Annotated in this window: 92 protein-coding genes, 1 pseudogene, 1 riboswitch and 1 other annotated feature (1 of these 95 cut by a window edge); of the genes and pseudogenes, 76 read left to right on the top strand and 17 right to left on the bottom strand. The window is 29.8% G+C overall.

Annotation, left to right across the window (positions count from 1 at the left end; all coding sequences use genetic code 11):
• Nucleotides 1-175: 175 nt before the first annotated feature.
• The 8 genes from CDLVIII_RS17925 to CDLVIII_RS17890 all read left to right on the top strand — a co-directional run bounded on the left by CDLVIII_RS17925 (nucleotide 176) and on the right by CDLVIII_RS17890 (nucleotide 13,292).
• Complete coding sequence (locus CDLVIII_RS17925; RefSeq protein WP_009170876.1) at nucleotides 176-793, top strand: DUF1062 domain-containing protein; 618 nt, start codon at nucleotides 176-178, stop codon at nucleotides 791-793.
• Between the two features lie 370 nt (nucleotides 794-1,163).
• Nucleotides 1,164-2,381: a DUF4885 family protein gene (locus CDLVIII_RS17920; RefSeq protein WP_009170875.1), complete on the top strand. Its 1,218-nt coding sequence runs from the start codon at nucleotides 1,164-1,166 to the stop codon at nucleotides 2,379-2,381.
• 490 nt (nucleotides 2,382-2,871) lie between these two features.
• Nucleotides 2,872-3,231: a binding site (T-box leader), on the top strand.
• A 243-nt stretch (nucleotides 3,232-3,474) separates the two neighbouring features.
• On the top strand, nucleotides 3,475-6,120 hold the full coding sequence (locus tag CDLVIII_RS17915) for a valine--tRNA ligase (RefSeq protein ID WP_009170873.1): 2,646 nt from the start codon (nucleotides 3,475-3,477) through the stop codon (nucleotides 6,118-6,120).
• A 616-nt stretch (nucleotides 6,121-6,736) separates the two neighbouring features.
• On the top strand, nucleotides 6,737-7,396 hold the full coding sequence (locus CDLVIII_RS17910) for an HD domain-containing protein (RefSeq protein ID WP_009170872.1): 660 nt from the start codon (nucleotides 6,737-6,739) through the stop codon (nucleotides 7,394-7,396).
• Nucleotides 7,397-7,606: 210 nt separating this feature from the next.
• Nucleotides 7,607-8,455: a TerC/Alx family metal homeostasis membrane protein gene (locus CDLVIII_RS17905; protein ID WP_009170871.1), complete on the top strand. Its 849-nt coding sequence runs from the start codon at nucleotides 7,607-7,609 to the stop codon at nucleotides 8,453-8,455.
• A 147-nt stretch (nucleotides 8,456-8,602) separates the two neighbouring features.
• Entirely contained in the window at nucleotides 8,603-9,802 is a 1,200-nt protein-coding gene (locus CDLVIII_RS17900) for a pyridoxal phosphate-dependent aminotransferase (RefSeq protein ID WP_009170870.1), read from the top strand.
• A 147-nt stretch (nucleotides 9,803-9,949) separates the two neighbouring features.
• Nucleotides 9,950-11,251, top strand: a complete 1,302-nt coding sequence (locus CDLVIII_RS17895; RefSeq protein ID WP_009170869.1) for a folylpolyglutamate synthase/dihydrofolate synthase family protein — start codon at nucleotides 9,950-9,952, stop codon at nucleotides 11,249-11,251.
• A gap of 64 nt (nucleotides 11,252-11,315) precedes the next feature.
• The gene (locus CDLVIII_RS17890; RefSeq protein ID WP_009170868.1) at nucleotides 11,316-13,292 is read left to right on the top strand and encodes an HIRAN domain-containing protein; all 1,977 of its coding nucleotides are present in this window, start codon (nucleotides 11,316-11,318) and stop codon (nucleotides 13,290-13,292) included.
• 123 nt (nucleotides 13,293-13,415) lie between these two features.
• On the opposite strand, the gene CDLVIII_RS17885 is transcribed toward CDLVIII_RS17890, so the two are convergent.
• Entirely contained in the window at nucleotides 13,416-13,673 is a 258-nt protein-coding gene (locus CDLVIII_RS17885; RefSeq protein WP_009170867.1) for a TIGR03905 family TSCPD domain-containing protein, read from the bottom strand.
• 254 nt (nucleotides 13,674-13,927) lie between these two features.
• Between CDLVIII_RS17885 and CDLVIII_RS17880 the strand changes: the two genes are divergently transcribed.
• Nucleotides 13,928-14,824, top strand: coding sequence for a YncE family protein (locus tag CDLVIII_RS17880; RefSeq protein WP_009170866.1), 897 nt, complete (start codon nucleotides 13,928-13,930; stop codon nucleotides 14,822-14,824).
• Here CDLVIII_RS17880 and CDLVIII_RS17875 read toward each other — a convergent pair.
• The gene (locus tag CDLVIII_RS17875; RefSeq protein WP_009170865.1) at nucleotides 14,817-15,341 is read right to left on the bottom strand and encodes a DUF4364 family protein; all 525 of its coding nucleotides are present in this window, start codon (nucleotides 15,339-15,341) and stop codon (nucleotides 14,817-14,819) included. The genes CDLVIII_RS17880 and CDLVIII_RS17875 overlap by 8 nt on opposite strands.
• Before the next feature lie 297 nt (nucleotides 15,342-15,638).
• Here CDLVIII_RS17875 and CDLVIII_RS17870 point away from each other — a divergent pair, with 297 nt between their 5' ends.
• Both CDLVIII_RS17870 and CDLVIII_RS17865 read left to right on the top strand, forming a co-directional pair.
• Nucleotides 15,639-16,412: a polysaccharide deacetylase family protein gene (locus CDLVIII_RS17870; protein ID WP_009170864.1), complete on the top strand. Its 774-nt coding sequence runs from the start codon at nucleotides 15,639-15,641 to the stop codon at nucleotides 16,410-16,412.
• A 202-nt stretch (nucleotides 16,413-16,614) separates the two neighbouring features.
• The gene (locus CDLVIII_RS17865) at nucleotides 16,615-17,265 is read left to right on the top strand and encodes a single-stranded DNA-binding protein (protein ID WP_009170863.1); all 651 of its coding nucleotides are present in this window, start codon (nucleotides 16,615-16,617) and stop codon (nucleotides 17,263-17,265) included.
• Nucleotides 17,266-17,425: 160 nt separating this feature from the next.
• On the opposite strand, the gene dapD is transcribed toward CDLVIII_RS17865, so the two are convergent.
• The gene (dapD, locus tag CDLVIII_RS17860; RefSeq protein WP_009170862.1) at nucleotides 17,426-18,136 is read right to left on the bottom strand and encodes a 2,3,4,5-tetrahydropyridine-2,6-dicarboxylate N-acetyltransferase; all 711 of its coding nucleotides are present in this window, start codon (nucleotides 18,134-18,136) and stop codon (nucleotides 17,426-17,428) included.
• Between the two features lie 322 nt (nucleotides 18,137-18,458).
• On the opposite strand from dapD, the gene CDLVIII_RS17855 reads away from it, so the two are divergent.
• The 3 genes from CDLVIII_RS17855 to CDLVIII_RS17845 all read left to right on the top strand — a co-directional run bounded on the left by CDLVIII_RS17855 (nucleotide 18,459) and on the right by CDLVIII_RS17845 (nucleotide 21,341).
• Nucleotides 18,459-19,604 carry an aminotransferase class I/II-fold pyridoxal phosphate-dependent enzyme gene (locus CDLVIII_RS17855; RefSeq protein ID WP_009170861.1) on the top strand — a complete coding sequence of 382 codons (1,146 nt, stop codon included), beginning with the start codon at nucleotides 18,459-18,461 and terminating at the stop codon, nucleotides 19,602-19,604.
• 16 nt (nucleotides 19,605-19,620) lie between these two features.
• Nucleotides 19,621-20,895 (top strand): aminotransferase class I/II-fold pyridoxal phosphate-dependent enzyme, encoded by a 1,275-nt coding sequence (locus CDLVIII_RS17850; protein ID WP_009170860.1) that lies wholly within the window; start codon nucleotides 19,621-19,623, stop codon nucleotides 20,893-20,895.
• Nucleotides 20,896-21,023: 128 nt separating this feature from the next.
• On the top strand, nucleotides 21,024-21,341 hold the full coding sequence (locus tag CDLVIII_RS17845; RefSeq protein ID WP_009170859.1) for a pyrimidine/purine nucleoside phosphorylase: 318 nt from the start codon (nucleotides 21,024-21,026) through the stop codon (nucleotides 21,339-21,341).
• Nucleotides 21,342-21,501: 160 nt separating this feature from the next.
• Here CDLVIII_RS17845 and dapB read toward each other — a convergent pair whose 3' ends face one another.
• The 3 genes from dapB to CDLVIII_RS17830 are packed head-to-tail and all read right to left on the bottom strand — an operon-like array spanning nucleotide 21,502 to nucleotide 24,169.
• Nucleotides 21,502-22,257, bottom strand: a complete 756-nt coding sequence (gene dapB / locus CDLVIII_RS17840) for a 4-hydroxy-tetrahydrodipicolinate reductase (protein ID WP_009170858.1) — start codon at nucleotides 22,255-22,257, stop codon at nucleotides 21,502-21,504.
• Between the two features lie 10 nt (nucleotides 22,258-22,267).
• Nucleotides 22,268-23,146, bottom strand: a complete 879-nt coding sequence (gene dapA / locus CDLVIII_RS17835) for a 4-hydroxy-tetrahydrodipicolinate synthase (RefSeq protein WP_009170857.1) — start codon at nucleotides 23,144-23,146, stop codon at nucleotides 22,268-22,270.
• 30 nt (nucleotides 23,147-23,176) lie between these two features.
• Nucleotides 23,177-24,169, bottom strand: a complete 993-nt coding sequence (locus CDLVIII_RS17830) for an aspartate-semialdehyde dehydrogenase (protein WP_035301837.1) — start codon at nucleotides 24,167-24,169, stop codon at nucleotides 23,177-23,179.
• Nucleotides 24,170-24,653: 484 nt separating this feature from the next.
• Between CDLVIII_RS17830 and CDLVIII_RS17825 the strand changes: the two genes are divergently transcribed.
• The 12 genes from CDLVIII_RS17825 (at nucleotide 24,654) to CDLVIII_RS17770 (ending at nucleotide 36,801) form a co-directional block, all read left to right on the top strand.
• Nucleotides 24,654-24,875, top strand: a complete 222-nt coding sequence (locus CDLVIII_RS17825) for a small, acid-soluble spore protein, alpha/beta type (RefSeq protein WP_009170855.1) — start codon at nucleotides 24,654-24,656, stop codon at nucleotides 24,873-24,875.
• Nucleotides 24,876-24,971: 96 nt separating this feature from the next.
• Complete coding sequence (locus CDLVIII_RS17820) at nucleotides 24,972-25,709, top strand: class I SAM-dependent methyltransferase (protein WP_009170854.1); 738 nt, start codon at nucleotides 24,972-24,974, stop codon at nucleotides 25,707-25,709.
• 81 nt (nucleotides 25,710-25,790) lie between these two features.
• Nucleotides 25,791-26,669 carry an Hsp33 family molecular chaperone HslO gene (gene hslO, locus CDLVIII_RS17815; protein ID WP_009170853.1) on the top strand — a complete coding sequence of 293 codons (879 nt, stop codon included), beginning with the start codon at nucleotides 25,791-25,793 and terminating at the stop codon, nucleotides 26,667-26,669.
• Nucleotides 26,670-27,009: 340 nt separating this feature from the next.
• Entirely contained in the window at nucleotides 27,010-27,756 is a 747-nt protein-coding gene (locus tag CDLVIII_RS17810) for a YdcF family protein (protein ID WP_009170852.1), read from the top strand.
• Between the two features lie 83 nt (nucleotides 27,757-27,839).
• Complete coding sequence (locus CDLVIII_RS17805; protein ID WP_009170851.1) at nucleotides 27,840-28,691, top strand: pseudouridine synthase; 852 nt, start codon at nucleotides 27,840-27,842, stop codon at nucleotides 28,689-28,691.
• Between the two features lie 120 nt (nucleotides 28,692-28,811).
• Nucleotides 28,812-29,141, top strand: a complete 330-nt coding sequence (locus CDLVIII_RS17800) for a hypothetical protein (RefSeq protein ID WP_009170850.1) — start codon at nucleotides 28,812-28,814, stop codon at nucleotides 29,139-29,141.
• On the top strand, nucleotides 29,138-30,598 hold the full coding sequence (locus CDLVIII_RS17795) for a HAMP domain-containing sensor histidine kinase (protein ID WP_009170849.1): 1,461 nt from the start codon (nucleotides 29,138-29,140) through the stop codon (nucleotides 30,596-30,598). The genes CDLVIII_RS17800 and CDLVIII_RS17795 overlap by 4 nt, the downstream gene beginning before the upstream one ends.
• A 122-nt stretch (nucleotides 30,599-30,720) precedes the next feature.
• Entirely contained in the window at nucleotides 30,721-31,419 is a 699-nt protein-coding gene (locus tag CDLVIII_RS17790) for a response regulator transcription factor (RefSeq protein ID WP_009170848.1), read from the top strand.
• A 384-nt stretch (nucleotides 31,420-31,803) separates the two neighbouring features.
• Nucleotides 31,804-33,078, top strand: a complete 1,275-nt coding sequence (locus CDLVIII_RS17785) for a TolC family protein (protein WP_009170847.1) — start codon at nucleotides 31,804-31,806, stop codon at nucleotides 33,076-33,078.
• 1 nt (nucleotide 33,079) lies between these two features.
• Nucleotides 33,080-34,537, top strand: a complete 1,458-nt coding sequence (locus CDLVIII_RS17780) for an efflux RND transporter periplasmic adaptor subunit (protein WP_009170846.1) — start codon at nucleotides 33,080-33,082, stop codon at nucleotides 34,535-34,537.
• A 12-nt stretch (nucleotides 34,538-34,549) separates the two neighbouring features.
• Nucleotides 34,550-35,287 carry an ABC transporter ATP-binding protein gene (locus CDLVIII_RS17775; RefSeq protein ID WP_009170845.1) on the top strand — a complete coding sequence of 246 codons (738 nt, stop codon included), beginning with the start codon at nucleotides 34,550-34,552 and terminating at the stop codon, nucleotides 35,285-35,287.
• Entirely contained in the window at nucleotides 35,278-36,801 is a 1,524-nt protein-coding gene (locus CDLVIII_RS17770) for an ABC transporter permease (RefSeq protein WP_009170844.1), read from the top strand. Before CDLVIII_RS17775 ends, CDLVIII_RS17770 begins: the two co-directional genes overlap by 10 nt.
• 73 nt (nucleotides 36,802-36,874) lie before the next feature.
• On the opposite strand, the gene CDLVIII_RS17765 is transcribed toward CDLVIII_RS17770, so the two are convergent.
• A complete protein-coding gene (locus CDLVIII_RS17765; RefSeq protein ID WP_009170843.1) occupies nucleotides 36,875-37,498 on the bottom strand; it encodes a hypothetical protein in 624 nt (207 codons plus the stop codon).
• 196 nt (nucleotides 37,499-37,694) lie between these two features.
• Nucleotides 37,695-38,324, bottom strand: a complete 630-nt coding sequence (locus CDLVIII_RS17760) for a VTT domain-containing protein (protein ID WP_009170842.1) — start codon at nucleotides 38,322-38,324, stop codon at nucleotides 37,695-37,697.
• A 378-nt stretch (nucleotides 38,325-38,702) separates the two neighbouring features.
• Here CDLVIII_RS17760 and CDLVIII_RS17755 point away from each other — a divergent pair, with 378 nt between their 5' ends.
• From CDLVIII_RS17755 to CDLVIII_RS17720, 8 genes are all read left to right on the top strand, one after another.
• On the top strand, nucleotides 38,703-38,960 hold the full coding sequence (locus CDLVIII_RS17755; protein ID WP_009170841.1) for a CD3324 family protein: 258 nt from the start codon (nucleotides 38,703-38,705) through the stop codon (nucleotides 38,958-38,960).
• 195 nt (nucleotides 38,961-39,155) lie between these two features.
• Nucleotides 39,156-40,226, top strand: coding sequence for a DUF5050 domain-containing protein (locus CDLVIII_RS30070; RefSeq protein WP_009170840.1), 1,071 nt, complete (start codon nucleotides 39,156-39,158; stop codon nucleotides 40,224-40,226).
• A gap of 376 nt (nucleotides 40,227-40,602) precedes the next feature.
• Nucleotides 40,603-41,142, top strand: coding sequence for a GNAT family N-acetyltransferase (locus CDLVIII_RS17745; RefSeq protein WP_009170839.1), 540 nt, complete (start codon nucleotides 40,603-40,605; stop codon nucleotides 41,140-41,142).
• Nucleotides 41,143-41,218: 76 nt separating this feature from the next.
• A riboswitch (SAM riboswitch) is annotated at nucleotides 41,219-41,325 on the top strand.
• 252 nt (nucleotides 41,326-41,577) lie between these two features.
• Entirely contained in the window at nucleotides 41,578-42,738 is a 1,161-nt protein-coding gene (locus tag CDLVIII_RS17740) for a pyridoxal phosphate-dependent aminotransferase (protein WP_009170838.1), read from the top strand.
• Nucleotides 42,739-42,825: 87 nt separating this feature from the next.
• Nucleotides 42,826-43,668, top strand: a complete 843-nt coding sequence (locus CDLVIII_RS17735) for a MetQ/NlpA family ABC transporter substrate-binding protein (protein ID WP_009170837.1) — start codon at nucleotides 42,826-42,828, stop codon at nucleotides 43,666-43,668.
• An 80-nt stretch (nucleotides 43,669-43,748) separates the two neighbouring features.
• Nucleotides 43,749-44,777, top strand: coding sequence for an ATP-binding cassette domain-containing protein (locus CDLVIII_RS17730; protein ID WP_009170836.1), 1,029 nt, complete (start codon nucleotides 43,749-43,751; stop codon nucleotides 44,775-44,777).
• A gap of 3 nt (nucleotides 44,778-44,780) precedes the next feature.
• A complete protein-coding gene (locus CDLVIII_RS17725; protein WP_009170835.1) occupies nucleotides 44,781-45,443 on the top strand; it encodes a methionine ABC transporter permease in 663 nt (220 codons plus the stop codon).
• A gap of 50 nt (nucleotides 45,444-45,493) precedes the next feature.
• Complete coding sequence (locus tag CDLVIII_RS17720) at nucleotides 45,494-46,861, top strand: FAD-binding oxidoreductase (RefSeq protein WP_009170834.1); 1,368 nt, start codon at nucleotides 45,494-45,496, stop codon at nucleotides 46,859-46,861.
• 236 nt (nucleotides 46,862-47,097) lie between these two features.
• Here CDLVIII_RS17720 and CDLVIII_RS17715 read toward each other — a convergent pair whose 3' ends face one another.
• Both CDLVIII_RS17715 and CDLVIII_RS17710 read right to left on the bottom strand, forming a co-directional pair.
• Entirely contained in the window at nucleotides 47,098-48,072 is a 975-nt protein-coding gene (locus CDLVIII_RS17715) for a DNRLRE domain-containing protein (RefSeq protein ID WP_009170833.1), read from the bottom strand.
• Between the two features lie 168 nt (nucleotides 48,073-48,240).
• Nucleotides 48,241-48,525: a hypothetical protein gene (locus CDLVIII_RS17710; protein ID WP_009170832.1), complete on the bottom strand. Its 285-nt coding sequence runs from the start codon at nucleotides 48,523-48,525 to the stop codon at nucleotides 48,241-48,243.
• Between the two features lie 207 nt (nucleotides 48,526-48,732).
• Here CDLVIII_RS17710 and CDLVIII_RS30065 point away from each other — a divergent pair, with 207 nt between their 5' ends.
• The 14 genes from CDLVIII_RS30065 (at nucleotide 48,733) to CDLVIII_RS17640 (ending at nucleotide 68,032) form a co-directional block, all read left to right on the top strand.
• Complete coding sequence (locus CDLVIII_RS30065; RefSeq protein WP_009170831.1) at nucleotides 48,733-51,798, top strand: glycosyltransferase; 3,066 nt, start codon at nucleotides 48,733-48,735, stop codon at nucleotides 51,796-51,798.
• A 16-nt stretch (nucleotides 51,799-51,814) separates the two neighbouring features.
• Nucleotides 51,815-52,816 carry a CatB-related O-acetyltransferase gene (locus CDLVIII_RS32595; RefSeq protein WP_009170830.1) on the top strand — a complete coding sequence of 334 codons (1,002 nt, stop codon included), beginning with the start codon at nucleotides 51,815-51,817 and terminating at the stop codon, nucleotides 52,814-52,816.
• Between the two features lie 222 nt (nucleotides 52,817-53,038).
• A complete protein-coding gene (locus CDLVIII_RS17695; RefSeq protein ID WP_009170829.1) occupies nucleotides 53,039-54,826 on the top strand; it encodes a glycosyltransferase family 2 protein in 1,788 nt (595 codons plus the stop codon).
• 390 nt (nucleotides 54,827-55,216) lie between these two features.
• Nucleotides 55,217-55,792 (top strand): isoprenylcysteine carboxylmethyltransferase family protein, encoded by a 576-nt coding sequence (locus tag CDLVIII_RS17690; protein WP_009170828.1) that lies wholly within the window; start codon nucleotides 55,217-55,219, stop codon nucleotides 55,790-55,792.
• 263 nt (nucleotides 55,793-56,055) lie between these two features.
• Nucleotides 56,056-57,120 (top strand): histidinol-phosphate transaminase, encoded by a 1,065-nt coding sequence (hisC, locus tag CDLVIII_RS17685; RefSeq protein WP_009170827.1) that lies wholly within the window; start codon nucleotides 56,056-56,058, stop codon nucleotides 57,118-57,120.
• A gap of 405 nt (nucleotides 57,121-57,525) precedes the next feature.
• Nucleotides 57,526-58,563: a M42 family metallopeptidase gene (locus CDLVIII_RS17680; RefSeq protein WP_035302407.1), complete on the top strand. Its 1,038-nt coding sequence runs from the start codon at nucleotides 57,526-57,528 to the stop codon at nucleotides 58,561-58,563.
• Between the two features lie 289 nt (nucleotides 58,564-58,852).
• A complete protein-coding gene (locus tag CDLVIII_RS17675) occupies nucleotides 58,853-59,479 on the top strand; it encodes a GntR family transcriptional regulator (RefSeq protein WP_009170825.1) in 627 nt (208 codons plus the stop codon).
• A gap of 274 nt (nucleotides 59,480-59,753) precedes the next feature.
• The gene (locus tag CDLVIII_RS17670; protein ID WP_009170824.1) at nucleotides 59,754-60,881 is read left to right on the top strand and encodes an ABC transporter ATP-binding protein; all 1,128 of its coding nucleotides are present in this window, start codon (nucleotides 59,754-59,756) and stop codon (nucleotides 60,879-60,881) included.
• 1 nt (nucleotide 60,882) lies between these two features.
• Complete coding sequence (locus tag CDLVIII_RS17665; protein ID WP_009170823.1) at nucleotides 60,883-62,457, top strand: glycine betaine ABC transporter substrate-binding protein; 1,575 nt, start codon at nucleotides 60,883-60,885, stop codon at nucleotides 62,455-62,457.
• A gap of 344 nt (nucleotides 62,458-62,801) precedes the next feature.
• On the top strand, nucleotides 62,802-64,280 hold the full coding sequence (locus CDLVIII_RS17660) for a cell wall-binding protein (protein ID WP_009170822.1): 1,479 nt from the start codon (nucleotides 62,802-62,804) through the stop codon (nucleotides 64,278-64,280).
• A gap of 259 nt (nucleotides 64,281-64,539) precedes the next feature.
• On the top strand, nucleotides 64,540-65,481 hold the full coding sequence (locus CDLVIII_RS17655; RefSeq protein ID WP_009170821.1) for a GTP-binding protein: 942 nt from the start codon (nucleotides 64,540-64,542) through the stop codon (nucleotides 65,479-65,481).
• Between the two features lie 62 nt (nucleotides 65,482-65,543).
• Nucleotides 65,544-66,170: a GTP-binding protein gene (locus tag CDLVIII_RS17650; protein ID WP_009170820.1), complete on the top strand. Its 627-nt coding sequence runs from the start codon at nucleotides 65,544-65,546 to the stop codon at nucleotides 66,168-66,170.
• A 39-nt stretch (nucleotides 66,171-66,209) separates the two neighbouring features.
• A complete protein-coding gene (locus CDLVIII_RS17645) occupies nucleotides 66,210-67,211 on the top strand; it encodes a permease (protein ID WP_009170819.1) in 1,002 nt (333 codons plus the stop codon).
• 53 nt (nucleotides 67,212-67,264) lie between these two features.
• A complete protein-coding gene (locus CDLVIII_RS17640; RefSeq protein WP_009170818.1) occupies nucleotides 67,265-68,032 on the top strand; it encodes a membrane protein in 768 nt (255 codons plus the stop codon).
• A 44-nt stretch (nucleotides 68,033-68,076) separates the two neighbouring features.
• Here the strand turns inward: CDLVIII_RS17640 and CDLVIII_RS17635 are convergent, their stop codons facing one another.
• The 4 genes from CDLVIII_RS17635 to CDLVIII_RS17620 form a co-directional block, all read right to left on the bottom strand.
• Nucleotides 68,077-68,640, bottom strand: a complete 564-nt coding sequence (locus CDLVIII_RS17635) for a hypothetical protein (RefSeq protein WP_009170817.1) — start codon at nucleotides 68,638-68,640, stop codon at nucleotides 68,077-68,079.
• Between the two features lie 267 nt (nucleotides 68,641-68,907).
• The gene (locus CDLVIII_RS17630) at nucleotides 68,908-70,677 is read right to left on the bottom strand and encodes an ABC transporter ATP-binding protein (protein WP_009170816.1); all 1,770 of its coding nucleotides are present in this window, start codon (nucleotides 70,675-70,677) and stop codon (nucleotides 68,908-68,910) included.
• 1 nt (nucleotide 70,678) lies between these two features.
• Entirely contained in the window at nucleotides 70,679-72,412 is a 1,734-nt protein-coding gene (locus tag CDLVIII_RS17625) for an ABC transporter ATP-binding protein (protein ID WP_009170815.1), read from the bottom strand.
• 336 nt (nucleotides 72,413-72,748) lie between these two features.
• Nucleotides 72,749-73,972 (bottom strand): DEAD/DEAH box helicase, encoded by a 1,224-nt coding sequence (locus tag CDLVIII_RS17620; RefSeq protein ID WP_009170814.1) that lies wholly within the window; start codon nucleotides 73,970-73,972, stop codon nucleotides 72,749-72,751.
• Nucleotides 73,973-74,230: 258 nt separating this feature from the next.
• Here CDLVIII_RS17620 and CDLVIII_RS17615 point away from each other — a divergent pair, with 258 nt between their 5' ends.
• The 25 genes from CDLVIII_RS17615 to CDLVIII_RS17495 all read left to right on the top strand — a co-directional run bounded on the left by CDLVIII_RS17615 (nucleotide 74,231) and on the right by CDLVIII_RS17495 (nucleotide 107,484).
• The gene (locus CDLVIII_RS17615; protein WP_009170813.1) at nucleotides 74,231-75,667 is read left to right on the top strand and encodes a DEAD/DEAH box helicase; all 1,437 of its coding nucleotides are present in this window, start codon (nucleotides 74,231-74,233) and stop codon (nucleotides 75,665-75,667) included.
• Nucleotides 75,668-75,994: 327 nt separating this feature from the next.
• Nucleotides 75,995-76,864 (top strand): methionyl aminopeptidase, encoded by an 870-nt coding sequence (locus CDLVIII_RS17610; protein ID WP_009170812.1) that lies wholly within the window; start codon nucleotides 75,995-75,997, stop codon nucleotides 76,862-76,864.
• 232 nt (nucleotides 76,865-77,096) lie between these two features.
• The gene (recQ, locus tag CDLVIII_RS17605; RefSeq protein WP_009170811.1) at nucleotides 77,097-79,541 is read left to right on the top strand and encodes a DNA helicase RecQ; all 2,445 of its coding nucleotides are present in this window, start codon (nucleotides 77,097-77,099) and stop codon (nucleotides 79,539-79,541) included.
• Nucleotides 79,542-79,656: 115 nt separating this feature from the next.
• The gene (locus CDLVIII_RS17600; protein WP_009170810.1) at nucleotides 79,657-80,157 is read left to right on the top strand and encodes a DnaJ domain-containing protein; all 501 of its coding nucleotides are present in this window, start codon (nucleotides 79,657-79,659) and stop codon (nucleotides 80,155-80,157) included.
• A 723-nt stretch (nucleotides 80,158-80,880) separates the two neighbouring features.
• Nucleotides 80,881-81,546, top strand: coding sequence for an RNA polymerase sigma factor SigI (sigI, locus tag CDLVIII_RS17595; RefSeq protein WP_009170809.1), 666 nt, complete (start codon nucleotides 80,881-80,883; stop codon nucleotides 81,544-81,546).
• A gap of 8 nt (nucleotides 81,547-81,554) precedes the next feature.
• On the top strand, nucleotides 81,555-82,676 hold the full coding sequence (locus CDLVIII_RS17590; RefSeq protein WP_009170808.1) for an anti-sigma factor domain-containing protein: 1,122 nt from the start codon (nucleotides 81,555-81,557) through the stop codon (nucleotides 82,674-82,676).
• A gap of 217 nt (nucleotides 82,677-82,893) precedes the next feature.
• A complete protein-coding gene (locus tag CDLVIII_RS17585) occupies nucleotides 82,894-84,675 on the top strand; it encodes a bifunctional homocysteine S-methyltransferase/methylenetetrahydrofolate reductase (RefSeq protein ID WP_009170807.1) in 1,782 nt (593 codons plus the stop codon).
• Between the two features lie 29 nt (nucleotides 84,676-84,704).
• Nucleotides 84,705-85,256, top strand: a complete 552-nt coding sequence (locus CDLVIII_RS17580) for a histidine phosphatase family protein (RefSeq protein WP_009170806.1) — start codon at nucleotides 84,705-84,707, stop codon at nucleotides 85,254-85,256.
• Between the two features lie 170 nt (nucleotides 85,257-85,426).
• On the top strand, nucleotides 85,427-86,668 hold the full coding sequence (locus CDLVIII_RS17575) for an NAD(P)-dependent oxidoreductase (protein WP_009170805.1): 1,242 nt from the start codon (nucleotides 85,427-85,429) through the stop codon (nucleotides 86,666-86,668).
• 143 nt (nucleotides 86,669-86,811) lie between these two features.
• Nucleotides 86,812-87,810 carry a LacI family DNA-binding transcriptional regulator gene (locus CDLVIII_RS17570; RefSeq protein WP_035301836.1) on the top strand — a complete coding sequence of 333 codons (999 nt, stop codon included), beginning with the start codon at nucleotides 86,812-86,814 and terminating at the stop codon, nucleotides 87,808-87,810.
• Nucleotides 87,811-88,122: 312 nt separating this feature from the next.
• A complete protein-coding gene (locus CDLVIII_RS17565) occupies nucleotides 88,123-89,571 on the top strand; it encodes a tagaturonate reductase (protein WP_009170803.1) in 1,449 nt (482 codons plus the stop codon).
• Between the two features lie 145 nt (nucleotides 89,572-89,716).
• Nucleotides 89,717-90,139 carry an HIT family protein gene (locus CDLVIII_RS17560; RefSeq protein WP_009170802.1) on the top strand — a complete coding sequence of 141 codons (423 nt, stop codon included), beginning with the start codon at nucleotides 89,717-89,719 and terminating at the stop codon, nucleotides 90,137-90,139.
• Nucleotides 90,140-90,193: 54 nt separating this feature from the next.
• Nucleotides 90,194-91,600 (top strand): glycoside-pentoside-hexuronide (GPH):cation symporter, encoded by a 1,407-nt coding sequence (locus CDLVIII_RS17555; RefSeq protein ID WP_009170801.1) that lies wholly within the window; start codon nucleotides 90,194-90,196, stop codon nucleotides 91,598-91,600.
• Between the two features lie 251 nt (nucleotides 91,601-91,851).
• Complete coding sequence (uxaC, locus tag CDLVIII_RS17550; protein ID WP_009170800.1) at nucleotides 91,852-93,252, top strand: glucuronate isomerase; 1,401 nt, start codon at nucleotides 91,852-91,854, stop codon at nucleotides 93,250-93,252.
• 152 nt (nucleotides 93,253-93,404) lie between these two features.
• Nucleotides 93,405-94,853 carry a tagaturonate reductase gene (locus tag CDLVIII_RS17545; RefSeq protein ID WP_009170799.1) on the top strand — a complete coding sequence of 483 codons (1,449 nt, stop codon included), beginning with the start codon at nucleotides 93,405-93,407 and terminating at the stop codon, nucleotides 94,851-94,853.
• Between the two features lie 33 nt (nucleotides 94,854-94,886).
• The gene (locus CDLVIII_RS17540) at nucleotides 94,887-95,309 is read left to right on the top strand and encodes an HIT family protein (protein WP_009170798.1); all 423 of its coding nucleotides are present in this window, start codon (nucleotides 94,887-94,889) and stop codon (nucleotides 95,307-95,309) included.
• 61 nt (nucleotides 95,310-95,370) lie between these two features.
• A complete protein-coding gene (locus tag CDLVIII_RS17535; RefSeq protein WP_009170797.1) occupies nucleotides 95,371-96,783 on the top strand; it encodes a glycoside-pentoside-hexuronide (GPH):cation symporter in 1,413 nt (470 codons plus the stop codon).
• A 527-nt stretch (nucleotides 96,784-97,310) separates the two neighbouring features.
• A complete protein-coding gene (locus CDLVIII_RS17530; RefSeq protein WP_009170796.1) occupies nucleotides 97,311-97,958 on the top strand; it encodes a bifunctional 4-hydroxy-2-oxoglutarate aldolase/2-dehydro-3-deoxy-phosphogluconate aldolase in 648 nt (215 codons plus the stop codon).
• 1 nt (nucleotide 97,959) lies between these two features.
• Nucleotides 97,960-98,910 (top strand): sugar kinase, encoded by a 951-nt coding sequence (locus CDLVIII_RS17525; RefSeq protein ID WP_009170795.1) that lies wholly within the window; start codon nucleotides 97,960-97,962, stop codon nucleotides 98,908-98,910.
• A gap of 345 nt (nucleotides 98,911-99,255) precedes the next feature.
• Complete coding sequence (locus CDLVIII_RS17520; RefSeq protein WP_009170794.1) at nucleotides 99,256-100,704, top strand: tagaturonate reductase; 1,449 nt, start codon at nucleotides 99,256-99,258, stop codon at nucleotides 100,702-100,704.
• Between the two features lie 129 nt (nucleotides 100,705-100,833).
• Nucleotides 100,834-102,321, top strand: a complete 1,488-nt coding sequence (locus tag CDLVIII_RS17515; RefSeq protein WP_009170793.1) for an altronate dehydratase family protein — start codon at nucleotides 100,834-100,836, stop codon at nucleotides 102,319-102,321.
• Nucleotides 102,322-102,671: 350 nt separating this feature from the next.
• Nucleotides 102,672-103,520, top strand: coding sequence for a pyridoxamine kinase (locus CDLVIII_RS17510; protein WP_009170792.1), 849 nt, complete (start codon nucleotides 102,672-102,674; stop codon nucleotides 103,518-103,520).
• Between the two features lie 145 nt (nucleotides 103,521-103,665).
• Complete coding sequence (locus tag CDLVIII_RS17505) at nucleotides 103,666-104,421, top strand: DeoR/GlpR family DNA-binding transcription regulator (protein WP_009170791.1); 756 nt, start codon at nucleotides 103,666-103,668, stop codon at nucleotides 104,419-104,421.
• Nucleotides 104,414-105,316 (top strand): 1-phosphofructokinase, encoded by a 903-nt coding sequence (pfkB, locus tag CDLVIII_RS17500; RefSeq protein ID WP_009170790.1) that lies wholly within the window; start codon nucleotides 104,414-104,416, stop codon nucleotides 105,314-105,316. Before CDLVIII_RS17505 ends, pfkB begins: the two co-directional genes overlap by 8 nt.
• Before the next feature lie 242 nt (nucleotides 105,317-105,558).
• Nucleotides 105,559-107,484, top strand: a complete 1,926-nt coding sequence (locus tag CDLVIII_RS17495; protein WP_009170789.1) for a PTS fructose transporter subunit IIABC — start codon at nucleotides 105,559-105,561, stop codon at nucleotides 107,482-107,484.
• A gap of 683 nt (nucleotides 107,485-108,167) precedes the next feature.
• On the opposite strand, the gene CDLVIII_RS32140 is transcribed toward CDLVIII_RS17495, so the two are convergent.
• A complete protein-coding gene (locus tag CDLVIII_RS32140; RefSeq protein WP_035301688.1) occupies nucleotides 108,168-108,419 on the bottom strand; it encodes a hypothetical protein in 252 nt (83 codons plus the stop codon).
• Nucleotides 108,420-108,571: 152 nt separating this feature from the next.
• Complete coding sequence (locus CDLVIII_RS29370; RefSeq protein ID WP_050816276.1) at nucleotides 108,572-108,925, bottom strand: helix-turn-helix domain-containing protein; 354 nt, start codon at nucleotides 108,923-108,925, stop codon at nucleotides 108,572-108,574.
• Nucleotides 108,926-109,706: 781 nt separating this feature from the next.
• On the opposite strand from CDLVIII_RS29370, the gene CDLVIII_RS32135 reads away from it, so the two are divergent.
• Entirely contained in the window at nucleotides 109,707-113,249 is a 3,543-nt protein-coding gene (locus CDLVIII_RS32135) for a DUF4573 domain-containing protein (RefSeq protein ID WP_347462526.1), read from the top strand.
• A gap of 38 nt (nucleotides 113,250-113,287) precedes the next feature.
• On the opposite strand, the pseudogene CDLVIII_RS32125 reads toward CDLVIII_RS32135, so the two are convergent.
• Nucleotides 113,288-113,752 (bottom strand): annotated as a pseudogene (locus tag CDLVIII_RS32125) (DNRLRE domain-containing protein); the annotation flags it as partial.
• Between the two features lie 334 nt (nucleotides 113,753-114,086).
• Between CDLVIII_RS32125 and CDLVIII_RS17475 the strand changes: the two are divergent.
• Both CDLVIII_RS17475 and CDLVIII_RS17470 read left to right on the top strand, forming a co-directional pair.
• Nucleotides 114,087-114,635 (top strand): folate family ECF transporter S component, encoded by a 549-nt coding sequence (locus CDLVIII_RS17475; protein ID WP_009170786.1) that lies wholly within the window; start codon nucleotides 114,087-114,089, stop codon nucleotides 114,633-114,635.
• A gap of 565 nt (nucleotides 114,636-115,200) precedes the next feature.
• On the top strand, nucleotides 115,201-115,343 hold the beginning of the coding sequence (locus CDLVIII_RS17470; RefSeq protein ID WP_009170785.1) for a hypothetical protein. 496 nt of this gene lie beyond the right edge of the window; the window shows 143 of its 639 coding nt (coding positions 1-143); the start codon lies at nucleotides 115,201-115,203; the stop codon falls past the right edge of the window.

The raw sequence follows: 115,343 nt of genomic DNA, 5'->3' as shown, positions 1-115,343 counted from the left end.
TTATGAAACAAAAATGAGGTTTTATGTAATATGCAGTGTTGATAAAATATACATAGAAAAAGATTGGAGGAGTTATTTATGACAATAGATATTTTTTATGCATAGCAGAGGCTATTGCATTATGATGAAATAGCCTTTGTAAATCCTAAACAACTTAAGACTTAGGAGGAGCAAAATGAGCTATTTAAAAAAATATCAATGGGAACTAATCCCTAAAAGTTTACCCAAAGTAAGAAGGAATTGCCCTAAATGTAATGAAAAAGTGTGCTATATAAATAGTGAAAAATTTAGAGTAAATGCAAATAAAAACAGCATTGACATTTGGATGATTTATCAATGCGAAAAATGTAAGTCAACATGGAATATGGCAATATATGAAAGAGTAAAACCACATGATATTAATAAATATGAGTATGAAAAATTTCTTTCTAATGATGAAGAACTAGTTAAAGAATATGCTTTTAATTTAAGTATGTATAATAAAAATAAAACTGAAGTTATTCTAGAAGACCCTAATTATGAATTAATAGAGAAGAAATCAGAAGCATCTTATATTAATGAAAATGAACTTATTATTGAAATTGTTTGCAAGTATTTAATAGAGCTTAGAGTAGACAAGCTTTTGAGTGATAAACTTGGAATTTCAAGAAGTAAAATAAAAAATATGAATAAAGAAGGGTTAATCTTTATTAAGGATAATAAAGGTTCATTAAATATAAAAGTAAAAGATAGAATTGAGATACATGTTTTAAATTCAGCAGAAAATATAGAAATTTTAGAAGCTATAGAATAAGTTATTTTAACGGTCAACATTTATCTTAAATAAATATTTAGAATGATCTATAAAACTCTAATAGATCATTCTTTTTTGTTCAAGGAATCATATGTTTACATAAGTTGTACTCAAGAATTTACATTGCATATTTTGTGTTAGCATCTCTGTAAACAATAGTGCTGTAATTTCATTATCGCAACTTATATAGATATAGTTTGAAGAGCTATATACTTGTATTGTTTTGATAATTCATATAGAAAAGTAAAGATATTGAAATTTATGACGATAGTAATAATATGGATATATAACATAATATTTCAATCACAGATGGAATTTTAGTTGGTCAAGTTTAGCAGCATGGTTTACAGTGCGAAAGGAGGGAGAGCTCATGAGAATTACGGCAGGTATGCAAGCAAGATTATATATGGAAATGCTTAGAATTTCTAATGCTCAGAAAGTAAAAAGATCAGCAGCCTACAAGTCATCAGATACTATTACCCTAAGCGGTGCAGCTAAGAAAATGTCTCAAGTTAGTAAAAATAATGGACCATCATCAAATAGGAGAATAGATGAGTCTATTGGCCTCAAAAGTTATATTAATAAAGCAAAAGAAAAAAATGCAGAAACTATTAAAAGTGCTGGAGATAAAATAACATCGAGAAATTCTTATGTAAGTGAAACTGATGTATGTTATGAAGCATTAAATGATAAATATAACAAACTTCTTGAAGTAGCAAAATCTCATTCAAATCCTGAGGCTTATATTCAGGATAAGTATTGCAATGAAAATTCACTATATTATGTATCTGATTTAACAGATGAAGAACGAGAAGCTGCATATGATAATGAAATAAATATGTTAAAGTATGGGAAGATAAATGGCTGTAATATGAGAGATTCATTGTTTAGGGGAATAACTTTTCCTAATGCAAATGAGGAAGACGAAGATCAGAAAACATTCAACAGGCAAGTGGTTAATTCAGAGATGGATAATTTATTTAAAGAAAATGGAATTGAAGTTCCAGAAGGTACTAAGTTATCTTTTTCTATAGACCCATATAGTTATAATTTGACTGTTAATTGCACTGAAGAAAAAGGAGTAAAGGAAAAAATGGAAGAGCTTCTTAATTCAGGAGATAATTCAAGGGAATTGTATAATCATATTCTTTCATCATCACGATATGGGATAGCAAAGAGTACTCAATTTACTCAGGATGGATTTAGGAAATATGATTTGTACCATGAGGCTTTAGATGTAACTGGAATTGATATTAGAAGTTTAACAGAGAAAGATGGAAGTTATTATACTGATGATGGGAAAAACATTACTGATATTTTTAATTCTAAACTTGAAGAGATGGCTAAAAGCGGAAAGCCCTATGTGCCTAAACAATATACAGGGGTATGCGAAGAGACTTTTGCAAGTATGATTCAAGAAATGTCATATAAAGGTTGGAATAACATTCCTGACATGACGTTATCAATTAATTATAGTGATAATAAATTACAAGATGTTTGCCAAAATACTAATTATAGTGAAAGCTATAACAAAGATACAATTTATAAATATGGTAAAAATAGTTTTAATACATTGCCATATTTATAAAAAGTTTATAAAAAGTTACAAATCTAAAAGATTAAATAATGAAGGAGAATACTCGATGAAGGAGGTTCTTCTTCTATTATGTATGCTTAATAATTGTTTAGCATATGGAAGAAAAACTTCTTCAGCATTTGTTAGTACTAAATTATTATTTGTACGGATAAATTAGGTTTCGCATATGTTATGCTCTAGATGTTTTACATTGCCATTTTACTTTTATGCAACAATAGGCTTTATTATAGTTACTGGATTTATTTCAATGTTTCTTATTATTTTTATAATGTCTGTTAATGGGATTATCCACATTATTTACGCATCTAAAAATATAAGAAAGAAGAGTTTATTTTATATTGTTTTAATGCTATTTCTAATATTAAATTTATTTTGTATGATTAAGCTTTGCAGATTAATAGAAGTAGAATTATATAGTAATAATAAAAACTATTATTGACAAAATTTATACTATAAGCTATTATTTTAAGTAAATTAATAGATAAAAGCAATGAAAAAGAGGAGTAGAAATTTTTTCGCATTAAAGGAAACTAACTCAGGAGAGTTTGGGAGTACGGTTCTTTTAGCAAGGAAACTCACTCAGACGAGCTGAGGAGTACAGTTCTTTAGCTAAATCATAGATTTAGAAAGAACTAGCAAGAACTAGCAAGAACTAGCAAGAGAGAGGGAATAGCTGGAAACCCTTATGCAGGAAATTTTGAAGGTAGCTTTTGAGCTTCTTTAGTGAAATAGTAGTAGCTAAAGACGGTTTATCTGAGCCGTTATTTGAATTAAGAGTCCATTAGAGCATATACTTGCTTGCGTGGAAATAAAGGTGGTACCGCGAGTCTTCGTCCTTTTGTGACGAGGGCTCTTTTTGGCATTGAGACTCTGAATCTTTGATTTGGTTATTCGAAAGTCCGAAGCGAACATATGTGAGTCGGGTTTCCTGGCATTGAAAATCCAAATCTTTGATTTGGTTATTCGAAAGCCCCCAGCGAACGTATGTGAGTCGGGTTTCCTTTATTTATATACCTTAGCTCAAAAGATAGTTATTCATTGTGAATTATATATTTTAGTAAATTAACAGTCTGGAGGAATAGAAATGTCAGAAGAAATAAAAAATATATCAACTACGTATGATCCAAAAGAATTTGAAGATAGGATTTATAAGAATTGGGAGGAGAAAGGTTATTTTACGCCAAGTATTGATAAAAATAAAAAGCCATATACTATAATAATGCCGCCCCCAAATATAACAGGTCAGCTTCACTTAGGGCATGCTTTTGATGATACTCTTCAAGATATGCTTATTAGATTTAAAAGAATGCAAGGTTACGCTGCTTTATGGCTTCCTGGTGAAGATCATGCTTCTATTGCAACAGAAGTTAAAGTTGCAAACAAGCTAGCTGAGGAAGGTTTTGATAAGAAGGAAATGGGAAGAGAAGCGTTTCTAGAAAAAGTATGGGAATGGAGTGACAAATACAGAGCTACAATAAGAAACCAAGTTAAAAAACTTGGAGTATCAGCTGATTTTACAAGAGAAGCTTTTACTATGGATGAAAATCTTAGTGCTGCTGTAAAACATGTATTTGTTAAGCTTTATAATGAAGGTTTAATTTATCAAGGAAATAGAATAACTAACTGGTGTACACATTGTCAAACAGCATTATCTGATGCTGAAATTGAATATGAAGAGCAGGCAGGCCATTTCTGGCATATAAATTATCCGTTAGCTGATGGATCAGGTTTCCTTGAAATTGCAACAACAAGACCTGAAACCTTGCTTGGAGACAGTGGTGTAGCTGTAAATCCAAATGATGAAAGATATAAACACCTTATTGGAAAAACTGTAATACTTCCACTTGTTAACAGAGAAATTCCTATAGTTTCTGATGATTATGTAGATTTAGAATTTGGAACTGGTGCAGTTAAGATGACTCCAGCTCATGACCCTAATGATTTTGAAGTAGGAAAGAGACACAACTTAGAGATCATAAGAGTTATGGATGATAAGGGAATTATCAATGAAAAGGGTGGAAAATATAAGGGCTTAGATAGATATGAAGCTAGAAAAGCCATAGTTAAAGATTTAGAAGAGGCTGGACTTTTAGTTAAAATTAAAGATCATACTCATAATGTTGGTACTCATGATAGATGTGGAACTACTGTAGAGCCTATAATATCTAAACAATGGTATGTTAAGATGGAAGATCTTGCAAAGCCAGCTATAGAAGTAGTAAAGAGTGGAAAAACAAAGTTTGTTCCTGAAAGATTTGATAAGATATATTTTAACTGGATGGAAAACATTCAAGACTGGTGTATTTCAAGACAGTTATGGTGGGGACATAGAATACCAGTTTACTACTGTCAAGACTGCGGTGAAATGATGGTACTTGAGGAAGCGCCACATAAATGTACTAAATGTGGAAGTACTAACATTGAGCAGGATAATGATGTACTTGATACTTGGTTTTCTTCAGCACTTTGGCCATTCTCAACTCTTGGCTGGCCAAACAAAACAGAAGATTTAGATTACTTCTATCCAACAAGCACATTGGTTACTGGGCATGATATCATATTCTTCTGGGTTGCAAGAATGATATTCTCAGGACTTCACTGCATGGGTGAAACTCCATTTAATACAGTGCTTATTCATGGTTTAATAAGAGATTCAGAAGGAAGAAAGATGAGTAAATCTTTAGGAAATGGTGTTGATCCATTAGAAGTTATTGAAACTTATGGTGCAGATGCTTTAAGATTTATGATAGCTACAGGTAATGCTCCAGGAAATGATATGAGATATTACCCAGAAAGAGTTGAATCTTCAAGAAACTTTGCTAATAAGATTTGGAATGCATCAAGATTTGTAATGATGAACCTTGATAAAGATATAATGAACAAATATAAAGACTGCAAAGAATATTCTTTAGCAGACAAGTGGATATTATCTGAGATGAACACTTTAGTTAAAGAAGCTACAGAAAACATGGAGAAATTCGAGCTTGGAATTGCAATGCAAAAAGTTTATGATTTTATGTGGACTGAATTCTGTGACTGGTATATAGAACTTGTTAAACCAGTGTTCTATGGTGATGATGAAAAAGCTAAGGGAATAGCTTACAATGTATTAAACACTGTATTAATTACAGGCTTAAAATTATTACATCCAGCTATGCCATTTATTACAGAAGAAATCTTCACTCATTTAAGTGATGAAGAAACTATAACAACTTCAGCTTGGCCTGTATTTGATGAAGCTTTAGTAAATAAAGAAGCTGAGGCTGATATGGCATTTGTAATTGAAGCTATAAAAGGCTTAAGAAATGTAAGAGCTGAAATGAATGTACCCCCATCAAGAAAAGCTAAAGTAATATGTTATATTGCAGAAGATGCTAAAAAAGCATTTAATGCAGGTGTAGCTTATATTGAGAAGTTAGCTTCAGCTTCAGAAGTAGAATTTATTGATGATAAAGCTAATGTTCCAGCTAATGCTGTGTCTTTAGTTGTTAAAGGTGGAGAATTATTTATGCCTTTACTTGACTTAGTTGATAAAGATAAAGAACTAGAAAGATTAAATAAGGAAGTTAAAAAGCTAGAAGGCGAAATTGAAAGAATAGATAAGAAATTAGGAAATCAAGGTTTTGTAGCTAAAGCACCAGCAGCAGTTATAGATGCTGAAAAAGAGAAGAGAGTAAAATACGTTGAAATGCTTGAAGCTGTTAAAGTTAGAATTGAAGCTTTAAATTAATATTTTTTACCTTATAAATTAAATAGCAAAATATTAGGATGAGTTTTAGGAATAAAGCTCATCCTATATTTATAGATATACAACTTTGAACTTAGACTTATGTGGTAGCTTGCCGAAATCACATACATTTTTATTCCACAGGACTTGTGAAATTTTCGCTGGAAAGTTATAAATGTGAGCCATGCACCCATTTCTGCATGCTCCCGAAACAAGTTCGTTACAAGCAGTAAATGGAACAAGCTCTAGAGGAAACTCGACTCACTTTCGTTCGCTGAGTAAGTGATTCACACAAAATCATAGATTTTGGTTCACTACTTAAGAATTTTCAGCAGCTCAATTTCAAATGCCTGCTTCACAAAAATGTATATGATTTCTAGTATAGATACACACAAAAGTTTAATTTAAGTGGATAATTATCCTATATATAAGTCAAGTTTATAATTTGTTTATCTATATAGATAAACAATTTAAGACTTTAACATATAGATTGACGTAAGAACTATAAATTAAAAGACTTGCACAAATGTATAAATTTACTTTTTGATTTGGGTATCTATAAGTAAAAATATAGGGTATACAAAATAATACAGTAATTTTAAATGAGGAGATATTTTAAATGGATAAAGAGAAAATAATAGAAAAAACTATAGAGTTTGTGAGAAATAAGTTAGAAGGAGAGGGATCTGGACACGATTTTTGGCATGTTTATAGAGTTTATAAGATATCAGTAAGTTTAAGTATGGAAGAAAAAGAAGAAGTTGATTTATTTATAGTAAAATTAGGAGCCTTGCTTCATGATATAGCAGACTGGAAATTTAATGACGGAGATACTACTATTGGAGCTGATATATCTAGGAATTTTCTAAGTTCACTTGGAGTTGATGATAAAACTATAGAGCAGGTAGCTTATATAGTTGAAAATATATCCTTTAAAGGTTCTGGAGATACTTCGAAGATGAATACCTTAGAGGGAAAAATCGTTCAAGATGCTGACAGGTTAGATGCACTTGGGGCAATAGGAATTGCAAGAACCTTCGCATATGGTGGACACGCAGGAAGAGAAATTTATAATCCTAATATTAAATACGAAGAGCATAAGACCTTTGAACAATATAAAAATAGTACTGGAACATCAGTTAACCACTTTTATGAGAAATTACTGCTGCTAAAGGATAGAATGAATACAAAGCCAGGAAAAAGATATGCAGAAAAAAGACATAAATTTATGGAAGAATATTTAAAAGAATTCTATGCAGAATGGGAAGGAAAACTTTAGTTAGGAAATTATTTCCTTGTTTCAATTTATTAACTGTGAATAATAGTTTCAATATTATTGTAATATGGCAGCGGCATATCTAATATATTAAAACATGAAACATAATTATAAAAGGGAAAACTACAATATGTAAATTTTGTTTTGTTGAATTAGTAGTCTTTCTATAGAAATAATTATAAGTTTATAAATGCTGTGGAGATGAGAGAATAAATGAAAGCAAAGAAGAATCTAATTAATTTAATATTTTGGATAAGCCTGGCTATAGTATTTAATATATTTATATACTATTTAAAAGGTGAAAGAAGTGCTACAGAATTTTTTGGTGGATATATAGTAGAAATGTCTCTAAGCTTAGATAATTTATTTCTATTTATAATAGTTTTTTCTAAGCTTGGCATAAGAGAAGAATACCAGGAAAGAGTCCTATTATATGGCGTAATGGGTGCAATGATACTCAGACTCATATTTATTTTACTTGGAGTAGCTATGGTAAGCAGATTTCATTTTATACTTCCTATTTTCGGAATAATATTATTATATAGCGGGTTCACGGTATTTAGTAATAAAGAAACTGAAATAAAATTTAAAGATAATTTTTTAGTTAAATTATTAAAGAAAATAATGCCAGTAACAGATGTGACATATGGGCATTCATTTTTTACAAAGATCAATAAATCATATTATGCAACACCACTGCTTGCGGCACTTTTGATAATAGAAGGTTCTGATGTTATTTTTGCTATTGATTCAATACCAGCTATTTTTTCAATAACTACAGATACCTTTATAGTCTATACGTCTAATATTTTTGCAATACTTGGACTTAGAAGTATGTATTATGTTTTAGCTAAAATGAATAATATGTTTAGGTTTATGAAGTATGGAGTAGGAGCAATATTAATATTTACAGGTGTGAAGCTTCTTATATTGATTTTTGAAATAGAAATTTCAGTCACAAATTCTATATTGGTTATATTAAGCATACTCTTAAGCAGCATTTTGTTGTCATTGATATTCAGTGGTAGAAGTACAAATAAAAGAAAAAGAATGTATCCATAGTATTTTTAAATCAGTTTTACAAGATTGTAAAATTGATTTTTTTTGCAAAAAAGCATAAAATAATATTAAAACTTTCAAGATAAGTAATAATAAAGAAGTTTTTGACGTAAACAGTTACTTGCTAACTGAAATAAAGGGGGACTATAAATGTTATCTAAAGAAATGATTGCAATAGGAAGTAAAAGATCAACTATTCGCGAGATCTTTGAGTTTGGTAAAAGAAGAGCTGAAATTGTTGGACGTGATAAAATTTATGATTTTAGTATTGGGAATCCTAACGTTCCAGCTCCGGCAGCAGTTAAGGAAGCGATTCTTGATATTTTAGAAAATGAAGACTCAACATTGGTACATGGATATACCAGTGCACAGGGTGATGATAAGGTAAGGGAAAGTATTGCAGATTCAATAAATAAAAGATTTGGTACTAATTTTACAAAGAATAATTTATACATGACAGTTGGGGCGGCAGCATCAATCAGTATCTGTTTTAAAGCTTTATCTTGCAAGGATGATGAATTTATTACCTTTGCACCTTTTTTTCCAGAATATAGATGTTTTGTAGAAGCAACAGGTGCTAAGCTTGTAGTAATAAGTGCTAATATTGAAAACTTTCAAATTAATTTTGAGGAATTTGAAAAGAAAATCAATAAAAATACTAAGGCAGTTATTGTAAACTCTCCTAATAATCCATCAGGGGTAGTTTATTCAGAGGAAACAATTTTAAAGTTAACTAAAATATTAAAAGAAAAATCATCAGAATATGGGCATACTATTTACTTAATATCAGATGAACCATATAGAGAAATTGCGTATAAAGGCGTTGAGGTACCATACTTAACAAAATACTATGAAAATACGTTTGTATGTTATTCATATAGTAAATCTTTATCATTACCTGGTGAAAGAATAGGATATGTATTAGTGCCTAATGAAATTGAGAATTTTAATGATACTTATGCAGCTGTATGTGGTGCAGGAAGAGTTTTAGGATATGTAAATGCACCAAGTTTATTTCAAAAGGTAGTAGGCAGATGTGCAGGCATAACTTCAGATATATCAGTATATGAGAAGAATAAAGAAATATTATATAATGGATTAATAGAAATGGGATACAAGTGTGTAGAACCAGGTGGAGCATTCTATTTGTTTCCTCAATCACTAGAACCTGATGCTAAGGCTTTTTGTGAGAAGGCTAAAGAATATGATCTACTATTAGTACCAGGAGATGACTTTGGATGTCCAGGGCACGTTAGAATTTCATATTGTGTCCAAACTGAACAGATAGAAAATGCATTGCCTATATTTAAAAAATTGGCAGAAGATTATAATATAGATAAAAAACTTTAGACTTAAGGAGCTGCTTTTTGGCAGCTTTTTGTGTATATGAGATTACACATTTTTATATTAGGAATTTATTTAAAATTGAAGTATAATGGAATGTGAATAAGCTTAATGAGATATAAGAAAAACATATTAATAAAGAGGTAAATATAAATGAGCATGACCTATGATGAAGCAATGAATTATATATCAAGTGTTGGAAAGTTTGGTTCTAATTATGGACTTGAAAGGACTTTTAGGATTTTAGAACTACTTGGAAATCCACATGAGAAACTTAAAATGATACATATAGCAGGAACTAATGGTAAAGGATCAACTACTGCTATGATTACTAAGATTTTGAGAGGATATGGTTATAAAGTTGGGATGTATACATCTCCTTACCTAGAAGAGTTTGAAGAGAGAATTCAAATAAATGGTGAAAATATTGAAAAAGATAAATTAGTAAGCTTACTGGAGCAAGTAAAAATTGTTATTAAAAAAGTAATTGAAGAGGGTTTTGAACATCCAACTGAATTTGAAATCATAACTGCACTTATGTTTCTACATTTTTATAATGAAAAGGTAGATTATGCTGTAATTGAAGTTGGTTTAGGTGGAAGATTAGATTCAACTAACGTAATAACACCAAAAGTCTCAGTAATAGCTTCTATAAGTTTAGATCATATAAATATCTTAGGTGATAGTTTAAAAGATATAGCAGGCGAAAAAGCTGGAATAATTAAGGAAAAGGTACCAGTTGTATTATACCCTCAGGAAAAAGATGCGGAAGAAGTTGTGTTAAAAGCAGCAAAAGAGAAAAATTCAAAGGTTTATTTGTTAAAAAAAGAAGATTGTAGATTGATTGATATTAATAATGATAAGTTATATCAAAATGTAGAAGTTAAAAGCATTAAAAATACTTATAATATAAAATTGCCGTTACTTGGCGAGCATCAAATATTAAATTTATCTGTAGCACTAAATACTATTGAGACATTATTTGAAAAAGAAAATATTATAATTAATAGGGAACTGATAGAAAAATCATTAGAAGATGTTAAATGGATAGGAAGACTTGAAGTATTAAGAAAAAAGCCTACTGTGGTAATTGATGGAGCTCATAATATAGATGGAATCAGAGCACTTAGAAAGAATGTTGAAAAATATTTTAAATATAAAAAATTATATTTATTACTTGGCATTTTGGCAGATAAGCAGGTTAAAGAAATGGTGAAAGAAATTACGCCAATAGCCGAAAAGGTATATGCATTAACTCCTCATAGTGATAGAGCAGAGCTTTGTGAAGATCTAAAGAAAGAGATTTTAGAGTATAATTCAAATACTGTAGCATTGGAAAATTATGAAGAGGCCTTTGAATCAGCATTGAAGGAAGCAGAAGAAGATGATTTAATATTAGTAAGTGGCTCATTGTATATGATAGGAGATATGAGAAAAATTATAAATTCAAGATAGCAGAAAATTAATTATAACCAAATCATAGGTTTGGAATTTAGCTTAAAAGGAGTAATGAAGTTATATGGTGAAGAAATACAGAGAGAATACTGCTTATAATGAAAATTCAATCTATCATGATTTAAAAGAGTTCCATGATAGAAATAAAGGTGTGCTGTATAGCTATCAAGACTTCGATACGGCTGGAATAAAAGAATTTAAAATCATAACCCAAAAAGTACGTCCACTTCAAGATTATGAAAAGAGCAGACTGGCAAATAAGCTTGTAGAAATTTACCTAGAGGCGTTGAAGAATGAGGAAAATTTAATAACTGTAAAAGAATATATTAGTATAAATCCAATAATTAATTATTATGATAATTTTGTTAAAAGTTTTAAATCGACTCTGGAAGGTAATGTGGATTTAAATATGAAATTAAGAGGCATTATAAGTAGAATGCTTTTTGAAGGTACAGACACTGAAGAAGTAAAATTAGGAATACTTATTGCAGCTATTTGCAATTTTGAAAATATAAGTGAAATATTAGAGGTATTTTCTATTCATAATGAATATCTTTTCTACGTGATTGAAGCTTATGAGTACATTGGAAATTGTAATAATACTATTTTTGAAATGGCAAAAAGATCTCAAGGCTATGGGAAAGTATTTATTCTAATGCATCTAAGACCAGCTACTTATGAAATAAGAAAATGGATGATAGAGAATGGATGTGAAAATAATGTTGGAACTACTGAATTAGCAGCTTATAGCATGTTATCTCTTGAAATGATTGAATATTTGGAGAATACTGTATTTAATAAAGAAGGACTCGAAGCTTTTTCTAAATCATTTAGCACGTTGCTTTCTGATTATGGCATAGATGAGGTAAAGGATTCAGTAAAACTTTGCAATAAGTTATTAGAAATAATAGATAAGATCAATGGAGGAATTTATTCTTTATATGCAGTTATTTCAATAATTTATTCAATAGAGGCTGTTATAATTGATGAATATAAAAGTAAAAATAATTCCACACAATATAAATATAATAATGAATATAAAGAAATAATTGATATTTGTAAAAAAATTTGCAAAAAAGATATATGGCACGAAGTTATAGCTAATGAAATAGAGAATATAAAAATTGAGAGCAGTGTTTTAATTGGCTGTGCAGAAAAGACTAAATATAAACTAAAGAAAAAGGAATTTGAAACAATCTTGAGAAGAGATTATACAAATGCATTGTTATATAAATATGCTTTTAGTGTAGGTGGGAGAGCTATAAGAAAATGTGCTGTTAATTTAGGATTGGATAAATTGCCTATGAGTAAGGTATTAAGCGGTCAGGATGAGTTAAAAATAGATAATTTAACTTATGAGGATATAGCACAAATTTGTTTCTTTATAATCATAAAATATTTTAAATATGAGGAATTTAAAAACGAGTATAAGGATATTAATCTTCAAGCATTAAAATCACCTTTAATAGAAACAAGGCTTCAGGCTGCTCTAAATCTTCAAATATTTAAAGAAGAATTTGATTCACTGGATAAGGAGAGTATTAATGATGCTATTAGCACAGAAATGGTGATGAATGTTAGACGCTCTCTTAATTCTCTATTAATTGAACAGAATAATAAAATTAAGAAATACGTAACTGTTAATGAAGAGATGCATATAGAACCACATGTGAAGGATGTATATTTAATTACTTTTAATGTATCAGGAACAAGCAATTTTGATATGAGTGAAGTATACAATAGAATATTTGAAGATGATATTTTGTATTTAAAAAGAAAAACTGATGATTATGAAGATCAAAATTCAATTGAAATTATAACTATTGATGGATATGTAATTGGATATGTACCTAGAGAGAGCAATGTTATATTAAAAAATTTGTTAGATAAAGGAAAATATTTATACGGAAAAATAAAAGAAATAAGTGAAGATTATAATAGCATAAAACTTAAAATATATTTAAGCTATAAAGATGTAGTGGAAGAGATAACAAGTACTTTATCACTGTTATCTGGAGAAAAAGAACTATATCTTCAGTAATGCATAATCAAATAAATAACAAGTCCATTGCCTGATAAAAAAATATATGGCAGCTTTGGACTTGCTATTTATTTTTATGTGCCTAAAGAAATAGATGTCCAACTTTAAAGTTGGACATCTATATTATGCAGATGCGTTTTCTTTTTTCCAAGTTAGTAAGGCTTTAGAAAGTTGGTCAGGACATGATGTTCCTTTGCTTCTACAATCTATACCTTCTAATTTTGCGATAACAGCATCAACAGTCATACCTTTTACTAGTTGGCCAATACCTAGAAGATTACCGGCGCATCCTCCTATAAATTCTACATTTTCAACAATATTATTGTTGATTTCAATATTTATTGTTGATGAACAAACTCCAGATGTTTTATATGAAAACATTCTAAACACTCTCCTTAAATTAAAATACTTTAAAAATATGATTCATCATACATTAAAGAAATAAATATGTTTTTCAATTAGTAAATTAATGTGAAATATTTATTATTTATTAATTGTTAATGCATGTCGACTTCCTTTAATTATACAAGAAATCTGTCAAGAAATAAAGATAAGACGTCTAATAATTTGTGCCAATAATATAGTTTCGGAATATATTATAGTTAGTAGAATGATTATCTAAAGGGGGAAATGTGGTGAGTTATATTATTTTATGCAATACCGGTTCAGATAGTTTGAAGAAAATAAATACTGAAAGTCTAAAGATTGAAAGTTTAGCTTTATCTATTGGTGAAAGTCCATTTGGTCCCCATGGATTATCATTGTACAAAGGTAAAATTTTAGTAGCTAATAATTATAATAATAGTATTTCTCTTATAAATTATAACAATTTTAGAGAAGAAGATAATGTATATATTGGTGCACATCCAAACGATATAATTGCGAATGATGATATAGTATATGTTTTATGTGGTGAATCTAATTCACTTATAATATATGATTTAATAAATGAAAGAATTAATTTTGAAATCCCAACAGGCAGGTTTCCTCATAATATAACCTTACTAAAGGAAAAAAATCTTTTATTTATAAGCAATATGGTGGACGACAGTATATCGGTAATTGACTATATGAATAACAAGGAGATAAAGAGAATTAGAGTAGAAAGTATGCCTATAAAAATGATAGTTTCAGAAAATAATGATTACCTATATGTTTGCATGAGTTATCTTGGTCAAGATAAAAAAGGAAGTATAGGGATTATAGAATTAGGAGCTTTGGAACTGATTGATAAAATAACAGTTGGATATTGTCCTGTAGATTTGTTTCAAGAAGTAAATTATTTATATGTTTCAAATTTATGTGACGGAACAGTAAGTATTATAAGTTTATCTGAACTTAAGGAAATTGATAAATTCGAAATAGGTGGCATGCCCAAAGGAATAGTTAAGGCGAATGAAAATCTATTTGTAGGAGATTATTTAAATGGATTGCTAAAGATTATAAATATTAGAGATAAAAAAATAAAAGCCATATCAATAGGTTCGGAACCTAATAGTATGACTTTAGTTGATAATAATATAATTATTTAATTAATAAATTAATTATATTATTGTATATTTCTGAAGGATTTTCTTTCCACTTACTGCAAATTGAAGTGGCTTGGCTCTTTGATGGAACTGATAGTTTTAGCTCCATAAGCAGAGCATCATCTTCAATTGCCTTAAGGTCGACTATAAAGCTATCAGTTTGTCCAAGAGTATAATCAGCATGAATAGTCAATTCTTTTTTTATAGATTCAATCTTTTCTTTAATATATTCATTTGTAGAAGATAACTTAGAAGGGGATATTCTTTCTTTAAACAAAGAAAGGACATTATCTCCTTTTTCTGTTAATCTGAGCAATTTCTTATCGTTAATATCGTGATATTCAACAAACTTAGATTCTTCTAGTTCTGATAAATATTGCTGCAGCGTAAAATAATTTATAAAGTTATTTTCAAGAATTATTTCAGTAAGCTGAGTATTCGATATAGGTTTTTTTATTGATTTTAATACATATAACATTAATAATTTATTTTCTGCTAATTCAGATGAGTTTTCGTACATAATAACCTCCATAATTAATGAAAATCTTATTATATTATAAGTCACAATGAAAAAAATAACAAGTTAATCTGCCATCATATTTTCACTATTACGTTTCAAAAGATTGAAATAGTTGTTCCAGTATTTAGATAAATATCTTAATTACTTATATAAATTGGTAATTGCGGCATTGATTCAGATATCTGATATAAGTTATTTTTAAAAGCTATAATTTAAAGTTATCTCTCTTGTGCATAAATAAATATGTAATGAATATAGTAAAGTAAGAAATTAGAAATTTAAAGGAGCATTTTAAAGGTGTCGTGGAGAAAAAAGAGAATAGGAATAGATATATTTTTAATTATGTTTCTAATCTTCATATCTATTGGAATTAGTAAAAGCGTTCAGGCTTTGGGTAATATTCATGAGGAAGAACCAATATATTGTGTTGATACTACAGATAAAGTAGTAAGCTTAACTTTTGATGTAAATTGGGTAGAGAAAGATAATTTAGATGTAATATTAAGAATATTGGATAAATATAATGTAAAAGGAACATTCTTCATTATGGGAGGCTGGGTAAATTATAGTGAAGATAATGTGAATAAATTAAAGGCGATAAAGGAAGGAGGCCATGAAATCGGAAATCACAGCTACAAGCATCCTAGTTTTACGAAAATAGGACTAGCTAGAATGAAAGAAGAGATAGAAAAGACCAACGATACTATTGAAAAATATACAGGAGAAAGACCAAAATTATTTAGATTTCCAAGTGGAGATTATAATAAAGATGCATTTTCAAAGGTGAGGAATCTAGGATATATGGCCATTCAATGGAATGTTGATTCTGTTGATTGGAAGGAGGGATCAGCAGAAACAGAATATAATAGGGTCATGAAAAATGTTAAACCGGGATCTATTATTCTATTTCATAATGCCAAAAATACTCCAGCTAATTTAGAAAGAATTATAAAAGAATTAAAAGATAAAGGATATAGCTTTAAAACAGTAGGTGAGATGATATATTTTAATGATTATAACGTAGACAATCAAGGCATTCAACATAAAGTAAAGCTTGATCCAGCAAGCTGAATCTTAATTGATGTTTTCTGGTAACCTAGTGACATTAATTAATATCTTCAGATGTCAATTTGATAGTGAAAGCTGGTTAGTGGATAAAATTAATTAATATTTATTGAAAAGAAACTAACTTTTGTATTATAATGGTAATATATGCTAGTGGGAGCATATATTTCACAAAATAAAATAATTTCCGATGGAGAGAGGGATAACAATGGATAATTTAATGCTAAATAACAAGATTTACCTTGAAGGTAAAGTGACATCTGGATTAGAGTTTAGTCATGAAATGTATGGGGAGGGGTTCTATACTTTTGATTTGGATGTAATGAGATTAAGTGATTCAGTAGATACACTAAACATTACTGTTTCAGAAAGACTGCTAAACGATATTAAGCTGGATATGGGAGTAGAAATAATTGTAGAAGGTCAGCTTAGATCATACAACAAATTTATAGACGGATCTAATAAGCTTATATTAACTGTTTTTGCAAGGAATATTGAACCATGTATAGAAAGAAGTAAGAATCCTAATGAAATATTTTTAGATGGGTACATCTGTAAGGAGCCAATTTATAGAACAACACCTTTTGGAAGAGAGATTGCTGATGTGTTGCTTGCTGTAAATAGAGCATATAATAAATCGGATTATATTCCAACTATTGCATGGGGAAGAAATTCAAGATTTTGTCAAACATTAAGCGTGGGTGATAATATTAAAGTTTGGGGAAGGCTTCAAAGCAGGGAATATCAAAAAAAAGTCTCAGACAGTGAAGTTGTAAAAAAGGTTGCTTATGAAGTTTCTATCTCAAAGATGGAAAGAGCTCATAAAGAAGAAATTTCTGGAGAAGAAGGAGCAGTATAAATTAATATTATAAGATATGTAGCACATAATTTTGCATTTAAAGAAAAGGTTTCAATAAATTTTGTATTTATTGAAACCCTTTGTTTTGGAAATAAAATCATATTACTAATATATTAGTGTATACTGTTACAATTAGATTATGTAAGAATAAGTAAAAAAGTTATTTTCTTAAATCTTCTAAAATTTGAGTTTTATCTTTTGTTTTATCATCTACGTTTTTGACGATTTTTGCAGGTGAACCAGCAACAACAACATTTGCAGGAACATCTTCAGTTACAACAGATCCAGCAGCAACAACACTACCAGCGCCTACTTGAACACCTTCAAGAATTACAGAATTAGCGCCAATTAATGCATTGTCACCAATTTTACAAGGTTCTTTACTTGGTGGTTCTAAAACGCCAGCAACAACAGCACCAGCCCCTAAATGAACATTTTTACCTAGCTGACCACGAGCTCCAACTACAGCATTCATATCAACCATAGTTCCGTCACCAATTTCAGCACCGATGTTTATTACAGCACCCATCATAATTACAGCATTCTTACCAATAGTAACCTTATCTCTTATAACAGCACCAGGCTCAATTCTAGCATCTACTTCAAGTAAATCAAGCATAGGAATAGCTGAATTTCTTCTATCATTTTCTATTCTAAAGTGCTTAATAAGATGTTTATTATCTAAAACTATTTTAGTAATAGAATCAGATTCCCCCATTAGTATATAAAATCCGTTAGAACCATACCATTCTACATCATTCATGTCAGCTTCACTTAAATCTCCATTTATATAAACTTTTACTGGAGTGGATTTTTTTGATTCCTTAATAAATCTTGCAATTTCATAAGGATCTGTTAAATTATATGACATTAAATCACCTCTTCTATTATTTTTGCAATCAAATTTATTATAATAAAGATTGAACCCAATTAAAAGAGGAAGGTGCAAAAAAAGTATAAATAGTTTGAATAAGCCTTGGTAATATTGTAAAATAGGTTTATGTTATGCTGTATAGTGATTATATGCGACATAATAAGTTAAAAGTGACAAGCTATGAATTAAGATCAAAGAAAAGATTTTAGAAAAGCAGTTTCCAAGAACACTTTTATTTATGAAAAGCCAGCGGCTTTTCCTCCTAAATTTTTCACTTATAACTCATAGCTTATCACTAAATTAAAGGGGGCACATTAGAATGAATAGACAAGTGCAAAAAATTCAAATTTCAGGAATTAGAAGATTTGCTGAAAAAGTTAAGAAAGTAGAGGGGGCAATTTCTTTAACTATTGGACAGCCAGATTTTCCAGTACCTGCAAATGTTTCAGAAGCAATGGTTAATGCTGTAAAAAGTAATAAAACTGTTTATACATCCAATGCAGGTATAGATGAACTAAGGGAAGAAATTTGTAAGTATTTAAAAAATTTTAATATAAATTATAATAAAGATGAAGTATGTATAACAGTTGGTGGAAGTGAAGGGTTATATTCAGTTTTATTTTCGCTTATGAATTCAGGCGAAAAGATCTTACTTCCTGGTCCAGCATATCCTGCTTATGAAAATATTTCAATCATGATAGATGCAGAGGTTGTAACCTATTCATTAAATGAAGATTTTACATTAAATATAGATGCCATAAAAGAAAAATTAAATAATGAAGATGATATAAAAGTATTGGTATTATCGTTTCCTTCAAATCCTACAGGTGCAATTTTATCTAAGAAACAGAGAGATGAACTTGCTGCAATAATTAAAGAAAAAGACATAATAGTCGTAACTGATGATATGTATGCATCAATAATTTTTGACGAGTATTATTCAGTAGCTCAAGTAGATGAAATAAAAGATAAAATTATTTATGTAAGCGGATTTTCAAAAATGTTTTCCATGACAGGACTTAGAATTGGCTATGTAGCATGTTCAGATAAGTATATGAAGGAAATAATGAAAGTTCATCAGTATGGAGTATCCTGTGCACCTTCAATAGCTCAATATGGTGCTCTTGAGGGGCTTAAAAATTCATTAAACGATGTTGAAGATATGAGAAAAAGTTTTGAAAGAAGAAAAAATTATTGTATGGATAGATTAAAAAAATTAAATATAGAAGTTGCTGAGCCAAAGGGAGCATTTTATATATTTCCATCTATTAAAAAGTTCAATCTACCTTCAGAAGAATTTTGTGAGAAATTATTAAATGAAGGAAAGGTTGCTTGTGTTCCAGGAACAGCATTTGGAGCTCTCGGAGAAGGCTATATGAGAATATCATATTGTTATAGCGATGAAGTTCTAAAGGAAGCCTTTGATAGAATTGAAAGCTTTTTAATAAATAATTTTAACAATTAACAGGGGGCTATAACTAATGGTAAAAGTTACTGAAATGAAGACAAAAGAATTGGAGGAAAATAGGGAGATACTTTTAAAAAAATATGAATCTTTTAAAAATATGAAGCTTAAATATGATATGTCACGTGGTAAACCGTGCAAAGAACAATTGGATTTATCAATGAAGATGTTGGATATTCAAGAATATACGAGTTCTGATGGAGTAGACTGTCGAAATTATGGGGGTCTTGATGGCATTTTAGATGCAAAAAAACTTTTTGCAGAAATTATTGGTGTTGATTTAAATGAAGTTATTGTAGGCGGAAATTCAGCACTTAATATGATATATGATACAATTGCACGTGCAATGTCTTTTGGGGTATTAGGTAGTGAAACTCCATGGGGAAAACTTCCTAAAGTTAAATTTTTATGCCCAAGCCCAGGATATGATAGACATTTTGCTATATGTGAATTTTTTGGCATAGAAATGATTTCTGTAGCTATGAATTCTGATGGACCAGATATAGAAACTATTGAAAAACTTGCAGGTAGTGACGAAGCTATAAAAGGAATTATGTGCGTACCAAAATATAGCAATCCAGATGGAATTACATATTCAGATCATATTGTTGATAGACTTGCTAAAATGAAAACTAAGGCGAAGGATTTTAGAATAATTTGGGATAATGCATATGCAATACATAATCTTTTTGGCAAGGGCGATAAACTTAAAAATATACTTACAGCTTGCAAAGAAGCAGGAAATGAAGACAGAGTATTTATTTATGTTTCAACCTCAAAGGTAACTTTACCAGGTTCAGGGGTTGCGGCCTTGGCAGCAAGTAAAGCAAATATAGTTAAGATTAAAGAACAATTATCTGTTCAAATGATAGGTCCTGATAAAATGAATCAGCTTCGTCATGTAAAGTTCTTGAAAGATATGTGCAACATTGAAGCACATATGAAAAAACATGCTGAGATTCTTGAGCCTAAATTTTTAGCTGTTCTAGATACCCTTAGTTCTGAGCTAGATGGAAAGGATATTGCTTGGTGGAATAAGCCTAATGGAGGATACTTTATTAGCCTAAATACTCTTGATGGCTGTGCTAAGGAAGTAGTTAAAATGACAGCTGAGGCTGGAGTAATAATAACACCTGCAGGAGCTACCTATCCATATGGCAACGATCCAAGAGATAGAAATATTCGTATTGCACCATCATTTCCATCTGCTACTGAACTTAAAAAGGCAATGGAGATACTCTGCACTTGCATACAAATAGTAAGTATTAATAAGCTTTTGTCAGAAAAGTAAGGTGATTAGGCAATAAATAATCATAATACAAAAAATTAGAGTATCTATGTTCAAAGGCTAATAAAGAAATTCTAACTTAAATATAGATACTTTAATATAAATAATGTTACAAATAAGGGGGCAATATAATGAAAGAATTTAAAAATGTTACAGCAGTAAAAAAAGCAAATGTATATTTTGATGGAAAAGTTACAAGTAGAACTATTATATTTGAAGATGGAGAACGAAAAACTTTAGGTATAATGTTACCAGGTGATTATGAATTTGGCACAGGTGATAAAGAAGTAATGGAGATTCTTGGAGGTTCAATGGATGTAAAACTACCAGGAAGTGATAAGTTTATTACATATAGTGAAGGGGAGAATTTTACTGTCCCTGCAAGTTCTAAATTTAATTTAATTGTAAAAGAAGTAGCGGATTATTGCTGTTCTTATATTAAAGAATAATTTACAAGTTAAATATATAACTCCATATAAAAATTAAGCTGATCAAGTTATATTTGATCAGCTTAATTTCTGTTCATAAGTTTTCATAAAAGTATTTATAGAAATAAATATTTTTCATATCCTGTGTAAAGTTCTAATTAATGTGAGCAATCATAATTAACTATTCAAGACCTATAACATCATTCATATCGTATAAACCAGACTTAGTTACAGTAGCCATATATTCACATGCTTTTAGAGCACCAACTGCAAAAACTTCTCTTGAGATAGCTTTGTGAGTTAATTCTATCACTTCACCAGTTCCAGCAAAGATAACATCATGATCACCTACAATAGAGCCGCCTCTAATTGCATGAATACCGATTTCGTTTTGCTCTCTTTTAGAATTTCCTTCTCTTCCATATACATACTTTGTTGTATCTTCTAAAGAATTTTTTATAGTATCAGCAAGTAATATTGCAGTACCACTAGGTGCATCAACTTTTTGGTTATGATGCTTTTCTATAATTTCTATATCATAGTTACCATAAAGTAGAGGAGCAACTTTTTTTAAAAGAGAATTGATTAAATTAATACCAAGAGACATGTTAGCTGATCTAAATAGCTTTAATGTTTTACTTTTTTCGTCTATTAAAGCTAAATCTTCTTGAGTAAACCCTGTTGAACATATTACTAATGGTTTGTTAGTTTTCTCTGTTAATTCTATTAGACTATTAAGAGCATCAGCTCTTGAAAAATCTAATAAGACATCATAATCCATATCGAGATCCTGTACAGTCTCAAAAATAGGATATGGAGCTATGCTAGGAAATTTATCAATTCCTGCAATTATTTCTAATCCTTTAAATTTTAAAGCACATTCAGTAATCATCTTACCCATTTTTCCTGAGCAACCGTTTAATACTATTTTTACCATATATATCACCTTACATTAATTTATTATTAATTAAAGCAGCCTTTAGCATTTCTTCGTTATTTTCATCCATTTCACAAAGTGGAAGCCTTAGAGGACCAACTTCAAGTCCCATAAGATTCATGGCCGTTTTAATTGGAATCGGATTTGTTTCTATAAATAAAGCATTAGCTAAAGATAAAGTGTTTAATTGAATATCTAAAGCTTCTTTAAAATTATTGGTTAAGCATTTTTGAGCCATTTCATGAACTTCTTTAGGAAGTATATTAGCTAAAACAGAGATTACTCCTATACCGCCGAGAGACATTATTGAAATAACCTGATCATCATTACCAGAATAAATATCAATTGAATCTCTGCATAATGCTTTCATTTGAACAATCTGACTGATATTACCACTTGCTTCTTTAATAGCAGTAATATTACTCAATTCAGAAAGTTTAAGCAAAGTTTTAGGAGCAATATTGACTCCAGTTCTGCTTGGAACATTATAGAGAATAATTGGAGTTTTGACTTCATCATTTATAGCTTTAAAATGCTTTATTAAACCATTTTGAGAAGTTTTATTATAATATGGAGTAATAACAAGAAGTCCATCAGCACCAACGCTTTCTGCATATTTACTCATTGAAATAGCAGAAGCGGTGTTGTTTGAGCCTGTACCAGCAATTACAGGAATTCTTTTGCTTATTACATCAACTGTAAACTTAATTGTATCTTTTATCTCTTTTTCAGTCATAGTGGTAGCTTCACCTGTAGTTCCGCAAATTACAATGGCATCTGTACCTTCTTTAATGTGCCACTCTAATAGGGTCTTAAGTTTTTCGAAGTTAACTCCATTTTCATTAAAAGGAGTTACTATTGCTACAGCTGAGCCTTGAAATATTGACATTTAGATTCCTCCAACTTAAATTACTATAAACTATTTGTTGTCCTTTATCATTATTTCAGCAATTTGAATAGCATTAAGAGCTGCTCCTTTTCTTATGTTATCACCAACAACCCATAAGTTTAATCCATTATCTACGCTGAAGTCTCTTCTGATTCTTCCAACATAAACATCATCTTTTCCTGAAACTTCAAGTGCAGTAGGATATTTTAACTCTTCTAAGTTATCATATACAGTTACACCTTTTGTGTTTCCTAATAATTCGAAAATATCTTTTATATCAAATTCAGAGTTAAGCTCAACATTTATACTTTCACTGTGAGCATTTAAAACAGGAACTCTTGCAGTAGTAGCTGTAATTCTTAAATCTGGTTCATGAAGTATTTTTCTTGTCTCTTTAATCATTTTTTCCTCTTCTTTAGTATAGCCGTCTTCTAAGAAAACATCTATATGAGGTAATACATTACCAGCTATAGGATAAGGGAATTTTTTAGGTGGAACGCCTTTGATTCCATCCTCTAAATCTCTGATACCTTGAATACCTGCCCCTGATACTGCTTGGTATGTAGAGTAAACAATTCTCTTTATTCCATATTTGTCATTTAAAGCTTTCATTATTGCCATTGCTTGAATTGTTGAACAATTTGGATTTGCGATTATTCCTTTATGAAGTTTTATGTCTTCAGGATTAACTTCTGGTACTACGAGTGGTACCTCGGGATCCATTCTCCAAGCGCTACTATTATCAATAACTACAGCCCCATATTTTGCAAAAACAGGTGCAAATTCTTTACTAGCATCTCCACCAGCTGAGAATAGTGCATAATCTATTTTTTTATCTTTTATATTTTTTTCGCAGGTTTCTTCAACCACATAATCCTTTCCTTTAAAAGATAAAGTAGAACCTTCTGATCTTTTTGATGCGAAAACATATAAATTTTTTACTGGAAAATTTCTTTCTTCTAAGATTTCTAAAAACTTTCTGCCTACATTTCCAGTAGCCCCAACTATTGCAACATTATACACAATAATCCCTCCTAAATTTATTAATAATTTTATATATACAACTACTATAGATAAATATTGAATAAATATCAAGTCAATGAGCAAAATAAGTTGAAAAAAACTATTCATTGTCTAAAAATATCCTGAATATTGTAAAACCGTTGAATTTAACATGAATATTTATTCATATGCGCAATTAAAAATAAAGCGTATATTTTTATAAATTAGTTACTAGCTAATAATAAAAATAAGCTGCTTTTTATGAAATATATTTTATAGGAATAGTAATGAAATAGACGGAAATAATAGTAAGGCACAATCAAATAAATAATAAGTCCATTTGTCAGCCTATTTTCCATCATCCTACGGCGACAAATTGACCTAATAGCCCGCTATGAGGGAAATTTGTCTTCTTGCCTGATGAAAAATATCCGTGGCAACTTTGGACTTGTTATTTATTTTCATGTGCCTAATGAAAAAAATTTAAGGTTGGTGATAATAAAAAATGAGCGATAAATCTTTAAAAAAGATAATAAAGGCTAAAATAAAAGCAAACAAAGAACTTACTGAGGCTGAAAAAATGAGGGAAAAAGTTAAGTATGAAATAGCGGAAGAACTTGGATTAATTGATAAGGTTAATAGAGAAGGCTGGGGAGGCTTATCATCTGAAGAAACTGGGCGAATCGGTGGGATAATGGCTAAACGAAAGAAGGGAAGTATACAATAAGCCTTTGGAAAGTAATTACTAATTTGACTAAGAAAATAATTACGATATAATATACTAGATGAATTAGTAAGTTAAAGTAAGGGCGTGATAAACTACATGGCATATAAAGAATTTGCAAATATATATGATGAATTAATATATGAGGATATTAATTATGATAAAGTTGCAGAAAAAGTTATAAAATTATGTAATGAGAATAATATAAACTTTGAAGATTATTTAGATTTAGCCTGCGGAACAGGTAATGTAGCGGTAAGGGTAGCAAAATATTTTAAAAATATATATGCAGTGGATTTATCAGATGATATGCTAAATATAGCTTTTGATAAATTTAAGAAAAATAAAGTCAAAGCAAAAGTAATACGTCAGGATATGAGTGAGTTAAATTTGAATAGAAAATTTAATCTTATAACTTCTGTTTTAGATTCTACTAATTACATAACAGAAGATGAAGATTTATTTGATTATTTTTCTAGTGTATATGAACATTTAAAAGATGATGGATTATTTATTTTTGATATAAATTCATATTATAAATTATCTACGGTTCTTGGAAATAATATATATACTTATAGTTCAGAAGAAATTTTTTATACATGGGAAAATTCATTCGAAGATGATGTGCTAAATATGTTTTTAACTTTCTTTGTTAAATCAGAAAATGATTTGTATGAAAAATTCGAGGAAGAACATTTTGAAAGAGCTTACACTGAAGAATATATAGAAGAAGCTTTAAAAAAATGTAAGTTTAATATTATCAATAAATTTGAAGGATATTCAGATGAAAATGTAAAGGAAAATAGTGAAAGAATACTTTATGTTGTAACAAAATAATGTTAAATTGATTAGATTCAGTAAAAGAATTTAAATGGATAAAATAACTTTAATTTAAATGAATTAGGAGATGAATTAATTATGCAAGATAAAATAGTTAGAGCAACGGCTAAAGGTGGAATGGTACGAATAATCGCTGGTATTACCACTAATTTGGTAAATGAAGGATGTAAGATACATGATTGTACACCAGTGGCAGCAGCAGCGTTTGGAAGAATGTTAACTGCCGGAGTGTTAATAGGAACTACTTTAAAAAATCAAAAGGAATCAATAACATTAAAGATAGACGGAAAGGGAGAAGCTAAAGGAATTACAGTAACAGGCAATAGCAAAGGTTTTGTTAAAGGATTTATTGGAAATCCATATATTGATAGACCTCTAAATGAAAAAGGAAAATTAGATGTTGGTGGAGCTATTGGAACAGATGGAATTTTATATGTAATAAAAGATTTAGGATTAAAAGATCCTTATGTAGGACAAGTACCGATACAAACTGGTGAGATAGGAGACGATTTTGCTTATTATTTCACTGTATCTGAGCAAACACCATCCGCAGTATCACTTGGTGTATTAGTTGACAGAGATTTATCTATAAAAGCTGCAGGAGGCTTTATAGTTCAAATGATGCCAGGTGCAGATGAGCTTTTAGCAGATGTTATAACTTATAGATTGGAAGAAATTCCACCTATAACTACTATAATAAGCGAGGGAAAAACTGTAGAGGAAATTTTAGAGTACATTTTTGATGGAATGGATTTAAAAATATTAGATTCCTTAAACCCTGAGTATAAGTGTGACTGTTCTAGAGATAGAGTTGAAAAAGCTTTAATTTCTGTTGGAAGAGAGACACTTCAAGAAATATATGATGACAATAAAACAGAAGAGATTGTATGTAATTTCTGTAACACAAAATATGAGTTCACAAATGAAGAAATAGGTAAATTATTAAATAATAAGTAATAAAATTTAAATCAATGAAAAGAGGGCATGTATTTTATTAAGGATGTATGAATTTTAGAAGATTAAACTAAAATTCCTATAATAATAAATATATGTCCTTTATTTTGATTATTTTTAAGGTACAATAACATTAAGGCACAATCCAATAAATAACAAGTCCATTTGACGTATAAATCTTCAGCATACTACTTTGGCAAATTGATCTAATAGACCAGCTATGAAGTTAATTTATATCTTTGCCCGATAATATTCAAGGCAACCTTGGACCTGTTATTTGTTTTTATGTGCCTAAAGTCATATTTTATATTCGTTGCAATTAATAAATTTATGGGGGAGAGTTATGAGAAGATATTGGGATATTTTATTGGGAGGCTTATTAATTTTATATGTGATAGATGTGAACTTAATAAGCAGTACAAAAATTGCATTTAGCTATCCAGTTGTAGCTTTAGGTATTATTATGGTAGTATATCATTTTATTAAAGATAAATTAGCTTTATTGAAAATATTTCAAACTGCTAAAGTGATTATGTGTATTTTCCTCGTTTGCTTTTTAGGAATAGAAGTTGCAATAATAAGTTATCCAAAAAGCAATATTCAAAACACTGATTACATTTTAGTGCTGGGGGCGGGACTTTCAAATGGAAAAATACCAAGTTTAATACTTCAAGGAAGGCTTGAGGCAGCAATAAAGTGCTTAAAGCAAAATGAAGATGCTTATATTGTTTTGTCTGGTGGAAAGGGAAATGATGAAGATTTGCCAGAAGCGCATGCTATGAGTATATATTTGCAAGATAGAGGAATAGATAAAAATAAAATACTAATTGAAGATAAATCTCAAAATACAAATGAAAACTTCAAGTTTTCTAAGGAGAAAATAGAAGAATTAAGTGGAAAAACATTGAATGAAATTAGTGTTAAAATAATTACAACAGATTTTCATGCTTTAAGAAGCAGTATTTTAGCTAAAAGAAATGGTTATGTAAAATTTGATAATTACTCAAGTACAACAGTATGGTATTTAATTCCTATAACCTATACGAGAGAAGCTTTTGCAATTGTGAAAAGCCTAATATTTGATAGATAACTATTCTATATATAAGTCTAATTTATAGTTTCTCTATCTTCATATGAATAAAATAATGTTAACTTGAAAGGATAAATATCAAAATGCGGATTAATAAATTATTTAGTAATTATGGAATTTGCTCTAGAAAGGAAACAAATAAATTAATAGAAGAAGCGCGGATTAAGGTAAATGGGAAAAACTGCGTTTTAGGTCAGTGGGTAGAGGAAAGTGATGAAATTCTTCTTGATGATAAACCAATTTCAAGAAGAGAAAAAGTATATATTGCACTTAATAAACCAGTTGATATTATGTGCACCGCTGAAAAGGTGCAAGGAAATATAATTGATTTTATGAATTATCCTGAATATATTTTTCCAGTTGGGAGATTGGATAAGGAATCTCAAGGACTTATAATTATGACTAACGACGGAGAATTAGCTAATGGAATTCTAGAGTCTGATAATATGCATGAGAAAGAATATCTTGTACAGGTTGATAGAAGTTTTGATGAAAAGTTTCTTGAAGTAATGGCGTCAGGAATTGAAATATCAGGAGAACAAAGTTCAGGTGTTAAAAGAATATCAGATACATTAGGCATATATAAAAATTCTAAATATAAGGAATTTTCAAGTTGCAAGTCTAGGATAAAGGATTGTGAAACCATTCCTTTAAAAGAGTTAAGTATAATAAAAGAAGATAAAAAAACTAAGATAATGACTAGAGCCTGCAAGGTCAATAGGGTTAATAAAGATACATTTAAAATAGTTCTAACTCAAGGGCTAAATAGGCAGATTCGTAAAATGTGTGGTGCTTTAGGATATAAAGTAATAAAGCTTGAGAGAATTAGAATTATGAATATTACTATAGATAATATAGAAATTGGTAAATGGAGATATCTTAAAAAGGATGAACTTGTAAGCCTTAAAAGTGAATTGAAATTTATTGGAGAATGAGTACTTAAAAATGAATTGTATATAAAATTATATCATGTGAGTTTATGTTAAACTCAATATTGAAATGAGTATAGCCTTATGAGATAATTATTTAAATATTAACATACGAGGAGAGATAAGATGAATAGAGAGTATATTAATGCAAAGGAAGCGGCTGAAAAGTATAACTTATTTTTAAAGGTTGTTACATCAGTAAAAAACTTTGATTCATATAATAGCTTTTTTAATATATATGATATGAATGAGGAACCGTGCAGAAGAATTGCAGTTCTTACTAAGAATAAAGAATTAGAAGAGGTTTATGATGAAGAACCTAATATTGCAATTAGTGAATGCAGAATAGTTGATGAAATTCTATGGATTAAGGATTATTCTTTACTTACTAATCCAGAAAAAATAGACTTATCAAATTTGCTCGTAGATAAGACTTTAGTCGAGGAATTATTATGAAAATAAAAAAGAGATTAACAATTTCAAATATTCTTATGCTAATTGTTCCAGTGGTTATTATTTTTATTATCGCAGGTGTAATGAATATACCATTTTCAGCAGCATATGAAAGAAAATTTGAAAGCGATAGAGAAGTGGATCAAAACCCATATTTCATTCAACAGAATCTAAGACCAGATATGAGAAAAATTCAAAATAAAGATGATATTCAAAATTTGACACAAAACTTACAGAAATTTCTTGAGCCTAAAGGATATCATTTAATAATTACATATGATGGAACAATAATGTCATCTAATATTACTGACAAAGACCAAGAAGCACTTTCAAACATTGGTGATAATATGATTTTTCAATCTAATTCGTTAGTATTAGAAATGAATTCAACATCATTAGTTAAAAACAGTTTTAAAAAAGATGATAAAATTGTAAATATTATAGCAATAAATTCTGATTACAAACCAATAAGGTTTGATATGAAAAGTGAAATGTCAACATTTGTAATTAGCTATATTATTATCGTTATTATTATATCATTAATAGTAGTAACCATAACTAACATCATATTATCAAGTAAAATTTATAAAAAGCTGATTATACCTTTAGAGCTTTTAAGCTATGGAGCTGAACAAATTAAAAACGGAAATTTAGATTTTGAAATGAATTACGATAGTGATGATGAGTTTAAACAAGTCTGCGGCGATTTTGATGAAATGAGAATGCGTTTAAAGGATTCTATAGATATGCAGCTAAAATATGAAGAAAATAGAAAAGAGTTAGTTGTAGGAATATCACATGATTTGCGTACTCCATTAACTGCAATTAAAGGCTATGTTGAAGGACTTAGGGATGGAGTAGCAAATACACCAGAAAAGCAAAAAAAATATTTAGATACTATTTATACGAAGGCCTGTGATATGGATGGATTAGTTGATAGCTTATTCTTATTTTCTAAATTAGATACAGGACAATTTCCGTTTAAATTTAACATAGTGAGTATTAATGGGCATATAAAGAAGTTTTACGAATGTGCAAAGGAAGAATTTCTCGGCTTAGATGTAGAAATATTCTTTGACAGCACATGTGATGATTCAACTATGGTAAAGCTTGATCCTCAAGAAATTAACAGAGTTCTTTTAAATATATTGAATAATAGTGTAAAATATAATAAAAATAGAAAGGTTAAAATTCAAATATATTTATATGAAAAAGAAAATTTAGTTATATTAGAAATAAGTGATAATGGAATAGGAGTGCCAGAAGAAGATCTTTCAAAGTTGTTTTTGAGATTTTATAGGGGAGATGCCTCTCGTACAAAACCTAATGAAGGAAGTGGACTTGGACTAGCCATATCTAAACATATCATTGAAGCACATGGTGGGAAAATTACAGCTTGTAATAGGAATGGCCTTACAATAAAAATAACATTTCCTAAGAATTATAATAATCGTAATTAGAAATTATCTAAATAGTTAAGTGTATTTAAAAATGTAGTTAACATAAATGAAATTTCAGTTTATAAAAATAATAATGAGTAAATATATATTATAAATTGATTCTATGGTTTGGAGGAGAATAAGTGAAAAAAATATTAATTATAGAAGATGATGAAAGCATTGCTGAATTAGAAAGAGATTATCTTGAGATAAGTGGATTTGAAACTGAAATAGCTCAAAATGGATATAAAGGTCTTGAGCTTGCGTTAAGTGAGGAGTTTGATTTAATTTTATTAGATGTTATGTTGCCAGGCAAAGATGGGTTTAGAATTTGTCAAGAAGTACGGGAAGTGAAAGAGATACCTATCCTAATGGTAACTGCAAAAAAAGAGGATATTTATAAAATACAAGGATTGGGAATTGGAGCAGATGATTATATTGTAAAACCATTTAGCCCAAGTGAACTTGTGGCAAGAGTAAATGCACATATATCACGATATGAAAGACTCACAACCATGGAGAAAAGTGTTAAAAATGAGAAAAGTTCAATAGTAATCGGAAGAATTAAAATATTATTAAAAGCAAGAAGAGTTTATGTTGGAGAAGAAGAAGTTAAATTAGCTAATAAGGAATTCGAATTATTAATGTTTCTAGCATCGAATCCTAATATTGTATTTTCAAAAGATACATTACTAGATAGAATTTGGGGAGAAGAATCCCTAGGTGATAGTTCCACTGTTACTGTACACATAAACCGAATAAGAGAAAAGATTGAATTAGATAGCAGCAATCCTGAATACATAGAAACCGTATGGGGAGCAGGATATAGATTTAATATGTGATTATTGAATTGCTCGTTATGGTGAAGAAGTAGATGAAATTGAATATAGCGTGAATTTATTAATAAATTATAGAATGTTTTTGTAAATTGTGTTTTGGATAAACTGTTGCAAAAATATTCTTTTTATTTTTTAAAAGTAAGCATATGATTTTGATAAGGGCACATAACTTTAATTTGTGTTTTTGGAATCTGTGCGAAAAATAAATTTAACATAAATTTAACATTCGTTTAGAAATTGTTTATATTTGTTTTAGAATGAAGTTAGAAATATTTACTATACTAGAAACATCTATTTTAAGAAATTAATAGTATTATCTTTATTATTCTTTTATTTAAAACAAGATTATAGAAACATTTATGTTACAAATTTAAGGAGGATTCGCAATTGAAAAAGAAACTAATAGGATTTTTAATAATGACTTTGATTTCATCATCTAATGTAACTCTGCTTAATACAAGTTATGCTCATGCTGCAACTACAGATAATAAAACTAATGCTAGCATTACCAAAGTGACAGATAATACAGATGGAAAAATTAAAGTGAAATTAGATAACATTAGAGATATTATGATTGAAAATAGCTTAGATTTAAAAAAATACGATAATAACTTAGCTATAGCTAAAGAAAATTATGATTATTATTCAGATGAATATGGTTCGATTTCAGATTTAAAAGAGAAAGTAAGTGATGCAAAGGCTGGAATTGACAATTTTGCACCAGAGTATGATGAAAATGGTAAGCAAACTAATGCATCTGATTTGACTAATTTGCAAAAAGAATATAATGATGCTAAAAGTAACTTAAATAGTTTAATTAGTGCTCAAAATGATTATAGGAAAGCAAAAAAAGATTATAATGCTAATGTTGAAGGAGCAGTATATACAGCAAAAAGTGATTATTTAAATTATTTAGTTACTTTATCTAATAAGGAGTTACAGGAAGATCAGGTAAAAGCTGACGAAAGAGATAATGATATAGCAAAAGTATCTTATGATAGCGGCTTTACAGCTAAAAAAGATTATGTAGCATCAACTTTAAATAATACTGCATCAAGTAATAAATTATCTGACTATACAAATGCAGAAGCTTTAGCTAAAACAAAACTCTGCAATGAATTAGGAGTTAATGAAGAAGATGTAATATTTGAAGTGGATGTTACTGAAGATTTTCAAAACATAGCCAATATTAACTATGAAAAAGATTTGCAATCAATGTTAGATAATAATATAGATATACAAGAAGCACAAGATACTATAAATGAAACAGAATATAAGAATGATATATCGGATGATTATGATCTTAATGATGAAGAGGATGATGATGCAAGTGATCACAATGATACTATATATGATTACAATATGGATAATTATAATATTAACTTAACTCAAACAAAGAATACCGCACAAACTAATTTTAAAGGTCAATATGATACACTTATGAATGCTTACAATACTATAAAAAATACCTATGATAAATTAAATGAAGAGCAAACAGAATATGAAACTAAACAGGTACAAAATGATTATGGTTTTTTAGCTAAGAATGATTTAGATAATGCTAAATTAACATTTGATACTGATAAGGCTGCATTCGTAAAAGACAGAAATGCCTGCTACTTAGCTTATTTAAAGTATATTCAAATGAAAGAAGGATACTAAAGTGAAGATATTATCAAAAATAAAAGAATCATTTAATAAGAATAAATTTCTAACGAAAAAAAAGATTATAGGTATAGTTAGTATACTGTTAGTTATAATTCTAGGCTTCACAGTTTATAAGGTGAAGTTTGCTAAATCTAAGGCAACTCAAAATACTGTAAAATATACCGTTCTTAAGAAAACAAATGTTCAAACTACAATAAGTTCTTCAGGTGCTATAAAAAGTGGGGATTCAACAAATATATATTCAAATTTAGAGTATAATGTTGCAAGCGTAAATGTTTCTGTTGGAGATGTAGTGAAAAAAGGAGATGTTCTTGCAACAATAGATACATCAGAATTAGAGGAGCAAATTGCTGAAGCCCAGCAAACCCTTACAGCTAATCAACAAAAAAATGCATTATCACTGCAAAGTGCAAAGCAGAAATATGATAACTTACAATATCTTAAAGATAATAACTTACAGACAGATATAATAAATGCAGAGAAATCAGTTGATAGTGCAAAGAGTGATATGGAAAGTAAGCAAAGGACTTATGAATACGATAAGGTAATGTATGATAAGGGAGAAATTTCAAAAGAAGATTTAAATACAGCAGAAACTAATTATAATAATGCACAAGGAAGCTATGATAAGGCAACTGTTGCATTGGAAGCTGCAAAAGTTTCAGCAGACCAAAATTTAGCTGAAGCTAAGAGTGCTGTAGATAATGCTCAGGCAGCCGTTGATAATAAAAGTGATGAGCTTGCCTTCGAAGATAAACAGAAAAAATTAAAAGATGCTCAGGTAGTAGCTACAGTAGATGGCACAGTTACTAATGTAAACGCAGTAGTTGGAGTGGAAGCATCTGGAGCTTTATTTGTAATTCAAGATTTAGGTAACTTAATTATAAATGCGAGTGTTGATGAGACTGATATAGCTAAGATAAAAGTTGGACAAAAGGTAGAAGTAACGACAGATGCATCAGGAAATGATATTATTGAAGGCCAAGTAGTAAGTGCGGAGCCGGTTTCTAGTGCTGCTAGTACAAGCAGTACAAGTAGTGGTAACAGCAGTAATAAGAGTAGCGGTAGCAGTAGCAGCAGCAGTAATTCAACTAGTAATGCTACAAGTAGTGATGTATCATTTACAGTAAAAATTCAAATAACAGGAAAAAATGATTTGATTAAAGTTGGTATGAATTCAGTAGTAAATATTATTACAGATGAAAAAGATGATGTTTATGCAGTACCATATGGAGCAGTAATTAATAATAATGGACAAAGTGAAGTTTATGCAGCAGAAAAACAAGGTGATAAATATATTGTAAAAGATATTCCTGTAACGAAAGGAATAGAGTCAGATGCAAATGTTGAAATCGATGGTGTAGATCTTTCTGATGGCATACTAATACTTAGTGATCCTGCAAATTATAAAGTTGGGGACACAGTTGAAATTAATGCTAGAAGAACAAAGTAGGAGGTGAGTTTCTTGAGTAAAGATATAATAGAAATGAAAAATATTACGAAAAGTTTTTATATAGGAACTCCAAATCAACTAAATATTTTAAAAGGCATTGATATTAGTGTAAGAGAGGGAGAATTTGTATCAATAGTTGGTTCGTCTGGGTCTGGGAAAAGTACATTAATGAATATTATAGGTGCTCTAGACAGAGCAACATCTGGAGAATATGTGTTAGATGGTACCAATATTAGTGAGATATCTGATAATGGATTGTCGGAAGTTAGAAACAAACAAATTGGATTTGTATTTCAAACTTACAACTTAATTCCAAGAAGCTCAGCTTTAAAAAATGTTGAATTACCAATGCTTTATTATGGGATGAATAGAAAAGATAGAAAATTGCGAGCAGAGGAACTTTTAGATCTTGTTGGAATGAAGGATAGAATGTCTCATCAGCCTAATGAATTATCAGGAGGACAAAAGCAAAGAGTTGCAATAGCAAGAGCTTTAGCTAATAATCCAAGTATAATACTTGCTGATGAACCAACAGGTGCTCTTGATTCAGCAACAGGACGACTAGTTATGGACTTATTCCACAAAGTTCATGAACAAGAAGGAAAAACCATAGTATTTATAACACATAATAGTGAACTTGCCGAAGAAACTCAAAGAATAATAACTTTAAAGGATGGTAATATAATATCTGTTAAAGAAAACGAAAAGTATTATAGAAGATTCCGAGAAGAGGAAGAATTATGTTTATAAAAGAAAATATAATGCTTGCAATAGCAGGCTTAAAGTCTAATAAAATGAGAGCATTACTTACAATGCTCGGGATAATAATAGGAATAGCATCTGTAATAGGTGTTGTTTCTGTAGGAAATGCAATGACATCTTCTTTAACAAGTTCAATGTCCTCAATGGGGGCAAAAAATATTACAGTTAATGTTCAGGAAAGAAGTTCGACAAGCATAGTAACTCCAGCTTATGGAGGTAATGGAAATCAAAGAGGTTCAGCTGGTGGCTCACAAAATGGTGGAGGAGCACCTGGAGGGAGTAGAGGTCCAGGTGGAACAACTGGCGGCGGGACACCTAGTGCAGGAAGAGGTTCGGGTGGAGCGCCTGGTGCTGCTGCAGGAGCTGCAGGAGCTGGTAGAGCAATTGGTGGTGCAGGCAGAACAATTGGCGGCGCAGGTGGTGCAGGTGGAGCACCTAGAGGTGGAGCTTCTGCTTCAGGTGGAAGACAAGGAAGAGCAAGCAGTACAACTAAGGACACAGATTTAATGACACTGGAACAGATAAATGAGTTGGAAGAAAATTTTAGCGATAAGATAAGTGCTGTAAGTGTATCTGAAAATGGAAGTTCAGGAAAAGTTAAAAACGAGACAACATATTCCAATATTAACACTGTTGGCACAAATGTTGGATATCAGGGGGTTAAAAATTTAGAAATATCAGAAGGAAGATATCTTTTACAAAATGATATTGATGGAGCTAAAAGTGTTGCAGTAGTTTCTGATAAATTAGCAGAGAAAATATTTGGTAGTGATGTAGCTGCAATAGATCAAAAGATTAAAGTGTATACTTCAAATGCTATTTACACATACACTGTAATTGGGGTCTATAAGTATCAGGCTTCAGGTGGAAGTAGAACTACCTCTGATGATAATTTAACAACAGAGATATACATACCAGTATCTGTTGTCAAGAAAACAGCAAGTAATAAAAATTATCAGATGTTTACAATTAAAGCTAAAGATAATGTAGATGTTCAAGCTTTTACCAATGAATTATCGGGTTATTTATCTCAGCTTTATGCAAGAAACAGTAAATTTGAAGCCTCAGCAAGTAATATGGAAAGCATGCTTGAATCAATGACATCAATGATGACAACAGTCGCACTAGCTATTTCTGCAATTGCAGGAATATCACTTGTAGTTGGTGGAATTGGTGTAATGAATATAATGTTAGTATCTGTTACTGAGAGAACAAGAGAAATAGGAACAAGAAAAGCACTTGGAGCTAAGAGCAGTCACATAAAAATGCAATTTATTGTTGAATCAATTATTATATGCTCCATAGGCGGTATTTTAGGAATAATTCTAGGATTAACTGCAGGTGCATTTGGCTCAAGAGCTATGGGATATGCAGCAACGGTATCACCAGTAGTAATTTTAATAAGTTTTTCATTTTCGATGTTTATTGGTGTATTCTTTGGATATTATCCAGCCAAAAAGGCAGCAGAACTTGATCCGATAGAAGCACTTAGATATGAATAAAATTTAGTAAATAAAAAAACACTTTCTTTTAGTAGAAGAAAGTGTTTTTTACTATATGATATATAGTAAATAGCTATATAAGTGATTCGAGTATTCCTAGAAGTATTAAGATTACTCCAGAAATTAGATGAGAATATTTTCGGAGCAATCTAAAAGAAAGCCATCTAAAGCAATATGAGCCTAGGCATATTGAAATAATAGAAATTAGGAAATAAAAGAGTAAACTTAAATTAATGTTTACACCTGTCAAACCTCCAGCAAAAAATGCTAATGCATTATTTAATGAAAAGGCCAAGCAGAGATTAAGACATTCCTTTATATCTATATGATTTGATTTATCTGCATCGACAACTATAGGATTATCCAATATATTTCTGTATCCAAATGGATTTTCGTAAAAATAGGAGGTATCATATCCAATACGTTTTTTTTCTATTCTTATATATTCAATTATAAATGAAACTCCAATAAAGCATAATAAAACGGCACCAAATATATCAGCTAATTGAGGACCGAAGAAAGGTAGAAATAATTTACCAATGTGCATAGAGATAAATGCAGAAATTGAAGTTAAAATTGAAAGTAAAATTATAGTTGATTTTGGTAAATTAATTTTTTTAATCCCATAAGATAAAGAAGCTGATAATGGTTCTAGATTTGAAGATATAGCTAGTAAAAGTGATGATATGAAAATCATATGGAACTCCTGAAAATTGATTTAATATAGTATATTCTCTTTCATTAAAAAAGGATTGCGAATTGATAAAATTTCAAAAAAATATATCAAAATACTATATAATCAATTATAAATAGGGAGTATTACACATGATACATGTGTCAGAATACGTCGTATATTTAATTATGAGACGTAATGGCTGGATGAATTATTTATTTTATTCAGCGATTTGATTATTCCATTTTTTAAAATTAATAAAGTTAATTACTATTACAAGTATAAGCATAAATAGAAAAACATAAATAGAGTACTTTGCACTTATGCCTAAGAAAGTATATAAAAGGATGACAGGAGTATCAGCTAACAATATTGTTATAATATATTTTAACAAAGTGATTTCAGCAAGCACTGAAAAGAAACAAACTATATCACTAGGGACCACAGGAGAAGAAACGCCTAAAGCTAAAATTTGTACATTGTTCTTTTTTATCATATTATATATTTTGGGATGCTTTTCTATTATTTTATTTTGGTAACTCATACCAAATGTGAGTTTTGCAAAGAAAAATAATAAAATTTCACTAATTAAATTAGCAGCTGCAGTAAGTAGAAAAGCTTCAAATGGATTAAATAGAACACCACCAATAATTATAAAAACAGTACATGGAATAAGAGTAAAGATTCTAAGCGATGCTATTATGAGAAATAATAGTACACTATATTCTCTGTATGTATTTAAAAAGTTTATAACTTTATCAACTCCATCAACATATAATTTATATTTAAAAAATAAAAATAAAATTGCAACCCAAAATATTAAAACAATAATTTTAAATAATTTATCCATTACGCACCTCATTGTATATCATCAGTCAAAGATAGATATAATAATTTGATTATTAATTTTCCTAATATATATTATACCAATAAAGCTCACTTATATGTCAATATTTATGATATAATTATTGAGAAATATACACATAAAGAGCGATGTGTATATATATTTTTTATAGCATATTATAAGATAGCAGCTTTTTAATGTATGAAAGAAGGATTGGGGGAATTGTTTTGCAAAAAGAAACACCAGTTACACTTTGTGCAGAGTTTATTTAAAGCTTAGGCTTATAACTTGGCATAAAGTCATTAATTATAAAAATTATGGCCTAATATTTTAAAATGAATTCTGCACCCTTAGATTAAAAAAATTCTAAGGAGTAGAATTAATATGAAGTATATAAGTGCAGAAAACATATTGCCTAAAGAATTAATTGAAAAAATACAAAGGTATTGTCAGGGAAAATATATTTATATCCCAAGAGAAGAAGGACATAGACGTAAATGGGGAACAATATCAGGATCGAAGAAGGAACTTGAAATTAGAAATAATGAAATTAAAGTAAAGTTTAAGCTGGGAGAGAGTAAAGAAGCCTTAGCCGAAGAATATTGTTTGTCAATTTCAAGCATAAAAAAAATAGTATATTAAAATTAGATACCTGTAAAAAGTGATGCTGGTTTTAGACAACTAGCACCATTTTTTTATATAAATGTTTGAATTTTAGCTAAAGAGTAATACGTATTATTTCGACATATATATTATGAAAATACAAATAAGTTGTTAAAAGTGATAAAATTAATGTAGAATTATAGTAAATATAGTATAAAGAGAGTTGGTGGAATATTGAAGAAGATATCGTTGTTATTGCCTTTGGCACTGTGTATAAATTTATTAAGCTGCAGCAGTCAGCAAACAGCAAGCAAAACTAGTCAAAATCAAAGTACAAGTGCTCCAAGGCAGATAAGCGTAAACAGTAGTAGTAATAATAGCGCGGTCACTAATGGCAGTGCTGCTTCCAATTTAGATAAAGACGCCTTTAAAAATGGATATACACCTTTTTCATTAAAGAACTCAGCAATGTATACAAGTTTGTTTCAGGTGAATGGTACTACAACGGTTTTTCCAAATTGGGATGATAATAATAATCTCTCAATTATAAAAGAACCATATCCCAAAGATGTAGTTAATACATCTAATGTTAGCGATTTTTATAATTATCAAGTAAATTCATTAGCAGTTGTAAATAATATAGCTTATTTTTCGGATGCTGGTAATAAAAGTACTTTGTCATCAATCGACTTATCTAATAGAGCATATAAGCCTAATTTAAGCTTAGGAGAAGTGCATAATATAATAGCAACGGGTAGCATAATATATTTTGTGGATCCAAGGGATGGAAATAAGCTTCACGCATTTGATACAACCAATAATACAGATAAAATTATTTCTACTGATAATATTGGGAGCTATTTAGTGGATGAAGATACAATTCTTTATGAAAATAAAAGTGATAATTCAACTTTATATAAGATAAATATTGATGGTACACAAAAACAAAAGCTGTCAAATTTCTCAGTAAATAGCTTTGGTTCATATTCAGGACAAATATTAGCTATAAATTCTGCAGATAACAATAATTTGTATTCAATAAATCTAACCGATTTATCGACAAAAAGATTGGCAGTAATGGATGGAGAAGATATGAAGATTATTAATGGAACAATATATTTTATAAATGTAAGCAATAACAGGCATCTTTCTAAAATGGCTGTAGATTTAACGAAAGCAACTCCAAGTGTGAATTTTACAGATATTTCTGAATACGAGATAAATGAATATTATCCAACTAGCAAAGGTATCTTTGCACGAAAAGGAGTTAATGTCAATAATGGATATATGTTCTTACCAGCATAAATATATTTTTATGTATAGTGAAAGTGGCGTATTAAAGTAAGCTTGATAGTGATGATATCGGTAAAATATCATCACTTTTTTTATTCTTTAGAATTTATAATAAATTTAAATCTGTGGATAATTGTTATAAATGGCCATTTTATTATAGTTAAATGGGATAAAAAATAAGGTGGAATAATTTTTGGGCTTGAATAGATATCAGAGAAAAATATATAGTAAAGTTAATGCTAATGGAAATAAGAAAGGTTATAGCTTAACTTAGCAACTAATAATTTCAGCTTTGGTTATGCTTGACTTGTATTTCTTAAAATATTGAAGTATTAAGTAAATTATAAAAAGAATAGGAAAAATAAATACGAAAGCTTAGAGGAAAATTATGAATATTTGTATAGAAACAGAAAGACTTATATTAAGAAAGTTTAATAATGATGATGCGTCAAAGCTGCAAGAAATATGCGGTGAACAATACATATTAAAATGGATGCCAGACTGGGGAGTTTCAATGGAAGTCAGAAAAGAATGGCTGAAGGCGTTGATTGAGCAATATAAGAGCATAGATAAAGAAAATATAAGAGTATGTCTTGCTGTAACTCTTAAAGATAATGGAAAATTAATAGGAATGATAGCGATACAAAATAAGGAAGAAGTAAATAATGAGACTGAGCTGGCCTATTTCATAACAGAAAACTTGAGTAATAAAGGATATATAACAGAAGCTTCCAAAGCCATAACTATATGGGCACTGAATAATTTTCAGCTAGATTATATAATTGCAATAATAGAACCAGATAATGTTCAATCTCAAAGGGTAATTGAAAAATGCGGCTTCATAAAACAAGGAACAAAGCATGTTGTAAATACTGGTGAAGAATATGAAAAATCTTATTATTATTATAGATTATATAATAAATGTTGATAATATCTAATGAAGGTATTGACATTATAATAAAACAAACATATACTAATCCTATAGGAAAAAACGAAAATTAAATAACTTATCAAGAGTGGTGGAGGGACTGGCCCCGTGAAACCCGGCAACCGATTATAAAATACAAATAATTAGGTGCCAAATCCTGCAGTTTAGGCTGAAAGATAAGAGAGCAAATTTTTATGCGATGATGCACTAGAGTTTAATCTCTAGTGCTTTATTTTTAATAAGCTTTAGGCGCAAAATAATAAACATAGTATAGAATGAAGTATTTTTCATAAATTTCAATCTATTATTTACTTTCATGCATTCAATCTTTATTTTGCTGTTAATGTGAAATGGAGATTTTTATATCAAAATATATGTGACTATTTTGATAAGAATTATTAAAGTATAGAAATAAATAAAAATGGGGGAAAAAATATGCCAGAATTAAGCAATAGGTTAGATTGGTTTTCAGAATCTATAATAAGAAAAATGACAAGAATAGCCAATAAATATGGAGCAATAAATCTTTCACAAGGATTTCCAGACTTTGATCCACCAAAAGAAATATTAGATGGATTAAAGGAAGTTTCAGATAAAGGACCTCACCAATATTCAATTACATGGGGAGCGCAAAACTTTAGAGAGAAATTAGCATTAAAACAAGAAAAGTTCATGGGAATTAATATAAATCCAGAGGAAAATGTACTGGTGACCTGTGGAAGCACAGAAGCAATGATGTGCGCAATGATGAGTGTATGCAATCCAGACGATAAGGTTATAGTATTTTCACCATTTTATGAAAATTATACTGCGGACACAATTCTATCAGGTTCAAAACCTATATATGTTGAACTAAAGCCACCAGCATTTAAATTTGATAAAGAAGATTTAAGAAATGCATTTAAGCAAAAGCCAAAAGCACTTATACTTTGCAATCCATCAAATCCTACAGGTAAGGTATTTACTGAAGAGGAGCTTTTATATATAGGAAGTCTTGCTAAAGAATATGATACTTTTGTAATTACTGATGAAGTTTATGAGCACATAATATTTAAGCCATACAAGCATACTTATTTAGCAGCACTAGACGGAATGTTTGAAAGAACCATATCCTGCAGCTCTTTATCAAAAACATATTCAATTACAGGCTGGAGGCTTGGATATATTATAGCCAGTAAAGCAGTAATAGAAAATTGTAAGAAAGTTCATGACTTTTTAACAGTAGGAGCAGCAGCGCCTCTTCAAGAAGCGGCCATTAAGGGATTAGAATTTGGAGAAGAGTATTATGAAGTGCTAAATGAACTCTATGAAAATAAGAAAAAATTATTTTTAAGTGGATTAGATGAAATAGGGCTTAAGTATTATGAACCTCAAGGAGCATATTATGTCATGGTTGATATATCTGAATTTGGATATGAGGACGACTATGAATTCTGCAGGTGGCTTGCAAAAGAAATTGGAGTAGCAGCAGTTCCCGGTTCAAGCTTCTTCAGAGAAAAAGTAAATAATTATATAAGATTTCATTTTGCTAAGAAGGAAGAAACTTTAAAAGAAGCTCTTAAGAGACTTGAAAAACTTAAGGAATATAAAAAATAAATAGTTAATTACACCAATGATAAAAGCTATAGTTACAATACATTGGGGATTAAATACAATAACAATAAATTTCAGGGGGAATAAAAAATGAAGATTTTAAAAAAGTTAGCAGTACTAGTTGTTTTAGGAACAATAGGAGCAAGCTTAGCTGCTTGCGGAAGCAGTAAAGAAAGTGCAAAAACAGATAGCAAAGAAGGAAATAAGAATATTGTAGTAGGTGTTTGCCCAGGACCTTATGGGGATATGGTTAAGGAAGCGTTAGCTCCAGTGCTCAAAGCTAAGGGATATACAGTTACAACTAAGGAATTTAGTGATTACATTCAACCGGATAAAGCATTAGATAACAAGGAAATAGATGCAAATTTATTTCAACATACTGAGTATTTAAAAAAATTCAGCGCAGATAATAATTTGAATATTTCACCAGTAATAGTTGTACCAACTCTTGGAATGGGGATATTCTCAAATACAATAACTTCTTTAGATCAATTAAAGGATGGAGCAAAAGTAGCAATACCAAATGATGCATCAAACTTAGCAAGAGCCTTAAAATTATTAAAAGACAATGGAGTTATTAAATTAAAGGATAATATCGATGAAACAAAAGCGACTGAAAAAGATGTTGCTGAAAATCCTAAAAATATCAAATTTACTCCAATTGAAGGAGCGCAGCTTGCAAGAAGCATAGATAGTGTTGATGCTGCAGCAATTCCTGGAAATTTTGCTTTTGCCTCTAAATTTGATTATTCTAAAGCTTTAGCTGTTGAAAAATTATCAGAAAACTATAAAAATGTAATAGCAGTAAGAACAGATGATTTAGATAAAGATCTTGGAAAAGATTTAAAAGAAGCTGTAGAATCTAAAGAATTTAAAGAAGCTATAGAAAACGGAGAATTTAAAGATTTCAGTAAGCCAGAGTGGTGGAAATAATACTGACTGTTAATTATAAAGGAAAATATATGATTTGATATATTTTCCTTATTCAGTGATTTAAATAGGTGGTGAAAGTGATGATTGAATTAAGAAATATAAATGTAGATTTTAAGTTAAAAGGAAACTTAGTAAGTGCCGTAAAGAATGTAAACTTAAAAATTAATAAAGGTGAAGTTTTTGGAATAGTTGGATTAAGCGGAGCTGGAAAGAGCACTTTGGTTAGAGTCATTAATTTATTGCAAAAGCCATCTTCAGGAGAAGTTTTTGTTGATGGAAGAGAGATTACAAAATTAAGCAGAGTGCAGCTTAGAAAGACAAGACTTAAAATAGGTATGATATTTCAGCATTTTAATTTAATAAGTGGAAAAACAATTTATGAAAATATAGAATTTGTATTAAAAGCAGATAACTATCCTAAGGAAAAGAGAAGAGAGAGGATTTACGAACTTTTAGAGCTTGTAAATTTAAAAGAAAAGGCTGAAGCTTATCCATCTAATTTAAGCGGAGGGCAGAAGCAGAGGGTCGGAATTGCAAGAGCTATTGCTAATAATCCTGAAATATTACTTTGTGATGAAGCAACCTCAGCTTTGGATTTGGAAAATACAGAAGAAATACTAAAACTTTTAAAGGACATAAAAGATAAAACAGGAATAACAATAGTATTCATAACTCATGAAATGGAGGTGGCTAAGAAGTTATTTGACAGAGTAGCGGTAATGAGTGAAGGAGAAATTGTTGAAATTAATGATGTATATTCGATCTTTTCAGAACCTAAGCATGATGTGACTAAATCTTTGATAAATAGAAATTCTAATTTAGAGGTGCCGAAAGAGATATTACGATTAGTAGGTAAAGGTGAAGTTATCAGAGTTTATTACAAGGGAGATAATAGTTTAAAACCCATAATTTCAGAAGCAGCTAAGAACTTTAAGACAGATATAAGTATTATCCATGGAAAGATAGAGTATATCAGCGGAAGACCAATTGGAACTTTAATTATTAACTTGACAGGAGATAAAGAAGAAATATCTAGAGCAAAAAAATACATTAATGAAAATGTAATAAAAACTGAAAGAATTGTTAATGAACAGCTGGAGGTGGTATAAAATATGGATTCTACAATTGATATATTAAAAAGTGAACTTGGGCAAGCTACTCTAGATTCTGGAAAAATGATTGGAATAGCATTAATTATATCCTTAATTATTGGAGGAGCTTTAGGACTTGTATTATATTTAACTTCTAGCAGGTTGTTTTTTAAAAATAAATTAGCTAATTCCATTGCAGGTTTTATTATAAATGTAATACGTTCACTTCCATTTATAATATTATTAGTGTTACTACTTCCGCTAACTAAAGTTATAGTTGGAACAAATATTGGACCTGAAGCAGCAACTGTTCCTATAACAATTGCTGCAATTGCATTTTTTGCAAGGTTATCAGAGGGGGCCTTTAGTGAAGTTGATAATGGAGTTATAGAAGCTGCAATTTCTTCTGGAGCAAGTATGAAGCTTATTATATTTGATGTGCTTATAGTGGAAGCACTACCAAGCTTAATAAGAGGGATTACAGTAAATCTAGTTAGTTTAATAGGATATTCAGCTATGGCTGGAATTGTTGGTGGCGGCGGTATAGGTGATTTAGCTATAAGATATGGATATTATAGATATGAAACAGGAGTAATGATTGTAACGGTGCTCATATTATTAGTGTTGGTACAAGCGATTCAGCTTACAGGAGATGCTCTTGCCAATAAATTATCTAGAAAATAGATATATCATCGTGTGTATCTAAGCATTAAATTGAACCAGGGGGCAGAAATATGGAATATTCAGATTTAAAAGATATAATTAAAGATAAAGAAAGAATTATATTTGGAAAGGAAATAGATAAAAAATACTTAACGGATGGACTTAATATAGATTATGGGGATGCAGATGCTTTAGTTTTTGTAGAAAATACTAAGGAAGTATCAGAAGTAATTAAATTTGCAAATGAAAATTCAATTCCAGTTACACCTAGAGGTGCAGGTTCTTGTCTTACAGGAGCAACTATACCAACTAAAAAGGGAATAATTTTAGATTTATCAAAGATGAATAAAATATTGGAGATAGATGAAGAAAATTTACTTATAACTGTGGAACCAGGAGTCTTATTGAAGGAAATTCAGAAGTATGTTGAAGAAAAAGGTTTATTTTATCCTCCAGATCCAGGAGAAAAGACATCAACTATTGGTGGAAATATAAGCACCAATGCTGGCGGAATGAGAGCTGTAAAATATGGAGTAACCCGTGACTATGTACGTGAATTAGAGGTGGTTACAGGAAATGGCGAGGTCATAACTGTTGGAAGCAAGACTATAAAAAATAGTTCTGGTTTAGATGTAAAGAATTTAATCATTGGCTCTGAAGGAACGTTAGGAATCATAACAAAAGCTGTCTTAAAACTCATACCCAAACCTAAACACACAGTCAGTATATTGATATCATTTGATAACTTAGAATATGGTATAAACAGTGTGAGTAGAATAATAAAATCTAGCGCTAACCCAACAGCAATAGAATTTATGGAAAGAAATATTGCTGAGAATTCAGAGAGATATTTAAATTTAAAATTGCCTTCAGATAAGGGAAATGCTTATTTAATTCTTACCTTTGACGGAGAAGATGATGAAATAGTAGCCAATTATACAAAGGCAAAGGAAGCAGCAATAAACAGCGGAGCTTTAGAATTTAGAATTTTAAATAGCGATGAAGCCATAGACACGTGGAAAATAAGAGGTGCTTTAGCAAGTTCAGTTATGGAATTTAATGAACAGCTTCCTATCGATATAGTTGTTCCTATAGATAAAACAACAGAATTTGTAGATTTTACTAGTAAATGTGGAGAAAAGCATGGGCTTCAGGTTATCTATTTTGGACATGCTGGGGACGGAAATACTCATGTAAGCATAATAAGAAACGGTATGGGAGAGATGGAGTGGAAGAAAAAATCCCATGGGTTGGCTCTTGAACTTTATATAAAGAGTCACGAACTTAATGGTCTGCCATCAGGAGAGCATGGCATAGGCATTACTAAAAAGGAATATTTCAAGAAGGTTACAGGAGAAAAAGAATTAAGGTATATGCAGGAGATAAAAAAGATATTTGATAAGAATAATATCTTAAATCCAGAAAAAGTGTATTGTTAAGTTGTTATTTCATATAAGGATGCCATAAAATGATTATTAGTGATTTTAGCCATCCTTATATCGATGCAAAATGATTGTAATATTAATTTTGTAACTAGGATATAACAGATATATAAAGAAAATGTAATGAGATATATATTTAAAAATAATGTCTCATTGCATTCTTTTATTATATTTCTTACTTATAGCACAATAAAAACATAATTAGCGAATATGCATCCCTGAATTGCATGTATTTAAGATATAGAACCTTTATAAGAGCCATATAAGACCACATTGTCTATATCTCCAGATTGAATAGGTGGGTTTATAGCAATATTGTAAGTTTTATCTATAGAAAGTGAATTATTATTTAAGGAATTGTCATATTCATCAGATACATAATAATGATTTATCTGTCCACTTGAAGCACGGGTAACTTGTAAGTCAACAACTATATAATAAATTGATAGTGGAGCTACAACACCTGTAACATCTACTGCTCTGGCTATAGAAGCATTCGAAGGATATGGATTTGAACTACAATTGCAAGCCTTCTTACAAACTTTAAATAAAACATCTTCAAGCTCCTCTTTGCACATCTTTATATATTTATCACGACAATCATCTTGAAAGCAGTTATCATTATGATTTTTTTTAGAATAATCATCTGGAGGATGAATATATTCATCGTTAAGCTTTTTTTCATAGCATTTGTTAGGAGAATAAGGTATATAATTTATTACTATAAATGGAACAAGGTAGTTATCAGAGCTTTTTACAGATCCAAAGCTCGCAAGGATAGCTTGCTTTCTTCCATATAGTATTATCCCTTTATTCCTTAAGCTGTTTTTTATCCATGACGAAACAATAGTTCTAATATTTATTGTTACCGATACATTAGTAGTTAACGGATAAAAATTTATTATAGTATAACGATCATAATCAGGAGGATTGTTATAAGTTGTATAAGCACTAAAATAATCATAAAGCGGACTTATGGAAATTTTTTTGCTTATATCATTAAAAAAATTATCAACCTTAAAAAGTGTAAGCTTTGCAGTAGATATTATAACATTAGAAGGTATTGATGAAATATCAAAAAACAAATAGCTATAATACTCATATTCTCCATCAGAGCCTACGCTTATTGTATCTTCATTTATGCTTTTATCAGGATGTTTATTAGTAATTGTCAGGCTTTTAATAGCTGGTAGTATAATGCTTTTCATTTTAATCTCCATTTCTTCAATGCTAGCGACATAAAAAGTAATAAAGAATAAGCAGTGCGCGCCTTTTATTGCTTATTAAGAATAGCATATTTATTTATATTTATATTATGTAAGAATATGGAGTCGTACAAATGACTCCATGAGATTTATATTATAAGTTTTTTTAAATTAGTGTTTAAAATCTATTAAAACTAATGTTGAAGTAACTGATTGGGTACTGCTTAATTTAGGGGTAATCACAATACTGCAGAGGCCAGAACCTGCCCATAGTGAAGGAATAACTCTTGTAGGACTGGCAGCAATTTGAAATGTTTTATAAAAAGTCTCTTTAGCATTCCCACGGGAAACAACAGCTTGAACCTCAACGTAACCTACATCATTGTTTGCAGGGAGAGTTCCTGAAACATAAACTCTTTTAATAGTACTTGATAGTGGAGTATCAAAACTTGTCATTAAATAACATCTCCTATAAATAATATAGTATTATTATATTATTATTTAATTAAATGTTGACAATATTATATATATTGCAATTCACAATGTGCAATTGATTTTTATTGATAGTGTATTGTGAAATAAGATTTAATTAAATTCGCAAGAATTAAATAATTTAAATAATTATGGAATAGAATATTATAAGCAAAATTTTGGAGTGATTTAATGGAACAAAATTTGGGGAGTATTATAAAGAAAGAAGCGGTTACATATAGCATAAGAAATGAAATCAAATTGATATTTTTTGTAAAAAAAGGGATGGATAGTTTTTTAGATGATATTATTGATGGAGTGTCCAAAAAATATAATATAAAAAAAGTTATAATAACAGAATATAAACAAATTGACGAGGGCATGGAATGGGCTGATATTTGTTGGTTTGAATGGTGCGATGACCTAATAGCATATGGAAGTAAGTTAGAATTAGCTAAAGAAAAAAAAATTATATGCAGGCTTCATAGTTATGAAGCTTTTAATGGTTATATTAATGATGTCAATTGGAGCAATGTAAATAGCTTAATAGTAATTTGTGAACATATAAAGAACTTTATAGTTAAAAACTTTAATATAAATGAGAGAATAATTAGTATTATCCCTAATGGTATAGATGAGAAAAAGTGGAGTTTTAAAGAACGGGAAAATGGATTTAATATAGTTTATGTAGGATATATAAATTATAAAAAAGGACCAATGCTTTTATTGCATACATTCAAAGCAATTTATGATAAAGATAACAGATATAAATTATATATTGCAGGAATTTTTCAAGATAATAGAGATGTACTTTATTATAATCAAATGATACAGGAATTTGGAATAGAAAATAATGTGATATATGAAGGGTGGCAGGATGATTTAGACAAATGGCTTAATGACAAAGATTATATATTGTGTACTAGCATTCTTGAATCACAAAATGTAAGTGTTATGCAGGCAATGTGCAAAGGCATAAAGCCTATAATTCATAATTTTGTGGGATCCAAAAATATATATGATAAAAAATATGTATGGAATACAATTGGTGAAGCTATTAGTATGATTGAAGAAGATAATTATGCTTCAAATGAATATAAGAAATACATTGTTAAAAACTTTAGTCTTGCTCAGCAGATAGATAAGGTGATGGCAGTAATTGATAATTTGAAAAATACAAATATTGAAGATAGAGAATTATTGGAGAAACCGTTGGTCACTGTAGGGATTACAAACTATAATAATAATACATTTTTAGATAAGTGTATTGAATCAGTATTGAAGCAGACTTATAAAAATGTTGAACTTATAATCGTTGATGATTGTTCTACAGATGATTCAATTAAGAAAATAAAATTCTATGAAGAGAAATATTCAAATATTAGAGCAATATTTCATGAAAAAAATAGTGGGAGTCCAGAGCGTGGAATTGAAGAAATTATTAGTCAGGCAAAAGGTGAATATGTTATGAAGCTGGATGCTGATGATTATTTGGATAATGAAAGGGCGCTTTATGAATTTATTTCTATTTTTATAGAAAATTTAGATTTAGATTATGTCTATTGTAATCTAAAATTAGTTGATAAAGATGGTATTTATCAGAATACATGGAAGTATAAACAATTTCAATATAATGAAATAATATCGGAAACTTTTAATAGAGGTGGCTCAGGGGTTATACCGATAGGAACAGGGGTTTATAAGATTTCATTTTTTAGAATGAATAATTTAAAGTGGTATGATGGTAAAAATATGAGAATTGCTGTTGATACACTAAATTCTTTAATATTTTTAAAAAGTAACATTAGATATGAATATATAGATAAGGATCTAATTTGTTATAGACAACATGAAAATAATATTACTTATGACCTAAAAAATCGAATTAAATCCATTATATATGTTATGGAATATATAGTAAGTAATTTTAGTGAAACCATATATCTAAAAGATATTAATTGGAGTACGCTGACTAAGGAAGATGTAGAATGTACAAAGGGTTATTTAATTGGAACAAAGTATTATCGCACATTTATTATGTACTTAAGAGGAGAAGGAATGCCATGGAAACATGAGTTGAATTTTGATATTGAACAAATTAAATTATTTTTACAACCTCTTATTAATATTGCAGAAAAATATTTAAAAAAAAGTTTGCATAATAATAATTTATATAGTGAAGATATAAATGTTGTTTTAAAAGAACTAAATAAATATAAAATGAATGTAAGACTTAATAAAGCTACGGAAGAGTACAGTATTCAAAGTCAAATTGTAAAAGACGGAAAAGTTGTAAGAAAAAATTTATTAGAACAATATAAGGATAAATATAAAAATAAATATTCTAAACTCTTAATTTATTCACCTACAAATGGATATTGGAAATATAGTTTCTTATCATGGAAGGAAACTTTAAACTATATGGGGATTGAAGTAGATATAATTTATAAGATCAATACAACTTTTGATTACAGTTTTTATAATAGTTATATAACTATAGGTACAAGTACGTATATATATGATTCTTTGAAAAATAAGACAATAACTAATATAAAAAATAAAATAGGAATTATTTCAGTGCAGCTTAATAATGATGAGCTGGATTTAATAAATGTACAATTATCTAAACAATTTAATTTTAAATTTTTAATCTCATCTTTAGCTGAAGAAACAAATGATGTTACTCTGTATAATTGGATAAGCAATAATATAAAAATTATAAATCTTCCATTTGCATTTAATCCATTAAATTATTATCCAGAAGATGCAAATAAAATATATGATTATTTCTTTGTTGGTACCAATAGTTACGTAAAGTATAAAGAAACTGAAAAATATTTAACTCCAATCCTAAGTAAATATAATAATGGAATATTAAGAGGTATAGGATGGGGAAAAGATATACCAGAATTATATCCTAGTAATACTAATTTCTTTTATAATAGAGCAAAAATAAATTTGAATTATCATCTAGATATACAGAAGCAGAATAGAAGTGAAGTTAATGAGAGAACATTTTCTATTGCTTCTTGTGGAGCATTTCAATTAGTAGATAATCCTAAGTTAATTTATGAATTATATTCAGAAGATGACATGGTAATAGCTAACGATGAATATGAATATATAGAAAAGTTTGAGTACTATTTAAACAAGCCATTGGAGCGACTGGAAAAATCTTATAATGCATTAGTAAAGACTTATAAAAAAGATTATAGTTTGTTTAAAGTTTTAGAAAATTTTTTGAAATTAATGGTGTAAAAATAGGAGGTATACTTTGTTAATTCCAGCCGAAAATTTTAAAAGGTATATAAGTTTAAATAATGGTAATAATGAAAATTTTTTAATTGGAAGTATTGGCATAAATAGTTATATATCAGATATGTATTTTAAGATAACACCAGGAGATAAGACTGCAAATTTATGTGTTGGAAATTTTACATCAATATCAAATGGAATAGGTGCTCATTTTAATAGAAATCACGATTATAAATCTGTAAGCCAGCATTTTTATTCTAGTGGTAATGATGAAGTTGATATTTTCAACTTTAAAGATAAAAAAATACAACAGAAAGGGCATATATTTATAGGAAGTGATTGTTGGATAGGAACAAATGTAACTCTAATTTCTGGAATTAAAATTGGAAATGGAGCATTAATCGGAGCAAATTCTGTTGTTGCAAAAGATATTCCACCATATGCAATAGTGGTTGGTAATCCAGCACAAATAATAAAATATAGATTTGATGAAGAACAAATAAAGAAATTATTAGAAATACGATGGTGGAATTGGGGTGTGAATAAAATTAAAGAAAATATTGAGTGGTTTAAAAAGGATGTTGCTGAATTTACTGAAAAATTTTATAATTCTCCAAAGTCAAATTTAGAAAAAGTAGAATATAAACACAATAAAACCCAAATATTATTTTTCCCAGATTTTAATGAACCTTATTCCGTATGGAGAAAAGTATTAGAGGAATATGCAAAAGTTTTTATGGAGAAACCCGACAAGACGTTAATTTTAAGAATTAAAATAGATTCTGATTATGAGAAAAATATGGATATGCTTAAGAATGAATTAAATAAATATAATAAAGCTGATGTTGTAATAGTAGATAAAAATATTAAAACTGAAGAAACCTTATTTAAAGATGCAGACTACTTTATTGCAACAAGAAATATAAATACATCAGAATATATTGAATTTGCAAATAGAAATAACACTATTATATTATCTGGCACAAATATTCCGATTTTCACATCAGAATTTATTAAGTAATAAGTTGCACTTTATTTGAAAAATTTTTTTACCTAGATTTAGAATAAGAAATGTAACTGATAATGCTTGAAATAATGAGAATATTAAACTTTGAATAATATAAGAAAGCTAGGGGATACCTTAGCTTTTCAATTTAATCACATATTCATGCATGGAACATATTATATAGAGAGGATTGACATAATTGTTTATGTTAAATTTTATATATACATGAGGGGTTAAATGAAGAATCAGGTAAGTTTATGTATGATTGTAAAAGATGAAGAAGAGTATTTACCAAGATGTTTATCTAGCATTAAAGATGTTGTTGATGAGATAATAATAGTTGATACAGGATCTACAGATAAAACAGTAAAAATCTCTAAAAGTTTTGGGGCTAAGGTTTATTATTTTAAATGGAATAATAATTTTAGCGAAGCTAGAAATGAATCTTTAAAATATGCTACAAAAGACTGGATACTTATACTAGATGCAGATGATGAATTAAATTCAGAAGCTAGGGAAACTTTTAAGGCTTTATTAAATACTGAATTAGATGAAAATGCAATTTATCATTTTGAGACATTAAGTTATTATGGAAGCGGTATAGAAAAAGATAATATTGCTGTAAATTTAAATCCACGTTTATTTAAAAACAATCGTGGCGTTCACTATGAAGGAGAAGTCCATAACCAATTGATTAGAGCAGAAGGAGATTATAATGCAGTCTGTAAAGATATAAAGATATATCATTATGGCTATATTGATAAAAGGATTGTTTCTAAAGAGAAAAGAAAAAGAAATATAGCTATTTTGAATGAACAAATAAAAAAGAAGCCTGATGATGGATTTGTTTATTTTAATCTAGGTAGTGAATATGGCGCATTAGATGATATGAATAAAGCTTTAGAATGCTATTATAAAGCTTATGAAAAGTTTGATCAACATACTGGCTATAGCTCTTTGTTGATATTACGAATAATTATATCAAATTTAAATTTGAAAAATTATAATGAAGCTTTAAAATTCGTAGATATTGGAATCTCATATTATCCTAAATGTACAGACTTTTACTTTTATCAATCTCTCATTTGGAAAGAACTTGATAGGCCGACGCTTCAAATAAGAGCATTGGAGAAGTGCATTGAACTTGGTGAACCGCCTTCTGAATTAAAATTTATATTTGGAACATGGAGTTATAGAGCTTATTATGAATTAGGCAATGTTTATATGAAATATAAAGATAATTATACGGCTTATAATTGTTATATTGAAGCTTTGAAATTGAAACCTGATTACATTGAGCCTTTATATAATATAATTCAGGTATTAGAAGAGAAAAAGGTATCTTTAGATGAAATGAAAAGGATACTGGAAGAATTTTTCCCAGAAGACAAAAAAGCTTATTATGAGATTGCTGCTGATTTATTTTATCATGTTGGACATTATAGTACAGCACTAGAATATATAAAAAAATATGAAGATACAGTAAATGTCACTGAAAGTACCACTGTATTAAAATCACGATGTTTTATAAGAAATGGTAATTTTGAAGAATATACAAATATAAATAATATAGATAAAAAAAGTTCATATTATATAATTTCTTTAATGTATAAAGTTCTGTGCTTTATACTATTAAATAAGAATGAAAATGCATTATATATAGTAAATAATATTAATAAGGATAATCTATCCGATTATGATAAAAGGTACTTAAAGGTATACTCAGAATTAATAAAACTATTTGATAAAAAACCAACAATGATATTAACAAATGATGAAAATGACAAAGAATATATGAATATAATTTTAGAAGTTATAGAGATATTGCTTATAAATGATAAGTTTGATGAACTGGCAATAGCTATTGAGTTATTAAATTTAGTAGATACAAAATATGCATTGCTTAACCTTGGTAAATTATATTACAGATATGGATATATTGAACTTGCACAAAAGGAGATATTGAGGTCAATAAAAGAAGTTGATATATATGATGCGGAAGGTCTAGACATATTAAAATATTAAAACTTATTAACCTTATAAACTTTTAAATTGTATTTCTAACTTGTAAGTATGATAGAGATTTTTTTAAAGTTAAGGATTATATTAGGAGAAAGAGATTAAGGAAACTTAGTCTTTTTTTTGTATGCAAATAAAAGAATGTGTTAATAATTGAAAGTGTATAAATAAAAATAATCAGGATGTATATTTAAAATGCTTTAAGCTATTGCCAAAGTTAATAATATTTAATTAGTTAATAGAAATTATGAAGAAGTATATACTAGAGTTGATAAATTATTTTTATTTACAAGTTTCTATGCAAAAAATAAGATGATAAATGATACAGTTTCAGGAATTACAGAATTATATTAGATGCTGTAATCAAGTCTAATGAGATATATAGGAGGAAGTTCTATGAGTAATACTACTATCGCTGGTTATATTTGGGGGATATTTTGGATTTATTGGATGTTAGCAGCTATAAAGACTAGATCAAAGGTAAAAAAAGAATCAAGTGGTCAGAAAAGTATAGTAAGAGGACTACATTTATTACTTGTGATAATTTCTTATTTCCTAACATTTGTTGAATTTAAAGAAGTATTTTTATGGAAAACAATATTACCTTCTCATAAATATGCAGGGTATATAGGAATTATAATTTTGGTATTATCACTTTTATTTGCTATATGGGCTAGAGTGGTATTAGGAAGAAATTGGAGTGGCGCCATTCAAAAGGTAGAAGGGCAAAGACTGGTTCGCAGCGGCCCATATAAATATATAAGAAACCCTATTTATACAGGAGTAGTATGTGGCTTTTTAGGAAACTTTATCGCAATTGGAAATTTATCATCTTTTATTGGATTTTGCATTATGTTAGTTATATATATCATAAAAATAAAAAGAGAACAGACATTTTTAGTAGAGGAATTTGGTGAAGAATATAAAAAATACATAAAAGAATCATGGGCTTTGATTCCGTATATATTTTAAAAGATTCTTTTTTGTAAAAGAGCATATATGCTTTATATTTAAAAAATTATAAAAAACTAAAAGATAAAGCCTGGAGATGAAAAAATTTTGTGAGGATATGTTTTGTATTTCCAAAGCATATTAATGTATAATATACTAAAAAGGCACAATCAAAAAATGAATTAATAGTGTATTTCTCTATTTTATAATTATTTAATAGAAAATATATTTGGGAGCTTTGATTCATTGTGCCTAAGAAATAGAATTAACTAGGGGGCAGTTAAATGAGTAAATATTGGAATGATAAAGTAAAAGAAATAGAACCTTATGTGCCTGGGGAGCAGCCTAAGGATAAAAAGTACATAAAGTTAAATACTAATGAGAACCCATATCCGCCATCAAAAAAAGTTATTGAAGCTATAAAAAATGCAGTTAATGATGATTTGAAACTTTATCCAGATCCAACCTGTAGTGACCTTATAAATGAAATTGCTAAGTATTATGGCTTAAATAAAGATGAGGTCTTTATTGGGAATGGTTCAGATGAAGTATTAGCTTTTTCATTTATGACGTTTTTTTCTAAAGATAAGCAAATTTTGTTTCCAGATATAAGTTATTCTTTCTATCCAGTCTATGCCGAGCTTTTAAACTTAGATTATAAGCTGGTAAAATTGGATGAAGAGTTTAATATACCTTTAGATGAATTAAAAAAACAAAATGGTGGTGTAATAATACCAAATCCTAACGCACCTACAGGAAAATACATAGATGTGGAGGAGTTAAAAAAGTTAATTGAAGCTAATAATGACAGTGTAGTTATTATTGATGAAGCGTATGTTGATTTTGGTGGAGAATCTATGGTTAAATATATAAAGGATTATAATAATTTGTTAGTTATTCAAACTTTATCAAAATCACGTTCATTAGCTGGACTTAGAGTTGGATTTGCATTAGGTCATAAAGATTTAATTGAAGGTTTAAATAGAATAAAGAACAGTATAAATTCCTACACAATAGATAGAGCAGCGCTAGCAGGGGCTAGAGCGGCAATACAAGATAATGAATATTTTAAAGAAATAACAAAGAAAATAATAAATACAAGAGAAAAAACATGTATTGAGCTGAAAAAATTAAATTTTAATGTTTTAGAATCAAAAGCAAATTTTGTTTTTGCAAGACATTCCGAAGTTTCAGGTAAGTATCTATACGAAACTCTAAAAGATAACGGAATATTAGTAAGGTATTTCAATAAAAATAGAATAGATAATTTTTTAAGAATAACTATAGGTACAGATGAAGAAATGGAAAAGCTAATTGAGAAGCTCAAATTAATATTGAATAATAAGTAGAGAATTTGAAAATAAGCACATGAAAATAAATAACCGGTCCAAAGCTGTCATGGATATTTTTCATCAGTTAAAGAGACAAGTTGCTATCATATCAGGTCTATTGGAGCAATTTGCTTATGTAGCATGATGGGAAATAGGAAAATAGGCTAGCAAATGGAAGCGTTATTTAGTTAGTTATGCCTAAGTTATACAGCCTTAAGAATTAGATTCTTTTGATTGTATAACTTATTTTTTGCACGAAAATAAATAATTATAATTTTTGAAAAGCTTGCAGCTATTAATAATTGTGGTAGACTAGACTGGTGGATATTTCTCCATTAAGATATAAGTAGAAGTTATATCTTAATGGAGAAATATCTACAAGCCTGTACTATAAATTTTAATTTTGAAAGAGAGATGGATTTTATGAATTTAGATATTAATAAAGAGTATGTTTTAAAAACAGCCAAGGAAATATTGGAATATGATAGCCCCACAGGCTTTTGCTTTGAGATAATGAACAAAATAAAGGATATTGCAGAAAAACTTGGATATGATTTTGAAACCAATAATAAGGGCTGCGGAATAATCACTGTAAAGGGTAAATCAGAAGATATGGTAGTAGGCTTATCTGCACATGTGGATACTCTAGGAACCATGGTTAGATCGATAACTTCTAATGGAAAATTGAAATTTACAGTACTTGGAGGGCCAATAGTTCCAACCTTAGATGGAGAATATTGCACCATTAGAACGAGAGAAGGGAAAAAATATACAGGTACATTTTTAAGCACAAGTCCAGCTGCACATGTATTTGATGACAGTTCAAGTAAAAAAAGAGATCCTAAGAATATGGAAATAAGAATTGATGAAAATGTTTGTTCAAAAGAAGATGTACAGAAATTAGGAATATGTCCTGGAGATTTCGTTTTTATAGACCCTAAGACTACAATCACAGATAATGGATTTATTAAATCTAGATTTATTGATGATAAAGGTAGTGTATCATGTCTTATAGGATTGTTAGAGTTATTTAGCAGGGAAAAAATAGTTCCTAAATACACAACTAAAATATTAATTTCTACTTATGAGGAAGTTGGTCATGGAGCATCTTATATACCAAGTGATATAACAGAGATGATTTCAGTTGATATGGGTTGCATTGGAGATGATTTAAGCTGTACGGAATACGATGTATCAATTTGTGCTAAAGATTCTGGTGGGCCATACGATTATAATATGGTAACAAGCTTAGTTAATTTAGCAAAAGAAAATGAATTAAAATACGCTGTAGATATTTATCCTTTTTATGGCTCAGATGTTGGAGCTGCATTAAAGGGTGGAAATAATATTCGTGGCGCATTAATAGGACCAGGAGTTAGCGCATCTCATGGTATGGAAAGAACTCACTATAGTGCTTTTGAAAATACAATTAAATTATTATATTTATATTTAACAATTTAAACATGAAATAGATAAGTTAATTATTAATATGAATTAAGTTATGATTAATTTATATAAATTTTATTATCATATTGCTAATTTAAATTATAAGTCTTTAGTTATATATTTAGATGTAATAGCAATTTATCATTGAAATTTATATAAAGTATAATAAGATATGAAAACTTAATGTAAATAAATAACTTAAGCAATCAAAAATTATTTTATATACATGTAATAAAAGAGTTTTAAAAGTTCAAACTATATATGGGATTAGCTTGTAGTTTTATGAAGAAGGATAGAAGTCAAGATGGAGAAAAAAATTAGAATAGTAAGTCCAGTATATCAGCAAATTGCAACAGATATTGCTTCAAAGATAGCAAGTGGATATTATGAAGTGGGAGAGAAAATATATGCACGTTCTGTATTAGCTAGTCAATATGGGGTTTCAGCAGAAACTGCTAGAAGAGCTATAGCTATATTAGCTGATATGGAAATTGTGGATGCTACTAAAGGAAGCGGCGTAATTATAAAGTCAACTGAGAATGCTATAAGGTTTATTAGGCAATATAATGATGTAAAGACAGTTAATGATTTAAGAAATGATATTTTAACAAACTTAGAACAACAAAAGAAAGAGAATGATTTATTAGAAAAGCAGATAATCGAATTGTTAGATAAAACTGATAGGTTTAAATCTATAAATCCATTTATACCATATGAAATTTATATAACAGATAAAACTCCATATTTAGAAAAAAATATAGCTGAAATCAACTTTTGGCATAATACAGCAGCAACAATTATATGTATAAAGAGAAATGGTTGTTTAGAAATGTCTCCTGGTCCATATGCAATTTTACGTGAAAATGATATTTTTTATTTTGTAGGAGATGAAAACTGTTATGAACGAGTAAATAAGTTTTTATATCCATAACATGATTATGTAATCAGATTTTTATAAGGATAATATATTAATCAATTTGTATTTATTGCAATGATTAATATGTTATCCTTTTATGTTTATTATAAGGAATATAGATGAAACTGGAAGTAATAAAAATTTAGATGTCATTATAATCGTGTAGTTGAGCAATAGGTGAATTTGACAAAAGTAACAACCTAATGATACAATTAAGTTGCTACTAGTACAGAATAAGTAACAACTTAATCATTAAATTAGGTTGCTTATTGGAAGGGGATGGAATTAAATGATAGAATTTAAAAACATACGAAAAGATTTTAAAAATAAGACTATACTTAAAGATATTACATTTAAGATAAATAAAGGAGAATTAGTTGCTATTATTGGGGCGAGTGGGTGTGGAAAGACTACGACTTTAAAAATGATAAATAGACTTATTAAGCCATCTTCAGGTCAGATTTTAATTAACGGTGAGGATATTGCATTAAAAGATGTAATAAAGTTAAGACGCAATATTGGCTATGTAATTCAACAAACAGGATTGTTTCCACATATGACAATTAGAGAAAATATTGAAATAATTCCTAGAGTTGAGAAGATCAATAAAGAAAGTATAAATAGAAGAACTATAGAACTTATGGAAATGATTGGGTTGGAAGGTGATAACTTTTTAAAGCGTTATCCGACAGAACTGAGTGGTGGACAGCAACAAAGAATTGGTGTCGCTAGAGCATTTGCTATAAATCCAGAAATAATTTTAATGGATGAACCGTTCAGTGCACTAGATCCAATTACTAGAACACAACTTCAAGAAGAGTTAACCGAGTTACAAAGTAAATTAAAGCGGACTATTGTGTTTGTAACTCATGATATGGATGAAGCGATAAAGATAGCGGATAAAATTTGTATAATGAATGAAGGAGAAATTATCCAATATGACACTCCAGAAAATATTCTAAAAAATCCTAAGAACGAATTTGTAAGTGAATTTATTGGGAAAAATAGAATATGGTCTTCGCCAGAATTCATAAGGGCTAAAGATATAATGATTGATCATCCGGTTACATGCTTTAAAAGTACTTCATTATTGAGCTGCATTGAAAAAATGAGAAGCTCTAAAGTTGACAGCCTAATGGTAATAGATAAAGAAAATTATTTATTAGGAATTGTAACGGCAAGGCAAATACAAAATAAAGAGGATAGAACCGTACTTGTAGAGGAAATAATGAATGATGAATTTATTAAAGTAAAACCAGAGGATTCAATTATAGATATTCTTGAATTAGTAAAAGAACATCAAATAGGACAAGTTCCGGTTCTTGATACTAAAGGTTTATTAAAAGGAATAATTACAAAAAGTAGTTTGGTAACAACTATGAGTAGTCAGTTTTTAGATACTGAGGAGGTGAAATAGAATGAATGAATTTTTAAGTTATGTATTTGGAGCAAAAGATCAAATAATGTCACTGCTATTTGAGCATATTAAACTTACAGCATTAGCTGTTGGTATAGCGATAATAATAGGGATGCCTCTAGGAATACTTATAAGCTATGTTAAAAAATTAAATAAACCGATTTTAGGAATAGCAAGTGTTGTACAAGCTATTCCGAGTATGGCATTACTTGGCTTTGCAATACCGTTTTTAGGAATAGGAACTACACCAGCAATTGTGATGGTAGTTTTATATTCATTATTACCAATTATAAAAAATACAACAACAGGAATTGACAATATCAATATAGAAATGTTAGAAGCTTCAAAGGGAATAGGTTTGACTAAATTTCAAGTTTTAGTTAAAGTTCAAATCCCATTGGCACTACCTGTAATTATGTCAGGAATAAGAATTTCAGCAGTTACAGCAGTTGGACTTATGACTATGGCAGCATTCATCGGTGGCGGTGGTCTAGGGTACCTGGTCTTTTCTGGTATAAGAACTGTTAACAATTATCAAATTTTAGCAGGAGCAATCCCAGCGTGTATATTAGCCTTATTAGTAGATGGGTTATTTAGCGTTGTTGAAAAACTTGTTACCCCTATTAGTTTGCAAAAAACTAATAATAAATCAAAAGTTTCAAAAATTAAGGCTAGAAAAATACAAAAGGCTATATTAGCTGTTACCGCATGTGTACTTGTTGGAATATTTGCGGTAACTGGAGTATCTCAAAAGCTTTCGAGTAAAAAAGTAATTACAATTGGTAGTAAAGATTTTACAGAACAAGAGATTCTGGGAAATATATTATCAGAACTTATTGAAAGAAATACGGATATTAAGGTAAATAGAAAATTTGCATTAGGTGGTACACAGGTTATATTTTCAGCATTACAAAAGGGTGATGTTGATATGTATGTAAGTTATAGTGGGACAGCTTATGGGGATGTGCTAAAATATCCACCAATATCAGATGTTGAAAAAGTTTATGATACAGTTAAAAAGGATTATAAAGATAAATTCAATATAGAAGTATTAAAACAGATGAACTTTAATAATACTTATACGCTGGCGGTTACTAAAGAAACAGCTGAAAAATATAATTTAGAAACAATAAGTGATCTTGCTAATGTAGCAAATCAGCTTACTGCAACTACAACCTTAGAGTTTCTTAACAGAGAAGATGGATTAATTGGACTTTCGAAGAAATATGGCTTTAATTTAAAAGATACTATTGGAATTGATGGAAGTCCAAGATACGCAGCATTAATTAATAAAGAAAGCGATGTTATAGATGCCTTTTCAACAGATGGATTATTAAAGAAATATGACTTAATTGTTTTAAAGGATGATGAACACTTTTTTCCTCCATATTATGCTATTCCAGTGATACGTGCTGAAACGTTAAAAAAATATCCAGAAATAGAACCACTGGTTGAGCAAGTAGGAAGTTTAATTAATGATGATGTGATGAGTGAATTGAATTATGAGGTAGATGAATTAAAAAAAGATCCTAAAGACGTTGCTTTAGAATTTCTACAGAATAATAAACTGATATAAAATTAGAAGTTATATCATATAATGAAAAATGATTTTACAGTATTCGAGTTATACATGTAAAATCATTTTTTATTATTATAACTATTTAGTAAAATTTATATATTACGATAAATATATGTATGAAATATTATAATTTTATTTTTTAGATAGAGCAACTTGCTTAGATTATGAAGAAAAAATTAAGAATTTTCATAAAGGGCCATAAATTGAGAAGTATTATTGTATAATTTTATAGTTGGTTAAATAATGTAAATTGACTTAAAATATTAGGTGTTACAATTATTTGAATTTAAATGTAGAAAATGGTATAATTTATACGCAAAAAGAAAAGGGGAGACGATTAGATGCGACGTAATAAGATAATAAACTTAGCAATTTTGGCTGCATTTTTATGTGTCACTAGTGTTCCAGTGATTGCTCAGGCACAAGATAGCAGAATTAATGGGGAAATAAGTGAACAAAGTAAAGTTAAAATTAATGATAATTGGCTTACGGAGGTAGTTGCTAAGCAGTTAAATAAAAATGTAAGATATCTTACAGAGCAGGATTTATTAAGTATAAAAAAGATTGACTTAAGATATCAGAAAATAGATAACACTATACCAGATGAGATTAAATTATTAAAAAATTTGGAGTATTTAGATTTAAATTATTGCAGGCTAAGTGGAAAAATTCCTGAGGAATTAGGAGATTTACCTATGTTATCTCACTTGGATTTAGGAGATAATAAGTTAGAAGAACTGCCTGAGAATATAAAACAAAAAATTGTTAAAAATAACTATAGTTATTGCGATGTTGAAGGAAATAAGTTTAAGTTAGATGAAGGCTGGTACTATTTAAAAGGTAAATTAACCTATTTAGATAGAAATGGCGAAAGATTTGCTTCAGGTGAACATAGAATAAGTGGAAAAACATATGAGTTTTCTGAAGATGGAAGTATAAGACAAGGATGGGAAAGTGATAAAGATGGCAATAAGTTATATTATGATATGGAAAATGGTCTTATAAAAGATAATTGGAAGCAGATAGCTGGAAAATGGTATTATTTTAATGAAAATGGATATATGGAAAAAGGATTACAAACTATAAAGGGTACTAAATACTATCTTGATGATAATGGAATAATGCTTACAGACTGGCAGCAGATAGACAATAAGTGGTATTGTTTTTCGGAATCAGGTGGTATGGAATATGGATGGATAACCTCTAATGGAAAGACATACTATTTGGATGCCAATACAGGTATAATGGCGTCTGGCGACACAGTCATAGGTGGACAAAAGTATAGATTTAACAGTGATGGATCGTTAATGACAAATGTATGGATTGACAATTATACTTATGTTCAACCTAATGGTCAAACTGTAAATACTTACTCTAATTATTCACATTCTAATACAGATTATCAGCTATTTAAATATATGACTAATGTAAATAATCAATTGAGTGTTGATAGTGCAGCAGTAGCATTACATGATGGGAATACAAGCAATAATTGTGTATATTTTGCTTCCGAAGCATTAAGAAGAGTTGGTGTAAATATTCCTCAAGCTACATGTAATACATATCAATTTGAAAACTTATTAAAAAGCTTAGGATTTGTATATAGCTATGATTTCTCACAAATTAAGCCAGGAGATATTGTGTTTACAAATAACTATTCTCATGTTTACATATTTATGTGCTGGGATAAAGATGGATATGCTTATATTGTAGATAATCAAAGGACAAGCTTTGGCAACCAAGTTCTTCATACAAGATTAGTGCTTCAAGATACTGCAACTACAGATAGAGCAACGCATTTCTTCTATTATCCATATTAATAATGTAGAGCTGTGATTTAAGCTTTAAATTAAAAACAAAAGTTTATTTTATGCTAGGACAAGCATAGATTAGTATATACTTTTATTATATAATTGTTAGAAAACCAATTGAAAGCATCCGTAATTAATAATTACTTATTAATTACGGATGCTTTTTCAATTATTATTGTAAATAAATTTTATTCATATATATTAATAAAAAATAGTATAAATAAAAGTGTGAAGACAATTTAAATAAATATGAAAAGGAGAATGTTAAATGAAAGTTCAAGTAGATATATTCTCAGGCTTTTTGGGCGCTGGAAAAACCATGCTTATTAAAAAGCTGCTAAGTGAAAAAGCTTATGGAAAAAATACAATAATTATAGAAAATGAATTTGGCGAAGTGGGTATAGATGGAGATGTCTTAAGAGAAAGTAACATTCAAGTAAAAGAAATTAATTCTGGGTGTATATGCTGTCAGGTATCTGGAAATTTTGGAGAAGCAGTGTTGGAAGTGATTGATAAATATTCTCCTAACAACATAATAATTGAGCCTTCAGGAGTTGCGAAATTAAGTGAAATATTAAAAATACTTAGTGAAGCAAGATTTGAATCTAAAATAGGGATTAGAAACATTTTTACTTTGATTGATATCAGAAATTATGATATGTATTTAAAGAATTTTAAGGAATTCTATGAAAATCAGATAAAAAAAGCTAACAAAATTGTTTTAAGTAGAAGTCAGTTAGTTGATGATAAAAGGATTAGAGAAACAATTGAATCTTTAAAAAAATATAATTCGAAGGCGGAAATAATATATAAGCCGTGGGAAAAAGTAAATGCTGAAGAATTTTTGAAGATAAATGATGTGAGGAAAGAATCAGAATTAGGATTTATAAAATCAGAATCGAAAAAGATTTTAAGAAGGGAAAGTGGACATAAGGCTAAAGAGGTTTTTGAAAGTTATCCAATAAATATTATAGAAAGAATTAGTGTAAAGGAGATAGAAAAAAAATTTGAGTTTATAGCAGGTAATGAGAAGTTTGGAAATGTGATAAGAGCAAAAGGATTTATAAAAGGAGAAGATGGAGTTTATTATCAATTTGACTATGTTCCAAATGAGTTTAAAAGTAGAGAAGTTAGATGGGCTGATAAAAATATTATATCAATAATTGGGAGTAAATTAGATAGAAAGAGATTATTTGAACTATTTAACTAGATTGATTATATAAGTTTCTCGTAATATTATACTTAATCAAAAAGATAAAGGGTGGTGAATTAATGAAAATACATATTGAGATTGTAACAGGTTTTTTAGGAGCAGGAAAAACTTCTTTTATTAATTCTTTTTTGAAGGAGAGCCAAGTGGAAGATGAAAAAGTTTTGGTTTTTCAATTGGAAGAGGGAGAAAGAAGTATTAAGCAATATAATGATTTAATAAAAGTAAAAACAATAAAAAATCTTAGTAATCTTAAAGAGGAAATGATTTTTCTGATTAAAGAATTCAATCCTAATAGAGTAATTGTTGAGTATAATGGCACTTATAATTTAAAAGAATTATTTGATATGTTAAATGAAAAAATTTATAGGGAATGTAGCAAAATCACTACAATATTTTTTGTTGCAGATGGCAGAAATTTGAAGCAATATATTGATAACATCGGAAGCTTCGTTGTTCCATTTATACAATATGCCAATATGATAGTTGTTAATAATATAGACAATTGCAATAAAAAAATATTGGAGGAAGGATTTAAAAAGATAAAAGAACTTAACTCAAAAGCATTTCTACTTAAAGTTAATAATAAGTATATTTTAAACTCGGTGCTTAGAGAATCTAAAATGATAGATAATGGCTATTTAAAAAGAGTAAAAATTAAAATAGCAAATTCTAAATTAAGTTTTTAATATGGAATATAAAAAAATGAGGAGGCAATAAAAAGAAATATGAATATTTCTAGAAGCAGAACTTTTACTTTTATGATTATGATTGCAGCAATATTATTATGGCATATTTATAAGAAGTATGGGATAAATTTGTATATAGAGGAAGTTGGAGATTTTGCAAGTATATTCACAAGTATTGTTCTTGAAGCAATGCCCTTTATTATTTTAGGCTCATTGGTGTCAGCAATAATTCAAACCTGTATATCAGAAGAATTAATAGCTCGGATAATACCAAAAACAAGCATCTCGGGATATTTTGGAGCAGCTTTAATAGGACTTATATTCCCCGTTTGTGAATGTGGGATTGTACCTGTAACAAGAAGACTTATGAAAAAGGGATTACCAGTTGGATTTGGAGTGACATTTATGCTTGCGGTGCCCATAATTAATCCTGTTGTAATAATGTCAACTTATTATGCATTTTATGATAAACAAGCTATGGTTATTCTTAGAATAACAGGAGGCTTTGCAGCTGCTATTTTAATAGGTATAATAGTAAACGCACTTGAAAAAGGTAAGCAATCATTAATTAGAGATTTCTTGGATAATGGAAATTATTGCAATTGCGGATGTGATAATTTGTATTCAGGTAATCAAAATAAATTACTTTCTATAATTGAACATGCAAATAGAGAATTTTTAGATATAATGGGATATCTAATTTTTGGCGCTTTTATTTCAAGTGTATTTCAAGTTGTTATAGCATATGGGAGAATTAATTTTATCTCTGATAATAAAATTTTCGGAATAATTGTTATGATGCTCTTAGGATTTTTTTTATCTTTATGTTCAGAAGCAGATGCATTTGTAGGGAGGAGCTTTTTAGGTAATTATTCATTTAGTGGGGTATTGGCTTTTTTAATTTTAGGGCCAATGCTTGATTTGAAAAATCTCATAATGATTCTTGGTGCCTTCAAAAAGAGTTTTGTTATTAAGTTTAGTGTGGTAACAGTGTGTATTGTATTTTTAATTTCATTTTTGTTTATGATGTGCGGAATATAAGATACAGATTATAATAATTAAATTCAAATACAAGAATGGAGGCAGAATAATAAATGAAAAGATTTAACTTTGATGAATTTTTATGGTTTATAGTTTTAATATTATTAGATGGATTTATTTTTGGCTTAATATTCACTAAAAAAATAAACTTTTATATAGGTAATAATATGATTAAGTATATCTATATAGCAATAGTAATGATAAGTGTTATTAGCATTTTTCAAATAAAAAATATATTTACATGCAAGGGAAGTAGCAAACTTAAAATTAAAGTGCTTCCAATTATAATAGCATTAATACTAGGAATTATATCTTTGGGTAATCTAAAGACATTCAAACATGCTGAATTAGGGAAGGAACTTACAGAAAATAATGTCGGCATAATGGATAGAGAATATCTATATAAACATGAATTTTCTTATGACAGTTTAAGCAAAAATGATATAGAAAAAATAAGTAGTAGTGTATATGAAAATATAAAAGTTGATGATAATAATCCTATGTTACTGGAGGATATTAGAGAAAATCCTGAGAAATATGTTGGGAAAAGGTTAGAAATTCACGGTTTTGTATGCAAGGAAAATTATTTGAATGAGAAGCAATTTATAATAGGAAAAATTGTAATGACATGCTGTGCAGCTGATTCAAAAATTATTGGAATAATAGGTGAGTATGATAAAGTTGACGATTTAAATGAAAATGACAATGTAAAAGTTATAGGTGTAATTGGTAGTTCAGCAGTAAAAGATGACAATAATATAATTCATAATATACCTGTTGTAAAAATAATAGAAATTCAAAAGGAGAATTTAGGTCACTAAAAAGCAACAATTTCCTGTGACCTAAATTACTTAATGTAATTAACTTATTTTGATGGATTATTTAAGATAATGTCTGCATATGAAATTTTCCCCTGGACTTGATTATCTGAAACTACGTTAATTTTATACGTATCAAATTTATTATCCCATTCCATACCAGCAGGTGAAAGATTATCAGGATCTCCAGCATTAATTCCGACTAAATTTAAAATATTTGCTCCATCAGCTGGAAATTTCATATCTGTTTTAGGTGTTATTTTGATTTCATTGCATTTTGAATTTAAATAAGTGACTTCAAAAGTATAATTGTCTTTTTCGTATGTAGACTTAGAATCATCTTCACTTACAGGCTTACCTAGAATTTTTTCTATATCAGCTTTACTTTTATCTTTAAAATCAGCGATTGTTGCAATTTGTTTTACCTCAACTGTTGGCTTATTATTTTCACCTACTATCTTAGAATCCTTAGAAGTATCTTTAGGTGATTGCTCTTCTGTCACCGACGGTTGTTTATTTGAATCTGATGGTGCTTTAGTTTTACCACAAGAAATTAGTGCTGTTGAACTAATAATTGCAATTAATAATAGACTAATAATCTTCTTTTTCATTATATTGTCCCTCCGATATGTTGTTTAAGATTACGATTACTACTCAATTAGGAAGAATAGTATCGCTTATTGAATAATTATAACAGTATTTTTTTTAGTAGCTGTTTATTTAAGAAAGTCGTAATAAAGATATAATATTTATTACAATAATTTTACGGATATCATACTAATAATCAATAAAGGATATATTCACCATGCAATGAATTATTAGTAAAGAAAAAATGTACAATAATAAATCAATTTTATTATCGTACATTAATAAATATATTATGCATCTTTTTTTAAAAAACTATATTGTGCTGAATATAGTTTGTGATAGTAGCCTTGATTTGCAAGGAGTTCATCGTGGGTTCCATCTTCGACTATTTTACCATGAGAGAGAACGAAAATTTTATCGCAATCACGTATAGTAGAAAGCCTATGCGCTATTACGATAGAAGTTCTTCCATCCATAAGTTTTTTAATACCAGCTTGAACTAATAACTCAGTTTCGGTATCAATATTTGCTGTTGCTTCATCTAAGATTAATATTCTAGGATCTGCAATTAATGCTCTTGCGAAAGCTATTAATTGTCTTTGTCCAAGAGAAAGCCTAGAACCTCTTTCATTTACCTCTGTATCATAGCCATCTTCAAGTTTTTCAATAAATTCATGAGCATTGACAGCTTTAGCAGCCTGAATTACTTCTGCGTCAGTAGCATTTAATTTTCCATAACGTATATTTTCCTTTATTGAAGTTGAAAACAAAAATGAATCCTGAAGCATTATACCCATCTGACTTCTTAAACTTTCAACAGTAACACCTTTTATATCAGTGCCATCAATCTTTACAGTACCAAAAGTGGGATCGTAAAATCTGCTTATTAAATTGGTTATTGTAGTTTTACCTGCACCTGTTTCTCCAACTAAAGCAATTTTTTCTCCTGCTTTTAAATTAAAGCAAGTATCTTTTAAGACAGCGATTTCTCCTTTAGCATAAGAGAAAGTAACGTGATCAAATTCAATATTTCCTTTAATTTTAGGCAGGATATTAGATGAAGCTGAATCTATCATATCACTTTTGGTATCTAGAATATCAAATATTCTTTCGCCAGCAGACATACTGGTTACAAAAGCATTATAAAATGAAGAGAGATTTATTATTGGCCTCCAAAGCATTTCCATATACATAAAAAACGCTATTAAAGTACCGAGAGTAAGGTTATCTCTTGAAGTTAATATAAATCCAGAGACGACCAATATTATAATGCTTATACCACGAAATAAATCTAGAAATGGCCAGAAAAAATCCTGAGTGTATACTGCTGTCATAAAACCATCAGCATGTTTACCTATATGGATATCAAATATTCCTTTAGTATATAGTTTTTTACTGAAACCTTGAATTACCTTCATACCTGATAAAGACTCATGAGTGTATCCAATTAAGGAAGATCTGTTTTCTCTAAAAAGTTTCCACTTATCATGAGCCTTGATTTCGATAAAAAACATAACAAAGGTTAAGAATGGTATTGTAATTAAGCAAATGGCACCAAGTGACATATTTAAAATAAGCATCATACAAACTACTAAAATAATAGTAAATATATTTGGAATTAAATTTACAATGCTATTATTTAATAGGTTTTGAAGTGCATTTACATCACCAACAACCCTAGAGATAATTTTCCCAACAGGCCTATTGTCAAAGAAATTAAAGCTTAAGGTTTGAATATGAGTGTATAGACTATGTCTTATATCAACCAATATCTGGTTAGTTATTTTAGACATAGAAGTTGTTCTTATTCTAGATAAAATCATAGATATTACATTAATAAATATTAGGGAAGTGCCTATATATAACAATCCTTTGATGTTTTTTTCTTTTACGAAAGTATCAATAGAGACTTTCATTAAATAAGGCGTTAAGGTATTGCAAGCCATGACAATAAGCAGAAGCAGTATAACAAAAGTAACTTTCAGCTTATAGGGTTTTACATAAGATAATAATCTTTTTATAATTTCTATTTTAGAAGATTCGTTTGTAATGTCATTCATATTAATTTGCCTCCAGTGCAAGGGTATCAAAATCTTGAAACTGATGGGAGTAAACATTATAATAATACCCTTTAATATTAATTAAACTGCCATGATTACCTTTTTCAACTATTTTACCATCTTTCATGAATAAAATAATATCAGCATCCTTTACGCCAGATATTCTATGTGCAATTATAAAGGTTGTAGTCTTTGTTTTATTATTTTTTAGATTTTGGAGCACCTTGAACTCAGTTTCCATGTCAAGAGCAGAAGTTGAATCATCAAGAATGAGAATTGGCGATTTTCTAATCATTGCCCTCGAGATAGATAATCTTTGTTTTTGGCCACCTGATAATCCAAGGCCTCTTTCACCTATAATAGTATCAAAACCTTCAGGCATTTCTTGAATAAAAGAATAAGCGCAACTGTCTTTAACTGCTTTTACTAATTCTTTTTCAGATTTATTACTGCCAAAATCAATATTATTTTTTATTGTATCAGAAAATAAAAATGTATCTTGAAAAACAATAGAAATATATGACCTTAAGGTTTCTAAGTTCCAATCTTTAACATTAACATTATCAACTAGTATTTCACCTTTGGTTACATCATAGTATCTTCCAATTAAAGAAATCAGGGTGCTTTTGCCACAGCCTGTGGTTCCCATTATAGCCACACTGCTGCCAGCAGGAATATTTAAATTTATATCATGTAATACTTCTAAATTATTATAAGAAAAGCTTACGTTTTTAAAAATAATATCTCCCTTAACTTTAGCTGGATTATAGCCATTTTCTTTGGAGACTATTCTTGATTTTCTATTTAATATATCTGATATTTTTTCCATAGAAGCTTTATTTTGAGAAAGTAGATTTATAAGAGAACCTAAATTTCTCACACACCAAGAAAGATTAAAAATATAACTAGTAAATGCAACTAAGCTTCCTAAACTTAAATTACCCTGAATACATAAATATCCCCCAAACATTATCATTAAAATTGGAGCTGCGTTTGTTAAAAATTCAATTACAGGACCATAGGTACCGACTATTTTAGCCTGCTCAACATTTAAATCGAAGAACTTTTTATTTACCTTTAAAAATTTTGATATTTCATATTTTTCACGTGCAAAAGCTTTTACTAGCCTAATTCCTGAGACATCCTGTTGAACAATAGAATTTATTTCAGCAGTTTGGTCACTGATCTTTGAATAAACAGTCCAAAACTTCTTGTCCATAATTGTTCCAATATAGGCTACTGGCAGTAATACGATTAAACATACGATTGTTAATGGAACATTTATGCTAAACATAATGATTGCAGATATTGAAAAAAGTATTATAGCTTCAATAAAAACTCTCATTCCAAAAGCTAAAGTATCCCAAACAATATCAACATCCTCAATTATTCTAGAAAGTAATTCACCAGTATTGTTGCTGTCAAAAAAGGAAAACTCAAAGGATTGAAATTTCAAATATAAATCTTGTCTGACCTTCTTGCAGACAATTAAGGCAAATTTATCAAATAGATATTCTTTTAAATAACCTAAAACACCTTGGGTTAGAGATAGTACAATTAGAATTATTATAAAAATAAATAAATCATCTTTCATATCTCCAAGTATTATATTATCTACAAATATCTTTTGGAGATAAGGATAAGTACTATCTACACAAATGCATCCTATCATTGCAGTAATTGGAATGATCAGAAATTTCCAATGCCTGCTAATGTAAGTTTTAAATAATGTCATAAAAATCCCCCTTTTATAAATATGAATTTTTTGAGCGCAAAAAAACACAGCCATTCAGAGCTGTGTTAAACGCAAAATAAAATATTGATAATAAAAAATAATATCAAATAATATGGATTTCACGAGGCTCCACAGATGAATAAATTAATATGTTTAATTTTACAATTTTATTAAATAATTTTATTATATTCATAGTTAAACCTCCTTTAATTTGTTATTTGAACATCATGTTGTAAATATACTATAAATTAACAGAAAAAACAAGAGAAAAATTAAATGTATAAATAATAAAAAGATTTCTATCCAAATTCTTAGATAGAAATCTTTTTTATTTAATTAATTATGAAATTTTGATTTGGAAGCTTTATTACTATAAGAATTACTTTTAACTTTAGCTGAATTTTGATCAGGTGTATAAGAATAATCTTCTAATATACCACCAAAGACCTTCTTTTGCTCAAATTGTATATTAAATTCTTTTTCGTACTTCTTAATTATATTAAGTTGTTTTGTCGTAGCTAAACATATAGAAGTACCATGAGCGTTTCCTCTAGCAGTTCTACCTGATCTATGTAGATATTCATTTAATTTTAATGGTAAATCTAAGTGGAATACATGGGTTACACCCTCAACATCAAGACCTCTTGCGGTAACATCCGATGAAACTAATATTTTAATTTTTCCATTTCTAAAACTTTCTATTGCAAGTTTTCTATCTTCTTTAGAGATCTTACCGGTCATAGCAAAGCAATCCTTACTATGATAGTTTAATTTTACTGTTGTGAGCTCAATATCATCATTATCATTAACAAAAATAATTGCCTTCTCAGGATTAACAGCTACAAGAAGCTTTCTTAAGGTCTCAAATTTATCACGTCTTTCACATACAATAAATATATGCTTAATATTAGGGTTTATAGAAGGCTTGCTTTCAGTTTTTAAAATAATTGGATCTTTCATTAAAGATTTAGCAGTTTCTAAAGTTTCAGGCTTTATAGAAGCAGAAAATACCATAAGCTGTCTATCTTTCATAGTTGTTTTTATTATATTTTTAGTTATAGCATCTCTTTTAGGATCTAATAAATTATCTCCTTCATCTATAACAATAGTTTTAATAGTATGAGCAGTTATCTTCTTTTTTTGTATGAGATCAAGGATTCTTCCAGTAGATCCAACAATTATATGTGGCTTAATATCTTTTAATTTTTTTATCTGATTGTTTATATTAACATCTCCAATAATTGATAAAGATGTTAGAGGAACACCAGAGTTTTCAGCCAAAAGTTTGATTTGGTCTTCTATCTGTATTGCTAACTCGTGGGTTGGAGCCAAAATTATTCCCTGCATTTCTCTTTTAGTAGTGTCTATTTTATGAAAAAGTGGTATAAGGTATGCTAAGGTTTTCCCGCTTCCAGTAAATGCTTCACCAATTACATCCTTATTTTCAAGAGCTGGCATGATAGCTGAAGCTTGAATAGGTGTTGGAATAGTTATTCCCTGTTTTTTAAGACCTTCTATTATATTTGAATTTAAATTTAAATCAGTAAATGAAGTACTCATTAATTTCTCCTTTATAATTCGATTTTGTTTATAATAAAATGCATAAACTGTGCTTATGACAATCTGATATAAATCCAATAAAAACAGCCATTTAAAAATTTAAGTGGACTATATCTACGCATAATCAATTAATTATATCCTTATTGTCTTTATTTTTCTAGTTATATATTTTTATTCTTTTTCTTAAGAGTATGTTTTAAAAATAGAGAAGAATGGTATAATAAGAAAGATTTATATAGATGAGGAGAATTTTAAGTAATGAATAGTGAATTTAGTGAGTTCAAAATAGGAGAAGAACTTTTGAAATCAATTGAAGGTCTTGGATATAAAAAGCCATCAGAAGTTCAAGAGAAAGTTATACCGGAGATTCTATTAAATAAAGATGTTATAGTTAAATCTCAGACAGGAAGCGGAAAGACAGCAGCTTTTGCTATTCCATTATGTGAAAAGATAGATTGGGATGAAAACAGCCCACAAGCATTGATTCTAACTCCAACCAGAGAGCTTGCTATTCAAGTAAATGAAGATATATCTAATATAGGAAGATTTAAAAGAATAAAAGCTGTTGCTGTATTTGGTAAGGCACCAATATCAGAACAGGAAAGAAAATTAAAACAAAAGACTCATATTGTAGTCGGAACTCCAGGAAGAATTTTAGATCATATAGATAGAGGAAGTTTAAATGTAGAAAAGATTAAATACTTTGTTATCGATGAAGCAGATGAAATGCTAAATATGGGGTTTATAGGGCAAGTTGAAGGAATCATTAGAAGAATTCCAAAGAAAAAGGTCACTATGTTATTTTCAGCCACAATTCCAGAGGAAATAAAAGATTTGTGTGAAAAACATATGAGCAGGCCAGTGGATATAAGCATTAAAAGTCAAAAACTTATTACAACTAATATTGAACACAATTTGTACTATGTTGAGTATGGAAAAAAGTTAGAAGCATTAGATAAAATATTAATATATGAAAAGCCTGAGACTGCAGTGATATTTGCTAAAACTAAAGAAAATGTAGATAAAGTTTTTGAATATTTAAATTTAAAAGGATATTCAACGAATAAAATTCATGGTGGTATGCTGCAAAAAGATAGATTAAATACAATGGAAAACTTTAGACGTGGAGATTTTAGATTACTTGTTGCAACAGATTTGGCTTCAAGGGGAATTGATATTGAAGGAATTACTCATGTTATAAACTTTGATCTTCCAGTAGAAAAAGAAGCTTATGTACATAGAATAGGAAGAACAGGAAGAGCTGGAGCAAAGGGAAAAGCCATAAGTTTATGCATTGAAGGTAAGGATAGATTATTAAGTGATATAGAAGAATTTATTGGCTTTAAAATTCCAGTCTATGACTTATCTGAGTATGATAAAATAAAAATTGATGAAGGAATAGAACTGCTTAAAAGTAAACCTAAGAGGAAAAGAGAAAAAGCTAAAATTATAAATACTAATATAACTAAGATCTATTTAAGTGGTGGAAAGAAAAAGAAAATTCGTCCAGGTGATATTGTCGGCGCTATTTGTAACATAGAAGGGCTAAGTGCAGATGATATCGGAATTATTGATGTACAGGAATCTGTATCTTATGTAGATATATTAAATGGAAAAGGTAATAAAGTTATTAAGGAATTAAAAAATATGACTATTAAAGGTAAAAAAATAAACGTTCAAAAGGCTAATAAATAAGGTGTTTATTAATACTTATACAAGTAAAATAAATATAAGTTTAAGGCATAAAAAATAATATGCTTTTGGAGATGAATCATTTCAGACTGTTGAATTAAATTTCATTAAAGTGTATTATAAGTTTTGGAAAGATAAGTTATAAATAACAGTAAAATTAGAATGAAGTAACAATTTGTTATACAAATTTGCAATAATAAAGGTTGCGAAATCTAATTTTAACATGCAGTTTATAGGTGGAACATTTAAATTCAGATTATTGTATTATAGTAATAGAATAATAGGTTTTGAATATGAAAATATGATAATTTAAAGAGGTGTATTACAAGAATGATTTTAGACAGAAATTCAAAATGTTGGTGTGGTAGTGGTTTGAAATATAAAAAATGCCATTTAGAATTTGATGAAAAAATAGAAAGTTATAGACGCAAAGGGCATATAGTACCGCCTAGAGATGTAATAAAGAGCCCTAAAGATATAGAAGGTATTAAAAAAAGCTGTAAAGTTAATGATGGTGTCTTAGATTTAGTGGCAAGTAAAATTAAAGCGGGCATGAGCACAGCAGAAATAGATAAAATAGTATATGATTATACAATTCAAAATGGCGCAATTCCGGCACCTTTAAATTTTGAAGGATTTCCAAAGAGTGTGTGTACATCAATTAATAATGAGGTGTGCCATGGGATTCCAGATGAAAGCATTATATTAAAAGACGGAGACATAATTAATGTTGATGTATCTACAATTTTAGATGGATATTATTCTGATGCATCTAGAATGTTTATGATTGGTGACGTTAGTGAAGAGGCAAAAAGATTGGTAACAGTGGCTAAAGAATGCATGATTAAGGGAATTGAGGCAATAAAGCCATGGGGATTTCTTGGTGATATTGGTTATGCCTGTGCTGAACATGCTCATAAAAACGGTTATACAATAGTTAGAGCTTTAGGAGGACATGGAGTTGGAAATCAATTTCATGAGGAACCATTTGTTCCACATGTGGGGGAAAAAGGAACTGGAATGCTGCTTGTACCAGGAATGGTCCTTACTGTAGAGCCAATGGTTAATCAAGGTGTTTATGATGTATATGTTGATGAAGAAAATGAATGGACAATTTATACAGATGATGATAAGCTATCAGCACAATGGGAACATACAGTACTGATCACTGAAGATGGTGTAGAAATTTTAGCTAAGTAGAGTTTAAATTACATTTACTATATTAGAAAATAGGATTGATAAATAATAATTAACTATCAATCCTATTTTCATTCAAAAAAGCAAAATTAATTTTTAGTGATGATTAAAGTTTGCATAATTGCGTCTATAATTAAAGATAATGTAAAACTTATAAATTTAGGTACATATAATTTTAATTGTTATAATATCTCACGTACCTTATGAAGCAATCTATTTAAGGAGTAATACGTTTATGAATAACTTAGCATATGAAGTTCTAGAAAAATATTATGGTTATAAGAACTTTAGAAAAGGTCAGGAAGTAATAATTGATAAAATAATTAAAGGAGAAGATGTACTTGCTATAATGCCAACAGGTGGTGGTAAGTCTATTTGTTACCAGATACCGGCACTTATTCTAGAAGGAATAACAATAGTAATATCTCCTCTCATATCTCTTATGAAGGATCAGGTAGATACTTTAAAAGAGATGGGAATTAAAGGGGCATTAATTAACAGTACTTTAAGTGCTGTAGAAGAAAATGAAGTGATTAAAAGTCTTGAAAATGGAGATATTAAAATTCTATATATAGCACCTGAAAGATTAGAATCTTTTGAGTTTTTAAATATTATTTCGAGATGTAATATTTCTCAGGTAGCTGTAGATGAAGCTCATTGTATTTCACAATGGGGACACGATTTTAGAAGTAGTTATAGAAAAATATCTCATTTTATCAGTTTGCTGAGTAATAGGCCTATAGTAACAGCTTTTACTGCAACTGCATCACAAGAAGTAAGGGAAGATATAATAAGTCTTCTTAGATTAAAAGCTCCTAATGTATTCATAACTGGTTTTGATAGAGAAAATTTAACTATAAATGTAATTAAAAGTGGGAGTAAGAAAGAGTATTTACAAAGTTATATTGAGAATAATAAAGAAGTTTCAGGAATTATATATGCTGCTACAAGAAAAGAAGTTGATAATTTATATGAAATTTTAAACTCTAAAGGCTATAATGTCACTTCATACCATGCAGGATTATCAGAAAAAATAAGAAAAGAAAATCAAGAGAACTTTATTTATGATAAAGCAAACATAATGGTTGCAACCAATGCTTTTGGGATGGGGATTGATAAGCCTAATATTAGGTATGTAGTTCATTATAATATGCCTAGAAATATAGAAAGTTATTATCAGGAAATTGGAAGAGCAGGAAGAGATGGAGAACAAAGTGAGTGCACACTATTGTTTTCACCTCAAGATGTTCAAGTTCAAAAGTATTTAATTGAAAATTCCATAGAAGATTTTGAAAGAAAAAATAATCAATATAGAAAACTTCAGCAAATGATGGATTTTGTGTATAGCAATGATTGTTATAGAAAATATATTTTAGAGTACTTTGGAGAAACATATGATAGACAATGTGATAAATGCAGTAATTGTTTGAGTGAAGGCGAACTTGTTGATAAGACTGTAGAAGCACAGAAGGTACTTTCTTGTATATATAGGATGAAACACAAATTTGGAATTGGAATGCTTGTTGACGTGCTTAGAGGTTCTAAGAATAAAAAGGTTTTACAATTTCACTTTGATGAACTTTCAACTTATGGATTAATGAAGGAATATTCAACTGAAGAACTTAAAACTTTTATTAACACATTGATTTCACATGGATTTATAAATGTTATTGAAGGAACATATCCAGTGTTAAGTTTAAATGAAAGATCTAGAAATGTTTTGACATCCAAGGAAAAAGTAGAACTAAAAGAATTTAAAGTAGAAAAGAAAGTCAGAGAAGATAATGAATTATTTGAAACTCTTAGGGCAATAAGACAAGAATTAGCCAGGGAAAATGGGGTTCCACCATATATTGTGTTTGGGGATGTTACTTTAAAAGAAATGGCTATAAATTACCCAGTAACGAGAGAGAAGATGCTTAAAATTTCAGGTGTAGGTGAAGTTAAGTATAATAAATATGGAAAAGCCTTTGAAGATGCCATAATAAAATTTATAGAAGAACATAATATAGAAGTACCTGAGCAGAAAGAAACTGATGTAAACTCTGACTTAAAAGGCAAAGAAGATCTTAAGCTTGAAGTAACAACAGATTTAGAATTATATAATATTTTGAATAATATAAGAAAAGAACTTGCGAAGAAAGAGAATGTATTACCTCAAGCTATTCTAACAATGAATACATTAAAAGAAATAAGTGGAAGATACCCGGACACATTAGAAAAACTAAAGGATATAAGTGGAATGGGACCTAAGAAAATAAGTGAATATGGTGAAAGACTTATAAGAGCAGTAAATGAATATTTATTAGAAAATAATAAAGAAATTCATTGGGTAGAGAGAAAAAGAAGAAAAGTCATATTAGATGGGGAAACAAGAGAAAGTAATCAAATAGCTATAGATATGCTTAAAGAAAAGATAAGTATTCATGACGTATCAGAAAAGATAGAGCTTTCAATTTCAACTATTCTGGGATACGTAACTGATTATATAAAAGAATATGGTGAAAATATTTTTACCATTGATTTAGATGAATTTTATAATAAAGAAGATGAAGCATTGATTATAAATGCTTGTGAGAAAAACGGATATGACAAAATAAATATTATAAAAAGAGAACTACCTTCATATATAAAATATGAGAGTATACGGTCAGTAATTTTAAAAAAGTATTTTATATAGAAAGGTTAAATTTCATAAAGAACTCATGAAAAGCCGCAAAACCTAAGAATATTAATAACTTTTATAAATATATTTAATAGTGAAATAAAAGTTTAATATTAAGAGGTGTATTAGGGTGGATCCATATGAAGCTTTAGGAATAGAAAGAACCGCTTCTGAAGAAGAGATAAAAAGTAAATTCAAAGAAGTTATTGAAGAATATGCTCACAATCAAGATAATACGTCAGAACAAAAAATTCAAACACTTAGAACAGCGTATGATTTAATTATTAATGAGGAACTATATAAAGAAATCAGAGCATTGATTGATAGTAATAATTTTTTAGATGCAGAAACAAAATTAAATATATTAAATAATACTAATTCTGCAGAATGGAATTACCTTAAAGGGTTTGTACTAGTTCAAAAAGGCTGGTATGAAAGTGGATTGAATTATTTGACAAAAGCTACACAATTGGAGCCAGATAATATTGAATATTTGAGTGGATTAAATAAATTACAGACAAGGTTTATTGATTATATCAAAAAATATTCTCAAAAAAATGTACAGCCTAATTCCAACAATGTGAATGCTTGCGGTGGAAACAATAATGGTAGTAGTGGAGGAACATGTTAAAAGAGTTACGAGTGACGAATGGCAAGTAATAAATCAAATTTTGGAATAGTTTATCTAGAATGATTTATAAAGAATTTGATTGATATAATAAAAGAATTATGCTATACTAAAAAAGCAGTTGGTACGTAAAGTGCTAATGTGGAGCTTAGAGTGTCCTTCGCCGGTCTCTAAGCTCCTTTTGTTATATTCATAGTTATAAAATTCTGGATAATCAATTAAAAAATACGATATATCTTCAGATAAAGATATTCATATTAATCATATTATAAATCTAATATGGAATATAATTGTGATATGTGAAAATTTATCATTTTAATTAAAAATAAGCTAATACATGATATAATATTAAATAGAAGTTTTTATAGTTAAATATTATAATTAAAATATATATATTGCAATTAGTTTTATGCATTTTACATCTAGATATTTACTTAGCCTATAAGCCTTCCAAATGTAAATTTATTATTGCAACATATATATTTTAAATAAGGTTTGAAAATATATGGATTTTATAATTTATAAATTATTTATAAGACTAAGGTGAATATAGTTATTTGCAAGGTTTAATTTTATGGACAAACTAAATATTCTAATTGTTCATTTATATTAAATAAAGTTGTTAAATTTAGACTATATAATAAAGTCTTTCTTTTATTCAATAAAAAGTACCAAAAAATATAATTTATATTGTATATATTAATGACCGGAGAAGGGAGCGTAGATATGCTCGAATGTGTTTTAGTAGATTTAAATGTTGATAAGAACACAGATGTAAATGAACTTATTAAAAAGCATATGCCTTTTATAATAAAAAGCATTTCGGATGTTACAGGAAGATATGTATCATGTGAAAATGATGAGGAATTAAGTGTTGGTCTGCTTGGTTTCCACGAGGCAATTGAAAGATATGATAATGAGAAGGGACATTTTCTATCTTATGCAAAGCTCGTTATAGGAAGTAGAATCAAGAATTATTTAAAGGGTGAAAATAGACATCAGCATTCATCGTTAGATGAATTAGTGGATAAGGGTTTAGACATTAAAGATGAATATTTTGAACCTAAAGAGGATAATAGTATCCTTATAGAAGAGATCAATAAACTAAAAACTGAAATAAGTTCATTTGGATTTACGTTTGAAGACTTAGTTAATGAAGCTCCTAAGCAACAAGCAACGAGGAAAAATGCAATTATCTTATCAGAAGAGATAAGTAAGGAAGAAGAATTTACTTCTTTTATGTATCTAAAAAAACGATTGCCAATAAAGAGAATCGTTCTGAAATTTTCTGTAACAGAAAAGGTAATAAAAAGAAGTAAGAAATTTATAATTTCTGTAGTAATAATAATTGATAAAAGACTCAATGCTTTAAGGAATTGGATAAGGAAGTAGGTGAAAAAATGAATAAGGGAATAATAATGGAGGTAAAGAAAAATTATGCTATTGCTTTAAATGACCATGGTGTAATGGACAAAATAATTTTTAAAGAAAACATGAAAATCGGACAAAAAATATTTTATTTCGAGGACGATATTATAAATAGTACTAGTAATAGGCATAGATATAATAATTTTATAAAAACATTAGGATCAATTGCAGCAGTATTTTTAATTGTATTCACCTTCTTTCATACGATGAAACCCCAGGAAGCATATGCAGTTGTTAGCTTGGATATTAATCCTAGTATACAAATTGAAGCGGATAACAAGCTTAACATCATTAAGGTAGAGGGCGTTAATGATGATGGAAAAAATATTAATTTCAGCGATATTAAGAATATTTCTCTTGAGAGTGGAATGCAAAAAATAAAGGATAAACTTGAAGAACAGAATTATTTGAAAACTAATAAAGATGTACTAGTTGGTTATGCTTTTGTTAATAATGAAGACAATAGTAAATATGAAGATGATCTTATAGGTACAATTGATTCAACTTTCGATGAACAGGATGTAGTCTATGTTAAAGGTGATAAAGAAGCAGTTGATGAAGCAAAAACAAAAAACATAAGTTTAGGCAGATATGAGGCGGCTCTTAAAGTTGAAGATCAAGGTATAAAGAACAATATTGATAAAGCACCAGTTAAGGAAATTACTGCAAGTATACGAGATAACGCTGAAGATCAACAATGGAATTCAGAAGATCAAAAAAATAATACTCAAGATCCAAATGTTAATCCAGAAGTCAATAGTGACAAGCAAGTGATAGAAAGACCAAATTTAGATGCAGCTTCTGATAATACGGAATCAAATGTAGACTCTGTAAAAGGAGATAAGGATAATACTATTAAACCTGAAAAAAATAATACTATTATAGAAGTACAGCCAGATGCTCCAGTACAAAATGGTTCAAACAGCAATACTGGAAATAGTAGTAGCGGTAACACAGGTAGTTCAACAACGCCACCAAAAGATAATAGTATTGATGTGCTGCCAAACAATGGAACAACCCCCAATAGTACTACTTCAGGTAAAAACGAAAATGCATCAGGTCAAGTGATAACACAAGATCAATCAAAAAAATAGCGAATTTTAAGGATTTAAATACTAAAATGAATGTGTTTTATAGTCCTTAGAAAAAATAGGTTTATCAAAATGATAAACCTATTTTTTATACCAATATATAAAGTTCTATCTGTATATCCCATTAAACTAAGTTGTTTTAGATAAAATTGAGGACGAGAAAAGATTTTTATAGTATACTTACTTTAGTATTATTAATGAAAAATTGGGGAGATTAGAAATGATAAAAGATTATTTGCAAAATAATATATTAATATTTGATGGAGCCATGGGGACATATTATTCGGAGCTAACAGGGAATGATATTTCTTACTGTGAATTTGCTAATTTAGATGATGGAGATACAATAAAAAAAATACATAAAGAATATATTAATGCTGGGGCAAAATTAATAAGAACAAACACTTTTTCGGCTAATACACATGATCTTGGAGTATCATATGAAACGTTGAAAAATATAATTAAATGTGGAATAGATATAGCAAAGGAGGTTACTCGAAACACTTCGGTTTTTATAGGAGCAAGTATTGGTCCTATAAAAGAAGATAATATAGATGAATCTCAAGAGGATATACTAAAGGAATATAAATATATAGTAGATTGCTTTTTAGATAATAATATAAATATTTTTGTATTTGAAACTTTTAGTAATTATAATTATTTAAAAGAAATATCTGAATACATAAAAGGAAAGGATTCTAAGAGTTTTATATTAACGCAATTTGCAGTAAAACCAGATGGCTTCACAAGGGATGGAATTAGCGCTAGTAAACTAATTAAGAAAGTTAAAGAAATTAAAACGATTGATTCATATGGATTCAATTGTGGATCTGGACCTACTCATGTGGCTGAATTTATAAGAACAATAGATATAGAAAATGATATTGTTTCAGCTATTCCAAATGCTGGATATCCGGAAATAATTCATGAGAGAACTGTATATCCTAATAATCCAGTATACTTTGCTAATAAAGTTAATGCAATGACGACGCTTGGAGTATCTATAATAGGTGGATGTTGCGGAACAAATCCAAATTATATTAAGGAATTAGTCTCATTAATTAAAAATAATTCAAATGAAATTAATTCGTATAGCAAGAAAGAAGAAATAAAAGAATATAAAGAAAAAACAGAAAATGCATTCAAAAATAAACTTGATAAAAATGAATTTACAATTGCAATAGAATTATCAGCTCCTATTAACACTGATATATCCAAGCTTATGGCAGGAGCTAAAATATGTAAAGAAAATAACATTGATTTAGTAACAATTCCAGATTCGCCAATGTCAAAGGTAAGAGCTGATCCGACGATTATAGCATCTAAAATAAAGAGAGAAATAGGAATTGAGGTTATGCCGCATATATGCTGCAGAGATAGGAATACAAACGCTATAAGGTCTAGTTTAATAGGTTCACATATTGAAAATATAAGGAATATACTAGCAATTACAGGAGATCCTATATCTGATGCAAATAAGATTGAAACTAAAAGTGTGTTCAACTTAAATTCATTTAGACTCATGAAGCTAATAAATGATATGAATGAAGATTTATTCAAAGAAGATAACATTTATATAGGCGGCGCATTGAATTTAAATGTGTTAAATAAAGATGTTGAATTTAACCGCATGTTAAAAAAAATAGATAATGGAGCAAAGTTCTTTTTAACACAGCCTATATATGAAGATGATGCTATTGAATTTCTAAGTAAAATAAAGGCAAAAACTAATGTGAAAATTTTAGCTGGACTTCTTCCAATTGTGAGTTATAGGAATGCAGTGTTTTTAAATAATGAACTTCCAGGAGTTAAAATTCCTGAAAGATATATGAAGATGTTCTCAGAAAACATGAGTAAGGAAGAAGCACAAGAAATTGGTGTTAAAATTGCTGTAGAGATTGGAAATAAACTAAAGGGAGTTTCGGATGGACTGTATTTCATAACTCCGTTTAATAGAGTAAATATGTTAATTGATATAGTAAAACAGCTTCAATTAAGTTAATAATATATTTTACGACAAGAGGGATTTTTATGAGAATAGGTCTTATAAGACATTTTAAAGTTAATTACCATAAAAAGTTTTTTATGACCTCAAAAGAATTCAAAGAATGGGAAGAAAATTATAATAAAAGTGATGTTATAAAAAATGACGTAGAGCTCATGGGGATAAAATGGGATAAATGTTATTCTAGTACTCTTATAAGAGCATTGGTTACAGCACAGCACGTCTATAAAGAAGATATAGTTACAAATGATTTGATTCGAGAAACTATAATTGATCCTGTATTTAAATGTAATTTAAAACTACCTTATTGGTTTTGGGCGGTTAGCGGAAGAATTGCTTGGTACTTCAATCATAAATCACAAGAAGAAAATAGAACAATAACAAGAAAAAAGGCTAGGCAATTTGTTGATTTATTACAAGAAGAGGCAATAAAAGAGGGATCAGAGAATATTCTGGTTGTTACACATGGCTTCTTCATGTATAGTCTTCAAAAAGAACTAAAAAAAAGAGGGTTTTCAGGGAAGTTAATATATAGCCCTAAAAATGGAATATTATATTTATACAAGAAATTTAATTAAATTGTATCTTTTTATATTTTCTATGTCTAAAACTAAATTAATATGAAAAAATATGCTATCATTTTATTGGAAAAGGATAGCATATTTTATTATAAGTAGTTGAAATAAAGGATAATTTAAGTTACTATATACTATACTGAGTATAAAAAATAAAAAGGAGATTTTTATATATGGAAAATAAGAAATTTTTAGTAGATGAAGCAAATAGATGTTTATTGTGTAAAAATCCAAGATGTACAGCAAACTGCCCCATTAATACACCTATACCTGAAATTATAAGTCTTTATAAAGAAGGAAAAGTTAAAGAGGCTGGGGAAATATTATTTAATAATAATCCTCTTTCAGTAGTCTGTTCATTAGTATGTCCTCATGAAGACCAATGTAAAGGGAATTGTGTAAGAGGAATTAAAGGAGAACCAATAAGCTTTCATGACATAGAGGATGAGATATCAAAAAAATACATAGAAGAGACACATTTTGAAAATCCTGAGAAAGATAAAGATAGAATTGCTATAATAGGTGGCGGTCCAGCTGGAATAACTATTGCATTTATTTTAGCAAGAAAAGGATATGATATTACTATATTTGATGCTCATGGTCAGATTGGTGGAGTACTTAGATACGGTATACCAGAATATAGATTACCTAAAAAATTAATAGATACAATAGAAGAAAGACTTGTTGAACTTGGTGTAAAAATTAGACCTAATACACTTATTGGTCCGGTTATTACATTAGATAGATTATTTGAAGATGGATATAAGGCTGCATTTATTGGAACTGGAGTATGGAATCCTAAAACATTGGATATTAAGGGAGAAACTCTTGGTAATGTACATTATGCTATAGATTATTTAAAATCACCAGAATTCTATAGATTAGGAGATAATGTAGCTATAATAGGAGCTGGAAATGTTGCTATGGATGCGGCTAGAAGTGCTAAAAGATATGGAGCTAAAAATGTGACTATACTTTATAGGAAAGGCTTTGAGGAAATGCCTGCGACAAAGCAGGAAATAAGAGAAGCTAAGGAAGATGGTATTAAGTTTGAACTACTTAGAGCTCCGATTGAAATAAAAGAAAATGGAATAAAATTGGCTGTTACAGAAAATGTGACTGATTCAGAAGGAAAAGTTAAAACAAAAATAATAGAAGGGAAAGAAGAATTTTTTGATTGTGATTCAGTAATTATTGCAGTAAGTCAAAATCCTAGAGCAAATATAGTATCTAATACAACAGAACTAGATACTAACAAATGGGGATTGCTAATTACTGATGATAAAGGAAATACAACTAAAAAAGGAACATTTGCTTCTGGAGATGTAGTTACTGGAGCAAAAACAGTAGTAGAAGCAGTAGTTCAAGCAAAAATAGTAGCAGAGACTATTGAGGAATATTGCAAAAATAATTAGAATTAATGCTTGATATATTATTAAAAAATAATTCAAATTAGAAAAATAATTAATATTAATTAAAGAGAAATTAAATATTTTTATATATCTGAGTTATTATGGTAAAATATACTTATACAATTATGACAGGGGAGTATAGAGAGATGAGTGTAACGATAAAAGATATAGCCAAAATAGCAAATGTTTCACATACAACAGTATCCCGAGCGCTTAATAACAGTCCATATATAAATGAGGATACTAAAATTAAAATTAAGACTTTGGCAAAGGAATTGAATTATGTGCCAAATTACAATGCGAAGAGTCTGGTTTTATTAAAATCATATGTTATAGGTGTTTTCTTTTCATCAATAGGAAATGGTACGTCTGATACATTCTTCCATGAAATTGTTAAAGGTATCAGTAAAGTAATGGATAAAGAATATAATCTAGTTATTAGAGGAATTGACGATTATGCTAATTCATATCCAATTGATAATAAAAACTTTGATGGAATAATAGTAGTAAGCCAAAGAAAAGATGATGATAAATTTATTGAAAATATTATTGAAAAAGGTATACCTACTGTAGTTATAAACAGATACATAGAAAATAATCAATTGGTAAACATTATGTCTAATGATACGAAAGGATCATATGATGCAGTTACTTATTTTATAGAAAATAATCACCAAAAAATTGCTTTAATCGAAGGAAATAAGGAATTTGAATCTAGTGAGTACAGACGAAAAGGATATATAAAAGCACTAGAGGATCATAATATTCCAATTAAAGATGAATATATTATGAGTGGTAGATATGATATGAAAAGCGGGTATATAAATATGACAAAGCTGCTAGAGTTAAAAGATAGACCGACTGCGGTATTTTGTTCTAATGATGATATTGCAGTGGGGGCTATGAAAGCTATAGATGAAGAAGGATTAAGTGTTCCTAATGATATATCTATTATAGGATTTGATGATAGTAACTTTTGTAACTATGTTACTCCAACATTGTCAAGTGTAAAAAAGGATTCATTAACAATGAGTGAATATGGTGGCATAAACTTATTAAATTTAATAAACAATAAAGAAGCAAATAAGACTAAGGTATATATTGAATCTAAACTTATTATAAGGAATTCGGTTAAGAAATTATAAAAAAGTTATTACAATAATTAGCTAATAAAATGGCTAATTATTGTAAACTTTGGTTAAACGTTAACAAAAGGTATTGCATTATTAAGTCATAAAGGCTATAATATAAATTGCAAATGTATGATTTATGTATTTTTGTTCACGTTAACATATTTTGATAATATTTTTGTTAACGTGAACAAGAATTTCTATATTATTATTTAGTTTTTATTTATATTAATTAAGAAATCAAATAATCACTTGATAATAGAAGGATTAAATATTATTAAGTGGGTTTTGATAATATATTAAAAATTAAGTTTGGAGGAGAAAGGAATGAAGCTAAATAAATCATTATTCAAAGAGTTTAAGACTTATCCAGAAAAAGTTTTACAATTTGGAGAAGGGAATTTTCTAAGAGCCTTTGTTGATTGGCAAATAGACAAGATGAACGATGAAGCAGATTTTAATGGTAGTGTGGTAGTAGTCCAACCATTAGAAGCTGGATTGATTGACAAATTAAATGATCAAGATGGTTTATACACATTATATCTTCAAGGAATGAAAAATGGTAAAGCATCGAAAACTCATAAGGTAATTAACAGTATAAGCAGAGGTATTAACCCATATTCAAACTATGATGAATATTTAAAGGTTGGAGAAAATCCAGAATTAAGATTTATAGTATCAAATACTACAGAAGCAGGAATAGCTTTTGAAGAAAACGATAAACTTAAAGGTGGATGCCAAAAAAGCTATCCAGGTAAATTAACAGCTCTTTTATACAATAGATTTAAAGCTTTTAATGGGGCTAGTGATAAAGGTTTAATAATAATACCATGTGAGCTTATTGATAGAAATGGTGAAAAATTAAAAGAAATAGTATTAAAATATGCTGAAATTTGGAGCTTAGGACAAGACTTCGCTAATTGGATAAATGAAGCTAACACATTCTGCTGCAGCTTAGTAGATAGAATTGTACCAGGATATCCAAGAGATACAATAGATGAAGTAAGAGCAGAATTAGGATATGATGATAACCTAGTTGATGTAGGAGAAGTATTCCACTTATGGGTAATTGAAGGACCACAATCAATAAAAAATGAATTACCAATAGAAAAAGCAGGATTAAATATCAAAGTTGTTGATGACATGACACCTTATAGAACTAGAAAAGTAAGAATATTAAATGGGCCTCATACAGCAATGGTACCAGTAGCATATCTTTATGGATTAAATACAGTAGGAGAATCAGTAGATCACGAAGTAATAGGAAAATATGTACATGAAGTAATTTATGATGAAATAATTCCAACATTAGATTTACCTCATGAAGAATTAGTAGAATTTGCAGATGCAATAATTGAAAGATTCCAAAATCCATATGTAAAACATTACTTAATGAGTATTGCTTTAAATTCAATGTCTAAATATAAAACAAGAGATTTACCAAGTTTAACAGAATACCTAAAGAGAAAAGGAGAACTTCCTAAGAAACTAGTATTCTCTCTTGCAGCTTTAATTGAATTCTATAAAGGAAAAAGAGGAACAGAAGATATTAATCTTTCAGATGATGAAGATATCTTAGAATTATACAAGAATGTATGGAGAAATTATGATGGAAGTACTGAAGGATTAAAGAAAGTTGTTACAACAGTACTTGGATACGAAAAGAACTGGGGAAGCGATTTAAATGAAATAGCAGGTTTAACAAACAAGGTTACTGAATACTTAGCAATAATTGAAAAAGCAGGTATGAAGGAAGCTGTTAAAGAAGTACTATAAAACTAATATAAATATTGGAAAATATAAATACTATTTAGTATTTATATTTGGAGGATTTTTATAAGATTGTTTGTTAAAAAACAATCAATGTAAAAGTTATGATGATTGTTTTTTTATTATAAATTATTATTAAGGAGGAAGAAAAATGAGTTTTGATCAGAGTTGTTTTTATTGTTCTAAAAATCAAGATCTTGACAATTTAATGATTAAGATTTGTGATTTAGAGGTATCGACAGTATACTTATTCAAAGAACAAACGTATAGAGGAAGATGTAATGTAGTTTTTAAAGAACATAAAAGTGAAATTACAGATTTAACTGAAGAAGAGGCAGCGTTATTCATAAATGATGCACGAAAGGTTGCAAAAGCAATTCATAAGGCTTTTAATCCGGACAAGGTTAATTATGGAGCATTTGCAGATACTATGAAGCATTTGCATCTTCATATAGTACCTAAATATGAAGGTGGCCCATCCTGGGGAAAAACTTTTGAGATGAATCCACAGAAAGTTATGTTAACTGATGCGGAATATAGCGATTTAATAGCTAAGATAAAAAATAATTTATAAAATTTGATTTATATTAAGAAATAATCAAATTGAAATAACTATGGAGGAATAATAATGGAACAATTGAAAAAAAATGCTGAAGTACGGAATACGGATGCAGGTAATGTTAAACTAAGTTTAAGAGAAAAAATATCTTATGGATTTGGTGATTTTGGTAATGGCTTTATGTTCGATTTAGGCCAATCATATCTTACAAAATTTTTTGTTGATACATGTGGAATAAGTGCGGGAGCAGTTGCTGGAATATTCTCGATTACAAAAATATTCGATGCATTCATGGATCCTCTAGCTGGTTCAATAATAGATGGTAGAAAAGCTGGTAAAAGCGGTAAGTTTAGACCAGTAATGATGATTTCTAGTATAATTCTAGCTATACTTACAGTTGTTACTTTTACAATGGCGGAGATTCCGATGTCAGCTAAAATTATATATGGATATGCAACATATATGGCATGGGGACTTGTATATTCATTCACTAACGTTCCTTATGGATCATTAGCATCAGTAATGACAAGAGATATAGATGAAAGAAGCCAATTAGCTACATTTAGGCAAGCAGGATCATTAGGAGCACAATTGATTGTTGGTGTGGCATTTGTACCAATACTTATGATGTTTCCTAATAAAAAAATCGGTTATCCAGTTGCAGCTGCAATAATGGCAGTTATTGGAGTTGTATCATTTTTCATTTGCTTCAGTAATACTAAAGAACATGTTGTAGTTAATAGAGAAGGAAAATCGGAAAAAGCTACTGCTAAAGATTATTTCAAAGTTGTATTTACCAATAGACCACTTTTATGTTTAATCATAATGCAATTATTCACAATTTCAGCAATGAATACAAATAATCAAATGATGATTTTCTTTGCTCAGTATAACTTAGGTGATATTACTCTTCAACCAAAAGTTAATGGTATAATGATTGGATGTTCAGTAATTGGTATATTCTCTATTCCATTTTTAGTAAGTAAATTTGGTAAAAAGAAAACAGCTATGATAGGTTTCGTAATTGGAATTATAGCTAATGGATTAAACTTTATAATACCAACAAATCCTACAACATTTACAATACTTGTTACAATTGGATATGTAGGATTAGCAATTCCAAATGGAGTTACTTGGGCGTTCGTAACAGATGCTATCGATTATGGTCATTGGCATACTGGAATAAGAAAAGAAGGGGTAACATATGCTGCCTTTAATTTCTCAAGAAAAATTGCTCAATCTATAGCTGCACTAGTAAGTGCTGGTGTGTTAGGAATGACAGGATATGTTGCAAATGCTGAGCAAAGTGCAGAAACATTACTTGGAATCAAGGGTGCAATGACATTATATCCAGCAGTTGCATTAGTTATAGCTGCTATTGTAGTTGGCTTATTACACAACTTGCCAGATGATAAATATAGAAGAGTAGCACAAGATTTACAAGAAGGCAAATGGGAAAATGGTATTCTTGAATAGTAATCATATTTAAACACTTTGGAATTGGTAATATAAGTGTTAGAGATAGATTTCAGAATACAATAAATAGAGTTTTAGTGTAAAATCTTACAAAAAAAACGAAGAAGAAGAAAAAATATGTTAACGTTAACTAAAAAAGTGTTGCGTTCTAAATAAAATCATAATATAATAATATTAAAGTACTGTTCACGTTAACAATTGAATGATATTTAAATTGTTTACGTGAACATAATAAGGAGAGGAATTTAACTATGAAAAAATTTATGGATGAGAATTTTTTATTAAGTAATGGCGCTGCAGAAAAGCTATATCATGATTATTCAGAAAAGATGCCAATCATTGATTATCACTGCCATATCAATCCAAAAGAAATTTTAGATAATAAAAAATTTGAAAATATAACTCAAGTATGGCTTTATGGTGATCATTATAAATGGAGACAAATGAGAACCTTTGGAATAGATGAAAAGTACATTACAGGAGATGGAAGCGATTACGAAAAGTTCTTAGCTTGGGCGAAAACAATCTCATACGCAATCGGAAATCCACTTTATCATTGGACACACTTAGAACTTAAAAGATTCTTTGGTATAGATGAAGTTTTAAATGAAAAAACTGCACCAGATATCTGGGAAAAGGTAAATAAGATGTTAAATGGGGATGGATTCAGAGTAAGAGATCTTATTAAAAAGTCAAATGTTAAAATGCTTTGTACAACAGATGATCCAATAGATTCATTAGAATATCATTTGGCAATTAAGGAAGATAAGAGCTTTGACGTGAAAGTATTACCAGCATTTAGACCTGATAAGGCATTAGGAATCAATAAAGAAACATTTAAAGAGTGGTTTAATAAATTAGAAGAAGTTGTAGGAACAAAAATTACAAACTTTGATGAATATTTAGCAGCTTTAAAGAAGAGAGTAGAATTCTTCCATGAAGTTGGATGCAGAGTTTCTGATAATGCATTAGATTTTGTTCCAGTAGGAAATGCTTCAATAGAAGAAGTAAGAGAAATATTTGCAAATGTATTAAAAAATGGTCAAGTGCCTTTTGAGGATGAAAATAAACTTAGAGCATATGTATTAAAATTCTTCGGAAAATTATATCATGATTTGGGATGGACAATGCAATTGCATATGAACTGTGTTAGAGACAATAACTCAACAATGTTCAAAAAACTTGGACCTGATACAGGATTTGACGCACTAAATGATACAGAGGTTGCAATTCCATTATCAAGATTATTAGATTCATTAAATGTTGAAAAAGCATTACCAAAGACAATAATATATAGTTTAAATCCAAATGATAATTCAACTATAGGAACATTAATAGGATGTTTCCAAGGAGATGGAATTAAAGGTAAAATGCAATTTGGATCAGCATGGTGGTTCAACGATCATAAAATAGGTATGGAAGATCAACTTAGAACTTTAGCTAACTTAGGAATGTTAAGTACATTTGTTGGAATGTTAACAGATTCAAGAAGTTTCTTATCATATACAAGACATGAATACTTCAGAAGAATCCTTTGTAATGTAATCGGACAATGGGTTGAAAATGGAGAATTACCAGATGATATTGAACATTTAGGACAAATTGTAGCAGACATAAGTTACAATAATGCTGAAAAATACTTTAATATGTAGTAAGTTTACTAAGTAAAATAGAACTATCAAAGCTATTTAGTAACTTAGATACTAATTTGTTAATATGCTTTGATAGTTTTATCTTAAAATGCATTAATCTAATTTTAGTCGTAGAAAAATATGTATTAATAGACACTCAGGGGGATTTACTAATGAGGTTAAACAGGGAAATATATAAAAATTTCAAAACTTATCCTGAAAAAGTATTGCAATTTGGGGAGGGGAATTTTTTAAGAGCTTTTGTGGACTGGCAGATAGATAAGATGAATGATGAAGCTGGTTTTAATGGAAGTGTAGTAGTAGTTCAGCCAAGAGAACATGGGAAGATTCATAAGTTAATTGAACAAGATTGCTTATATACTGTATACCTTCAAGGTATTCAAAATGGGAAAGCTTTAAAAAAGCATAAAGTAGTAAATTCCATAAGTAGAGGAATTAATCCTTATAAGGATTATGATGAATACCTAAAAGTTGGTGAGAATCCAGAACTGAAATTTGTAGTATCAAATACTACTGAAGCAGGAATTGCCTTTGATGAAACCGATAAACTTGAAGGCGGATGTCAAAAAAGCTTTCCAGGTAAATTAGCAGCATTTTTATATCATAGATTTAAAGTATTTGATGGTGACAACTGTAAAGGTTTAATAATAATACCATGTGAACTAATAGATAGAAATGGTGAAAAGCTTAAAGAAATAGTATTGAAATACGCTGAAATTTGGAATTTAGAAAAAGAATTTGTTAATTGGATTAATAATTCAAATACATTTTGTTGCAGTCTAGTGGATAGAATAGTACCAGGATATCCAATGGATACAATAGATGAGATAACAAAAGAATTAGGATATGAAGACAAATTAGTTGATGTTGGTGAAATGTATCATTCGTGGATAATTGAAGGACCGCAATTTTTAAAGGATGAACTACCTTTTGAGAAAGCTGGGCTTAATATAAAACTAGTAAATGATATGACACCATATAGAAAAAGTAAAGTAAGAATACTAAATGGTCCTCATACAGCAATGGTACCTGTATCATATCTTTATGGCTTAGATACAGTAGGAGAATCAGTGGATCATGAAATAATAGGAAAATATATAAAAGGTTTAATTTATGAAGAAATAGTAGAAACATTAGATTTGCCGCATGATGAATTAGTAGAGTTTGCGGACGCAATAATTGAAAGATTTCAAAATCCATATGTAAAACATTATTTAATGAGTATATCATTAAATTCAATGTCAAAATTTAAAACTAGAAATTTACCAAGCTTAACTGAATATTTAGATAGAAAAGAGAGGCTTCCTAAAAAATTAGTATTTTCTCTTGCTGCACTAATTGCATTTTATAAGGGAAAAAGAGAAGAAGAAGATATTGAACTTTCAGATGATGAAGAAGTATTAGAATTATATAAAAATTTATGGACTAATTATGATGGAACAAGTGAAGGAATAAGAAATATTACCACTTCAATCTTGGGATACGAAAAGAATTGGGGAAGTGATTTAAACCAGATATATGGTTTAAATGATGAAGTGACTAAATACTTAGAGGCTATTGAAAAATTAGGAATTAAAGAAGCTATTAAAATGGCTCTTTAATATAAATATATTACTATAAAGGAGGGGAAAATAATGAGCTTTGATTCAAATTGTTTTTACTGTTCAAAAAACAGTGATCTTGATGCACTAATGATAAAAATTTGTGATTTAGAAGTATCAACAGTATACTTATTCAAGGAACAAACTTATAAAGGAAGATGTAATGTAGTTTTTAAAGAACATAAAAGTGAAATTACAGACTTAACTGAAGATGAAGCAGCATTGTTCATAAATGATGCACGTAAGGTTGCAAAAGCGATTCATAAAGCTTTTAAGCCGGATAAAGTTAATTATGGAGCTTTTGCTGATACAATGAAACATCTACATCTTCATATAGTACCAAAATATGAAGGTGGTCCATCTTGGGGGAAAACTTTTGAGATGAATCCACAAAAAGTACTGTTAAGTGATGAGGAATATCAAAAATTAATTAATAAAATAAAAGATAACCTATAGAATTTTACAATTTAATAAGATATGATAAATAAAATTTAAATATACGGAGGATGTATATAATATGGAAAATTCGCTTAATAACAACGAATTAAACAATGCAAAAACTGATAATAAAAATGTTAAATTAAGTTTAAGAGAAAAAATATCATATGGATTTGGAGATTTTGGTAATGGTTTTATGTTCGACTTAGGGCAATCATACCTTACAAAATTCTTTATTGATACATGTGGAATAAGTGCGGGAGCAGTTGGAGGTATATTTGCATTTACAAAGATATTTGATGCATTTATGGATCCATTAGCTGGCTCATTAATAGATGGTAGAAAAGCTAGTAAGAGTGGTAAGTTTAGACCAGTAATGATGATTTCAAGTATAATACTTGCATTACTTACAGTTATCACATTTACTATGCCTGAAATACCACTTTCATCTAAAATTATATATGGTTATGCAACATATATGATTTGGGGACTTGTATACTCATTTACTAATGTACCTTATGGATCATTGGCATCGGTTATGACAAGGGATGTAGAAGAAAGAAGTCAATTAGCTACATTTAGACAGGCGGGTTCATTAGGAGCACAATTAATAACAGGTGTAGCTTTCGTACCTATTCTTATGATGTTTAGTGATAAAAGAGTTGGTTATCCAATTGCAGCTGCTGTTATGGCTGTTATAGGAATTATTTCATTCTTTATCTGTTTCATAAATACAAAAGAACACGTTGTAGTTAACAGGGAAGGTAAATCAGAAAAGGCTTCTGCTAAAGACTATTTTAAAGTTGTATTCACAAATAGACCGCTATTATGTTTAATTCTTATGCAATTATTTACAATCTCAGCAATGAATACAAATAATGGAATGATGATTTTCTTCTGTCAATATAACTTGGGAGATATTGCACTTCAACCAAAAGTTAATGGTATTATGATTGGATGTTCTGTAATTGGTATATTTGCTATTCCATTCTTAGTAAAAATGTTCGGTAAAAAGAAAACTGCGATTACAGGATTAGTAATTGGAATTATCGCTAATGGATTAAACTTTATAATACCAACAAATCCAACTACTTTCACAATTTTAGTTACTATTGGATATGTAGCATTAGCTATTCCAAATGGAGTTACTTGGGCATTTGTTACAGATGCTATAGATTACGGTCACTGGCATACAGGAATAAGAAAAGAAGGTGTAACATACGCTGCATTTAACTTCTCAAGAAAAATTGCTCAATCTATCGCTGCTCTTGTTAGTGCAAGTGTATTAGGAATGACTGGATATGTTGCAAATGCTCAGCAAAGTGCTGAAACATTACTTGGAATCAAAGGCGCAATGACATTATATCCAGCTATAGCATTAGCATTAGCTGCTATTGTAGTAGGTGTGTTACATAACTTACCAGATGATAAATATAGAAAAGTAGCACAAGATTTACAAGAAGGCAGATGGGAAAACGGTAATCTTGAATAGTAATTATATTAAATAGAAATTAATCTTAGAACAATATAAATAATATGGCATCGTTACTTTGTTTACAAAGGTAATGGTGCCTTTAATAATAATTTATTAAAGAAAAAACAAACGTTAACAAAAGTATTGCATTATTTAAAAAAACATATTATAATATATATGGTCAGCAGATTGTCGTGAAAAAAGTTGTTCACGTTAACAATGGCTTGACTCATTATTGTTCACGTAAACATAAGAACAATGATTTGATGATTATAATATTTTGATATGTAAATAAGTTGTTATAAATTAACTTATTTAATATATAAAACACAGTTCTCAAGCAAAATTAAAAACAACCAAACGTATACTAAGGTAATGTTGAATTTCTTCAAACACATATTTTTCATACTATAAATTATTAACATTTTAAGTTAACCATTTTGAGAACTGTGTATTTAAATAAAATACTTTTAATTAATATGAATTAGAAATTAATAATTGCTTAACATATATATTAAATTATAAATAGAATTTGAGGTGCTAAAATGAGAAGAGAAGAAGTATTAAGAAATATAAAAGAAGCTGGAGTTGTAGCAGTAGTTAGAGGTGACTCTAAAGAAGAAGCTTTAAAAATTGTGGATGCAGTTTCAAAAGGTGGAATAAAGGTTATGGAACTTACAATGACAGTTCCAAATCCAATAGATGTAATTAAAGAAGTAGCTGAGAAATACAAAGGAACAAATGTGATAGTTGGAGCTGGAACAGTTTTAGATACTGAAACAGCAAGAGCATGCATTTTAGCTGGAGCACAATTTATTGTAAGTCCAAGTTTAGATATAGATACATTAAAGCTTTGTAATAGATATAAAGTATTAGTTATGCCTGGTGTAATGACTGTAAAAGATGCGATTACTGCTATGGAATATGGTGTTGATGTGGTTAAAGTATTCCCAGCTAATCTGTATGGACCATCAGTCATTAAATCGTTTAAAGGACCTCTTCCTCAAGGAGATTTCATGCCAACAGGTGGAGTAACAGTAGCTAATTTACATGAATGGGTTGAAGCAGGTGCTGCAGTAGTTGGAACAGGTGGAGATTTAACTAAGGGTGCTAAAACAGGAGATTATGATTTAGTTGAAAAAACAGCTAAAGAATTTGTTGATGCTTATAGAAAGGCTAAGGAGAAAAAATAGTATGGATGTTGTAACTTTTGGCGAATCAATGGTGGTATTTAGTCCTAATAATAATGGGCCATTAAGACATGTGCATACTTTTAATAAATCACTTGGTGGAGCAGAATCGAATTTTGCTTCTGCTGTGGCTAAATTAAATCACAGTGTAGGCTGGTTTTCAAGAGTTTCAGATGATGAGTTTGGACGATTTGTCATTAGTGCCATCAAAGCTGAAGGGGTAGATACATCAAGAGTAATATTTGATAAAGGAAACCCAACGGGTCTGCTTTTTAAAGAGCGTTATCAAAGAAGTAATCCTAATGTTTATTACTATAGAAAGAATTCTGCAGCAAGCAATCTTTCAGAAGAAGACATTGATGAAGAATATATAAAACAAGCAAAAATACTGCATTTAACAGGAATAACTCCAGCATTGTCAGAAAGCTGCAGAAAGGCAGTATATAAAGCGATTGAAATTGCAAAAGCAAATAATGTATTAGTATCTTTTGATCCAAATATAAGATTAAAATTATGGACTATTGATGAAGCTAGAAAAATTTTAGTAGATATATTAAGTAAAGCTGATATTGTAATGCCTGGTTTAGATGAGGGAGAGCTTCTTTTAGGATTAACTGATAAGGATGAAATATGTGATTACTTCCTAGGAAAAGAAGCTAAAATTGTAGTAGTTAAGTTAGGTGCAGAAGGTTGTTACATTAAGGATAAAAAAGAAGGAGTTAAAGTATCTGGATATAATGTTTCAGATTTAATCCAAGATACGGCTGGAGCAGGCGATGGCTTTGCAGCAGGATTTATATCTGGATACTTAGATAATTTATCGTTAAAAGAAATTGGTGAATATGCTAATGGCGTTGGCGCAATGGCGACTTTAGTACAAGGAGATATGGAAGGATATCCATATTATGAGCAGCTGTTAGAGTTTATAGGTAAGAAACAGGGAATCGAAAGATAATATATTAATATAAATCTTATAACTAACTAGAATAGAAGAAAGGTGTGATAACTAGAAAGAAAATAAATTTAATAATTGGTAATTATATGAGAATAGTTAAGAATGATTCATTAAATATAGATTATAGATTAAGTTAAGTATATCCTATCTCTAAGTATAAATTAACGAAGTAGATAAATTATATTTTAGTTTTATTTTTAACTATTCTAGAAATTACTTTTGTCAGAAAATTCAATAAATAATTGACAATGTACAATATCTAATGAAGAAATATTTTGCATTGTGAATTGTCTATTGAAATTAAAATTAACTTTACATGAACATTATAAGTTTGGAGGAGAAACAATGAAATTAAGTAAGGAAACATACAAAGAATTTAAAACTTATCCTGAGAAGGTATTACAATTTGGAGAAGGTAACTTTCTAAGAGCCTTTGTTGATTGGCAAATAGATAAAATGAACGATGAAGCAGATTTTAATGGTAGTGTGGTTGTTGTTCAACCTTTAGAAAATGGTTTAGTTGATATGTTAAATGACCAAGACGGGTTATATACACTTTATCTTCAAGGAATGCAAAATGGTAAAGCATCAAAAACTCATAAGGTAATTAACAGTATAAGCAGAGGTATTAACCCATATTCAAACTATGATGAATATTTAAAGGTTGGAGAAAATCCAGAATTAAGATTTATAGTATCAAATACTACAGAAGCAGGAATAGCTTTTGAAGAAAACGATAAACTTGAAGGTGGATGCCAAAAAAGCTATCCAGGTAAGTTAACAGCTCTTTTATATAATAGATTTAAAGCTTTTAATGGGGCTAATGATAAAGGTTTAATAATAATACCATGTGAACTTATCGATAGAAACGGTGAGAAGCTAAGAGAAATAGTATTAAAATATGTTGAAGTTTGGAGTTTAGGACAAGACTTCGCTAATTGGATAAATGAAGCTAACACATTCTGCTGCAGCTTGGTAGATAGAATTGTACCAGGATATCCAAGAGATACAATAGATGAAGTAAGAGCAGAATTAGGATATGATGATAATCTAGTTGATGTGGGTGAAGTATTCCACTTATGGGTAATTGAAGGACCACAATCAATAAAAAATGAATTACCAATAGAAAAAGCAGGATTAAATATCAAAGTTGTTGATGATATGACACCTTATAGAACTAGAAAAGTAAGAATATTAAATGGGCCACATACAGCAATGGTACCAGTAGCATATCTTTATGGATTAGATACAGTGGGAGAATCAGTAGATCACGAAGTAATCGGAAAATACGTACATGAAGTAATCTACGATGAAATAATTCCAACACTAGATTTACCTCATGAAGAATTAGTAGAATTTGCAGATGCAATAATTGAAAGATTCCAAAATCCATATGTAAAACACTACTTAATGAGTATTGCATTAAATTCAATGTCTAAATATAAAACAAGAGATTTACCAAGTTTAACAGAATATTTAAAGAGAAAAGGAGAACTTCCTAAGAAATTAGTATTCTCGCTTGCAGCTTTAATTGAATTCTATAAAGGAAAAAGAGGAACAGAAGATATTAACCTTTCAGATGATGAAGATATCCTAGAATTATACAAAAACGTATGGGCAAATTATGATGGAAGCACTGAAGGCCTAAAGAAAGTTGTTACAACAGTACTTGCATACGAAAAGAACTGGGGAAGTGATTTAAATAAAATAGCAGGTTTAACAGACAAGGTTACTGAATACCTAGCAATAATTGAAAAAGCAGGTATGAAAGAAGCTGTTAAAGAAGTTCTTTAATATTCCAAACTAATAATTAAACTTTAAGTTAATTTTCTATGCAATTTTGAGTTTACTTTAAAATTGCATAGAAACTATAATAAGTTTATTGTTAATTATAACAATTATGAATGGAAGTAGGGAATAGATATGAAAGAGTTTATAAAAATCAATGAAAAAGATAATGTAGTCGTTGCACTTACAGACTTAGATAAGGGTAAAACTATAGAAGTAGACAATAAGAAAGTTGAAATAAAAGAAGACGTTAAAAGAGGACATAAAATTGCGATAGTTGATATTAGAGCTGATGAAAATGTAATTAAGTATGGATATCCAATAGGTCATGCATTAAAGAATATTGGAGCTGGTGACTGGGTTCACACTCATAACATAAAAACAAATTTAAATGGAATAAAAGAATATACTTTTGAGCAGGATTTAGTGGAAATTCCAGCATCAGATAAAAAACTTACTTTTCAAGGTTATGAAAGAGAAAATGGAAATGTAGGAATCAGAAATGAACTTTGGGTTGTACCAACTGTTGGCTGTGTAAATGGTATTGGTGAAAGAATACTTGAAAAATTCAAGCAAGAAGTAAATCCTGTAGGTATTGATGGACTTGAAGTTTTTAAGCATAATTATGGATGTTCTCAACTTGGAGATGATCACGTTAATACAAGAACTATGCTTGGAAATTTAGCTAAACATCCAAATGCAGGAGGAGTATTAGTTCTTGGACTTGGTTGTGAAAATAATACCATGAAAGATTTTATTGAGTCTCTAGGAGATTATGATAAGAATAGAATTAAATTTTTAGTAGCTCAAGAAGTTTCTGATGAAATCGAAGAGGGATCTAAAATCTTAAAAGATCTTTATGAAAATATGAAGAATGATAAAAGAGTAGCTATTCCTTTATCAAAATTAAAAGTTGGTTTAAAATGTGGCGGTTCAGATGGTTTATCAGGAATAACTGCAAATCCGCTTGTAGGTAGTTTTTCAGACTTCTTAGTATCTCAAGGAGGAACTACAATTCTTACTGAAGTTCCTGAAATGTTTGGCGCAGAAACAATTTTAATGAATAGAGCTAAGAATGGCGAAGTTTTTGATAAAACTGTACATTTAATAAACGATTTTAAAGAATATTTTATGTCTTATAATCAACCTATATATGAAAATCCATCTCCAGGAAATAAAGCTGGTGGTATAACAACACTAGAAGATAAATCTCTTGGATGTACTCAAAAATCTGGTAATGCTACAGTTGTAGATGTACTTAAATATGGAGAAACACTAAAAGTAAATGGATTGAATTTATTAAGTGGACCAGGTAATGACTTAGTTGCAGCATCTGCACTTGCAGCAGCAGGGTGTCATGTTGTATTATTTACAACAGGAAGAGGAACTCCATTTGGAACTTTTGTTCCAACTATAAAAATAGCTACTAATTCACCTTTATTTAAATTAAAACCACATTGGATGGATTTTAATGCTGGATGTTTAGTAGAAGATAAAAACTTAAATGATGTAACTGAAGAATTATTAAACTACATAATTGAAGTTGCTGGTGGAAAACTAGTAAATAATGAAATTAATAAGTTTAAAGAAATCTCAATCTTAAAGCAAGGTGTGACATTATAGTATAATATATTGCAATTGCCAATGTACAAAGTACAATTGACAGTTAGAGTTAAAATCCTTACAGATTAATATTGCAATATATATTATAAAAGTTTTATAAAATAAATAAAAAGCAAGTAGAGCTAAAAAACTCTGCTTGCTTTTTATTTTAATTGAAATAAATATTAGTGATTATTCAAATGAAAATTATTTCTAAAAAATATAACTGTCTTTGGAATTATTTGATTGATTAAAGCAATAAGTTTATAATATTTTAGTAAGTAAAATGTATTTTAATAAATTTTATGAACTTATTTGAATGAATATGATTGATTTGAGCAAAAAAGCTAGATTATACAAGGAGGATATATATGAAGAAGCCAATAAAAAGAGTGGCAGCAATACATGATATGTGTGGTATTGGAAAAGCTGCTTTAACTAATATAATTCCTGTTTTATCTACGTTAGGAGTAGAAGTCTGTCCTATACCGACCATGATACTAACAACACATACAGGCGGTTTTGGAGTACCAGCTATAGTAAAATTAGAAGAGTATATTGGTAAAGCCTTCAAGCATTATAGTGAGATAAATATGAATTTTCAAGGAATATTTATTGGTTATTTAGGCAGTATTGATAATGCAGATGAAACACTGAGCTTGCTAAAATCTATGAGAGAGGAAGATAATTCATTAATTATATTTGATCCGATTTTTGCAGACAACGGAAAATATTATAGTAATTTTAAGAATGACTATTCTGAAAAGCTAAAGGATTTAATAAAGTATTCAAAGATAATCACTCCTAATTTTACAGAAGCTTGTTTCTTATCAGGAGAAGAGATAATAAAGGATACTGTAAGTGAAGAAGAAGTGCTAATGATTTCTAGAAAGTTACATAAGTTAGGCTGTGAAAATATCGTTATTACCAGTGTTCCTGTAAAGGATAAGAATAAAATCGGGACTTCTATTTATAATGGAAAAGATGATTCAATTAAAGTATTAATTCGAGATAGATTTGAAAAATCTTATCCTGGAACAGGCGACATATTTGCGGCTGTACTGATTGGCATGATACTAAAGGGGATAGATTTAGGGAAGGCTGCAAAAAAATCATGCGAATTTGTAGAGAGATGTATAGAGGAAAGTAGTAAGTATGATTATCCAACTAAAGAAGGAGTTCTACTAGAAATGGTTTTAAAGGAATTATATGATTTATAATAATCAAAACAAACAATAAATATCCAAAAAAAATCACAAAATGTTATGTAGAACAATAAAAGTGAAATATTTTGATTTATTTTGAAAGAAAATGATTGATTTTTAAAAAGAGATGAGTTATTATGATTATAGAGGAGCGATGACAATGTTTACAGAGGAAAGGTTTAATATCATTCTTCAAGAATTAAAAATAAAAGGAATAGTATCCGTAACAGATTTAGTTAAATTGCTGGATGCATCAGAATCTACAATTAGAAGAGATTTGAATGCTCTTGATGGAGAAGGTCTTTTGAAAAAAATTCATGGTGGTGCAATAGCAATTGGAGAAAGTACATCTAAGCATGACTATAAGGTTAATATAAGACAATCTTTAAATGTAGATGAAAAATATGAAATAGCGAAATACGCTGCTTCTCTAATCGAAGAAGGTGATATGATTTATTTAGATGCAGGTACAACTACAGAGTTGATTATTGATTTTATTGAAGCTAGTGACTTAACAGTTGTAACAAATGGAATTGTTCATGCCAAAAAACTTTTAGAAAGAGGATATAAAACTTTCATTGTAGGTGGAGAAGTGAAGGCTCTCACCGAAGCAATTGTTGGAAGTAGTGTAGTTGAAGATTTGAAGAAATATAATTTCTCAAAAGGTTTCTTTGGCGTAAATGGTGTAAGTAACTTAAGTGGGTATACAACACCAGATGTAAATGAAGCGATGGTTAAAGCTCAAGCAATGAAATTGTGCAAGGAATCATTTGTTTTAGCAGATGAATCTAAATTGGAAAAGGTTAGTTTTATAACTTTTGGAGCAATAAAAGACTCAATACTTATTACAACTAAAATAAGTGACAATAGCATTAATTATGATACTAAAGTAATAGAGGTGATGAAGATTGATTAACACAATAACTCTTAATCCTTCTTTAGATTACATTGTTAAGGTCGATTCATTTAAGGTTGATTTTTTAAATAGAACTGAAGAAGAAAAGATTTATGCAGGCGGCAAAGGGATAAATGTATCTATAGTTCTTAAAAATCTAGGAATTGAAAATACAGCCCTTGGATATATTGCAGGATTTACTGGTGATGAGATATTAAGAAAAATTAAAAGTCATGGTGTAAATTGTGATTTTATAAAATTAAGAAATGGTTTTTCTAGAATTAACGTAAAACTCAAAAGTGATGGTGAAACAGAAATAAATGGTTCTGGGCCACAAATTACTAAGCAGGATTTAGAAGCATTATATGATAAGCTTTCAAATTTAGGTAAAGGTGATTATTTAATATTATCAGGAAGTATACCTAATAGTGTTCCAGATGATATTTATGAAGACATCATGAGTAGTTTATTAGATAAAGAAGTCGAATTTATAGTTGATGCAACTAAGGATTTATTGTTAAATGTATTGAAATATAAGCCATTTTTAATTAAACCAAACCATCATGAGCTTGCTGAGATGTTTAATGTGGAATTAAAAAATGATGAAGATATAATCAAATACGGTAAGAAGCTTCAAGAGATGGGAGCAAAAAATGTTCTTATATCAATGGCAGGAGATGGAGCAATTCTCTTACCTGAAAATGGTGAACCTATGAAGAAAGCTGTGCCAAAGGGAAAATTAAAAAATTCAGTTGGAGCAGGAGATTCAATGGTAGCAGGTTTCCTATGTGGATATTTAAAAAATAAAGATATTTACGAAGCTTTTAAAATGGGAATTGCAACAGGAAGTGCAAGTGCATTTTCAGAAGAACTTGCAACAAAAGACGAGGTATATTCCTTATTAAAACAAATATAAAATCTTTATGCTTATATGATTTTTAATTTAATATATGTTGTAATAACGATTCTAATATTTATTTAAACAGTACTAATTGATAAATTATAAAATTAAATGTGAACTTGATTACTACATATATTAATTTCAATCATATATTATACTTAATTTCATTTAGCATAGATATATGATTATTACTGAAAAAATTGTTAATGGCTGATTTTATATCAAATTATATTTATATTACCAAAGGAGGACTAATAATGAGAATCATAGACTTATTACAAAAACAAGGAATAGATTTAGATTTTAATCCTAGTACAAAAGAGCAATGTATTAATGAATTAGTTGATTTAATGGATAAAACAGGGAATTTAAACAACAAGGAAGAATATAAAAAAGCTATACTAGCAAGAGAAGAATTGAGTACAACAGGTATCGGTGATGGAATTGCTATTCCACATGGAAAAACAAAAGCTGTAAAGAAAGCAGCACTTGCTGCAGCAATCTGTAAAAAAGGCATCGATTATGATTCTTTAGACGGCCAGCCTGCAAACCTTTTCTTTATGATTGCAGTACCAGATAATAATGATAATTTACACTTAGAAGTTTTAGCAAGGCTGTCTACCATATTAATGGATGAAGCATTTAGAAATAATTTAATAAATTGTCCAAATAAAGATGAATTCCTTAAATTAATAGATAAAAAGGAAATGGAGAAGTTCCCGAATGAAGTGAAAGGAGAGAATAATATGAGTAGCAATGGGTACAGAGTTTTAGCAGTAACTGCTTGTCCGACAGGAATCGCACATACTTACATGGCTGCAGAGAGCTTAGAAACTAAGGCAAAAGAATTAGGCGTTTCTATAAAAGTTGAGACAAATGGTTCTGGAGGAGCTAAAAACGTTTTAACTAAAGAAGAAATTGCAAATGCAGAATGCATAATTATTGCAGCAGATAAAAATGTTGAAATGGCTAGATTTAATGGTAAGAAAGTCATTAATACTACAGTTGCCAATGGAATCCATAAAGCCAAAGATTTAATACAAGAAGCAACCAGTGGAAATGCGCCAGTATATCATCATGATGGAAAAGGTGATGAAGGAAACATGGATATTGGAAATGAATCTGTAGGGCGTCAAATTTACAAACATCTTATGAATGGTGTATCACATATGTTACCATTCGTTATAGGCGGAGGTATACTTATAGCACTTGCATTCCTTTTTGACACATGGAATCCTGCAAATCCTGGTGCCTTTGGTACAGGTACACCACTTGCAGCTGTACTAAAGAATATTGGGGGAACTGCATTTGGATTTATGCTACCTGTTCTAGCTGGATTTATAGCAATGAGTATTGCAGATAGACCAGGTCTTGCTGTAGGTTTTGTTGGTGGAGCTTTAGCAAATGCAGGAGTTACTTTTGCCAGTGCATTTGATCCAAAGGTACCAGCTGTCAGCTCAGGTTTCTTAGGTGCATTACTTGCAGGTTTCATTGCAGGATATTTAGTTATTGGTTTAAAGAAATTATTTGCAAATTTACCTCGTAGCTTAGAAGGTATAAAACCAGTATTGTTATATCCATTACTTGGAATATTCTTAGTTGGTGTAATAATTCTATTCATCAACCCAGTTATGGGAGTTATAAATACAGCAATTAGTAATGGACTTAATTCAATGAACGGAACAAGTAAGATTCTTTTAGGAATTGTATTAGGCGGAATGATGTCTGTTGATATGGGAGGCCCAGTTAATAAAGCAGCTTATCTTTTTGGTACAGCATCTCTTGCTAGTGGAAACTTTGATATAATGGCCGCTGTTATGGCTGGCGGTATGGTTCCACCACTTGCAATTGCATTATGTACTACATTCTTTAGAAGCAAGTTTACTGAAAAAGATAGACAGGCTGGACTTGTAAACTATATAATGGGACTTTCGTTTATTTCTGAAGGAGCAATACCTTTTGCTGCAGCAGATCCAATAAGAGTATTACCATCTTGTATAATTGGTTCAGCAGTTGCAGGTGCACTTTCAATGGCATTTGGATGTGCATTAAGAGCACCTCATGGTGGAATATTTGTTATTGCAATTGTAACTAATCCAATAGCTTATCTTGGAGCTATACTTGCTGGAGCTGTAGTTGGGGCAATAATATTAGGTTTCTTAAAGAAATCAGTACAAGAATAATTTTTGAAGATTAATCAATAATAAAAATAGCTATCCTTGAATGATAAAATTATTTAAGGATAGTTATTTTATTTTGAAGCTTAATATTCTTTTTAATTTCAGATAATGAATTAAAAAGAAGCCTGTTAGTAATTTGGTTGTTAATTACAGGCTTCTTTTTAATGAAAGATTTTTGCGTAAAGCTAGTATATATGGGATATACAAATGTCTATAATAATAAAGATATTGCTTTCACTTATTTTAAAAATATTATTAAGATAAAGGCAAAGTATATAAAAGTTCTTACTCTGCCTCTATTATATAATAAGGAATATGACATAATGCTAAGCTCTTAATATAATTATTTTATATAAATTTTAATAACTAACTGCTAATATCATACGGGGTAAACCTACTGTATAAAATAACAAAGCTTTTTTAGTTTACCCTTGTCCAAATTTAATGCATCTAAATGTGACTTAATTTGTTGAATTAACTGAGAAAAAACTTCAAATACAGTATTATGAATTACAGCTTGGCGTAAGTTTTTCCAAAGGTGCTCAATTGCATTTAACTCAGAACAATATGGTGGAAGGTATAAAAAAGAAATATTTTCTATACCTTCTAAGAAATCATCTATACCTTTAAAATGATGATATCTAGCATTGTCCGCGATGAATATAACCTTTTTATTTTGATAATTTTCAGAGACCGTATTTTAAAAAAGACTTAAAATTATCTGAATTTCCTTTATCAGAAATCTTATAGATAAGATCACCGGTCTCAGGGTTAGTAGCACCAAATATAACAGCTCTTTTTCTTGTGCCACCTGGTAAAGTTTTAACTATAGGCTGAACTCCGACTTTAGTCCAAACGGCAGTCGCAGACGGCTCTGATGTTATAATAGCTTCATCTTCATAGAGAATCACAGTATTTTCGTCTTTTGATATTATCAAATTCGATAGTTTTTCTCTAAAATTAGTTAAAGTTTCTTTATCAATTTTATTACTTAATCTTTTAGCTCTAGTTTTTGAGTAGTTAAGTCTAGAAAATATATTATAAGCTGTACCAAGTGAAATTTTTTTATTGAAGTTTAAACTTACCCAATTTACAAGAAGTTCACCAGTCCAATTATTATAATTGAGACCGGAATTATAGGGGATTCTTTTAAAATATTATCAACAATAGCAAGTTCATCTGATGTTAAAATTGTTTTCTTTGGGGCGTGCTCTAAGTCTTTCAAGCCTTCTAATCCAAATTTATTATATCGATGAATAGTCGTTCTAATCGTAGCATCAGATTGTTTTAAAAGAAGAGAAATTTCAACACTAGATTTTCCTTCAAATAAATGCAATATAGTTAATAATCTAGTTTTAATTTTTGGATTTTTCTCACTTTTATATAGCGCTTTTATAGTTTCATAAGATGCATGCTTTGTATTAACAGTTAATCTTTTTCTCATATGGACCTCCTGCTTAAATATTTGATATTTTAGTATGTCCATATATGAGAAATTTAAATAGCAACCTGTAATTAAAATTTATATAAATAAAAACATTATATTGATAATATATAATTTTCTTTTATAATATTGCATGAATTTTACAATATTAAATATAAAAATTTAAATATTTAATTAGAAAGCTATAGAATTAATACTTCTGTTAAGAGCACTTGCAGAAGTGACATTAGTTGCTAAGGTAAAAATAACTCTAACTTCATAAAGAATAGAACTAGTTGTTGGTGCAGTATCAACATAAGTGTTAGGAACTTGGAAACGTTGAGTTCCAGCTGCGGTAATATTTCTTTCAATTAATCTATAGTTAATTAAAGTACCGTTTCTGTATAATCTTACTTCGAAAGTTTCATTGGAGTTTGAAGTGGTAGTAGATTCTACAGCAACAACAAAATCAATTTTAATATTTTGTCCGGCTGTTGCATTTACAGTTTCCGAGACTACTGTTACTTCAGTGTTAAGAGGAGGATACGCTCCAGTAGCACCAGAAATTTGACTAAAGAACAATTGAGGAGCACCAGTAGCTCCAGTAGCGCCTGCAGAACCAGTAGCACCAGTAACACCTGTAGAACCAGTATCTCCAGTTAATCCAGTAGCACCAGTAACGCCTGTTGCGCCAGTATCTCCAGTTGATCCGGTAGCGCCGGTAACACCTGTAGAGCCAGTAGTTCCAGTTAATCCAGTAGCGCCGGTAACACCTGTAGAACCAGTATCTCCGGTTAATCCAGTGGCTCCGGTAACACCTGTTGCACCAGTATCTCCAGTTGATCCGGTAGCGCCGGTAACACCTGTAGAGCCAGTAGTTCCAGTTGATCCGGTAGCACCAGTAACACCTGTAGCCCCGGTAGTTCCAGTTAATCCGGTAGCTCCGGTAACGCCTGTAGAACCAGTAGTTCCAGTTAATCCAGTGGCACCAGTAACGCCTGTTGCACCAGTATCTCCGGTTAATCCAGTGGCGCCAGTAACACCTGTAGAACCAGTAGGTCCTGTCAATCCAGTAGCGCCAGTAACACCTGTAGAACCAGTAGATCCTGTCAATCCAGTAGAGCCAGTAACACCTGTTGCACCAGTGTCTCCAGTTAATCCAGTAGCACCTGTAGAACCAGTAGTTCCAGTTAGTCCTGTAGCACCAGTAACACCTGTGGCACCGGTAGATCCTGTCAATCCGGTGGCACCAGTAACGCCTGTAGAACCAGTAGTTCCAGTTAATCCAGTGGCGCCGGTAACACCTGTAGCACCGGTATCTCCAGTCAATCCTGTAGCGCCAGTATCTCCAGTTGCTCCGGTAGCACCAGTAATACCTGTTACACCAGTAGATCCAGTTAATCCGGTAGCACCGGTAACACCTGTAGAGCCGGTAGATCCGGTTAATCCAGTGGCGCCGGTAACACCTGTAGCACCAGTAGCTCCAGTAACGCCTGTTGCACCAGTAGATCCAGTTAATCCGGTAGCGCCTGTAAGACCTGTAGCACCCGTATCTCCGGTCAATCCAGTAGCACCAGTAACACCTGTAGAACCAGTAGTTCCTGTTAATCCGGTAGCGCCAGTAACACCTGTAGAACCGGTATCTCCAGTTAATCCAGTGGCTCCAGTATCTCCGGTCAATCCAGTTGCGCCAGTAACACCAGTAGAGCCAGTATCTCCAGTTAATCCAGTAGCGCCGGTAACGCCGGTAGAACCGGTAGATCCAGTTAATCCAGTGGCGCCGGTAACACCTGTAGCACCGGTATCTCCAGTCAATCCTGTAGCGCCGGTAACGCCTGTAGAACCAGTATCTCCGGTTAATCCAGTAGCACCAGTAACACCTGTTACACCAGTAGATCCAGTTAATCCGGTAGCACCGGTAACACCTGTAGAGCCGGTAGATCCAGTCAATCCAGTAGCACCGGTAACACCTGTAGAGCCAGTAGATCCAGTTAATCCGGTAGCGCCGGTAATGCCTGTTGCACCAGTATCTCCAGTAACACCTGTAGATCCAGTTAATCCGGTAGGCCCGGTAACACCTGTAGAGCCAGTATCTCCAGTTGATCCAGTGGCACCAGTAACACCTGCGGCACCGGTTAATCCAGTGGAGCCGGTAACACCTGTTACACCAGTATCACCGGTTAATCCAGTTGCCCCGGTAACACCTGTAGCACCAGTAGCTCCAGTAACACCTGTAGAACCAGTAGTTCCTGTTAATCCGGTAGCGCCAGTAACACCTGTAGAACCGGTATCTCCAGTTAATCCTGTAGATCCAGTAACACCAGTAGATCCAGTTAATCCAGTAGCACCAGTAACACCTGTTGAACCGGTAGTTCCAGTTAATCCGGTGGCACCAGTAACGCCTGTTACACCAGTAGTTCCGGTAGCTCCAGTAACACCAGTAGATCCAGTTAATCCAGTAGCACCAGTAACACCTGTTGAACCGGTAGTTCCAGTTAATCCGGTGGCACCAGTAACGCCTGTTACACCAGTAGTTCCGGTAGCTCCTGTAGAACCAGTAGATCCTGTTAATCCAGTAGCTCCTGTAACACCTGTAGAGCCGGTAGTTCCAGTTAATCCGGTAGCGCCGGTAACACCTGTTGCGCCAGTAGATCCTGTTAATCCTGTAGCGCCGGTAACACCTGTAGAGCCAGTAGATCCAGTTAATCCAGTAGCGCCGGTAACACCTGTTGAACCGGTAGTTCCAGTTAATCCATTAGCGCCAGTAACACCTGTTGCACCTGTTAATCCTGTAGCGCCGGTAACACCTGTAGAGCCAGTAGTTCCAGTTAATCCAGTAGCGCCGGTAACGCCTGTAGAACCAGTAGTTCCAGTTAATCCAGTGGCACCAGTAACACCTGTAGAACCAGTAGTTCCAGTTAATCCGGTAGCACCGGTAACACCTGTAGAACCAGTAGTTCCAGTTAATCCAGTGGCACCAGTAACACCTGTAGAACCAGTAGTTCCAGTTAATCCAGTAGCGCCAGTAACACCTGTGGAACCAGTAGATCCTGTTAATCCAGTGGCACCAGTAACACCTGTTACACCAGTAGATCCAGTTAATCCGGTGGCTCCAGTAACACCTGTAGAACCGGTAGGTCCAGTTAATCCAGTAGCGCCGGTAACGCCAGTAGAGCCAGTAGTTCCAGTTAATCCGGTGGATCCAGTAACGCCTGTTGAACCGGTAGAACCTGTTAATCCAGTAGAGCCAGTAACACCTGTAGCCCCGGTAGTTCCAGTTAATCCGGTAGCTCCGGTAACGCCTGTAGAACCAGTAGTTCCAGTTAATCCAGTGGCACCGGTAACACCTGTAGAACCGGTAGTTCCGGTTAATCCGGTAGCGCCAGTAACACCTGTAGAGCCAGTAGTTCCGGTTAATCCAGTAGAGCCAGTAACACCTGTAGAACCGGTAGATCCAGTTAATCCGGTGGCTCCGGTAACACCTGTAGAACCGGTAGGTCCAGTTAATCCAGTTGAACCGGTAACACCTGTAGAGCCAGTAGATCCAGTTAATCCTGTAGCACCAGTAACACCTGTAGAACCGGTAGTTCCAGTTAATCCGGTAGCTCCGGTAACGCCTGTAGAACCAGTAGCTCCAGTTAATCCAGTGGCACCAGTAACACCTGTGGAACCAGTAGATCCTGTTAATCCAGTGGCACCAGTAACACCTGTAGAACCGGTAGTTCCAGTTAATCCAGTAGCGCCAGTAGCACCTGTAGAACCAGTAGTTCCGGTTAATCCAGTAGCGCCAGTAACGCCTGTAGAACCGGTAGTTCCAGTTAATCCAGTGGCGCCGGTAACACCTGTAGAACCGGTAGTTCCAGTTAATCCTGTAGCACCAGTAACACCTGTGGCACCGGTAGATCCTGTCAATCCGGTGGCACCAGTAACACCTGTAGAACCAGTAGTTCCAGTTAATCCTGTAGAGCCAGTAACGCCTGTAGAACCGGTAGTTCCAGTTAATCCTGTAGCACCAGTAACACCTGTGGCACCGGTAGATCCTGTCAATCCGGTGGCACCAGTAACACCTGTAGAACCAGTAGTTCCAGTTAATCCTGTAGAGCCAGTAACGCCTGTAGAACCGGTAGTTCCAGTTAATCCAGTGGCACCAGTAACACCTGTAGAACCAGTAGTTCCAGTTAATCCAGTAGCGCCGCTAACACCTGTAGCACCAGTGGTTCCAGTTAATCCAGTAGCTCCACTAATACCTGTAGCACCGGTATCTCCAGTTGGTCCAGTTGCGCCAGTATCTCCTGTGGATCCACTTGTATCAGGAAAGAATTCTATATTAATGAATGGTCTTTGAGTTTCAACATTCCATCTTTGGGAAAAGTAGCCCAAAGTACTATCAAGTACATTTTCAATACCAGTTAATGTTACTCCTAAATTTGTTTCTGGGTGGTATAACCAAGTTATTACTAAATTAGTTATATCAATACTTATATATTTACCGACATCTGATTCGGTAATGTTTTTTGAATAGGTTGTTGCATTTGTTGCAGGTGCATTGTTCCATGTAACCGTAGTTTCAAGAAAGCCACTTGTGTTTGTAAACACGCTGACAGTTTGCGGAGATAAAACAGCATTTGGCATATCCTTTCTATAAACAAATAAGTTTAAAGAAGCGCTTGTTATAGTGTTTCCTTGTGGAACGGAATTTGTTAAATCAAATTTTAATAGACTTCTAAATAAATTATTAGGTTGAACAAACATACCTGTAAATAGAAGAGTCGAAAATCTATAATTTGTATTTGGATTTAACAAAGAAATATAGGCATCTGCAGTTGGACTGAGAATTACCGTGGACATTAAACCATCTCCTTATTTTCTTTGGTTTGATAAAAAATATTAAATAAATAACTATTACAGTATATGCATGGTGGTTACTTTTGGAGCAATATTCTAAACTGCAAAACAAATAACAAGTAAGTTTGCAAAATAGGACTATCATGATTAAAATGTATTTAGGTCTAAAATAATACAAGAAAAATGATATTAATAGAATTATATGCAGTTATATTTCAGCAAATGGCGAAAAACAACGTGCTTTAGTGCTAGAGTTTACTCTAGTATAGCTGAAATAAAATTAACAATTCTTATTTGAATTTTAGATAAAAGAATTGTTAAGGAAGGGAGGTTTTTTATGAAAAATTTTTGTGAAAGCTTCTTATATTCATCAAAGGAATTAAAGAGTGTAAGAAACTTGGTTATTGTAGCCATGTTAATGACTGTTGGAATAGTAATAAATCTTTTTACAATTCCAATTACGCCAGTCATGCGTATAAGTTTAGGATTTTTAGCAATATCAATGATTGGAATGCTATTTGGACCAATTGTTGCTGGAATGTGTGGCGGAATGAGTGATATTATTAATTATTTAATAATTCCTAATGGTCCGTACTTTCCTGGATTCACTATCTCTGGAATACTTGCAGGAATTTTATATGGAATTGTGCTATACAATAAAAAGATAACTTTAGCTAGATGTATAATAGCTATTATAATTGAAACGGTAGCAATAGATATATTCTTAAATACATTTTGGTTGTCAATATTATATGGAAAAGGATTTACTATGCTTATTCCGCTAAGAGCTTTTAAGGATATTATAATGATTCCGATTAAGGTTTTTATTATGTATTTTCTCTTAAGGTTAGCTGTATTACATCAAAAAAACTATAGACAGCAGTAAATTAGTGTTTATAATTAATAGATTAAAAGCATAGAAATTTAGAAGATAAAATGAAAATTAATATGTATATAAAAATAAAAAGTGGTAAATTAAGTATGAAAAAAATAGAATAAAGTATCTTTTTTAGAATTATTTTTTCTTATTGATAAATTTATGATAAAATATATTTGTAAAAATTGATTTGACCTCAATTTTTATTTTAAATCCCATTAAGTGCAGTCATTAATAATGGCTGCATTTTTTAATGAAATATTTAGTTGATTTTTAACAGTTGCTAAAAAGTTATGAATGTATAGATAATACTTTGTTTGGTTATTATAGTTATTTCTATAATTGTTTCTAAAAAAATATCTTTTATTGTATCAAATGTTACATAAAAAGAATTATATATGTAGTATTATGGATTCAGAAAATAAACATAATATAAAAGAGGACATATGGCGTTAATAACAACGTCGAAAAATTACATATGTTTTATAAGTATTAATATAAATTATATGATAAAAGTATGTAAAGTGGCTTAAATATCGTGTTTAAATATATTTTATACAATGGAGGTACTATTATGAGTTTATTTTTAGGAAAGATACATTATTGGCTGTTTAACAAAATTTTATGGTTTGAAAAATTAGAACAAGAAATCATTAAACTTGCTGAGAATGAAGGTTTAAATGTAGAAGAATTACGCAAAGAAATTAATGGAAAGTA

Origin of the sequence: Clostridium sp. DL-VIII (assembly GCF_000230835.1) — a bacterium.
Lineage (GTDB): Bacteria > Bacillota > Clostridia > Clostridiales > Clostridiaceae > Clostridium.
This window is presented reverse-complemented; position numbering and strand designations above follow the sequence as displayed.

What these genes read in the sequence shown, in the direction of transcription:
- CDLVIII_RS17650 (WP_009170820.1), top strand. Translation starts at nt 65,544, where the DNA reads ATGAAAATACATATTGAGATTGTAACAGGTTTTTTAGGAGCAGGAAAA.
- hisC (WP_009170827.1), top strand. Translation starts at nt 56,056, where the DNA reads ATGAGTAAATATTGGAATGATAAAGTAAAAGAAATAGAACCTTATGTG.
- CDLVIII_RS17610 (WP_009170812.1), top strand. Translation starts at nt 75,995, where the DNA reads ATGATTTTAGACAGAAATTCAAAATGTTGGTGTGGTAGTGGTTTGAAA.
- CDLVIII_RS17565 (WP_009170803.1), top strand. Translation starts at nt 88,123, where the DNA reads ATGAAGCTAAATAAATCATTATTCAAAGAGTTTAAGACTTATCCAGAA.
- CDLVIII_RS17625 (WP_009170815.1), bottom strand. Translation starts at nt 72,412, where the DNA reads ATGACATTATTTAAAACTTACATTAGCAGGCATTGGAAATTTCTGATC.
- CDLVIII_RS17635 (WP_009170817.1), bottom strand. Translation starts at nt 68,640, where the DNA reads ATGAAAAAGAAGATTATTAGTCTATTATTAATTGCAATTATTAGTTCA.
- CDLVIII_RS17580 (WP_009170806.1), top strand. Translation starts at nt 84,705, where the DNA reads ATGAGAATAGGTCTTATAAGACATTTTAAAGTTAATTACCATAAAAAG.
- CDLVIII_RS17765 (WP_009170843.1), bottom strand. Translation starts at nt 37,498, where the DNA reads ATGATTTTCATATCATCACTTTTACTAGCTATATCTTCAAATCTAGAA.
- CDLVIII_RS17710 (WP_009170832.1), bottom strand. Translation starts at nt 48,525, where the DNA reads ATGACAAGTTTTGATACTCCACTATCAAGTACTATTAAAAGAGTTTAT.
- CDLVIII_RS17615 (WP_009170813.1), top strand. Translation starts at nt 74,231, where the DNA reads ATGAATAGTGAATTTAGTGAGTTCAAAATAGGAGAAGAACTTTTGAAA.
- CDLVIII_RS17900 (WP_009170870.1), top strand. Translation starts at nt 8,603, where the DNA reads ATGTTATCTAAAGAAATGATTGCAATAGGAAGTAAAAGATCAACTATT.
- CDLVIII_RS17820 (WP_009170854.1), top strand. Translation starts at nt 24,972, where the DNA reads ATGGCATATAAAGAATTTGCAAATATATATGATGAATTAATATATGAG.
- recQ (WP_009170811.1), top strand. Translation starts at nt 77,097, where the DNA reads ATGAATAACTTAGCATATGAAGTTCTAGAAAAATATTATGGTTATAAG.
- CDLVIII_RS17545 (WP_009170799.1), top strand. Translation starts at nt 93,405, where the DNA reads ATGAGGTTAAACAGGGAAATATATAAAAATTTCAAAACTTATCCTGAA.
- CDLVIII_RS17755 (WP_009170841.1), top strand. Translation starts at nt 38,703, where the DNA reads ATGAAGTATATAAGTGCAGAAAACATATTGCCTAAAGAATTAATTGAA.
- CDLVIII_RS17560 (WP_009170802.1), top strand. Translation starts at nt 89,717, where the DNA reads ATGAGTTTTGATCAGAGTTGTTTTTATTGTTCTAAAAATCAAGATCTT.
- CDLVIII_RS17720 (WP_009170834.1), top strand. Translation starts at nt 45,494, where the DNA reads ATGGAATATTCAGATTTAAAAGATATAATTAAAGATAAAGAAAGAATT.
- CDLVIII_RS17895 (WP_009170869.1), top strand. Translation starts at nt 9,950, where the DNA reads ATGAGCATGACCTATGATGAAGCAATGAATTATATATCAAGTGTTGGA.
- CDLVIII_RS17670 (WP_009170824.1), top strand. Translation starts at nt 59,754, where the DNA reads ATGATAGAATTTAAAAACATACGAAAAGATTTTAAAAATAAGACTATA.
- CDLVIII_RS17525 (WP_009170795.1), top strand. Translation starts at nt 97,960, where the DNA reads ATGGATGTTGTAACTTTTGGCGAATCAATGGTGGTATTTAGTCCTAAT.
- CDLVIII_RS17745 (WP_009170839.1), top strand. Translation starts at nt 40,603, where the DNA reads ATGAATATTTGTATAGAAACAGAAAGACTTATATTAAGAAAGTTTAAT.
- CDLVIII_RS17660 (WP_009170822.1), top strand. Translation starts at nt 62,802, where the DNA reads ATGCGACGTAATAAGATAATAAACTTAGCAATTTTGGCTGCATTTTTA.
- CDLVIII_RS17530 (WP_009170796.1), top strand. Translation starts at nt 97,311, where the DNA reads ATGAGAAGAGAAGAAGTATTAAGAAATATAAAAGAAGCTGGAGTTGTA.
- CDLVIII_RS17505 (WP_009170791.1), top strand. Translation starts at nt 103,666, where the DNA reads ATGTTTACAGAGGAAAGGTTTAATATCATTCTTCAAGAATTAAAAATA.
- CDLVIII_RS17885 (WP_009170867.1), bottom strand. Translation starts at nt 13,673, where the DNA reads ATGTTTTCATATAAAACATCTGGAGTTTGTTCATCAACAATAAATATT.
- CDLVIII_RS17910 (WP_009170872.1), top strand. Translation starts at nt 6,737, where the DNA reads ATGGATAAAGAGAAAATAATAGAAAAAACTATAGAGTTTGTGAGAAAT.
- CDLVIII_RS17890 (WP_009170868.1), top strand. Translation starts at nt 11,316, where the DNA reads ATGGTGAAGAAATACAGAGAGAATACTGCTTATAATGAAAATTCAATC.
- CDLVIII_RS17800 (WP_009170850.1), top strand. Translation starts at nt 28,812, where the DNA reads ATGAATAGAGAGTATATTAATGCAAAGGAAGCGGCTGAAAAGTATAAC.
- CDLVIII_RS17655 (WP_009170821.1), top strand. Translation starts at nt 64,540, where the DNA reads ATGAAAGTTCAAGTAGATATATTCTCAGGCTTTTTGGGCGCTGGAAAA.
- CDLVIII_RS17725 (WP_009170835.1), top strand. Translation starts at nt 44,781, where the DNA reads ATGGATTCTACAATTGATATATTAAAAAGTGAACTTGGGCAAGCTACT.
- CDLVIII_RS17740 (WP_009170838.1), top strand. Translation starts at nt 41,578, where the DNA reads ATGCCAGAATTAAGCAATAGGTTAGATTGGTTTTCAGAATCTATAATA.
- CDLVIII_RS17680 (WP_035302407.1), top strand. Translation starts at nt 57,526, where the DNA reads ATGAATTTAGATATTAATAAAGAGTATGTTTTAAAAACAGCCAAGGAA.
- CDLVIII_RS17845 (WP_009170859.1), top strand. Translation starts at nt 21,024, where the DNA reads ATGAAAGAATTTAAAAATGTTACAGCAGTAAAAAAAGCAAATGTATAT.
- CDLVIII_RS17875 (WP_009170865.1), bottom strand. Translation starts at nt 15,341, where the DNA reads ATGTACGAAAACTCATCTGAATTAGCAGAAAATAAATTATTAATGTTA.
- CDLVIII_RS17555 (WP_009170801.1), top strand. Translation starts at nt 90,194, where the DNA reads ATGGAACAATTGAAAAAAAATGCTGAAGTACGGAATACGGATGCAGGT.
- CDLVIII_RS17535 (WP_009170797.1), top strand. Translation starts at nt 95,371, where the DNA reads ATGGAAAATTCGCTTAATAACAACGAATTAAACAATGCAAAAACTGAT.
- CDLVIII_RS17760 (WP_009170842.1), bottom strand. Translation starts at nt 38,324, where the DNA reads ATGGATAAATTATTTAAAATTATTGTTTTAATATTTTGGGTTGCAATT.
- uxaC (WP_009170800.1), top strand. Translation starts at nt 91,852, where the DNA reads ATGAAAAAATTTATGGATGAGAATTTTTTATTAAGTAATGGCGCTGCA.
- CDLVIII_RS17590 (WP_009170808.1), top strand. Translation starts at nt 81,555, where the DNA reads ATGAATAAGGGAATAATAATGGAGGTAAAGAAAAATTATGCTATTGCT.
- CDLVIII_RS17510 (WP_009170792.1), top strand. Translation starts at nt 102,672, where the DNA reads ATGAAGAAGCCAATAAAAAGAGTGGCAGCAATACATGATATGTGTGGT.
- CDLVIII_RS17495 (WP_009170789.1), top strand. Translation starts at nt 105,559, where the DNA reads ATGAGAATCATAGACTTATTACAAAAACAAGGAATAGATTTAGATTTT.
- CDLVIII_RS17795 (WP_009170849.1), top strand. Translation starts at nt 29,138, where the DNA reads ATGAAAATAAAAAAGAGATTAACAATTTCAAATATTCTTATGCTAATT.
- dapD (WP_009170862.1), bottom strand. Translation starts at nt 18,136, where the DNA reads ATGTCATATAATTTAACAGATCCTTATGAAATTGCAAGATTTATTAAG.
- CDLVIII_RS17735 (WP_009170837.1), top strand. Translation starts at nt 42,826, where the DNA reads ATGAAGATTTTAAAAAAGTTAGCAGTACTAGTTGTTTTAGGAACAATA.
- CDLVIII_RS17855 (WP_009170861.1), top strand. Translation starts at nt 18,459, where the DNA reads ATGAATAGACAAGTGCAAAAAATTCAAATTTCAGGAATTAGAAGATTT.
- CDLVIII_RS17645 (WP_009170819.1), top strand. Translation starts at nt 66,210, where the DNA reads ATGAATATTTCTAGAAGCAGAACTTTTACTTTTATGATTATGATTGCA.
- CDLVIII_RS30065 (WP_009170831.1), top strand. Translation starts at nt 48,733, where the DNA reads ATGGAACAAAATTTGGGGAGTATTATAAAGAAAGAAGCGGTTACATAT.
- CDLVIII_RS17570 (WP_035301836.1), top strand. Translation starts at nt 86,812, where the DNA reads ATGAGTGTAACGATAAAAGATATAGCCAAAATAGCAAATGTTTCACAT.
- CDLVIII_RS17520 (WP_009170794.1), top strand. Translation starts at nt 99,256, where the DNA reads ATGAAATTAAGTAAGGAAACATACAAAGAATTTAAAACTTATCCTGAG.
- dapA (WP_009170857.1), bottom strand. Translation starts at nt 23,146, where the DNA reads ATGTCAATATTTCAAGGCTCAGCTGTAGCAATAGTAACTCCTTTTAAT.
- CDLVIII_RS17865 (WP_009170863.1), top strand. Translation starts at nt 16,615, where the DNA reads ATGGATAATTTAATGCTAAATAACAAGATTTACCTTGAAGGTAAAGTG.
- hslO (WP_009170853.1), top strand. Translation starts at nt 25,791, where the DNA reads ATGCAAGATAAAATAGTTAGAGCAACGGCTAAAGGTGGAATGGTACGA.
- CDLVIII_RS17665 (WP_009170823.1), top strand. Translation starts at nt 60,883, where the DNA reads ATGAATGAATTTTTAAGTTATGTATTTGGAGCAAAAGATCAAATAATG.
- CDLVIII_RS17675 (WP_009170825.1), top strand. Translation starts at nt 58,853, where the DNA reads ATGGAGAAAAAAATTAGAATAGTAAGTCCAGTATATCAGCAAATTGCA.
- CDLVIII_RS17640 (WP_009170818.1), top strand. Translation starts at nt 67,265, where the DNA reads ATGAAAAGATTTAACTTTGATGAATTTTTATGGTTTATAGTTTTAATA.
- CDLVIII_RS17620 (WP_009170814.1), bottom strand. Translation starts at nt 73,972, where the DNA reads ATGAGTACTTCATTTACTGATTTAAATTTAAATTCAAATATAATAGAA.
- CDLVIII_RS17915 (WP_009170873.1), top strand. Translation starts at nt 3,475, where the DNA reads ATGTCAGAAGAAATAAAAAATATATCAACTACGTATGATCCAAAAGAA.
- CDLVIII_RS17850 (WP_009170860.1), top strand. Translation starts at nt 19,621, where the DNA reads ATGGTAAAAGTTACTGAAATGAAGACAAAAGAATTGGAGGAAAATAGG.
- CDLVIII_RS17690 (WP_009170828.1), top strand. Translation starts at nt 55,217, where the DNA reads ATGAGTAATACTACTATCGCTGGTTATATTTGGGGGATATTTTGGATT.
- CDLVIII_RS17475 (WP_009170786.1), top strand. Translation starts at nt 114,087, where the DNA reads ATGAAAAATTTTTGTGAAAGCTTCTTATATTCATCAAAGGAATTAAAG.
- CDLVIII_RS17825 (WP_009170855.1), top strand. Translation starts at nt 24,654, where the DNA reads ATGAGCGATAAATCTTTAAAAAAGATAATAAAGGCTAAAATAAAAGCA.
- dapB (WP_009170858.1), bottom strand. Translation starts at nt 22,257, where the DNA reads ATGGTAAAAATAGTATTAAACGGTTGCTCAGGAAAAATGGGTAAGATG.
- CDLVIII_RS17810 (WP_009170852.1), top strand. Translation starts at nt 27,010, where the DNA reads ATGAGAAGATATTGGGATATTTTATTGGGAGGCTTATTAATTTTATAT.
- CDLVIII_RS17630 (WP_009170816.1), bottom strand. Translation starts at nt 70,677, where the DNA reads ATGAATGACATTACAAACGAATCTTCTAAAATAGAAATTATAAAAAGA.
- CDLVIII_RS17585 (WP_009170807.1), top strand. Translation starts at nt 82,894, where the DNA reads ATGATAAAAGATTATTTGCAAAATAATATATTAATATTTGATGGAGCC.
- CDLVIII_RS29370 (WP_050816276.1), bottom strand. Translation starts at nt 108,925, where the DNA reads ATGAGAAAAAGATTAACTGTTAATACAAAGCATGCATCTTATGAAACT.
- sigI (WP_009170809.1), top strand. Translation starts at nt 80,881, where the DNA reads ATGCTCGAATGTGTTTTAGTAGATTTAAATGTTGATAAGAACACAGAT.
- CDLVIII_RS17730 (WP_009170836.1), top strand. Translation starts at nt 43,749, where the DNA reads ATGATTGAATTAAGAAATATAAATGTAGATTTTAAGTTAAAAGGAAAC.
- CDLVIII_RS17905 (WP_009170871.1), top strand. Translation starts at nt 7,607, where the DNA reads ATGAAAGCAAAGAAGAATCTAATTAATTTAATATTTTGGATAAGCCTG.
- CDLVIII_RS17575 (WP_009170805.1), top strand. Translation starts at nt 85,427, where the DNA reads ATGGAAAATAAGAAATTTTTAGTAGATGAAGCAAATAGATGTTTATTG.
- CDLVIII_RS17925 (WP_009170876.1), top strand. Translation starts at nt 176, where the DNA reads ATGAGCTATTTAAAAAAATATCAATGGGAACTAATCCCTAAAAGTTTA.
- CDLVIII_RS17695 (WP_009170829.1), top strand. Translation starts at nt 53,039, where the DNA reads ATGAAGAATCAGGTAAGTTTATGTATGATTGTAAAAGATGAAGAAGAG.
- CDLVIII_RS17920 (WP_009170875.1), top strand. Translation starts at nt 1,164, where the DNA reads ATGAGAATTACGGCAGGTATGCAAGCAAGATTATATATGGAAATGCTT.
- CDLVIII_RS17515 (WP_009170793.1), top strand. Translation starts at nt 100,834, where the DNA reads ATGAAAGAGTTTATAAAAATCAATGAAAAAGATAATGTAGTCGTTGCA.
- CDLVIII_RS17805 (WP_009170851.1), top strand. Translation starts at nt 27,840, where the DNA reads ATGCGGATTAATAAATTATTTAGTAATTATGGAATTTGCTCTAGAAAG.
- CDLVIII_RS17715 (WP_009170833.1), bottom strand. Translation starts at nt 48,072, where the DNA reads ATGAAAAGCATTATACTACCAGCTATTAAAAGCCTGACAATTACTAAT.
- CDLVIII_RS17770 (WP_009170844.1), top strand. Translation starts at nt 35,278, where the DNA reads ATGTTTATAAAAGAAAATATAATGCTTGCAATAGCAGGCTTAAAGTCT.
- CDLVIII_RS17540 (WP_009170798.1), top strand. Translation starts at nt 94,887, where the DNA reads ATGAGCTTTGATTCAAATTGTTTTTACTGTTCAAAAAACAGTGATCTT.